The sequence below is a fragment of the Neisseria mucosa genome (assembly GCF_013267835.1).
GTDB lineage: Bacteria > Pseudomonadota > Gammaproteobacteria > Burkholderiales > Neisseriaceae > Neisseria.
In genome coordinates, this window is sequence record NZ_CP053939.1 from 1,030,845 (window position 1) to 1,145,460 (window position 114,616).

General features: G+C 49.2%; 112 protein-coding genes and 5 tRNA genes (2 of these 117 only partly in view). 41 read left to right on the forward strand and 76 right to left on the reverse strand.

Translation table 11 applies throughout. The annotated features are described in order from the left end of the window. From panC to FOC66_RS04850, 4 genes are all read right to left on the reverse strand, one after another. On the reverse strand, positions 1-584 hold the 5' portion of the coding sequence (gene panC / locus FOC66_RS04835) for a pantoate--beta-alanine ligase (RefSeq protein WP_003747200.1). It extends 253 nt beyond the left edge of the window; the window shows 584 of its 837 coding nt (coding positions 1-584); it begins with the start codon at positions 582-584; its stop codon lies beyond the left edge, outside the window. Positions 585-703: 119 nt separating this feature from the next. Beyond that, entirely contained in the window at positions 704-1,495 is a 792-nt protein-coding gene (panB, locus tag FOC66_RS04840; RefSeq protein WP_003747202.1) for a 3-methyl-2-oxobutanoate hydroxymethyltransferase, read from the reverse strand. A gap of 128 nt (positions 1,496-1,623) precedes the next feature. Continuing rightward, a tRNA-Thr gene (locus FOC66_RS04845) sits at positions 1,624-1,699 on the reverse strand. 36 nt (positions 1,700-1,735) lie between these two features. Further along, a tRNA-Thr gene (locus FOC66_RS04850) sits at positions 1,736-1,811 on the reverse strand. A 216-nt stretch (positions 1,812-2,027) separates the two neighbouring features. On the opposite strand from FOC66_RS04850, the gene FOC66_RS04855 reads away from it, so the two are divergent. Further along, positions 2,028-2,822: a polyamine aminopropyltransferase gene (locus FOC66_RS04855; protein ID WP_003747205.1), complete on the forward strand. Its 795-nt coding sequence runs from the start codon at positions 2,028-2,030 to the stop codon at positions 2,820-2,822. Between the two features lie 41 nt (positions 2,823-2,863). Continuing rightward, positions 2,864-3,502: an alpha/beta hydrolase gene (locus tag FOC66_RS04860; protein WP_003747207.1), complete on the forward strand. Its 639-nt coding sequence runs from the start codon at positions 2,864-2,866 to the stop codon at positions 3,500-3,502. 129 nt (positions 3,503-3,631) lie between these two features. Here the strand turns inward: FOC66_RS04860 and FOC66_RS04865 are convergent, their stop codons facing one another. The 3 genes from FOC66_RS04865 to folB all read right to left on the reverse strand — a co-directional run bounded on the left by FOC66_RS04865 (position 3,632) and on the right by folB (position 5,298). Next, on the reverse strand, positions 3,632-4,168 hold the full coding sequence (locus FOC66_RS04865) for an NUDIX hydrolase (protein WP_003747210.1): 537 nt from the start codon (positions 4,166-4,168) through the stop codon (positions 3,632-3,634). Between the two features lie 85 nt (positions 4,169-4,253). Beyond that, positions 4,254-4,901 carry a nuclease-related domain-containing protein gene (locus FOC66_RS04870; protein WP_003747212.1) on the reverse strand — a complete coding sequence of 216 codons (648 nt, stop codon included), beginning with the start codon at positions 4,899-4,901 and terminating at the stop codon, positions 4,254-4,256. Positions 4,902-4,947: 46 nt separating this feature from the next. Next, complete coding sequence (folB, locus tag FOC66_RS04875; protein ID WP_003747214.1) at positions 4,948-5,298, reverse strand: dihydroneopterin aldolase; 351 nt, start codon at positions 5,296-5,298, stop codon at positions 4,948-4,950. A gap of 57 nt (positions 5,299-5,355) precedes the next feature. On the opposite strand from folB, the gene plsY reads away from it, so the two are divergent. Next, the gene (plsY, locus tag FOC66_RS04880) at positions 5,356-5,967 is read left to right on the forward strand and encodes a glycerol-3-phosphate 1-O-acyltransferase PlsY (protein WP_003747215.1); all 612 of its coding nucleotides are present in this window, start codon (positions 5,356-5,358) and stop codon (positions 5,965-5,967) included. Between the two features lie 86 nt (positions 5,968-6,053). Here plsY and greB read toward each other — a convergent pair whose 3' ends face one another. The 12 genes from greB to FOC66_RS04940 form a co-directional block, all read right to left on the reverse strand. Further along, positions 6,054-6,545, reverse strand: coding sequence for a transcription elongation factor GreB (gene greB, locus FOC66_RS04885; RefSeq protein ID WP_003747216.1), 492 nt, complete (start codon positions 6,543-6,545; stop codon positions 6,054-6,056). Positions 6,546-6,619: 74 nt separating this feature from the next. Continuing rightward, positions 6,620-8,164 (reverse strand): amidophosphoribosyltransferase, encoded by a 1,545-nt coding sequence (purF, locus tag FOC66_RS04890; RefSeq protein WP_003747218.1) that lies wholly within the window; start codon positions 8,162-8,164, stop codon positions 6,620-6,622. 153 nt (positions 8,165-8,317) lie between these two features. Then, positions 8,318-8,821: a CvpA family protein gene (locus FOC66_RS04895; RefSeq protein ID WP_003747220.1), complete on the reverse strand. Its 504-nt coding sequence runs from the start codon at positions 8,819-8,821 to the stop codon at positions 8,318-8,320. After that, positions 8,814-9,959: a cell division protein FtsN gene (gene ftsN / locus FOC66_RS04900; protein ID WP_003747222.1), complete on the reverse strand. Its 1,146-nt coding sequence runs from the start codon at positions 9,957-9,959 to the stop codon at positions 8,814-8,816. Before ftsN ends, FOC66_RS04895 begins: the two co-directional genes overlap by 8 nt. 13 nt (positions 9,960-9,972) lie before the next feature. Beyond that, positions 9,973-11,256 carry a bifunctional tetrahydrofolate synthase/dihydrofolate synthase gene (gene folC, locus FOC66_RS04905; protein ID WP_003747224.1) on the reverse strand — a complete coding sequence of 428 codons (1,284 nt, stop codon included), beginning with the start codon at positions 11,254-11,256 and terminating at the stop codon, positions 9,973-9,975. Positions 11,257-11,294: 38 nt separating this feature from the next. Next, a complete protein-coding gene (locus FOC66_RS04910; RefSeq protein WP_003747226.1) occupies positions 11,295-11,747 on the reverse strand; it encodes a protein YgfX in 453 nt (150 codons plus the stop codon). 4 nt (positions 11,748-11,751) lie between these two features. Continuing rightward, on the reverse strand, positions 11,752-12,111 hold the full coding sequence (locus FOC66_RS04915; RefSeq protein ID WP_003747228.1) for a hypothetical protein: 360 nt from the start codon (positions 12,109-12,111) through the stop codon (positions 11,752-11,754). A 63-nt stretch (positions 12,112-12,174) separates the two neighbouring features. Beyond that, complete coding sequence (locus FOC66_RS04920) at positions 12,175-12,903, reverse strand: amino acid ABC transporter ATP-binding protein (protein WP_003747231.1); 729 nt, start codon at positions 12,901-12,903, stop codon at positions 12,175-12,177. Continuing rightward, positions 12,903-13,160, reverse strand: a complete 258-nt coding sequence (locus FOC66_RS04925; RefSeq protein ID WP_155811700.1) for a hypothetical protein — start codon at positions 13,158-13,160, stop codon at positions 12,903-12,905. Before FOC66_RS04925 ends, FOC66_RS04920 begins: the two co-directional genes overlap by 1 nt. A gap of 74 nt (positions 13,161-13,234) precedes the next feature. Next, positions 13,235-14,014: a 16S rRNA (adenine(1518)-N(6)/adenine(1519)-N(6))-dimethyltransferase RsmA gene (gene rsmA / locus FOC66_RS04930; RefSeq protein ID WP_003747234.1), complete on the reverse strand. Its 780-nt coding sequence runs from the start codon at positions 14,012-14,014 to the stop codon at positions 13,235-13,237. Between the two features lie 88 nt (positions 14,015-14,102). Further along, positions 14,103-14,702 (reverse strand): Maf family protein, encoded by a 600-nt coding sequence (locus FOC66_RS04935; protein ID WP_003747236.1) that lies wholly within the window; start codon positions 14,700-14,702, stop codon positions 14,103-14,105. A gap of 14 nt (positions 14,703-14,716) precedes the next feature. Next, positions 14,717-15,256, reverse strand: coding sequence for a gamma carbonic anhydrase family protein (locus tag FOC66_RS04940; protein ID WP_003747238.1), 540 nt, complete (start codon positions 15,254-15,256; stop codon positions 14,717-14,719). Positions 15,257-15,492: 236 nt separating this feature from the next. On the opposite strand from FOC66_RS04940, the gene FOC66_RS04945 reads away from it, so the two are divergent. Beyond that, a complete protein-coding gene (locus FOC66_RS04945; RefSeq protein ID WP_141745643.1) occupies positions 15,493-16,371 on the forward strand; it encodes a DMT family transporter in 879 nt (292 codons plus the stop codon). A gap of 54 nt (positions 16,372-16,425) precedes the next feature. Here the strand turns inward: FOC66_RS04945 and lepB are convergent, their stop codons facing one another. The 3 genes from lepB to FOC66_RS04960 form a co-directional block, all read right to left on the reverse strand. Then, positions 16,426-17,445 (reverse strand): signal peptidase I, encoded by a 1,020-nt coding sequence (lepB, locus tag FOC66_RS04950; RefSeq protein ID WP_003747241.1) that lies wholly within the window; start codon positions 17,443-17,445, stop codon positions 16,426-16,428. Next, positions 17,445-19,238, reverse strand: coding sequence for a translation elongation factor 4 (gene lepA, locus FOC66_RS04955; protein ID WP_002226499.1), 1,794 nt, complete (start codon positions 19,236-19,238; stop codon positions 17,445-17,447). Before lepA ends, lepB begins: the two co-directional genes overlap by 1 nt. 132 nt (positions 19,239-19,370) lie before the next feature. After that, on the reverse strand, positions 19,371-20,072 hold the full coding sequence (locus FOC66_RS04960; protein ID WP_003747243.1) for a 5'-methylthioadenosine/adenosylhomocysteine nucleosidase: 702 nt from the start codon (positions 20,070-20,072) through the stop codon (positions 19,371-19,373). A gap of 203 nt (positions 20,073-20,275) precedes the next feature. On the opposite strand from FOC66_RS04960, the gene FOC66_RS04965 reads away from it, so the two are divergent. After that, positions 20,276-21,406 (forward strand): PilT/PilU family type 4a pilus ATPase, encoded by a 1,131-nt coding sequence (locus tag FOC66_RS04965; protein ID WP_003747246.1) that lies wholly within the window; start codon positions 20,276-20,278, stop codon positions 21,404-21,406. Between the two features lie 80 nt (positions 21,407-21,486). On the opposite strand, the gene FOC66_RS04970 is transcribed toward FOC66_RS04965, so the two are convergent. The 5 genes from FOC66_RS04970 to FOC66_RS04990 all read right to left on the reverse strand — a co-directional run bounded on the left by FOC66_RS04970 (position 21,487) and on the right by FOC66_RS04990 (position 26,454). Further along, on the reverse strand, positions 21,487-22,893 hold the full coding sequence (locus FOC66_RS04970; protein ID WP_003747249.1) for a dihydrolipoyl dehydrogenase: 1,407 nt from the start codon (positions 22,891-22,893) through the stop codon (positions 21,487-21,489). 252 nt (positions 22,894-23,145) lie between these two features. After that, on the reverse strand, positions 23,146-23,883 hold the full coding sequence (locus FOC66_RS04975; protein WP_003747251.1) for a redoxin family protein: 738 nt from the start codon (positions 23,881-23,883) through the stop codon (positions 23,146-23,148). A gap of 190 nt (positions 23,884-24,073) precedes the next feature. After that, positions 24,074-24,859: a 1-acylglycerol-3-phosphate O-acyltransferase gene (locus tag FOC66_RS04980; RefSeq protein ID WP_003747252.1), complete on the reverse strand. Its 786-nt coding sequence runs from the start codon at positions 24,857-24,859 to the stop codon at positions 24,074-24,076. Positions 24,860-24,922: 63 nt separating this feature from the next. Then, positions 24,923-25,750: a DNA-formamidopyrimidine glycosylase gene (gene mutM, locus FOC66_RS04985; RefSeq protein WP_003747256.1), complete on the reverse strand. Its 828-nt coding sequence runs from the start codon at positions 25,748-25,750 to the stop codon at positions 24,923-24,925. Between the two features lie 44 nt (positions 25,751-25,794). Next, on the reverse strand, positions 25,795-26,454 hold the full coding sequence (locus tag FOC66_RS04990) for a class I SAM-dependent methyltransferase (RefSeq protein ID WP_003747258.1): 660 nt from the start codon (positions 26,452-26,454) through the stop codon (positions 25,795-25,797). A gap of 156 nt (positions 26,455-26,610) precedes the next feature. On the opposite strand from FOC66_RS04990, the gene FOC66_RS04995 reads away from it, so the two are divergent. Beyond that, positions 26,611-28,719 carry a LysM peptidoglycan-binding domain-containing protein gene (locus tag FOC66_RS04995; protein ID WP_003747260.1) on the forward strand — a complete coding sequence of 703 codons (2,109 nt, stop codon included), beginning with the start codon at positions 26,611-26,613 and terminating at the stop codon, positions 28,717-28,719. 237 nt (positions 28,720-28,956) lie between these two features. Here FOC66_RS04995 and FOC66_RS05000 read toward each other — a convergent pair whose 3' ends face one another. The 5 genes from FOC66_RS05000 to gatC form a co-directional block, all read right to left on the reverse strand. Beyond that, positions 28,957-29,961, reverse strand: coding sequence for a 2Fe-2S iron-sulfur cluster-binding protein (locus FOC66_RS05000; protein ID WP_003747262.1), 1,005 nt, complete (start codon positions 29,959-29,961; stop codon positions 28,957-28,959). Positions 29,962-30,040: 79 nt separating this feature from the next. Continuing rightward, positions 30,041-31,471 carry an Asp-tRNA(Asn)/Glu-tRNA(Gln) amidotransferase subunit GatB gene (gene gatB / locus FOC66_RS05005; RefSeq protein WP_003747264.1) on the reverse strand — a complete coding sequence of 477 codons (1,431 nt, stop codon included), beginning with the start codon at positions 31,469-31,471 and terminating at the stop codon, positions 30,041-30,043. Positions 31,472-31,570: 99 nt separating this feature from the next. Then, on the reverse strand, positions 31,571-32,191 hold the full coding sequence (locus FOC66_RS05010) for a trimeric intracellular cation channel family protein (protein ID WP_003747265.1): 621 nt from the start codon (positions 32,189-32,191) through the stop codon (positions 31,571-31,573). Between the two features lie 97 nt (positions 32,192-32,288). Then, complete coding sequence (gene gatA, locus FOC66_RS05015; protein WP_003747267.1) at positions 32,289-33,737, reverse strand: Asp-tRNA(Asn)/Glu-tRNA(Gln) amidotransferase subunit GatA; 1,449 nt, start codon at positions 33,735-33,737, stop codon at positions 32,289-32,291. 150 nt (positions 33,738-33,887) lie between these two features. Further along, positions 33,888-34,178 (reverse strand): Asp-tRNA(Asn)/Glu-tRNA(Gln) amidotransferase subunit GatC, encoded by a 291-nt coding sequence (gatC, locus tag FOC66_RS05020; protein ID WP_003685110.1) that lies wholly within the window; start codon positions 34,176-34,178, stop codon positions 33,888-33,890. A gap of 223 nt (positions 34,179-34,401) precedes the next feature. Between gatC and FOC66_RS05025 the strand changes: the two genes are divergently transcribed. The 7 genes from FOC66_RS05025 (at position 34,402) to FOC66_RS05055 (ending at position 42,080) form a co-directional block, all read left to right on the forward strand. Continuing rightward, positions 34,402-35,439 carry a rod shape-determining protein gene (locus tag FOC66_RS05025; RefSeq protein ID WP_003747269.1) on the forward strand — a complete coding sequence of 346 codons (1,038 nt, stop codon included), beginning with the start codon at positions 34,402-34,404 and terminating at the stop codon, positions 35,437-35,439. 11 nt (positions 35,440-35,450) lie between these two features. Continuing rightward, positions 35,451-36,293, forward strand: coding sequence for a rod shape-determining protein MreC (gene mreC, locus FOC66_RS05030; RefSeq protein WP_003747270.1), 843 nt, complete (start codon positions 35,451-35,453; stop codon positions 36,291-36,293). 4 nt (positions 36,294-36,297) lie between these two features. Further along, positions 36,298-36,798 carry a rod shape-determining protein MreD gene (mreD, locus tag FOC66_RS05035; RefSeq protein ID WP_003747271.1) on the forward strand — a complete coding sequence of 167 codons (501 nt, stop codon included), beginning with the start codon at positions 36,298-36,300 and terminating at the stop codon, positions 36,796-36,798. A 4-nt stretch (positions 36,799-36,802) separates the two neighbouring features. Further along, positions 36,803-38,851, forward strand: a complete 2,049-nt coding sequence (mrdA, locus tag FOC66_RS05040) for a penicillin-binding protein 2 (protein WP_003747273.1) — start codon at positions 36,803-36,805, stop codon at positions 38,849-38,851. Beyond that, positions 38,844-39,995, forward strand: a complete 1,152-nt coding sequence (rodA, locus tag FOC66_RS05045; RefSeq protein ID WP_003747275.1) for a rod shape-determining protein RodA — start codon at positions 38,844-38,846, stop codon at positions 39,993-39,995. Before mrdA ends, rodA begins: the two co-directional genes overlap by 8 nt. Before the next feature lies 1 nt (position 39,996). Then, entirely contained in the window at positions 39,997-40,656 is a 660-nt protein-coding gene (locus tag FOC66_RS05050) for a MarC family protein (RefSeq protein WP_003747277.1), read from the forward strand. Positions 40,657-40,736: 80 nt separating this feature from the next. After that, positions 40,737-42,080 (forward strand): aldehyde dehydrogenase family protein, encoded by a 1,344-nt coding sequence (locus FOC66_RS05055; RefSeq protein ID WP_003747279.1) that lies wholly within the window; start codon positions 40,737-40,739, stop codon positions 42,078-42,080. 301 nt (positions 42,081-42,381) lie between these two features. Here the strand turns inward: FOC66_RS05055 and FOC66_RS05060 are convergent, their stop codons facing one another. From FOC66_RS05060 to mltG, 3 genes are all read right to left on the reverse strand, one after another. Then, a complete protein-coding gene (locus tag FOC66_RS05060) occupies positions 42,382-43,662 on the reverse strand; it encodes a malic enzyme-like NAD(P)-binding protein (RefSeq protein ID WP_003747281.1) in 1,281 nt (426 codons plus the stop codon). Positions 43,663-43,926: 264 nt separating this feature from the next. Next, entirely contained in the window at positions 43,927-44,553 is a 627-nt protein-coding gene (gene tmk, locus FOC66_RS05065) for a dTMP kinase (protein ID WP_003747283.1), read from the reverse strand. A gap of 67 nt (positions 44,554-44,620) precedes the next feature. After that, entirely contained in the window at positions 44,621-45,616 is a 996-nt protein-coding gene (gene mltG, locus FOC66_RS05070; RefSeq protein ID WP_003747285.1) for an endolytic transglycosylase MltG, read from the reverse strand. Between the two features lie 115 nt (positions 45,617-45,731). Here mltG and ampD point away from each other — a divergent pair, with 115 nt between their 5' ends. The 4 genes from ampD (at position 45,732) to galU (ending at position 51,341) form a co-directional block, all read left to right on the forward strand. Continuing rightward, positions 45,732-46,298, forward strand: a complete 567-nt coding sequence (ampD, locus tag FOC66_RS05075) for a 1,6-anhydro-N-acetylmuramyl-L-alanine amidase AmpD (RefSeq protein ID WP_003747287.1) — start codon at positions 45,732-45,734, stop codon at positions 46,296-46,298. Between the two features lie 177 nt (positions 46,299-46,475). Further along, positions 46,476-47,744 (forward strand): cell division protein ZipA C-terminal FtsZ-binding domain-containing protein, encoded by a 1,269-nt coding sequence (locus FOC66_RS05080; RefSeq protein WP_003747288.1) that lies wholly within the window; start codon positions 46,476-46,478, stop codon positions 47,742-47,744. 140 nt (positions 47,745-47,884) lie between these two features. After that, positions 47,885-50,353: an NAD-dependent DNA ligase LigA gene (ligA, locus tag FOC66_RS05085; protein ID WP_003747289.1), complete on the forward strand. Its 2,469-nt coding sequence runs from the start codon at positions 47,885-47,887 to the stop codon at positions 50,351-50,353. Between the two features lie 124 nt (positions 50,354-50,477). Beyond that, positions 50,478-51,341: a UTP--glucose-1-phosphate uridylyltransferase GalU gene (gene galU / locus FOC66_RS05090; RefSeq protein ID WP_003747291.1), complete on the forward strand. Its 864-nt coding sequence runs from the start codon at positions 50,478-50,480 to the stop codon at positions 51,339-51,341. A gap of 54 nt (positions 51,342-51,395) precedes the next feature. Here the strand turns inward: galU and FOC66_RS05095 are convergent, their stop codons facing one another. Beyond that, positions 51,396-52,892: a TrkH family potassium uptake protein gene (locus FOC66_RS05095; RefSeq protein WP_050787146.1), complete on the reverse strand. Its 1,497-nt coding sequence runs from the start codon at positions 52,890-52,892 to the stop codon at positions 51,396-51,398. 171 nt (positions 52,893-53,063) lie between these two features. Here FOC66_RS05095 and FOC66_RS05100 point away from each other — a divergent pair, with 171 nt between their 5' ends. From FOC66_RS05100 to FOC66_RS05110, 3 genes are all read left to right on the forward strand, one after another. After that, on the forward strand, positions 53,064-53,339 hold the full coding sequence (locus tag FOC66_RS05100; RefSeq protein WP_003747294.1) for a type B 50S ribosomal protein L31: 276 nt from the start codon (positions 53,064-53,066) through the stop codon (positions 53,337-53,339). Continuing rightward, positions 53,339-53,464, forward strand: coding sequence for a type B 50S ribosomal protein L36 (gene ykgO / locus FOC66_RS05105; RefSeq protein ID WP_003685279.1), 126 nt, complete (start codon positions 53,339-53,341; stop codon positions 53,462-53,464). Before FOC66_RS05100 ends, ykgO begins: the two co-directional genes overlap by 1 nt. A 241-nt stretch (positions 53,465-53,705) precedes the next feature. Further along, positions 53,706-54,113 (forward strand): MliC family protein, encoded by a 408-nt coding sequence (locus tag FOC66_RS05110; protein WP_003747296.1) that lies wholly within the window; start codon positions 53,706-53,708, stop codon positions 54,111-54,113. 207 nt (positions 54,114-54,320) lie between these two features. On the opposite strand, the gene FOC66_RS05115 is transcribed toward FOC66_RS05110, so the two are convergent. The 4 genes from FOC66_RS05115 to FOC66_RS05130 all read right to left on the reverse strand — a co-directional run bounded on the left by FOC66_RS05115 (position 54,321) and on the right by FOC66_RS05130 (position 59,370). Next, positions 54,321-54,695, reverse strand: a complete 375-nt coding sequence (locus FOC66_RS05115) for a DUF5071 domain-containing protein (RefSeq protein WP_003747298.1) — start codon at positions 54,693-54,695, stop codon at positions 54,321-54,323. 304 nt (positions 54,696-54,999) lie between these two features. After that, positions 55,000-57,792: an isoleucine--tRNA ligase gene (gene ileS / locus FOC66_RS05120; RefSeq protein ID WP_003747300.1), complete on the reverse strand. Its 2,793-nt coding sequence runs from the start codon at positions 57,790-57,792 to the stop codon at positions 55,000-55,002. Between the two features lie 138 nt (positions 57,793-57,930). Next, positions 57,931-58,857 (reverse strand): bifunctional riboflavin kinase/FAD synthetase, encoded by a 927-nt coding sequence (ribF, locus tag FOC66_RS05125; protein ID WP_003747302.1) that lies wholly within the window; start codon positions 58,855-58,857, stop codon positions 57,931-57,933. 123 nt (positions 58,858-58,980) lie between these two features. Next, the gene (locus FOC66_RS05130; RefSeq protein WP_003747304.1) at positions 58,981-59,370 is read right to left on the reverse strand and encodes a hypothetical protein; all 390 of its coding nucleotides are present in this window, start codon (positions 59,368-59,370) and stop codon (positions 58,981-58,983) included. A 160-nt stretch (positions 59,371-59,530) separates the two neighbouring features. Here FOC66_RS05130 and FOC66_RS05135 point away from each other — a divergent pair, with 160 nt between their 5' ends. The 4 genes from FOC66_RS05135 (at position 59,531) to dapC (ending at position 64,128) form a co-directional block, all read left to right on the forward strand. Beyond that, the gene (locus tag FOC66_RS05135; RefSeq protein ID WP_003747306.1) at positions 59,531-60,406 is read left to right on the forward strand and encodes a YoaK family protein; all 876 of its coding nucleotides are present in this window, start codon (positions 59,531-59,533) and stop codon (positions 60,404-60,406) included. A 218-nt stretch (positions 60,407-60,624) separates the two neighbouring features. Then, positions 60,625-61,305 carry an OmpA family protein gene (locus FOC66_RS05140; protein ID WP_003747310.1) on the forward strand — a complete coding sequence of 227 codons (681 nt, stop codon included), beginning with the start codon at positions 60,625-60,627 and terminating at the stop codon, positions 61,303-61,305. Positions 61,306-61,645: 340 nt separating this feature from the next. Next, entirely contained in the window at positions 61,646-62,818 is a 1,173-nt protein-coding gene (locus tag FOC66_RS05145) for an NAD(P)H-dependent flavin oxidoreductase (protein WP_003747312.1), read from the forward strand. Between the two features lie 122 nt (positions 62,819-62,940). Further along, positions 62,941-64,128 carry a succinyldiaminopimelate transaminase gene (dapC, locus tag FOC66_RS05150; RefSeq protein WP_003747314.1) on the forward strand — a complete coding sequence of 396 codons (1,188 nt, stop codon included), beginning with the start codon at positions 62,941-62,943 and terminating at the stop codon, positions 64,126-64,128. Between the two features lie 63 nt (positions 64,129-64,191). Here the strand turns inward: dapC and FOC66_RS05155 are convergent, their stop codons facing one another. From FOC66_RS05155 to FOC66_RS05185, 7 genes are all read right to left on the reverse strand, one after another. Continuing rightward, positions 64,192-64,362, reverse strand: coding sequence for a rubredoxin (locus FOC66_RS05155; protein ID WP_003747315.1), 171 nt, complete (start codon positions 64,360-64,362; stop codon positions 64,192-64,194). Between the two features lie 84 nt (positions 64,363-64,446). Then, positions 64,447-65,538 (reverse strand): acyl-CoA dehydrogenase family protein, encoded by a 1,092-nt coding sequence (locus FOC66_RS05160; protein ID WP_003747317.1) that lies wholly within the window; start codon positions 65,536-65,538, stop codon positions 64,447-64,449. Positions 65,539-65,617: 79 nt separating this feature from the next. Then, a complete protein-coding gene (locus tag FOC66_RS05165) occupies positions 65,618-66,166 on the reverse strand; it encodes a carboxymuconolactone decarboxylase family protein (protein ID WP_003747319.1) in 549 nt (182 codons plus the stop codon). A gap of 149 nt (positions 66,167-66,315) precedes the next feature. Beyond that, positions 66,316-66,738 carry a YidB family protein gene (locus FOC66_RS05170; protein WP_003747321.1) on the reverse strand — a complete coding sequence of 141 codons (423 nt, stop codon included), beginning with the start codon at positions 66,736-66,738 and terminating at the stop codon, positions 66,316-66,318. Between the two features lie 169 nt (positions 66,739-66,907). Further along, complete coding sequence (gene ruvX, locus FOC66_RS05175; RefSeq protein WP_003747323.1) at positions 66,908-67,363, reverse strand: Holliday junction resolvase RuvX; 456 nt, start codon at positions 67,361-67,363, stop codon at positions 66,908-66,910. Beyond that, complete coding sequence (locus FOC66_RS05180) at positions 67,356-67,904, reverse strand: YqgE/AlgH family protein (protein ID WP_003747325.1); 549 nt, start codon at positions 67,902-67,904, stop codon at positions 67,356-67,358. Before FOC66_RS05180 ends, ruvX begins: the two co-directional genes overlap by 8 nt. 29 nt (positions 67,905-67,933) lie before the next feature. Next, positions 67,934-68,479 (reverse strand): CreA family protein, encoded by a 546-nt coding sequence (locus FOC66_RS05185; protein ID WP_003747327.1) that lies wholly within the window; start codon positions 68,477-68,479, stop codon positions 67,934-67,936. Positions 68,480-68,652: 173 nt separating this feature from the next. Here FOC66_RS05185 and FOC66_RS05190 point away from each other — a divergent pair, with 173 nt between their 5' ends. Both FOC66_RS05190 and FOC66_RS05195 read left to right on the forward strand, forming a co-directional pair. Continuing rightward, a complete protein-coding gene (locus tag FOC66_RS05190; protein WP_003747328.1) occupies positions 68,653-70,572 on the forward strand; it encodes a murein hydrolase activator EnvC family protein in 1,920 nt (639 codons plus the stop codon). A gap of 213 nt (positions 70,573-70,785) precedes the next feature. Next, the gene (locus FOC66_RS05195) at positions 70,786-72,258 is read left to right on the forward strand and encodes a S41 family peptidase (protein WP_003747331.1); all 1,473 of its coding nucleotides are present in this window, start codon (positions 70,786-70,788) and stop codon (positions 72,256-72,258) included. 69 nt (positions 72,259-72,327) lie between these two features. On the opposite strand, the gene FOC66_RS05200 is transcribed toward FOC66_RS05195, so the two are convergent. The 4 genes from FOC66_RS05200 to FOC66_RS05215 are packed head-to-tail and all read right to left on the reverse strand — an operon-like array spanning position 72,328 to position 76,670. Continuing rightward, positions 72,328-74,217, reverse strand: a complete 1,890-nt coding sequence (locus FOC66_RS05200; protein WP_003747334.1) for a Z1 domain-containing protein — start codon at positions 74,215-74,217, stop codon at positions 72,328-72,330. Next, positions 74,218-75,258 (reverse strand): restriction endonuclease PLD domain-containing protein, encoded by a 1,041-nt coding sequence (locus FOC66_RS05205; RefSeq protein WP_003747335.1) that lies wholly within the window; start codon positions 75,256-75,258, stop codon positions 74,218-74,220. It abuts the gene before it with no gap. Then, positions 75,255-76,379: a DNA cytosine methyltransferase gene (locus FOC66_RS05210; protein ID WP_003747338.1), complete on the reverse strand. Its 1,125-nt coding sequence runs from the start codon at positions 76,377-76,379 to the stop codon at positions 75,255-75,257. Before FOC66_RS05210 ends, FOC66_RS05205 begins: the two co-directional genes overlap by 4 nt. 48 nt (positions 76,380-76,427) lie before the next feature. Next, entirely contained in the window at positions 76,428-76,670 is a 243-nt protein-coding gene (locus FOC66_RS05215) for a hypothetical protein (RefSeq protein ID WP_172884820.1), read from the reverse strand. Positions 76,671-76,750: 80 nt separating this feature from the next. On the opposite strand from FOC66_RS05215, the gene radA reads away from it, so the two are divergent. After that, positions 76,751-78,127, forward strand: a complete 1,377-nt coding sequence (radA, locus tag FOC66_RS05220; protein ID WP_003747343.1) for a DNA repair protein RadA — start codon at positions 76,751-76,753, stop codon at positions 78,125-78,127. 151 nt (positions 78,128-78,278) lie between these two features. Beyond that, positions 78,279-79,085: a DUF4198 domain-containing protein gene (locus FOC66_RS05225; RefSeq protein WP_003747346.1), complete on the forward strand. Its 807-nt coding sequence runs from the start codon at positions 78,279-78,281 to the stop codon at positions 79,083-79,085. Between the two features lie 55 nt (positions 79,086-79,140). Here FOC66_RS05225 and FOC66_RS05230 read toward each other — a convergent pair whose 3' ends face one another. Both FOC66_RS05230 and FOC66_RS05235 read right to left on the reverse strand, forming a co-directional pair. Beyond that, the gene (locus tag FOC66_RS05230; protein WP_003747348.1) at positions 79,141-79,701 is read right to left on the reverse strand and encodes a pseudouridine synthase; all 561 of its coding nucleotides are present in this window, start codon (positions 79,699-79,701) and stop codon (positions 79,141-79,143) included. Between the two features lie 80 nt (positions 79,702-79,781). Then, positions 79,782-79,874: transfer RNA gene (locus tag FOC66_RS05235), tRNA-Ser, on the reverse strand. A 200-nt stretch (positions 79,875-80,074) separates the two neighbouring features. On the opposite strand from FOC66_RS05235, the gene FOC66_RS05240 reads away from it, so the two are divergent. From FOC66_RS05240 to FOC66_RS05275, 8 genes are all read left to right on the forward strand, one after another. Further along, positions 80,075-80,587: a hypothetical protein gene (locus tag FOC66_RS05240; protein WP_003747350.1), complete on the forward strand. Its 513-nt coding sequence runs from the start codon at positions 80,075-80,077 to the stop codon at positions 80,585-80,587. A gap of 52 nt (positions 80,588-80,639) precedes the next feature. Then, positions 80,640-81,257, forward strand: a complete 618-nt coding sequence (locus tag FOC66_RS05245; protein ID WP_003747351.1) for a 4'-phosphopantetheinyl transferase family protein — start codon at positions 80,640-80,642, stop codon at positions 81,255-81,257. Between the two features lie 93 nt (positions 81,258-81,350). Beyond that, positions 81,351-83,669, forward strand: a complete 2,319-nt coding sequence (locus FOC66_RS05250; RefSeq protein WP_003747353.1) for an MMPL family transporter — start codon at positions 81,351-81,353, stop codon at positions 83,667-83,669. Between the two features lie 134 nt (positions 83,670-83,803). Then, entirely contained in the window at positions 83,804-85,042 is a 1,239-nt protein-coding gene (locus FOC66_RS05255) for an NAD(P)/FAD-dependent oxidoreductase (RefSeq protein ID WP_003747355.1), read from the forward strand. Between the two features lie 97 nt (positions 85,043-85,139). Further along, positions 85,140-85,658, forward strand: a complete 519-nt coding sequence (locus tag FOC66_RS05260) for a hypothetical protein (RefSeq protein WP_003747357.1) — start codon at positions 85,140-85,142, stop codon at positions 85,656-85,658. Between the two features lie 3 nt (positions 85,659-85,661). Next, complete coding sequence (locus tag FOC66_RS05265; RefSeq protein WP_003747360.1) at positions 85,662-86,864, forward strand: beta-ketoacyl-ACP synthase; 1,203 nt, start codon at positions 85,662-85,664, stop codon at positions 86,862-86,864. 172 nt (positions 86,865-87,036) lie between these two features. Beyond that, complete coding sequence (locus tag FOC66_RS05270) at positions 87,037-89,259, forward strand: NADP-dependent isocitrate dehydrogenase (RefSeq protein WP_003747362.1); 2,223 nt, start codon at positions 87,037-87,039, stop codon at positions 89,257-89,259. Between the two features lie 58 nt (positions 89,260-89,317). Beyond that, positions 89,318-89,911 carry a LolA family protein gene (locus tag FOC66_RS05275; RefSeq protein ID WP_003747363.1) on the forward strand — a complete coding sequence of 198 codons (594 nt, stop codon included), beginning with the start codon at positions 89,318-89,320 and terminating at the stop codon, positions 89,909-89,911. 54 nt (positions 89,912-89,965) lie between these two features. Here the strand turns inward: FOC66_RS05275 and ylqF are convergent, their stop codons facing one another. The 17 genes from ylqF to FOC66_RS05360 form a co-directional block, all read right to left on the reverse strand. Continuing rightward, positions 89,966-90,907 (reverse strand): ribosome biogenesis GTPase YlqF, encoded by a 942-nt coding sequence (gene ylqF / locus FOC66_RS05280; protein ID WP_003747365.1) that lies wholly within the window; start codon positions 90,905-90,907, stop codon positions 89,966-89,968. Positions 90,908-91,000: 93 nt separating this feature from the next. Continuing rightward, a complete protein-coding gene (locus tag FOC66_RS05285) occupies positions 91,001-91,237 on the reverse strand; it encodes a protocatechuate 3,4-dioxygenase (RefSeq protein WP_036493731.1) in 237 nt (78 codons plus the stop codon). Between the two features lie 34 nt (positions 91,238-91,271). Then, a complete protein-coding gene (rapZ, locus tag FOC66_RS05290) occupies positions 91,272-92,126 on the reverse strand; it encodes an RNase adapter RapZ (protein WP_003747370.1) in 855 nt (284 codons plus the stop codon). Next, a complete protein-coding gene (gene hprK, locus FOC66_RS05295; protein ID WP_003747372.1) occupies positions 92,107-93,069 on the reverse strand; it encodes an HPr(Ser) kinase/phosphatase in 963 nt (320 codons plus the stop codon). The genes rapZ and hprK overlap by 20 nt, the downstream gene beginning before the upstream one ends. A gap of 3 nt (positions 93,070-93,072) precedes the next feature. Next, the gene (gene ptsN / locus FOC66_RS05300; protein ID WP_003747374.1) at positions 93,073-93,522 is read right to left on the reverse strand and encodes a PTS IIA-like nitrogen regulatory protein PtsN; all 450 of its coding nucleotides are present in this window, start codon (positions 93,520-93,522) and stop codon (positions 93,073-93,075) included. Between the two features lie 269 nt (positions 93,523-93,791). After that, positions 93,792-94,658, reverse strand: coding sequence for a 4-hydroxybenzoate octaprenyltransferase (gene ubiA, locus FOC66_RS05305; protein ID WP_410505885.1), 867 nt, complete (start codon positions 94,656-94,658; stop codon positions 93,792-93,794). A gap of 231 nt (positions 94,659-94,889) precedes the next feature. Then, entirely contained in the window at positions 94,890-95,381 is a 492-nt protein-coding gene (locus tag FOC66_RS05310; RefSeq protein WP_003747379.1) for a chorismate--pyruvate lyase family protein, read from the reverse strand. After that, entirely contained in the window at positions 95,371-96,027 is a 657-nt protein-coding gene (gene bioD / locus FOC66_RS05315; protein ID WP_003747381.1) for a dethiobiotin synthase, read from the reverse strand. The genes FOC66_RS05310 and bioD overlap by 11 nt, the downstream gene beginning before the upstream one ends. Then, a complete protein-coding gene (gene bioA / locus FOC66_RS05320) occupies positions 96,024-97,313 on the reverse strand; it encodes an adenosylmethionine--8-amino-7-oxononanoate transaminase (protein WP_003747383.1) in 1,290 nt (429 codons plus the stop codon). The genes bioD and bioA overlap by 4 nt, the downstream gene beginning before the upstream one ends. 55 nt (positions 97,314-97,368) lie before the next feature. After that, entirely contained in the window at positions 97,369-98,274 is a 906-nt protein-coding gene (locus tag FOC66_RS05325) for a DMT family transporter (RefSeq protein WP_003747385.1), read from the reverse strand. A gap of 201 nt (positions 98,275-98,475) precedes the next feature. Beyond that, a complete protein-coding gene (gene trpB / locus FOC66_RS05330) occupies positions 98,476-99,678 on the reverse strand; it encodes a tryptophan synthase subunit beta (RefSeq protein WP_003747387.1) in 1,203 nt (400 codons plus the stop codon). Positions 99,679-99,790: 112 nt separating this feature from the next. After that, positions 99,791-100,201: a hypothetical protein gene (locus FOC66_RS05335; RefSeq protein WP_003747389.1), complete on the reverse strand. Its 411-nt coding sequence runs from the start codon at positions 100,199-100,201 to the stop codon at positions 99,791-99,793. A gap of 4 nt (positions 100,202-100,205) precedes the next feature. Further along, on the reverse strand, positions 100,206-100,808 hold the full coding sequence (locus FOC66_RS05340) for a hypothetical protein (protein WP_003747391.1): 603 nt from the start codon (positions 100,806-100,808) through the stop codon (positions 100,206-100,208). Between the two features lie 36 nt (positions 100,809-100,844). Beyond that, a complete protein-coding gene (locus FOC66_RS05345; protein WP_003747392.1) occupies positions 100,845-101,465 on the reverse strand; it encodes a phosphoribosylanthranilate isomerase in 621 nt (206 codons plus the stop codon). 421 nt (positions 101,466-101,886) lie between these two features. Next, complete coding sequence (locus FOC66_RS05350) at positions 101,887-104,112, reverse strand: DNA internalization-related competence protein ComEC/Rec2 (RefSeq protein ID WP_003747394.1); 2,226 nt, start codon at positions 104,110-104,112, stop codon at positions 101,887-101,889. Positions 104,113-104,280: 168 nt separating this feature from the next. After that, a tRNA-Glu gene (locus FOC66_RS05355) sits at positions 104,281-104,355 on the reverse strand. A 12-nt stretch (positions 104,356-104,367) separates the two neighbouring features. Then, a tRNA-Arg gene (locus tag FOC66_RS05360) sits at positions 104,368-104,444 on the reverse strand. A 115-nt stretch (positions 104,445-104,559) separates the two neighbouring features. On the opposite strand from FOC66_RS05360, the gene FOC66_RS05365 reads away from it, so the two are divergent. Both FOC66_RS05365 and FOC66_RS05370 read left to right on the forward strand, forming a co-directional pair. Continuing rightward, positions 104,560-105,951 (forward strand): 3'-5' exonuclease family protein, encoded by a 1,392-nt coding sequence (locus FOC66_RS05365; RefSeq protein ID WP_003747397.1) that lies wholly within the window; start codon positions 104,560-104,562, stop codon positions 105,949-105,951. Between the two features lie 197 nt (positions 105,952-106,148). Next, complete coding sequence (locus FOC66_RS05370; protein ID WP_003747399.1) at positions 106,149-106,940, forward strand: Cof-type HAD-IIB family hydrolase; 792 nt, start codon at positions 106,149-106,151, stop codon at positions 106,938-106,940. Between the two features lie 64 nt (positions 106,941-107,004). Here the strand turns inward: FOC66_RS05370 and FOC66_RS05375 are convergent, their stop codons facing one another. The 4 genes from FOC66_RS05375 to FOC66_RS05390 form a co-directional block, all read right to left on the reverse strand. Then, positions 107,005-107,211 carry a DUF2788 domain-containing protein gene (locus tag FOC66_RS05375; protein WP_003747401.1) on the reverse strand — a complete coding sequence of 69 codons (207 nt, stop codon included), beginning with the start codon at positions 107,209-107,211 and terminating at the stop codon, positions 107,005-107,007. An 88-nt stretch (positions 107,212-107,299) separates the two neighbouring features. Continuing rightward, entirely contained in the window at positions 107,300-108,469 is a 1,170-nt protein-coding gene (gene metZ, locus FOC66_RS05380; RefSeq protein ID WP_003747403.1) for an O-succinylhomoserine sulfhydrylase, read from the reverse strand. A 144-nt stretch (positions 108,470-108,613) separates the two neighbouring features. After that, positions 108,614-109,174: a DUF3465 domain-containing protein gene (locus FOC66_RS05385; RefSeq protein WP_003747405.1), complete on the reverse strand. Its 561-nt coding sequence runs from the start codon at positions 109,172-109,174 to the stop codon at positions 108,614-108,616. 121 nt (positions 109,175-109,295) lie between these two features. Then, positions 109,296-110,102 (reverse strand): hypothetical protein, encoded by an 807-nt coding sequence (locus FOC66_RS05390; RefSeq protein WP_003747408.1) that lies wholly within the window; start codon positions 110,100-110,102, stop codon positions 109,296-109,298. 165 nt (positions 110,103-110,267) lie between these two features. On the opposite strand from FOC66_RS05390, the gene FOC66_RS05395 reads away from it, so the two are divergent. The 3 genes from FOC66_RS05395 to FOC66_RS05405 all read left to right on the forward strand — a co-directional run bounded on the left by FOC66_RS05395 (position 110,268) and on the right by FOC66_RS05405 (position 111,777). Further along, complete coding sequence (locus tag FOC66_RS05395) at positions 110,268-110,519, forward strand: NGO1151 family protein (protein WP_003747410.1); 252 nt, start codon at positions 110,268-110,270, stop codon at positions 110,517-110,519. A gap of 76 nt (positions 110,520-110,595) precedes the next feature. Next, positions 110,596-111,408, forward strand: a complete 813-nt coding sequence (locus tag FOC66_RS05400; RefSeq protein WP_003747411.1) for a basic amino acid ABC transporter substrate-binding protein — start codon at positions 110,596-110,598, stop codon at positions 111,406-111,408. A gap of 129 nt (positions 111,409-111,537) precedes the next feature. Further along, positions 111,538-111,777 (forward strand): putative hemolysin, encoded by a 240-nt coding sequence (locus FOC66_RS05405; RefSeq protein WP_003747413.1) that lies wholly within the window; start codon positions 111,538-111,540, stop codon positions 111,775-111,777. Between the two features lie 65 nt (positions 111,778-111,842). On the opposite strand, the gene serS is transcribed toward FOC66_RS05405, so the two are convergent. Beyond that, complete coding sequence (serS, locus tag FOC66_RS05410) at positions 111,843-113,138, reverse strand: serine--tRNA ligase (RefSeq protein ID WP_003747429.1); 1,296 nt, start codon at positions 113,136-113,138, stop codon at positions 111,843-111,845. Between the two features lie 164 nt (positions 113,139-113,302). Next, positions 113,303-114,616 carry the final stretch of a DEAD/DEAH box helicase gene (locus tag FOC66_RS05415; protein WP_003747430.1) on the reverse strand. 3,771 nt of this gene lie beyond the right edge of the window, so only the last 1,314 of its 5,085 coding nucleotides appear in the window; its start codon lies beyond the right edge, outside the window — the gene reads right to left on this strand; its stop codon occupies positions 113,303-113,305.

The following is a 114,616-nucleotide window of genomic DNA, read 5'->3' on the forward strand; positions in this document are numbered from 1 at the left end:
TCTGCACGCTCTGCTTCGCTCAAATATTGGTTGCGGCTGGAAAGTGCCAGGCCGTCTGAAGCGCGGCCGGTATCGACCGGGACGATTTCGATATTGAAATTCAAGTCTTCGACAAAGCCTTTGATAATCGCCAGCTGCTGATAGTCTTTTTTGCCGAAACAGGCGGTATCGGGTTGAACAATGTTGAACAACTTGGTCACAACGGTCGCAACGCCGCGGAAATGGCCCGGACGGAATTTGCCGCACAATTCATTTTGCAGGTGCGGAGGCTCGACATTGAAACGCTGTTCCACATTCGGATACAGCTCTTTTTCATCAGGCGCAAACACGACGGCAACGCCCTCGCCTGCCAATTTGTCGGCATCTTGCTGCAAAGTACGCGGATATTTGTCGAAATCCTCGCCTTGTCCGAATTGCAGGCGGTTGACAAAAATACTGACCACAACGTTATCGGCACGTTTTTTCGCTTCGCGCACCAGCGCAAGATGGCCTTCGTGCAGATTGCCCATGGTCGGTACAAATGCCACTTTTCCGGCAGTTTTGCGCCACTCGCGCAATTCTTTAATCGTATGAATAATTTGCATGGTTTGAAAAATCCTTTATCTTTTCCGCCGTTTCATCAACGGAAATCACGCGCCGATTATACGCTTTTATTCATCAAAAAGGCCGTCTGAAATAAGTTTCAGACGGCCTGGAGTTTATTTTATCCGGCAAACGTATGTTCGACAGATGGGAACGTTTTTGCTTTGACTTCATTCACATAGGCTTTGACCGCAGCTTGAACGCTGTCTTTGCCCTGCATAAAGTTTTTCACGAATTTTGCGGTTTTACCGGGGAAAATGCCGAGCATATCGTGCATCACCAAAACCTGACCGTCGCAATCCACGCCTGCGCCAATACCGATGGTCGGGCAAGAAACTGTCTCGGTTACTTTTTTCGCCAACTCTGCAGGAACGCATTCCATCAATACGATTGCCGCACCTGCCGCATCATGCGCTTTAGCGTCGTTGAGCAACGCTTCCGCCTTGTCGCCTCGGCCTTGAACTTTATAGCCGCCGAATGCAAACACGGATTGCGGGGTCAGGCCGATGTGGGCGCAAACAGGAATACCGCGCATTTGCAGAAATTCAGTGGTCTCCGCCATCCAGACACCGCCTTCGAGCTTGACCATATGCGCACCGGCCGCCATCAACTCTGCCGCTGCTGCAAATGCCTGCTCTTTGCTCTGCTGATACGCGCCAAACGGCAAGTCGCTGACAATCATGGCATTTTTAGTGCCGCGAGCCACACATTCAGTGTGGTAGCACATATCCTGCAAGCTCACCGGCAAAGTGGACTGACGACCTTGCACCGCCATACCCAAAGAATCGCCGACCAGCAATACATCCACGCCGGCATTGTCCATCAGCGCGGCAAAGCTGGATTCATAAGCGGTCAGCATAGCGATTTTCTCGCCCTCTGCTTTCATTTTTTGCAAAGTGTTTACGGTAATCATGGTGTTTTGTGTGTTCCGCCCGACGGGCAGCCCTTTGTTGTAATGGAAACGCGGTATTATAAGGTCTGCTTTTAAAATATCAAAGCATAAGCAAAAAGCCCGACTGCTTTCACAATCGGGCTTTTAATTGGTGCCGGCACCAAGAGTCGAACTCGGGACCCCCTGATTACAAGTCAGGTGCTCTACCAACTGAGCTATACCGGCTTACTGAAATGCCTTGCAGCACCATCAGTCTTTAACTGGTGCCGGCACCAAGAGTCGAACTCGGGACCCCCTGATTACAAGTCAGGTGCTCTACCAACTGAGCTATACCGGCAAGGAAGTCGGCATTATGCCGATAAGTTCCCATCTTGGCAAGCATTTTCAAACAAAGTTACTCACGAAATTATAAAAACCAATGATTTTAAAGAAAATTAAATACACACCTTATCTTTCCATCCAACACGCAAAAAGGCCGTCTGAAAACCGCCCCAGCGCAAAACATCATGGTTTCTGTTAAAATAACGCCTTCTACATCTTTCCATCTTTGCCCATGCCGCCCCGCCATCCTTACCGCCGCCTGCGCCCTGCCAAATCCCATCTGCCCGAAGTCGGCATTTCCGAAGAAGGCAATATCCGTTCCCTGCACTTGGGCAGCGACACCATCCAAAGCTCCATGAATGTCGATCATCCGTCCGAGCTGGTGTTGTCGTACAGCCGCGCCATGATGGGTTGGCTGCTGTTTGCAGAAACCCCGCCCAAACACATCACCCAAATCGGCTTGGGCGGCGGCTCGTTTGCCCGTTGGATAGACAGCTACCTGCCCGATACCAAGCAAACCGCCATTGACATCAATCCGCAAGTCATCGCCGTGGCGCGCAGCCTGTTTGAATTGCCGCACGAAGGTGAAAATTTTGAAATTATCGAGGCAGATGGCGCAGAATATATTAAAGTGTTCCGCCACAATACCGATGTAATTTTGGTAGATGGTTTTGACGGCGAACAGATTATCGATGCTTTGGTGGAAGAGCCCTTCTTCCAAGACTGCCGCAATGCCCTCTCCCCCGACGGCGTATTTGTCACCAACTGGTGGAGCGGTGACCAGCGTTATCAACGCTTTGTCGAACGCCTGCTCAACTCCTTTGACGGCCGCGTGCTCGAGCTGCCTGCCGAAAGCCACGGCAACGTTGCAGTCATGGCGTTCCAAAGTAACCCTAAAGAACAAAATCTCGACAACCTGAAAAAACGCGCCGAAAAATTAAGCGAAAAATACGGCTTGGACTTCAAACGGATGCTTGCCAATTTGAAAGCCAACAATCAAAACAACGGCAAGAATTTTTATCTATAAACCGTTTCAGGCCGTCTAAAAAAACAAACAAGGACACACTCATGCTCAAACCCGACATCATTCAAATCCCCGGTCCGGCCGGTTTGCTGGAAACCATCTACCTGCCAAGCACACAAGAATCCGCCCGCGGCGTTGCCGTCATCAACCACCCCAATCCCCTGCAAGGCGGCACCAACACCAACAAAGTCATCCAAACCGCCGCCAAAGCCCTCAGCCAACTCGGCTTCCATTGCTACCTGCCCAATTTGCGCGGCGTAGGCAATAGCGAAGGCGAGCACGACTACGGCCGCGGCGAAACGCAAGACTGCATTGCCGTTATAGACTACGCCCGTGCGCAACATCCTGACGCGCCGCAATTCGTCCTAGCCGGTTTCTCATTCGGCGGCTACGTTTCCACCTTTGCCGCACAAGCGCGCACGCCTGATTTACTGTTGCTGATGGGCGCCGCCGTCCATCACTACACCGACCGCCCGGAACCATCCAACGTTCCCGATGTCGCCAAAACATTGATGATTCATGGCGCAGAAGACGAAGTCGTCGAAATCAACAAAGCCCTGACATGGGCAGAACCACAAGGCCTGCCTGTTGTAACCATTGCCGGTTCGTCCCACTTCTTCCACGGCAAACTCATCGTTTTGCGCGATACGATTACACGGTTTGCACCGGCTTTATTAGGTTAAAATCCGGCTGCAAAATAAAACAAGGCCGTCTGAAAGCTTTTTCAGACGGCCTTGTTTGTATGAAACCTTATTATCTAAATATCAGGCTCAAGTATTCAGAAATCCATCAAGGATTTTCTGCTTAACATATCAATTCTGAGTCAACCAATACTGCAAACCAATCAAAGTCTTACCATCTTTGATTTCATCGTTTGCCAATGCATTGCGCACCTCTTCCTTGCTCATCAGGACGGTTTCTGTAATTTCATCCTCATCGTTGCTTAACTCGCTGCCCAAACGCACGCCTTGCGCTTGGTAGAGATACATTTTTTCATCGCAAAAACCGACTGCGGTGTAAAAGGTGTACAACAGTTTGACACTGTCGGCGACATATGGCGTTTCTTCCGCCAACTCACGCAAAGCGCATTCGGCAGGATCTTCATCCGCCACATCCAATTTACCCGCCGGCAATTCCAACGTCGCCTGATCGGCGGCATAACGCCATTGGCGCACCAAAACAACTTTACCGTCTTCCGTTTCCGCCAATACACACGCAGCACCCGGATGACGGATCACAACCCGTTGGCTTTCGTTGCCGTTAGGCAGGCGCACCCGATCGCGGCTGATGGTAACAAAAGAACCTTCGTAGATTGGCTCGCTGCTTAATTTAGTTTCTTTCAAATCCATTTTTTACCTCATTTCCAAATTATTAAATATCAAAGGCCGTCTGAAATTTTACAGAAATAAACTCAGAGGATGCCTTTTCTAATAGTTACCGCTGATGTCGTTGTTGCAAACGCTCCGTATGTGTTCGCAGCTTTTCACTATTTGCTTGGTAGTCACTTGAAGACAATACAGCAACTATTGCCTCTACCTCATGAGGAAGCAATAAGGCCGTCTGAAAATTCTTAATATAAGCCGCCGCCTGCCTAATACGGCAAACATTTGGTGGCATTTTCGATTTCAACTCACAATCACCTAAGAAAACTACCATTGAATGAAACTTCTCATCAGGAAATTGCAATAGTTCTGACAATGCTTTGATATGAGCATAATTCTGACGCAACGGGTTTTGGAAATAATGTTTCTGTTTATAGATGATTTGCGTCCATTTAGATTGCTTTTCACTACCAAAAATCCAACCTGTGTAATTTTTAGTTTCTATCACAAATATCCCAAAAATTGAGACATAAATATGATCAATTTGTGTCGTACCATCTCGAGATGGAATAATTAAATCGTGAAACTCAAAATAAGTTTTCTCATCTAAATTTTTTCCAATTACAGAACGAACTGCTATTTCCCCCATGCTTCCCTTTATTTTAGGATTTCTCAACAGTGCTTTGAATAAAAGCAAAGGAATAATGATTAGAAAAATCCAAAATAAACCTGACATACTTCCCAATATTTGTTCAATCATGACGTTTTCTTTTTTATTTAAAACTAAAAATTTATATATTTATGGTTTATTCCCGAGTGCGTTCAATTTCAATACCGACCTGCGCTACATCGGGCAAGATACCCGGTTTCACAATACGGACGCGCACTTTGGCCGCACCAAAATCATTTAAAATCAATTGGGCGATATGTTCCACCAAAGTTTCCAGCAGTAAAAAATCCTGTTCGGCAAGGCTGCGGCGTACAACTTCGCATACTTCGCCATAATGAATGGTGTCTCCGATATCGTCGCTCGTGCCGGTACGCTCGGGAACGCTGATTTCCAAATCCAAAATCAAAGTCTGTTTACGCTCGCGCTCCCAATCATATACGCCGATTAAAGTATCGGCCTTCATGCCGTACAAAAAGATTTTATCCATTTACCTGTCCGTTTTTTTGATAGAATAACCGTTCCCATTTTAAGTAAAGCACCCAAAATGTTCAATGTACTCGCCATTATTGCCGCCTATCTTATCGGCTCCCTGTCTTTTGCCGTCATCGTATCAAAATATTACGGCATGGACGATCCGCGCACTTACGGCTCCGGCAATCCCGGTGCCACCAACGTCTTGCGCAGCGGTAAGAAAAAAGCGGCCGCACTGACCCTGCTCGGCGATGCAGTAAAAGGCTTGGTTGCCGTCATCTTGGCGCGCTGCCTGCAAAATGCTTTAGAATTGTCTGATGCAACAATAGCCCTGGTCGCCATTGCAGCATTGGTCGGTCATATGTGGCCAATATTTTTCAATTTTAAAGGCGGCAAAGGCGTAGCCACCGCATTGGGCGTCTTGCTCGCCCTCTCCCCCGCAACCGCCCTGCTCTGCGCCTTGATTTGGCTGGTCATGGCGTTCGGTTTCAAAGTTTCCTCCCTCGCCGCACTGGTTGCCACCGTCTGCGCACCCATCTTCGCCTTCTTCATGATGCCGCACGCCTCTTGGGCATGGGCAACCGTATTCATTGCCGCATTGGTGTTGTACCGCCATAAAAGCAATATTCAAAACCTGATTCAAGGCAAAGAAAGCAAAATCGGGGATAAAGCCGGTAAATCTTAAAAGCGTAGCTACCATGCATAAAAGGCCGTCTGAAGTCTATTTTTCAGACGGCCTTTTGTAGTTTCATTCGCATTATTCACGCGTAATCAGTCAATCTTAATATACTCCACCGACAAAATCTCTATAACCTCCTGTCCTTCCGGCGTATTCAAGACAACTTCGTCGCCTTCGCGCGCTTTAATCAGGCTGCGTGCCAAAGGGGAAATCCATGAGATTTTGTTTTTAGCGGTATCGATTTCATCTACGCCGACGATTTTGACGGTTTGTTCTCGACCGTCTCCGCGCAGTAAGCCAACGGTTGCACCGAAGAAAATCTGGTCCGTGGCTTCGCGCGCTTCTGGATCGACGACGACGGCGGCTTCCAAGCGTTTGGTTAGGAAGCGGATACGGCGGTCGATTTCGCGCATGCGGCGTTTGCCGTAAAGATAGTCGCCGTTTTCGCTACGGTCGCCATTGCTTGCCGCCCAGTTAACGATTTGGACGATTTCCGGGCGTTCTTTGTTGACCAGGTGATAAAGTTCGTCTTTCAATGCCTGCCAGCCGGTAGGCGTGATGTAATTTTTGGTTTCGGTACTCATGATGTGTTTAAAACATAATTAAAGGCCGTCTGAACGTTAATTTTCAGACGGCCTTTATTGTAAGTCAATTTACTTTATTCTTCATCATCGCTATCGCTGATACTGATGCTGTGTTCCATTTTGCTTGGATGTACTTTTAAGCCGCCGCAACCTGATTTTTCGGCGGAGAGGCGGTTTAGATATGCTTCATCGATATCGCCGGTTTGATAAACACCGTTGAAGCATGAAGAATCAAAGGATTCGATTTTGGGATTGAGCGCTTTGACTACTGCTTCCAAGTCTTCTAAATTTTGGAAGACGATACCGTCCGCGCCAATTTCGGCTGCGATTTCTGCCGCGCTGCGGCCGTTTGCAATCAGTTCTTCACGGGTCGGCATATCGATGCCGTACACATTCGGATAGCGTACTTCGGGAGCGGCAGAAGCGATATAGACTTTGCGTGCGCCTGCCGCGCGTACCATTTCAACGATTTCACGGCTGGTCGTACCGCGTACGATGGAATCATCCACCAATAAAACGCTCTTGCCGTTAAACTCGGTTTCCATCGGGCTGAGTTTTTGGCGTACTGATTTTTTGCGTGTTGCCTGGCCGGGCATAATAAAGGTGCGGCCGATGTAGCGGTTTTTAATCAGACCTTCGCGGTAAGGTTTTTCGAGATGGACGGCAAGCTCCATCGCGCTGGGTCGGCTGGTATCGGGAATAGGCATAACAACATCTATATCGTCGACAGGCAGCTCGCGTTTGATTTTTTCTGCCAAAGATACGCCCATATCCATACGGGACTGATAAACGGAAACGCCATCGATGACGGAGTCCGGGCGGGCAAAATAAACATATTCGAAAAGACAAGGGCTTAATTTGGCTTTATCGCTGCATTGACGGGAAATAATCGTGCCGTCAAAACCAATAAATACGGCTTCGCCCGGCTGGATATCGCGTTCCAAATCATAGGCAAGCGCATTGAAGGCAACGGATTCGGAGGCAACGGCATAAGATTTTTTACCGGATTCGTCAATTTGCGAACCCAAAACCAACGGACGGATGCCGAAAGGATCTCGGAAAGCCAGCATACCGTATCCTGCAATCATGGCTACTACGCCGTATGCGCCGCGCACCAAACGGTGCACCTCGGAAACGGCGTTGAAAATATTGTCGATGGTGAGTTGGTAAGGAACTGTATTTTTAGAGACTTCGCGGCGCAATTCATGCGCGAATACATTGAGTAATACTTCGGAATCGGAGCTGGTATTAACATGGCGCAGGTGTTTGTTGCACACATTCTCATACAGCTCTTCGGTATTGGTCAGATTACCATTATGTGCCAAAACAATGCCAAACGGAGAGCTGACATAGAAAGGCTGGGCCTCTGCACTGCTGCCTGCATTGCCGGCAGTCGGGTAGCGGACATGTGCGATGCCGGCATTACCTACCAAGTCGCGCATGTTTCGGGTACGGAACACTTCACGTACCATGCCTTTGCCTTTGTGCATATGAAACGTGCTGCCCTCTGCAGTCACAATGCCTGCCGCATCCTGACCACGATGCTGCAGCATCTGCAGACCGTCATACAGCAGCTGATTGACCGGCTCATGACTGACCAAACCTAATACACCACACATATCGACACTCTCCGAGTTTTAGGGTTAAATGGGTAAGGCGTCATTATAAAATAATTTAGAGGAGTTTGCCCAAATTGTTGACAATATAATGCTACCTTCAGACAAATAAAAAACGGTTTCAAACGACCTTCAGGCCGTCTGAAACCGTTAACATTAATCATCCGCTTCCTCATGCATATCTTCTTTTCTCGGCAGATACGGCATTGCGGCATCGGCAAGCGATTCAAAATACGGAATCGTATGGGAACTTTGCCACTCTTCCGTCTTCGGCAAATCGGTATGCGAAAAAACCATCACAGCCAGTGTTACCAAAATCACACCTTTCACTGCACCGAATACGCCGCCAAGCAAACGGTTGATGCTTCCCAGACCAACGGCAGACACCAAACTGCTTAACAGCGACCGTGCCAGTTTTTGCAACAGCCACGCCAGAAAAAACACAGCGGCAAAACCCATGGCAACCGCCAAAGCATGCGGCTCAACCGATTTAAAAACCACATCGGCAAACGGCACGGCAAGCATTCTGGCTGCAATAAACGATCCCACCCATGCCACCATCGCCCCTGCTTCGGCAATAATCCCCCGTGTCAGCGAGATAATGATGCAGATGACGATGACGGCGGCAGCCAACAAATCGGCAACAGGCAAATTACTCACTGGTTACCTGACCGGCAATGCCATGTACTCGCAATTTGTTCAAATCACGCTCGGCATCGCGTGCATTTTTATAACTGGCTGATTTCACGCGATACACCTTACCTTTATCGGTCATGACTTCAGTAATGGTCGAATCGATGCCTGCCGCTTTCATTTTACGTTGCAGACTTTGTGCGCGTTCTTTTTCAGCATAACCAGCCTGAATAGCGGCTTTTTTCGCAGGCTTGGCTTCTGCTGTTTCTTTTTCAGCTTTAGGCTTAGCTTTTTCAGACGGCTTCTCGGCAGTTTTTACCTTATCTGCTTTTTCAGCTTTGGCAGTTTCCGGTTTAGCCTTTTCATTTTTTGGTTTTTCAACTTTGGCTTCTGCTTTCTTAGCAGGTTCGGCCTTGTCTTTTACGCTGTCTTTGCTGTTTTTGGAAGATTTACGCTCGGCAATGGCTTTCTCTGCCTTTTCCAATTGAGCTAATTTATTACGCTCAGCAGCGGCTTCACGCTCTGCTTTTTCAGCACGCGCTTGAAGTGCGCGTTTTTTAGCGGCCAATGCGTTTTCTTTTTCATCCGCTTCCTGTTGGGCTTGTGCCTTGCGTGCCGCAGCACGTTGTTCTGCCTGGCGTTGGCGGCGTTCTTCGGCTCGGCGTTCAGCAGCTTCGCGTTTGGCAGCCTCGGCGCGTTGAATACGCTCGGACTCTTCCAAACCTTTAATATTGCCGTCATCCAAAGTATCGTTGATCAAAACCAACGGCTCGCCGACATCTTCGGGAGCGGATTCACGGCTCGGCTTCAGCACTTCGACCGGCGCATTATCTTCTTCATCGCCGGCATTTTGAGGTTTGCTTTGCGCTTCGGCATCCGCATGGCGGGCTGCTTCTTCAGCCATCGCAACATCCTCTTTATTCGGCTCTAGGACAACAGCCTTGCTGGGCTCATCAGCCGTTTTGACTTGAGTCTGACCGACAGGGGCTTCTTTAAACGGTGAATTTTTATCGTCGCCGGAAGTCAGTGCCAGACCGAACAGCATACCCGATGCCACCACCAAGCCGGAAGCCAAGACCAAGCGACGGCGGTTACGACGTTTGAGTTGTTCGTAACCGTCTAAATCGTATCCGTTTGGAGTTTCTTTTTGTTTATTGTCGGACATGATAATTTCCTCGTTAGTGTTCTTTCAAAACAGCCATTACATCGGCAACAGTATGGAATGAGCCGAAAACAACGATTCTATCATTTTCGGTTGCTTTCGCCAAAGCAGCGCGGTAGGCTGCAGCGACGGTTTCAAAAACATTTACATTGTCGATGCCGTGTTCTGCCAATTTGGCCTGCAAAGCCTCCACCGTCATGCCGCGCGGTACATCTAAAGGCGCGATATTCCACTCGTCAAACTGGTCTTTAACGATTTCCAGCACGCCGTCAATATCTTTGTCAGACAACATACTGAATACGGCGGTCCGTTTTTGGGCAAAGGCAAGGTTAATCAGGCTGCGGCGCAAAGCACGGGCTGCGTGCGGATTGTGGCCGACATCCAAAACCACCAGCGGACGGCCGGGCAAGACTTGGAAACGTCCAGGATTCTCAACCAACAGCAAACCGCGTTTAATCGCGCCGATGTCAACGGGCAGCTGATTGTTCAGACACTCTAAAACAGTCAGTGCACACGCGGCATTGGACAACTGATAGGCACCACGCAAAGCAGGAAACGGCAAGGAATTGCGGTTACGGCTTTGGCCGTCTGAAAATTGCGGATGAAAGCGGTAGTTCCACTGTACACTTTCCATTGACGCAAAATCAAAATCTCGCTGAACCATCAACAGTTTTGCGCCAATTTCTTCTGCGTGTTTGACCAATGATTCAGGCGCAGGGTTTTGACCGCACACGGCCGGTTTTCCGCTACGGAACACCCCGGCTTTTTCAAAACCGACCTGCTCGACGGTATCGCCCAAAAATGCCTGATGATCCAAATCCACGCTGGTAACGACCGAACAGTCTCCATCGAATACATTCACAGCATCCAACCGTCCGCCCAAACCGACTTCCAAAATCATGACATCCACATTTTCACGCATGAAAATATCGACGGCAGCCAAAGCATTAAACTCAAAATACGTCAGCGAAATTTCACCGCGTGCCGCTTCGATACGCTCAAATGAGGAAACAATCAGGTCGTCTGAAACCGGCTGAGTGTTGATGGCGATTCGTTCGTTGTAACGCAGAAGGTGCGGACTGGTCAGCGTGCCGACTTTGAAACCGGCTTCTTTATAAATATGCGACAAATAAGCGCATACGGAACCTTTGCCATTGGTACCCGCCACCACGACAACAGGACACTGCGGCACCAAATTCATGCGTTTTTTCACTTCTCCCACACGCTCCAAACCCATATCAATCAGGCCGGAACTATGGGCAGTCTCCAAATGAGAAAGCCAGTCTTGTAATGTTTTCATTGTATTGATCGCTTCAAAAGGCCGTCTGAAACGGCCGTTTAATCCATATCTGCCGCAAGTTCTGCTTTGTCTTCTTTTTCCCGACACCAGCGCGCCCATACTTTCAGACGGCGGTAGGCATCACGGTCGGCCATATCGGGCAAGATGCAGTGTTTGACCATTTTTTCGTCAACATTCCATTGCAAAAACAAAGCATAAACCGTCAACATACTGCTGTCTTGCAAAACCGCGCTTCTTCCCTCTTCCTCGCCATTCAAGTAAACCGTCGCACGGTATTGGCGGTCTATAATGATTTTTCTGACCGCATTTCGAGTCTGAAAATTAACGCTGCGCCAAGCATAGGCAAAACTGCCGGCCAACGCCGCCAAACCCAGCCACATCATCCAGCCGTAAAACTCGGCAAGGCATAAGGCCAACGCCGAAAGGTGTAAGAAGACAATCAGAATTTTCAAAGAACGCGAGGGCTTTAAGGCCGTCTGAAAACTTCGCACGGCTTTACATCATATTGTCGAAAACAGGCGTAATGTTCAATTCCGCCTCTTCCATATCCAAAACCATATCGTGGATTTCGGTATCGAAAAATTCCCAAAAAGCCTTCAGGCTCATGTCTTGCGGCCATTTGCTTTTATCGATGTCCCAGCCGGCCAATTCGGCTTCAAAAATCTGCTGGTAGCGTTCGTCAAAATAAGAAATGACGGATTCGGGTTCGTCAAATTGCGGCACCAGGAATACGGAGCAGTTGGTGCGCAATTGCTCGACGGTCAGGTCAGGCATATTTTCATCGGCGGATTTCAGCCATTCCAAAAAACGGGCGGTCGGCTTCAGCACAACAGCAGTACGGTCAACAAAATACATTATTTTCAACTTTCAAAATCATTCAAACCGATCATGCCGTCTGAAATTTCAGACGGCCTAAGTTTAATGTGTCATCACCTGTTGCAGGAACTGTTTGGCACGCTCGTGTTTCGGATTGGTAAAAAACTCTTCCGGCGTTTCGTCTTCCAGAATCTGGCCTTTATCGACAAAAATCACACGATCGGCGACTTCGCGTGCAAAACCCATTTCATGGGTTACACACATCATCGTCATGCCGCTTTCCGCCAAGTCTTTCATCACTTTTAATACTTCGCCGACCATTTCAGGGTCAAGCGCGGAAGTCGGCTCGTCAAACAACATCACGCGCGGCTCCATCGCCAAACCGCGTGCAATCGCCACACGCTGCTGCTGACCGCCGGAAAGCTGGCCGGGCAGCGCGTCTTTTTTATGCGCCAAGCCGACGCGTTCCAAAAGCTCCATTGCTTTCTTTTCCGCCTCTTCACGGCTTTGGTTTTTTACTTTCATCGGAGAAAGAATAATGTTCTCCAAGACAGTCAAATGCGGATACAGATTGAACCCTTGGAACACAAAACCTACTTCTTCACGCACTTTGTTCAAATCGGTTTTCGGATCAGCAACATTGATGCCGTCCACCCAAATCTCGCCGCTTTCAATGCGCTCAAGTTGGTTTACCGTACGAATCAGCGTCGATTTGCCACTGCCTGAAGGGCCGCATACAACGACCACTTCGCCTTGTTTGACTTCCAGATTCACGCCGTTGATAACGTGCAAATCTTTAAAATGTTTGTGTACATTTTTGAATTTAATCATTATTTCTTTCCAAACTGCCAAAATTTTCGGGGCCTGAGTTGCGCTTGTCGCTGCCAAAGTAAAGGAATGGCCGTTTCCAGCCAAAAGCGGCAACTGACTATGCCGCCTGAGATTTCGCCTTGATTGTACCGATTGACTTTAAATTGCTCTTCTCTATCGAGACGATGCCCGGTCAATACCCAAACTGCGCCGATAATTGCCGCTTCAAAACGGTGCCGCTCAGGCGGCATATTCTTACCTGAAAAATACTGCGCCAACTCGCACCACAAATATGAATCACCCAGAACCCCCCCATTGAATAGGAGGTTGCTTAAAAATTGCCATCACTGTTTCAGACGGCCTTTTGAACCAGATAATTGCTCAATTCCACATATTTCTCAGCGGCAATGTGTTCTGCCCTGTCCTGCGGATTGATACCGACTGCCTGCAAATCATCATCGTCGGCAAGTTCCTTCAAATTATTGCGTATGGTTTTGCGGCGCTGATGGAAAGCCAGTTTCACCAGTTTGGCGAAGTGTTCAAAATCTTCCGCTTTACCGATGCGGTGTTTCACCGGAATCATGCGCACAACGGCCGAATCTACTTTCGGCGCAGGATCAAAGGACTCGGGCGGTACTTCAATCAACATTTCCATATCGAAGAAATATTGCAGCATCACGCCCAGACGACCATAGTCGTTGGTTTTCGGCTGCGCCACCATGCGTTCGACCACTTCTTTTTGCAGCATAAAGTGCATATCGATCACATCGTCCGCCACTTCGCTTAATCGGAACAAAAGCGGCGTGGAAATATTGTACGGCAGGTTGCCGACAATTTTTTTCTTGCCTTCAATGCTGTTGAAATCAAACTGCAATACATCGCCTTCGTGTATCACCAATTTATCTGCAAACGGCAAGGTTTTCAGACGGCGTACGATGTCGCGGTCGATTTCGCAGACATGCAGGCAGTTGAGTTTTTTCGCCAAAGGCTCGGTAATGGCTGCCAAGCCCGGGCCGATTTCAATCACGATATCATCGGGCTGCGGTCTGACCGCGTTGACAATATCGCTAATAATCCGCGTATCCTGCAAAAAATTCTGCCCGAAGCGTTTCCGGGCCTTATGTTCTTTCATATCTTTCTTCAAGCAAGCTGTTTAAGGCAGTATTGTAACTGAAACAAGCGTTTTTGTCGGCACGCTTTCAGACGGCATTTGCCTAATTTTAAGCAAACGGCGGCGCTTCCAAACCCAAAGATTTCAGTAGTTGCGCGGTCTCATAAACCGGCAACCCCATCACGCCGGTGAAACTGCCCTGCAAATGCTCGACAAATACGCCGCCCAAGCCCTGAATCCCATACGCACCGGCTTTGTCCATCGGCTCGCCGCTGGCAACATAGGCTGCGACTTCCTCAGCCGTCAACGTTTTAAATCGCACTTCGCTCGTCTGCACCACATCATGACACACGCCTTGCCAGTAAACGCATACAGCCGTCAGCACCTGATGCGTCCGTCCGGACAAGCGTTCCAGCATATCGACCGCATCCGCCTCGGATTCCGGCTTACCCAAAATAGCCGCACCATCCGCCACCGTCGTATCCGCCGTCAATACAGCAAACTCAGGCTCTTCGTCATGAGCTGCAAACCATTGCGCCACCGCCGCCTGATTTTTCTCGCAGGCCATACGGCGCACATACTCTACCGCGGCTTCGCCTTCTTTAGGGGTTTCATCAATATCCGCAGGAAGGCGGTGTACCGTGAAACCCAAATTCTCCAAAATCTCACGACGGCGCGGGCTGCCCGAAGCCAGATAAATTGCGTTCATTGGATTGGTTTTCCTTATTTTGAAATTTTATGCTGACCAGACAGGCGGACATAATGTGCAGCCGAATACGTCAAAAATGCCTTTTCCTCATCCGTCAGCGGACGCACTTGTCTCACAGGCGAGCCGACGTATAAAAAACCGCTTTCCAATCGCTTGCGCGGCGGCACCAAACTGCCCGCGCCTATCATCACATCATCTTCGACAACCGTATCGTCCAAAATAATCGACCCCATGCCCACCAACACACGATTCCCAATTCGGCAGCCATGCAGCATGACCTTATGCCCAATCGTCACATCATCGCCGATAATCAAAGGCGAACCGTCAGGCTTCGCCGCATTCTTATGCGACACGTGCAAAACACTGCCGTCCTGCACATTGCTGCGCTTGCCGATAGAAATGCTGTTCACATCGCCACGCAATACGGCATAAGGCCAAACGGATACATCTTCCGCCAGCGACACTTCGCCAATCACAACCGAAGTCTCATCTATAAAACAAGACTTATCAACCGACGGCACATAATCCAGAAACGCACGAATAGGGTTTGCCATTTCCAATATCCTTTTCTCAAAACCAAAACTGATCAGGCCGTCTGAAACACGGCGTAAAACGATTTTATACTACAACCATACTAAATCAAGCCAAAAAATCATCAAAAGGCCGTCTGAAACAGCTTTCAGACGGCCTTTCATCATAAACCCTTTATCTTGGCCCACCACTATTTATCATTAGCGCCTCATCCATCTTTTATGGAATAATCGTCTTCATTTGATTGATGGAGAAGCCGATGGAGACACGTTCGGGAAATTATGCAGCGCCCCTATTGGTCGTCGGCTGCGTCGTCTTCGGCTTGGGCAGTTTGATCGTCAAATTTGTCGATGTCGGCTCTTACGCCATCGCATTCTGGCGTTTGCTGATTGCCGCCCCCATATTCTTCCTGCTCGGGCGTTTTTTCAGACAAAAAATACCCACGAAAAGAAAAACGGTTGGCTACGCAATCTTATCCGGCGTTTTCCTCGCATTCGACCTCGCCCTTTGGCACGAAAGCATTCACGCCGTAGGCCCCGGCATTTCCACCTTGCTCAACAGCCTGCAGATTTTCTTTTTAGCCGCCATCGGCTTCTTCTTTTATTCAGAACGTCTAAGCACCTTACAAATTTTAAGTTTGATATTAGCCACCATAGGCGTAGCCTTAATCGGCAGCCCAGAGTTCGGTCATAACGACAACGCCGCATGGGGATTTGTCAGCGGCGTAGTATCCGGCGCCATGCTGGCCCTGTCTATGGTCTTCGTACGCAAAACCCATGAGCAGGAAAAAGTAGGTTTGTTTCCGCTGATGATGATTTTAAGCTTCGGTGGCGCAATGGCGCTGGTCATCCCATCGCTGCTATTCGATGCCACCCATCTTTACCCCAAAACTTTAAACGATGCGATTCTAGTCTCCATCTACGGCATCGTTATGCAATGCTTCGCTTGGGCATTGATTGCTTACGCCATCCCGCTTTTATCCTTGTCACTGACCGGCCTACTACTGCTCTCCGAACCAGTCGCCGCCATGTTGATCGATTATTTCTGGTTGGATAAACCGATTAATATCGTCCAATGGGGTGGCACCACTTTGACTTTATTGGCAATTTATTTAGGTTCGTTAAAAGACAAAAAATAGATACAAAAAAGGCCGTCTGAAAAATTTCAGACGGCCTTTTAGTCTGTTTATTGCTTATTGGATACTGGTACCGATACGGCTGAGTTCGCCCAAATTCATCCAAACAAAGAAGGCTTTACCGACAATCAACTTGTCATCGACAAATCCCCAGTAACGAGAATCGGCACTGTTGTCGCGGTTGTCACCCATCGCGAAATAACGGCCTTCTGGGACTTTACAGATAAAGCCATTGCCGTCTTCTGCGTATTCGCAATTTTCCAAACCACTTTTTTCAAGCGAGTAATTGCTTTCAGGCATCACTTCGGAGGTGTATTTGTTCAATACGGCAATAGATACGGAAGGCTGACCGGCCTCCTTGACCACGTCAAAATTTTTGCCGTTCAAGGCCGTCTGAAAACGCTCAAGCGTATGAATCATAGACGGATCGGTATCATCTGCGTATTGATAATTACCATTTGGTTTTTCGGAAATAATTTCACCGTTAACAGTCAAAACCTTATCACGGTATTCCACAACGTCGCCCGGAATACCGACGATACGTTTGATGTAATTCATCTCAGGCTGGAGCGGGTAATTGAACACCACGACATCGCCTCGGGCAATGTTGCCGACTGGAATAACGACCTTATTCAAAATCGGCAGGCGGATACCGTAAGAAAATTTGTTCACCAAGATAAAATCGCCTTTGACCAAGCCAGGACGCATGGAACTGGACGGAATTTGGAATGGCTCGGCAATAAAGCTGCGCAACACAAAGATAACCAAGATGATGGGGAAAAAGCCGCCCATGTAGTCGGTAAAATGCGCATTGTCTTCGCCGGTCTCGCTTTTTTTCAGACGGCCTTTATGGATTGCCCAAACAATACCGGTAAACACGACAAACACCAGCAATACGGCGGTAAAGCTCATAAATTCGGACAAAATACCAAATACGCCGACCATGCACAGGAGATAACTCCATTGCAGGCCGGAGCTCCATTCGCCGTTTTCCTGACGCTCTTTGCTGCTTTTGAAGTTAAGGAACAAGCCGGCCAACAGCACAACGATTGCGCCTAAAGTCAGATTTATACTCATTATTTATCACTCACTTGCAGAATCGCCAAGAATGCGCTTTGCGGAATTTCCACGTTGCCCACTTGTTTCATGCGGCGCTTACCTGCTTTTTGTTTTTCGAGAAGTTTTTTCTTACGCGTAATATCGCCGCCGTAACATTTCGCCAAAACGTTTTTACGCAGGGCTTTGACGTTTTCGCGGGCGATAATCTGGCTGCCAATGGCGGCTTGGACGGCGATATCGAACATTTGGCGCGGAATCAGTTCGCGCATTTTTGATGCCAGTTCGCGGCCTCGGTGAACCGCGCTTTGACGGTGCACAATCAGGCTCAAGGCATCGACTTTTTCGCCGTTGACCATGATGTCGAGCTTAATCAAATCAGACGGCTGGAACTCTTTGAAATGGTAGTCCAACGAGGCATAGCCGCGCGAAGTGGATTTGAGTTTGTCGAAAAAGTCCATCACGACTTCGTTCATCGGCAAATCATAAGTCAGCATGACTTGACGGCCCATGTACTGCATATTGACCTGCACGCCGCGCTTTTGGTTACACAAAGTCATGACGTTGCCGACATACTCCTGCGGCACAAGAATGGTCGCGGTAATAATCGGCTCGAGAATGGTTTCGATGCTGCCGATGTCGGGCAGTTTGGAAGGGTTTTCAACTTCGATTTTTTCGCCGCTTTTCAACACGACTTCGTAAACCACCGTCGGCGCGGTGGTAATCAAATCCATGTCAAACTCGCGCTCCAAGCGTTCCTGCACGATTTCCAAGTGCAGCAGGCCCAAGAAACCGCAGCGGAAGCCGAAACCCAATGCCTGAGAAACTTCAGGCTCGAATTTCAATGAAGCATCGTTCAGCTGCAATTTTTCCAAAGCATCGCGCAAGGCTTCGTAGTCGTGACTTTCCACAGGATAGAGACCCGCGAATACTTGGCTTTGTACTTCTTGGAAACCGGGCAGCGGCTCAGAGGCAGGGTTGGCAACCAAAGTAACCGTATCGCCGACTTTCGCCTGTCCCAATTCTTTCACGCCGGTAATCAAAAAGCCCACTTCGCCGGCTTTGAGTTCTTGTTTTTGAACCGATTTCGGTGTGAATACGCCCAACTGCTCGACCTGAGTTTCCGCCTTGGTGCTCATAAAGCGTACTTTGTCTTTCAGCTTGATGGTGCCGTTTTTCACACGGATCAGCATGACCACGCCGACGTAGTTGTCAAACCATGAATCGACAATAACCGCTTGCAACGGCGCATTTTCATCACCGGTCGGCGCAGGGATTTTGGCAACGATTTCTTCCAAAACGTCTTCCACGCCGATGCCGCTTTTGGCAGAACATTGCACCGCGCCGACGGCATCGATGCCGATGATGTCTTCGATTTCCTGTTCCACGCGTTCGGGGTCGGCGGCGGGCAGGTCGATTTTGTTCAAAACGGGCACGACTTCCACGCCCAAATCAATCGCGGTATAGCAGTTCGCCACGGTTTGCGCTTCTACGCCTTGAGACGCGTCAACGACCAAAAGCGCACCTTCGCAGGCAGACAGCGAACGGGAGACTTCGTAAGAGAAGTCGACGTGTCCCGGAGTATCAATCAGATTGAGCTGATACACCTGCCCGTCGCGTGCTTTATAGTTGAGCGCGGCGGTTTGCGCTTTAATGGTAATGCCGCGCTCTTTTTCGATGTCCATGGAGTCGAGCACCTGCGTACTCATTTCGCGCAAATCCAAACCGCCGCAGTATTGGATAAAACGGTCAGCAAGCGTCGATTTGCCGTGGTCGATGTGGGCAATGATGGAGAAATTCCGTATGTTTTTCATATTGTTATTAAGATAAATGCAATTAAAGGCTGAAAGGCCGTCTGAAAAAACAGGGATTCGGTTTTCAGACGGCCTTAGAATAAGGTTGAATCGTTCCGTATTCTAACGGAAATTCAACGCTTCTGCATGATTTTATAGCGATTTGACAATCTCGGTCACCATCTTCGCCGAGCTGACGGCCGCCGTTTTCAAAAACTCTTCAAAGCTGATGTCCGCTTTCTCATCTGCCGAATCGGATACCGCGCGAATAATCACAAAAGGCACTTCCAACTGGTGACAGGTCTGCGCAATTGCCGCAGCTTCCATTTCCACTGCTTTGACTTCTGGGAAATGACTGCGGATTTCCGCAACACCTTCGCTGCTGTGTACAAAACGGTCGCCACTGACAATTAAACCTTGCGTTACGGCCGCACCTTCAAACACTTGCGCCGCCTTTTCTGCTTGGCGAATCAAGTTTGCATCCGATGCGAACACGGCAGGAAGTTGCGGCACTTGCCCCCGAACATAACCAAAAGCCGTTACGTCAACATCATGATGCGCCACAGTTTCGCCAATAACCACATCGCCAACCTTCAGGCCCTTACCCAAACCGCCTGCGCTGCCGGTATTGATGACGCAATCCGGGGTAAACTGATGAATGACCCAAGACGTCGAAACCGCCGCATTGACCTTACCGATACCGCTCAAAACCAAAACCGTGCGTTTTCCGGCCAATTCGCCTTCATAAGCCGAAAATTTACCGAAGGACACATGCTTGACATTGTTCATGCTTTCACGCAAAAGCTCGATTTCCTGTTCCATTGCGCCGACCACGGCAATTGTTTGTACTGACATCTCATTACCTTTCCGTTCACTAATCGGGCAACATTATAACAGCAGAATTTAAAATCACAGGGATGCCGAAAAATCTGCTATATTCCCAGCACGACACTCAATTTAAAACAGATAGCCGCTCTAGCGGCAAAACAGCAAATAATGATTGCTTCTGTTATAATTATTTTCAATAAAATAACTTAACATTAACTATCTAAATTCTTATGTTTGACGAAAATACTCCGGGCGCAAAAGAAGAATTGTTCACTTGGCTACGCCACATGAACAAATACAAAGGCTCCGACCTTTTCATTACCACCAATTTCCCGCCGGCCATGAAAGTGGACGGCAAAATCATGCGGCTGACCGATGAGCCGTTAAGCGCTGAAAAATGTATGGAAATCGCTTTTTCGATTATGTCTTCCAAACAAATCGAAGAATTTTCCTCTACCAACGAATGCAACTTTGCCATCAGCCTGCCCGATACCAGCCGCTTCCGTGTCAATGCCATGGTTCAACGCGGCGCAACTGCTTTGGTATTCCGCTCCATTACCAGCAATATCCCTAAATTTGAAACGCTCAATCTGCCGCCGATTCTGAAAGACATCGCCCTCAGAAAACGCGGTCTGGTTATTTTTGTCGGCGGTACAGGTTCGGGCAAGTCCACTTCCCTCGCCTCCCTTATCGACTATCGAAACGAAAACAGCTTTGACCACATTATCACCATCGAAGATCCGATTGAATTTATCCACCAACATAAAAACTGCATTATCACCCAACGCGAAATCGGCGTGGATACCGAAAATTGGCCGATTGCGCTGAAAAATACCCTGCGCCAAGCACCGGATGTCATTCTGATTGGCGAAATCCGCGACCGCGAGACCATGGACTACGCCATTTCCTTCGCGGAAACCGGCCATTTGTGTATGGCGACACTGCATGCCAACAGCACCAACCAAGCGCTCGACCGCATCATCAACTTCTTCCCCGAAGAGCGCCGTAACCAATTGCTAACCGATTTATCGCTCAACCTGCAAGCCTTTATTTCACAACGCCTGATTCCCCGCGAAGGCGGACGGGGACGCGTAGCGGCTGTCGAGGTTTTGCTCAATTCGCCCATTATTGCCGACTTGATTCGAAAAGGCGAAGTCCACAACATCAAAGAAATGATGAAAAAATCAACCGGCATGGGCATGATTACTTTTGACCAGGCCTTGTATGATTTGTATGAAAACGGCGATATCAGCTATCAAGACGCTATTAAAAATGCCGACTCCGCACACGATTTGCGCCTAGACATTCAATTACGAAGTCGCCGTGCACAAAATGCCGGCCCGGATTTGGAATTGATTTAAAAGTAAAAGCTTCAAAGCATAAAAAAAGGCCGTCTGAAACCTCATTGCGGGTTTCAGACGGCCTTTATTTCATCAAATAATCAAGCCTGTTTCAGTTTTGCATCGGCATCACGCAATGCAGTACGCAAACCTTCCTCGATAACTGGATGGTAGAACGGCATATCCAACATTTGCGGAATCGTCATTTTCATTTGATGCGCCCAAGCCATCAAGTGTGCCAAATGTTCGGCAGCAGGGCCGACAACTTCCGCACCAATGAAACGGCCGGTTGCTTTTTCGGCATACAAACGCATATGGCCTTTGTTTACCAACATAACGCGACTGCGGCCTTGGTTTCGGAAGGAAACTTCGCCGATTACAAACTCGTCAGGTTGATATTTCGCCGCAACTTGCGCGTATTTCAAGCCGACAGAGGCAATTTGCGGATTGGTGAACACCACGCCGATTACACTGCGGCGTAAACCACCGCCGATATTCGGATAGCGGCCCGCATTATTGCCGGCAATTTTGCCTTGGTCGGCGGCTTCATGCAGCAGAGGCAATTGATTGGACGCATCACCTGCGATAAAAATATGCGGAATGCTGGTTTGCATGGTCAGCGGATCGGCAACAGGTACGCCGCGCGCATCTTTCTCGATAGTCAGGTTTTCCAAACCGATATTATCCACATTCGGACGACGGCCTACGGCTGCCAGCATATATTCGGCAACGAACACACCTTTTTCGCCGTCTTGTTCCCAATGAACTTCAACATTGCCTTCCGCATCCAGTTTGACTTCGGTTTTAGCGTCCAAATGCAAAGCCAACTCTTTGCCAAACACAGCTTTGGCTTCTTCAGCGACAACAGGGTCGGAAATGCCGCCGATGGCTCCGCCTACGCCGAAAATCTCAACTTTCACGCCCAAACGGTGCAAAGCCTGACCCAGCTCTAAGCCGATAACACCGGGGCCGAACACGGCCACGCTTTTAGGCAAAGTATCCCAAGAGAAAACATCATCGTTTACAACCAAGCGATCGCCCAAAGCTTCCCACTGAGGGAAAATCACAGGACGCGAACCGGTGGCAATCACAAAACTTTTTGCCGTGATTTGGGTATGGTCGTCGATTTGGACAGTATGTTCGTCAACAAATTTTGCCGTACCCATAATACGCTTATCGGCAGGCCACTCTTCTACATCGCTAACTACAAAACCGACAAAACGGTCACGTTCGGATTTGACGCGTTGCATGACTTCTTCGCCGTTGACGACGATGCTGTCTTTGTCCAAATGCACGCCAAACGGATCGGTATGCAAAGCATGATGGCGCGCTTCTGCGGCGGCAATCAAGAGTTTGGAAGGCATGCAACCGACACGCGCACAGGTCGTGCCGAACACGTTATTTTCAATCAGGTAAACATTGTCTGTATGAAGGCGAGCATTGCGAAATGCGCCCATACCGGCTGTACCGCCGCCCAGTACCACCACATCTGCTTGAATCTTTTTCATATTTTATCCTTACTGTCTATATCCAAACCGATATTACCATCAGGTTATCTGTTTTCAGACGGCAGAATTTTTATAAACTATCAAAGAATGAATATTAATAGTAAATTCTTAAATATCGATTTAAAACAATAATCTCAAATTCTACTTGCGAATATAGAGTTATTCAGAACGCCGAATTGTAAACGCCGTCTGAATAACTCTATATTTTATTTTTCAGACGGCCTATTCAAACCGTCTCAAGCATACAGGTAATTAGTTTTTAGCCAAGTAAGCTTCCAAGTCTTCGCTGCCGCCGATGTATTTGCCGCCGATGAATACTTGAGGAGCAGTCATCTTGCCGGTAATAGCGCGAACGGAAGTAACAGTTGCATCTTTGCCCAATACGATTTCTTCGTAAGACAAGCCTTTGTCTTGCAAAGCTTTTTTAGCTTTAGCACAGAATTGGCAACCAGGTTTGGTGAAGATGGCAACAGACTCTTGAGCTTTCCAGTCAGGAGCAATGTATTTCAACATAGTGTCAGCGTCAGACACTTTGAAAGGATCGCCTGGTTCTTCAGGTTCGATAAACATTTTTTCAACCACGCCGTCGTTAACCAGCATGGAGTAACGCCAAGAGCGTTTGCCGAAGCCCAAGTCTTCTTTGCCAACCAACATGCCCATGCCTTCAGTGAATTCACCGTTGCCATCAGGGATCATGTAAATGTTGTCAGCTTCTTCTTCAGCAGCCCAAGCGTTCATTACGAAAGTGTCGTTTACAGATACGCAGTAGATAGCGTCAACACCGTTTTCTTTGAACGCGCCAAACAATTCGTTGTAGCGTGGCAGGTGTGAAGAAGAACAAGTCGGAGTAAATGCGCCAGGCAGAGAGAACACGACTACTTTTTTGCCTTTGAACAAATCATCAGTAGAAACATCTTTCCAAGTGTCGCCGACACGAGTGCGGAATACTACGGAAGGTACTTTTTGACCGGTACGATCTTGCAAAGCCATTTTTAAGCTCCTTTTAAAAATTCGGGTTAGAGAAATGAATCAATGCTTGTATTGTAATGCAGGCCTATCGATTTGTATAATTTATAGTTCAAATAATATTAATTATATTAAACTATCAATTTAATCCAACCGAAAACAGCTAAATCATTAAATAAAGGCTATCTGAAAGAAAACAAGTACCTGACCGAAATTATTTTTTAGGTAAAGGTTGAACGGGGGAATCCGAAGCCACAATCTCGCCGATGGATTTTTCCGCAATATCTTTCAAAGCATAGCGGTCTTTATCCGGCATATCTGTCGGTTTGTACTGAGGCGAGAAATCCAAACGGATACGGATTTTCTTCATAGAAACAATACGCCACAAAGACTGAAACAGGTTTACCTCTGCATAAGACGGCAAGTCCGTCCGTTGTCCGTCATCATCATAATAGCGCAAAGTTACTGCCTGAATCGGCGCTTTCGCATCAATTGCCGATTGAAACAGGGCTGCTTTAAACGGCAAAATACCCAAGCCGGAAGAAGTGCGCGCCTCAGGGAAAAAGCTGACATTCTGTCCTGCTTTCAATGCCGCGCAAATCGCCTGATTAATCGGCTCAATATCTCGGCGGGAATTGCGGTTGATAAACACCGTGCCGGCATTTTTACCCATTTTTCCCAAAACCGGCCAACCGCTGATTTCCTGTTTGGCAATAAAACTGCTCGGATAAACGGCGCTCATGGCAAAAATATCCAACCAAGATACATGATTGGCCACCACCAAAGTACCGCTCACATTTCCTTGAGGCGGTACGCCGATTTCCAATTCGATATCCAAAGCATCCAATGCGCCTTTTCCCAAAACAACCACAGCGTGATTGCGTTCCTCTGCATTGTTGCCATCAATGGCACGCAAATCCCGGCCGGTTCTGAATAACCAAGCCGCCAAACGGCAAAGCCTGCCCAGTCGTTTAAAAAAAGGAGCTTTTTGTTTAGACATAAAATTTCTTCTGTATGGTATTTATTATTTTCAGACGGCCTCTAGCATTAAGGCCGTCTGAAACTATTTCTGGCAATTTGGACAATAAAATGTTCCACGCTGCCCCAAAGTTTCTTTAAAAATCAACCCGCCACATTGGACACAAGGCTCATTGTGGCGACCATAGACCGTATATTCCTGCTGGAAATAGCCGCTTTTGCCATCGCTATTGACAAAGTCCCGCAGCGTACTGCCGCCCGTTTCAATCGCCCTCAGCAGAATCGCTTTAATGGTTTCCACCAATAATGCACATTCTTTCTTGGTCAGCTTATTCGCCGGACGCAATGGCGAAATACCTGCCTTAAACAGACTTTCATTCGCATAAATATTGCCAACGCCAACCACCACCGCATTATCCATCAGCGCCAATTTGACTGCACGCTTCTGCGTTTTCAATTTCTGATACAGGTAATTTGCATCAAACGCCTCCGAGAGCGGCTCCGGCCCCAGTTTTTCCAACAGCGGATGATGTTCGGCAATACCCTCATACCACAATACCGCACCAAATTTACGCGGGTCGTGATAACGCAATACGGTACCATCATCAAATACGAAATCCAAATGATCGTGTTTATCCGGCGTAGCAATACGTTCATCATCGGCAGTAAAAATCCGCAAACTGCCGGACATGCCCAAATGAATAAGTAAAATACCCGTTTCAAAAGTAATAATCAAATACTTCGCACGCCGGTTGCATGCCAAAACTTTGCGGCCGGCCAAAATTTGCGCCAAATCTGGATGAACAGGCCATCTCAATTTAAACTGGCGGATAGTGACTTTTGCTATCTTTTTGCCATCAATATGCGGCTCTATCCCGCGTAAAGTCGTTTCCACTTCAGGTAATTCAGGCATCGTTATTCTCCAAATTCATCATTAATATACAGGCCGTCTGAAAACTATTCGGCCAAACGTGCCGTACTTAAAGCAACCGTATTGCCATCGAATGCAGGTTCCAATTCAGGCAAAGGATGGACACCAATCAAATGTTTCGTTAACACCATCCCATAAACCGCCGCACACTGCGGCCACCACCTATCTCCCGCCTTTTCCATAAACCGCCAAAACTTCAAAGCAGAAAGCGAATTCACAGCAGGCAGATAATCCATAAACTGCCCATATTCCATTTCAAAACCAACATCCGCAATTTTTCGTTTCAACTTAGCCAGAGCCAAGCAGTGAGATTTCAAAGGCAGCTTTTCCCCATCAAACCAAGAGCTCAATCCCCACAAAGATTTAGGGTTGAACCCCGTCAAAATCAACCTGCCCTCAGGTTTTAATATCCTAAATGCCTCTTGCAACACCAAATCCGCAGATGAAACTTCCAAAAGATGAGGCATCAATAACACATCCACAGAATGCGTTTCAAATGCCAACATTTCAGCATCCATCCGCACATCGCGGGGCACTACAATCATGTTTTCAGACGGCCTAGTCCATACACCGCCCAATTGAACCGCCACCTGCCTATTCAAATACTGCAAATGCCGTCTGAAAAAATCCGCCTCTTTTTGAGCAAGATATTGCCCCATTGGCGTTTGCATAAAAAAAACTTCCATTCAAGGCTCCCCTATGCATCCCGACTTGTGTGACAGAATTTTAACACCACGGCCACATCACACAAGCAAATTCCCTGCCCGACTTGACGTTTAAATGCTGAAACGATACTATCAAAAAGACGAAATTTTATTATATATTTGATAACTTTATTTACTATGGCAAAACTAAAAACCATCGCTCTGACCGTTTCAAGCCTGTCGGCGGTTTCCGCCACAGCCTACGCACAAAACGCTACACCCAACCAAGTCGGCATGGCCATGATGCGCCTCAACTCCGCCCTGCTCGACCAAGCCAAAGCACAAACCTTTGGCTCCGGCAGCTTATGGGCATCGTTGCGTAAAGACTTCCGTATCAACGAAGTCAACACAGAACTGGTTCGCCGCCATGAAAACAAATTTGCTGCAAACAGCGCATATTTCGACCGCACCATCTCCCGCAGCAAACCTTATATGTACCATATTGCCAATGAAGTTAAAAAACGCAATATGCCCGCCGAAATCGCTTTGCTGCCTTTCATTGAAAGCGCATTCGTAACCAAAGCCAAATCACACGTCGGCGCATCCGGCCTGTGGCAATTTATGCCGGCTACCGGCCGCCACTTCGGCTTGGAAAAAACACCTTTGTATGACGGCCGCCACGATATTTACGCCGCTACCGATGCCGCATTGAACTACCTGCAATACCTGCACGGTATGTTCGGTGACTGGTCTTTGGCGCTTGCCGCTTACAACTGGGGCGAAGGTAATGTCGGTCGCGCTGTCAACCGCGCCCGCGCGCAAGGTTTGGAGCCGACATACGAAAACCTGCGTATGCCGAACGAAACACGCAATTACGTTCCCAAACTTTTGGCCGTCCGCAATATCGTTGCCAATCCGCAGACCTTCGGCATGAATATCAGCGAAATCAGCAACCAGCCGTATTTCAAATCTATCAGCATCGACAAACCTATTGATAACAGCACAATCGCCCGCTTTGCAAACATCAGCGAAAGCGAATTGTTGGCACTCAACCCGGGTTTCAATGCGCCTGTATTCATCCCTAAAAACAACCGTCGTCTGTTGTTGCCGGTTGCTGCGGTTTCCACATTTGAAAAGAACTACCGCAATGCTAACCCGGATACTCTGATGTCTTGGGATATTTATACTTCTTTGGGCAACAAAAAACTGAATGCCATTGCCAACGATACCGGTATGAGCGTAGCCGAACTCAAACGCCTCAATGGCCTGAGCGGTAGCGCCGTTTCTGAAGGCCGTAGCATTTTGGTGGCTAAAAATTCAGCAAGCCAAAGCCAGGACATCATTAACTTCATCGATAAAGACAATACGCCGGATACTTACCAATCCAATATGCCGGCCATGTCTCCGATTATTGCTTCTAACGCAGTAGAACCGGTTAAAGTTGCCCAAACCAAGGTTACCGATATTGTTGCACCTGTTGTTCCACAATCCAGCAAACCGGTTGACTTTATTGCACGCAGCAAAGCTGAAAACGTTACTTCCGTAGTGGTAACAGAAACCAAAGCCCAACCTCAAGTTGCAAATGCGGAAGTGGCTGCCCCAGTTACAGCCATGACCCATGCGACTACCGAGACCGTTGCTAAAAATGTTGCAGAAGCGCCCAAATCAGCCATCCCTGCAGACTTGACCGTACCAACTGTTGCCGCAAACGATGCAGCCACTACTCCAGCAGTTGAATCTGTTGCCGCTGAGCCGGCGCAAGAAGAGCATGACGACCTGATGGCTTTGGTACAAAGCCGACCTGTAGAGGAATCTGCAGCGACTGTTGCTGAAGCGACTCCTGAAAATAAACAAGTTCAAACTGTTGTTACTGCCGAAAGCGCACGCACGGCACGCATCGCAGCCAATATGGCTAAACAACAACGCCGTATCAATGCACGTCTTGCCCGTGTAAACGGTCAACAAAACACACAAACAGCAGCACTTGCAGCGGGTACCCACCGTGTGGCAGATGGTGATACGTTGTTTAACATCTCCAAACGCTATAACCTGAGCGTAGCCGATTTGATTATTGCCAACAATATCAAAGGCAACAATATCAAAAAAGGCCAAATCCTCCGTGTTACAGCTGCTCCGGCAAAAGTCCGCAGCAACCCGGTCCAAAACGTTTCCTACACTGTACGCAAAGGCGATACCCTGAACACCATCGCCAGCCGTTTCAATGTTGATATTAACGATATCCGCCGTTGGAACCGCAATACCCGTACCGTATCTCCCGGTCAACGTTTGAAACTGATTGGTAGCTAATATTAGCTTTAAAACAAAGGCCGTCTGAAAGATTCAGACGGCCTTTTTCTTGATGATAGATAATCAAGTTAATGTTTGATGACAAACAGAATAGCCTTCTCTTTAAAATAAAAATATTTTTTGAAAATTACTGTATAAAAAAAGAGTGTTTAAAAACACGCTCTTTCTCAAACAGATTGCTGTCAGACTCTACTCTTAAATCCATATTCAAACATATGAATTCCGTAAAATATATTCCTATGCCGGTGAAAAAGCATCATAGAAAAAGGCATCTTCCGGTAAAGCACATTTTTGAGTCAGTAAACCATGTGCACTTTCGGTCATCTCTGGTGATCCGCAAGCATAAACTTCATATTGGCCCAAATCAGGATAATTTTGCGCAGCAACATCTTGCACATAGCCATTCTCCCCTTTCCACTCAGAATCAGGCTTAGAAAGAACCGGCGAAAATTTCGCATTTTTCAGACGGCCTATTAATGCTTCGACTTCTTCTAATGCGTACAGATCCGCCTGTTGACGTGCCCCCCAGTAAAAATGAACCTGACGCTCGCTATTCTGACGAATCAAATCAAGCAAAATACTGCGAATAGGGGCATAACCTGTACCCGTTGCCAACAAAATCATCGGTTTATTGCTGTCTTGTTGCAAAGTGAATGCACCCAATGGCCCTTTGACACGGACAATGCCTTTTTCTTTGATTTTAGGCTCTGCACCAAAAATCATTTCTGAGCATACGCCGTTTTCACGTTTGCGGATATGCAGTTCCAAAATGCCTTCTTGATCAGGAGAATTGGCGATTGAATAGCTGCGGCTGATATTACCGGGAAGCAGCAAATCAATATATTGCCCGGCATAAAATGCAAATGGCGGCGCTTTAGGCAAAGCCAGTTTGAGCAAAGCAACATCGTGTTTGATTTCAATGTTTTCAATACGTGCCGGCAATGTGCGTACCGGCAAAGCATTTTGATTAAAACCCGGCACATTGATTTTGAGGTCGCTCTTCGCAGTGGTACAGCACAATAACACTTTGCCCTGCGCTTTTTCTTCTTCACTGATGGCTTTATCAATATGCTTGCCCATTTCAAATTCGCCACTAATCAACTCGGCCTTACACTGCCCGCAGGCACCGCTTTTGCAAGAATGAGGCAAATTTAAATTCTGACGGGTTGCGGCAGCAAGAACAGTTTCGTCCTCATTCGCCGTAAATGTAGTTTGATCTGGTAAGGTAATGGTATGTGTCATGGTATTTAGAATAAATTTATTATCAAAAACAAAGGCCGTCTGAAAATAAAACCTGTTTTCAGACGGCCTGTCCTATCTATCAAGCCAATTTGGCTTTAATCAACTCTTGAACCTGAGCCGGATTGGCCTTGCCTTTACTTGCTTTCATCACCTGTCCGACAATCGCATTTAAGGCTTTTTCATTACCGGAACGGAATTGCTCAATGGCTTTCGCATTGTTTGCCAACACTTCATCCACCATCGCTTCAATTGCGCCAGTGTCAGTAATCTGTTGCAAACCATGTTTTTCGATGATTTCGGCAATACCTGCTTCAGGCTCAGCCCACATCGCTTCAAAAGCTTTTTTCGCCAGTTTGCTGCTCAATGTTCCATCCGCAACTTTGGCAACCAACTCGGCAAGACGTGAAGCCGTAATCGGGCTTTCAGCCAATTCCAAACCTTCTTTGTTCAAGGTGGCGGCAAGCTCGCTGTTCATCCAGTTCGCCGTTAATTTACCTTGGCCGCAGGCTTTGGCAGCTTCTTCAAAATAGGCAGCTTGAGCACGGCTCGCAGTCAACAGGCGCGCATCATAGTCGGACACGCCGTAATCGGCAACAAAACGCGCCGCCATTTCATGCGGCAACTCAGGCATTTGCTCTTTGGCCTTTTGCAATTGGCCGTCTGAAATAATGACCGGCAGCAAATCCGGATCCGGGAAATAGCGGTAATCGTGCGCATCTTCTTTCAAACGCATCACACGGGTTTCGCCTTTTTCAGGGTCAAACAGCATGGTTGCCTGCTGTACTTTACCGCCGTCTTCCAAAATTTCGATTTGTGCTTCCACTTCATAATTGATGGCTTGTTCCAAGAAGCGGAAAGAATTGAGGTTTTTGATTTCACGGCGCGTACCGAATTCGGCCTGGCCTTTTGGACGTACAGAAACGTTGGCATCGACGCGGAACGAGCCTTCCGCCATATTGCCGTCGCAAATATCCAGCCAAGTTACCAAACCGTGCAACGCTTTAGCATATGCCACGGCTTCGGCAGCAGAGCGCATTTCAGGCTCGGAGACAACTTCTAACAAAGGCGTACCGGCACGGTTCAAGTCGATACCGGTTGCACCGTTCAAACCTTCATGTACGGATTTACCCGCATCTTCTTCCATGTGCGCACGGGTAACATTGATGGTTTTAACCTCGTCGCCCACTACGATTTCCAATTTGCCATGCTCAACAATCGGCAAATCCAACTGGCTGATTTGATAGCCTTTTGGCAAATCAGGATAAAAATAGTTTTTACGGTCGAACACGTTTTTCTGATTGATTTTCGCATCCAAAGCCAAACCGAGTTTGATGGCTTTTTCGACGACTTCGCGGTTCATTACCGGCAATACGCCCGGCAACGCACACTCAACCACGCTGGCATGGGCATTAGGTTCGGCACCGAATGCAGTGGATGCGCCGCTGAAGATTTTGGATTGGGTGTTGAGTTGGACGTGGATTTCCAGTCCGATTACGGTTTCCCAAGTCATAAGGGTCTTTCTGTCGAAAAAAAGTTAATCGGTTAAATGAATGATTCGTTTTTCAGGCGGCCTGAATAAAAAACATAACAGGACGTCTGCAAGATAAGTTTATTTCCTGCGGCGTTGGAAACCGGGCAGTTGCCAATGGAAACGGTATGCAGTCAGGCGAAACAACAATCCGCCGGCAAAGAGCAGGTTTAACGTAAAAATATTAATCCAGCCCAAACGCCCGAACAGATAAATCAGCCCGCCAATCAAAATGGCCACGCTGCCGTAAAGGTCGGTACGCAAAATCATCGGCACGTCATTGACCAAAATATCGCGTGCAATACCGCCGCCAACGGCAGTCACAAAAGCCAAAGAAATAACGCCGAACAGATTAAGCTGCAAAGCCATACCGATTTGTGCGCCGGTAATACTGAACGCAGCCAGACCGACGGCATCGGCAATAATAAAGGCAGCGGCCAAGTAGGTGCTGCGATAGCGTTGCACCCTTACCAACCATGCAATGGCCAGTGTGGCAAACACAACAATCAGCGCATCGGTTTGCAAAAACACCTGCGGAATCCGGCCGACCAAGCCGTCGCGTATCATGCCGCCGCCGACAGCCGTCAGTAACGCGGTAATGACGACACCGAGTACATCCAATCGCTTGTTGTAGCCGACCAAATAGCCGGAAATAGCAAATGCGGCTGTCCCAATGATTTGGATGAAGTCGGTGGCTGTCATGTTTTTAAATATCTACAATATGCAGCACCTCAATACATTCAGGCGCTTTTATATGGTTTATTTTCAGACGGCCTTGAATCATCAAGGCCCTAAAACATTATTCCGGTGCTTTAGTATGCCAATCGCTGTTCAGTTGAACTTGATGTGCGGCGCCCAGAATTTTGGCTTCAGAGAAATAGTTACCGATAAATTGCACACCAATCGGCAGACCGTTTGCGCTGAAACCGGCAGGCAGGGTCAGCGCAGGCAAACCGGCAAGGTTCACGGCGATGGTGTAAATATCGGACAAGTACATTTGCACAGGGTCGTGGATGTCGCTGCCAAGTTTCGGCGCGGCAGTCGGTGCGGTCGGTGCCAAAATGAAATCACATTGACCAAAGGCCGTCTGAAAATCATTGGCAACCAGACGGCGCAATTTTTGCGCTTTCAGATAATAAGCATCGTAGTAACCATGGCTCAATACATAAGTACCGATCATGATACGGCGTTTGACCTCGCTGCCGAAACCTTTGGCACGGGTGTTGCTGTACATTTCTTCCAAATCGCCGAATTGTGCTGCACGATGGCCATAACGTACGCCGTCAAAACGGGACAAGTTGGTACTTGCTTCAGCGGAAGCGAGAACATAATAAGCGGGAATCGACAATGAAGTTTGCGGCAACGAAACTTCAACAGTCTCAGCGCCTTGGGCTTTAAGCAAATCAATCACGTTTTGCAAGGCCGTCTGAACATCGGCATCCGCGCCTTCGCCGAAATATTCTTTAGGCAAACCGATTTTCAACCCTTTGAGCGGCTTGTCCAAATCACGGGTGTAATCTTCTTTGTCGCGTTCCAAACTGGTGGAATCACGCTCGTCAAAGCTGGCCATGGCGTTCAACAAAATCGCACAGTCTTCGGCCGTTTGCGCCATAGGGCCGGCTTGGTCGAAGCTGGAAGCATAGGCAACCATACCGAAGCGTGAAACCGTACCGTATGTCGGCTTAATACCGGTAATACCGCAATGCGATGCAGGCTGACGGATGGAACCGCCGGTATCCGAACCCAATGCAGCCGGTGCCAAACGCGCCGCAATCACGGCAGCCGAACCGCCCGACGAACCGCCGGGAACATGTTCAAGATTCCATGGGTTTTTGGTTGCACCGTAGAACGAAGTCTCATTGGTTGAGCCCATGGCAAATTCGTCCATATTGGTACGGCCGAGAGTAACCATGCCGGCATCCAACAGGTTTTGCACCACAGTGGCAGTATAAGGAGACACAAAGTTATCCAACATTTTGGAACTGCATGCACTGCGCCAACCTGTTTGGCAGAAAATATCTTTGTAAGCAACCGGCACACCGGTCAAAGCGGTCGCATTACCGGCCGCGATACGCGCATCGGCTGCTTTGGCTTCAGCAAGGGTCTTATCTTGATCGATGGTAACGTAGCCGTTGATGGCGGGGTTTTTCGCAGCAATAGCGGCCAAATATTCGGTCGCCAATTCGACTGCGGAAATTTGTTTGGATTGCAGCAGGCTGCTGGCTTGTTTGAGCGTGTAAGCGGTCATTGTGCCGTACTTTCTATAAAACAGTTTTCGCTTTCAAAACAGATATTGAAAACATCCGTTTAAATCAATAAATCGGGCCGTCTGAACAAAGTATCCTTTCAGACGGCCTTGCAATAGGGGCTTGCCGATAAGCAAAGGCCGTCTGAAACCTTATTCTTCAATTACTTGAGGAACGATATACAGGCGGTTGCGCACTTCGGGGGCAACAGCTTGATATTCCGCAGCATGATCGGTTTCAGTTACTTTATCTTCGCGCAGGCGCAAAGCGGCTTCGTGCGGATGCGCCATGGGTTCGATGCCGTCGGTATTGACGCTTTGCATGTTTTCAACCATGGCGAAAATGTCGTTCAACTCGGCAAGCGTTTTGTTTTTTTCTTCGTCCGTTAAAGTGAGGCGCGAGAGTTTTGCGATTTTTTCCACATCATTTAAGCTTAAAGCCATAAAAAATCCTTGTCTGATAGCAATGCACCTTGGGTTGGGGTATCATTGCATTTCGTCTTCTATGAAGCGAAGAATTATAACCGAAAACCAAACAGGTTGGCATGGTGTTTTGATTCAGACGGCCTTTTCAGGGTGCATTTATCCGTCTTAAACCGTGTACCTGTTTTTCTTATTTTAAATAACGCTAAACACATCCGGGCTGGGCCGGAATTTCAGGTATCCTATGTTTCGTCTTTTATCTCGTTTCCTCTCTAATGATATTGCCATCGACTTGGGCACGGCCAACACGCTGATTTTTGTACGCGGCAAAGGGATTGTTTTGGATGAGCCGTCCATGGTTGCGATTCAATCCGGCGCAGGCAATAAAAGTAAAATCATGGCCGTGGGTACGGAAGCTAAAAAAATGCAGGGCCGTGCGCCGCGCAATATTGAAATCGTCCGTCCGATGAAAGACGGCGTGATTGCCGATTTTGTGATTACCGAGCGTATGCTGGGTATGTTGATTAAAAAAGCCACCGAAGGACGGTCTTTGGTTCCGCCCCGTGTGGTTATCTGTGTTCCGGGCGGCTCTACCCAAGTGGAACGTAAAGCGATTTTGGATTCTGCATTTGCCGCCGGCGCGGCAAGCGTGCATTTGATTGAAGAACCGATGGCCGCCGCTTTGGGCGCAGGTTTGCCGATTGAAGATGCGGCAGGTTCGATGATTGTCGATATTGGCGGCGGTACGACTGAAATCGGTATCCTTTCACTGGGCGGTATGGCCTATTCTGCTTCTGTCCGCGCAGCCGGCGACGAGTTCGACAAAAGCATCATCCATTACCTGCGCCGCCATCGCGGCGTCTTGATCGGCGAAGCGACGGCAGAGGAATTGAAGAAACAAATCGGCTCGGCCTCTGGTTTTGAAACCGAAACAGCCATGCGCATTAAAGGCCGCGACCTGGCCGAAGGTACGCCTAAATCCTTGGCGGTTACGTCGAATGAAATCCGTGAAGCATTGAGTGAAACGGTAAATCAAATCATTCGCGCCGTCCGTCTGGCTTTGGAACAAGCTCCGCCCGAACTGGCCGGCGACATCGCCGACCGCGGCATTATGCTGACCGGCGGCGGTGCGCTTCTGCACGGTATCGATACCGTCTTGGCCGATGCAACCGGCCTGCCCGTCGGCATCGCCGACCAGCCTCTGAACTGCGTCGCCTATGGTGCCGGTAAGGCTTTGGACTATATCGGCAAATGGGATACCGTGTTTACGGAAAACCCATAAGGTAGATGGCTATGGAACGCTCTTCTTTGCGCTTTGACGAGGCAAAAGGCCCTAAGCTGTTGCCTCGTTTTGTCGTTTATATCGCCCTGGCGGCCGGCCTGATGGTGGCAGATTATCGCTTTTCATTGATGCAGCCTGTGCGCGCGGCAGTAATGCCCATGCTCTATCCTGCTCAATGGCTGGCCAATCAACCTGTTCAACTTTATCAATATTTTGCCGACCTCTCCCAGTCCAAATCCGAGCTTTTGGAACAAAACCGCCAGCTTTTGGAAGAAAATGGCCGTCTGAAAATCGATTTGCAGCGGGATAAAGTCAATACCGATGAATTGCGCGAATTGAAAAAACTGTACGGTTTGCAACAAAAAGGCATCCACAATGTTATCGGCGCGGAAGTCATTTCCAATGGCAAAGATCCGCTTTCCGAAAGACTGATTATCGGCAAAGGCAGTCAAGACGGCTTGAAAGTTGGCGATGCGGTCATCGATCAAAGCGGTTTGATCGGCCTGTTGACACAAGTCCATACACAAAGCGCGGAAATTGAGCTGATCTCAAGCGGACAAAGCATTGTCCCCGTCGCCGTCAGCCGCACCGGTGAACGCAATTTGGCATACGGTAATGGCAGCAGTTTGGATTTACGCTATTTCCCAACCGGCTCAGACTTGAAACCCGGCGATGTCCTGCTGACTTCCGGTTTGGACGGTACTTATCCCGCGGGGATTCCCGTTGCAACCGTCAGCAAGGTTGTCCGCGCATCGGGAACGCCTTATTACGATACGCAACTGACGCCTTTGGCCGCTTTACGCAGCAGCCGTTTTGTCTTGGTACTTTCTTCCGCCCCTTCTTCCCCACGCTGATTTCATGAACGATTTTGACGATTCTTACCGTGCAGTACCGCTGCACATCATGGCGGCCAGTCTCATCGTGATGATGATACTGGACTTTATGCCGTTTTCCTTTGACGGATTCTTCTGGCTGCCTGAAATGACGGCACTGATGTTGCTGTATTGGACATTGCATCAACCGCAACGCGCAGGCATGGGACTAGCTTTTGCCATCGGTCTGATTGTCGATGCCGCAACCGCCGCGACTTTGGGTTTGCACGCCCTGTCTTACGTCGTGATGACTTATTTCATCTTAAACCGACGCCGCCAAATCATGCTGTACGGCCACATTATGCAATTGGCCGCTGTCTTGGCTGCGTTGTTGCTCAATCAGGCCGTTTTAACTGCTGCCCGTCTGTTCCTCAATCATCAGGTCATCACTTTGCAAGGCTTTGTTGCCCCATTTGTCGGCGCATTGCTTTGGCCGATACTCAGCCAGCTGATGCTGATTGTGACCCGTATTTACCGCGCGCACTGAAAAGATGAAACCGATTCTTCCACGCCGTCTTTCCGGTGGTCAACATACCAAAAAACCTTCCGCTCAGGCAGCACAAGCCGACGCCCTATTGCGCCTGCTCGTTGCTTTTATCCTGATTGTCATCTTCTTTTCCATCTTGCTGACGCGGTTCTTTTACTTACAAGTAACCCAACACAATGAGTTTTCCGGTCAGGCATCGAGCAACCGCATCACCCTGATTCCAACGCCGCCCGTACGCGGCGAAATCGTCGATATCAACGGCGTTCCTTTGGCCAAAAACTATCCTGTCTTTTCGCTTGAAGTTATTCCCAGCCGCATCGAAGGCAAGATGGAAGATGTCATTGAAGCATTGAGAAAATACGTCGATATTACGCCGACAGATTTAAAACGCTTCAAAAAATACCGCGAAAGCTATAGAAAATTTGAAAATATCCCACTCAAACTCAGACTGACCGATGAAGAGGCTGCGCGTTTGTCCGTGCATCTGCGCGAATTCAAAGGCGTAGAGGTCAACTCACGCACATTCCGCGAATATCCTTACGGTAAGCTGACCTCCCATTTCTTAGGCTATATCGGCCGTATAAGCGATAAAGACAAAGAAATGCTGGAAGAAGAAGGCCTGACCGCCCTCTATCGCGGCAGTACGCATATCGGCAAATCCGGCTTGGAAAAATATTACGAACACCAGCTTCATGGCATTCCAGGCTATCAAGAAGTCGAAAAAGACGCTTATGGCAACATCGTCCGTGTATTGAAAAATGTCCCGTCCAAAATGGGGCAAACCTTACGCCTAGGGATGGATATCCGTATGCAGCAGGAAGCCGACCGAATCTTGGGCGACCGCCGTGGCGCATTGGTGGCTATCAATCCGCAAGACGGTACTGTTTTGGCATTTGTTTCCAAACCTTCCTTCGATCCCAACCTCTTTATTGATGGCATCGACAGCGACACTTGGAAAATGCTGAATGACGATTGGAAAAAGCCTTTGATCAACCGCGTTACCCAAGGCCTTTATCCTCCAGGTTCTACATTCAAACCCTTTATGGGCATGGCCTTGTTGGAAAGCGGCAAAATCACTCAAAACACCATCGTCCCCGCTCCCGGCGCATGGAGCATACCCGGCAGCCGCCATATCTTCCGCGACTCCGTCCGCAGCGGTCACGGCTCGGCCAACTTGAGCAAAGCCATTCAAGTATCCTCAGATACCTTCTTCTACCGTTTGGGTTACGAAATGGGTATCGATAAAGCCTCTCCGTATCTGGCGCAATTCGGTTTCGGCCAAAAAACCGGTATTGACCTGCCTAGCGAATACACAGGCGTTTTGCCCAGCCGCGAATGGAAAGCCAAACGCTTTGCCAAATCTTCCGACCCGACTGCCAAAGAATGGCGCGCCGGCGAGATGGTTTCCGTCAGTATCGGCCAAGGCTACAATGCCTACACGCCTTTGCAAATGGCACATGCGACAGCATCTCTGGCCAACAACGGTGTTGTCCATCAGCCGCATTTGGTCAAAGAAATATTGGATTTCGGTGCGCGTAAAATTACCCGCATCAATCCTAATCCCGAACGTCAAATTCCGTTTAAAGCCGACAACTTCGAATACGTCAAACGCGCCATGGAGAAGGTATTAAAACCGGGCGGTACGGCACACCGTATCGGCGGCGGACTTGCTTACACAATGGGCGGAAAAACCGGTACGGCCCAGGTCGTACAAATCAAACAGGGTGGCCGCTACAATGCCGCAGCCCTACGCGAACAACACCGCGACCACGCATGGTTTATCTCGTTTGCGCCATTGGAAAAACCTGAAATCGCCATTGCCGTTATTTTGGAAAACGGCGGCTGGGGTGCGTATGCCGCGCCATTGGCCCGTGAAATGACTGATTTTTATATGCTTCACGTCAAGCCGCAACAGTTTTCAGACGGCCTCGAAACAGATTCGGCCAAAACTGAAAAAACTGATAAACATCAGCCTATCACCAGCATTTTCCAATCCGCCTACGGACTGACCCCGACAAGCCCTGCCCCACAGCCGGAGGTTCATCATGAATAACACATCAGCGTGGAAAACGTTCAAATCCACCATCGCAGCCCCGATTGACCCGTGGCTGTTTTTTGCCATGCTCGCCATCTACATCATGAGCCTGTTTTTGCTCTATTCTGCAGACGGGCAAGAGTTCGGCCAATTGGAAAACAAAACCATCCATACCGTTTTGGGCTTTGCCCTGTTATGGATTATCGCCGTATTCAAGCCGCAAACGGCCGCCAAAGTTGCCCTGCCTGTTTATATCGTCGGCGTATTACTGCTGATTGGCGTCGAAGTTGCCGGCGTTACCGTCAACGGTTCGACCCGTTGGCTGAGCCTAGGTTTTACCCGTATCCAACCTTCCGAAATCATGAAAATCGGTATTCCCATGACTGTCGCGTGGTATTTCCAACGCTATGAAGGCCGTCTGAAATGGATACATTATATTGTCGCCCTCGTGCTGATTCTTGTTCCTGTTGCCCTGATTTTGAAACAGCCCGACCTCGGTACAGCCGCGCTGATTATGGCTTCGGGCATTTTTGTCATCTTTTTTGCCGGATTGCCCTGGAAAGCCATTTTTGCCGCTATTATTGCCTTTGTGGCCGCCCTGCCGCTCTTGTGGAACTACGGCATGCATGACTACCAGAAAACCCGCGTCCTTACCTTGCTCAACCCAACCAAAGACCCGTTAGGCGCGGGCTACCACATCATCCAATCCATGATTGCCATTGGCTCGGGCGGCGTATGGGGTAAGGGCTGGCTCAACGGCACGCAAACCCATTTGGACTATATTCCCGAATCAACGACTGACTTTATTTTCGCAGTATTCGGCGAAGAGTTCGGCCTGATCGGCAATATCCTTTTGCTGCTGGTTTACCTTATCATTTTGGCACGCGGATTGTGGATTGCCGCACAAGCGCAATCCCTTTACAGCCGTACTTTGGCAGGCGCATTGACCATGACCTTCTTCTGCTACGCCTTTGTAAACATGGGCATGGTCAGCGGTATTTTGCCCGTTGTCGGCGTCCCCCTTCCCCTGGTCAGCTACGGCGGTACGGCTACGCTTTCCATCATGGTGGTGCTGGCCCTGTTGATGGGTATCGCCAACGAACATAAAAACCTCCGCCGTCGCAATATGGACAACGACGATCTGACTGAAAGCAAGGAATAATATGGAATTAGGTGTAGAAATCGGCAAACTTCTCGTTGCACTTCTTGTACTGATCAACCCCTTCAGCGCACTCTCGATTTATCTTGACCTGACGCAAGACCACAGCACCAAAGAAAAACGCAGAATTGCGCGTACTGCCGCACTGGCCGTTTTCATCGTGATTGTCGTCTTTGCACTGAGCGGCGGTATCTTATTGAAAGTACTCGGCATCAGCGTGGGCTCTTTCCAAGTCGGCGGCGGCATTTTGGTTTTACTGATTGCCATCTCCTTAATGAACGGCAACGATAATCCTGCCAAACCAAAAATTGATCCCCATTCAGAAGAACATCAAAGTGTGCAACAAGTCCGCCGCAATGAAAAAGCCATTGCCGTCGTCCCCATTGCCATTCCGATTACCATCGGCCCCGGCGGTATTTCTACCGTCATCATTTACTCCTCTGCCGCCAAAAATTACAGCGATATTGCCCTGATTATCATCTCCGGCTTTCTGGTCAGCCTGATTTGCTATCTCATCCTGATCGTTGCCGGACGCATCAGCAAACGCTTGGGCACGACCGGCCTGACCATCCTCAACCGCATTATGGGCATGATGCTTGCCGCCATTTCCGTAGAGATTATTGTTGCCGGATTAAAATCTATTTTTCCCCAACTGGTCGCTTGAAGTACAATTATCACAATAAAAGGCCGTCTGAAACATTTTCAGACGGCCTCATAAAAACATAAAAACAAAGGAGCCCAACCATGTTTCACAGCACCCATGTCTTTACCGGAGAAACTATTTACCGACGACCGGCACAAAGCTACACCGAATTTACCGACGAATTAAACCGCCTCCAAACCCTTCAGCAAACCTTCGCACAATCAAGCATTATCGAGCGCACCGCCCTCTTACAGCAATTTGCCGACAGCCTCACCCAAAACCAAGAACGCCTCGCCGAAATGGTTTGCGAAGAAGTTGGCCGCTGCCTGCATGAATGCCGCGCCGAAATCAGCAAATCCATCGAGCTTATCCGCTACTACGTCCGCCTCGCGCCCGAACTGCTCTCCCATAAAACCATCGCCACCCAAGCCAGCCTCAGCCAAGTCCGCTTCGAGCCTTTGGGCGTTGTTTTGGCAGTCATGCCGTGGAACTATCCTGTTTGGCAGATTTTACGATTTGCCATCCCTGCCCTGTGCGCCGGCAATGCCTGCGCGGTCAAACCTGCGCCCAGTGTTGCCCGCGTCAGCGAAACCCTCTTCAGCCTCGTCCCCAAAGGTTTGCCGCTTATCGGCGCATGGTTAAGTCATGAAGACACGCTTAAAGCCATCGAAGATACCGATGCCATGGCATTCACCGGTTCGACCCATACCGGCCGCCTGCTGGCCGCACATGCAGGCAAACATCTGAAAAAAACCGTCCTTGAACTGGGCGGCAGCAATCCGTTTATCATCCTGCCCGATGCCGATCTCCAACGCGCAGCCATCGACGCCTGCTATTCACGCTTCCGCGATGCCGGACAATCCTGCAACGCCGCCAAACGCATCATTGTTACCCAAAATATTGCCGAACAATTTATCCCGCTCTTCCTTGCCGAGTGCGCCAAACTGCAAACCGGCAATCCTAAAGACCCAAACACCACCCTTGCCCCGCTTCACCGCCAAGACCTGCGCCAAAACGTGCACGAACAGGTTCAAGATGCGGTTGCACACGGCGCGCAATGCTTGAGCGGCGGCTATATTCCTGATGGAAAAAGCTGGTTTTACCCGGCTACCGTCTTGGATCAAGTCAATCCAAACTGCCGCGTTTGGCATGAAGAAGTCTTCGGCCCGGTTGCCATGATCTTACGCGCCGACAATCCGGAGCACGCCGTCGCGCTTGCCAATGACACACCTTTCGGCCTCGGCGCCTGTATCTACACAGCCGACACGGCAAATGCATGGAAATACGCCGAAAAAATCCAAGCAGGCTCTGTCTTTATCAACCGCCACACCAGCAGCGACTTGCGCCTCCCCTTTGGCGGCGTCAAAGCTTCAGGCTACGGACGGGAGCTATCCGAATTCGGACTGTACGAATTCGTCAACGTCAAAACCTATTGGCAAAAATAAACTGTTTCATTCACTCAGGCCGTATGAAAACCCAATTTCAGACGGCCTGATGTTTTTTTAAAGACTGGCAAAAATGTTGTATTTAAAACCCATACCAATTCTGCAAAATCAAAGCAGCTCAAAAATAAGCAACCTATCTTAGAAAGCAATTCATATTTCCATGCCCATTTTGAATCGGCAGCTTACCATGTTCATCATTCCAACCGTTTCATTAAGCTCTTTATAAAATACCCAATAAACAAAAATGCCGTCTGAAATACAACTTTCAGACGGCATTTTCAATCAAATACTACTTATCGGATTACAATTTCAAACCGGCCAGTTTAGCAGCATACGCATCCAAATCGGCGATTGGACGGGTAGCCACGCCGCTTTCCATCGCTGCTTTAGCAGTAGCCGTAGCAACGCGAGGCAACAGGCGGGAATCGAATGGGGTAGGAATCAGGTATTCCGCACCGAATTCAAATTTCTTACCGTAAGCGGCAACCACTTCTTCAGTTACCTCTTCCATCGCCAAATCAGCCAAAGCATACACGCAGGCGCGTTTCATTTCTTCGTTGATGGTGGTCGCGCCGACATCCAATGCGCCACGGAAGATGAATGGGAAGCACAATACGTTGTTCACTTGGTTCGGGAAGTCTGAACGGCCGGTACCGATGACCACATCCGGACGGGTTTCTTTTGCCAATGGAGGCAGGATTTCCGGATTCGGGTTTGCCATGGCGAACACGATTGGTTTTTCATTCATGGTGTTCAGCATTTCAGGCGTCAGCAGGTTTGCGCCGGACAGACCCAAGAAGATGTCTTTACCTTTAACGGCATCGGCCAATACGCGTTGGCCGTTGTCTTCAATGGCGTAGAACTGTTTGGACTCGTCCATACGGTCTTTGTCTTCGCGGGTTTTGTAAATCACGCCTTTGGAGTCGCAAACGGTCACGTTTTCGCGTTTCAAACCCAAATCCAGCAATTGGTTCAAGCAGGCAATCGCGGCCGCACCTGCGCCGGAACACACCAAAGTCGCTTCTTCGATTTTACGGCCGGTATAACGCAAAGCGTTCAACACAGCGGCGGCGGTGATGATGGCGGTACCGTGTTGGTCGTCGTGGAATACGGGGATTTTGCAGCGTTTGCGCAATTCGCGTTCGATGTAGAAGCACTCGGGCGCTTTAATGTCTTCAAGGTTGATACCGCCGAAAGTCGGTTCCAAAGAAGCGATGATGTCCACCAGTTTTTGCGGGTCTTTTTCATCGATTTCGATGTCAAACACGTCAACGCCGGCGAATTTTTTGAACAATACGCCTTTGCCTTCCATAACAGGTTTGCCGGCCAATGCACCGATGTTGCCCAAACCCAACACTGCGGTACCGTTGGAAATCACGGCAACCAAATTGCCTTTGGCGGTGTATTTGTAGGCATTTTGCGGATCGGCATGGATTTCCATACAAGGAGCGGCTACGCCCGGAGAGTACGCCAACGCCAAGTCTTTAGAAGTAGCCAGAGATTTGGTTGGGGTAACGGAGATTTTGCCCGGCACGGGGAATTCGTGGAACTGCAGGGCGGCTTCTTTTAATGAATTTTCCATTTGTCGATCCTGTTTGCGAGAGAGAGATTTTACAGCGAACAAGTCTGAAACGGGCTGCTCCAGACATTTAAACTTCTAAAGTCGGTTTGTTAACAGTCCGGCTTTGTAAGAGGCCGTAATTTTATCATGTTCTTTTGGTGGCGCATACCGATATTTATTACATTTGTTTTGATGTTTCATTTTATTTGGTTTTATGTCTGAAAACTTCTGTAATAATATTTCTTCGATACATCAGTCTTCTTTCAGACGGCATTTTATTTAAACTTAAACATTCAATCCGAAATGGCTGTCCAGTGCGGTTTCAATCTGGGTTTTGACTGCGTCCAAACTTTGGCCGCTGTCGATGACGGCGTATCGTTCCGGCTGTTTGGCAGCACGTTGCAAATACACTTCCCGCACCCGATTAAAAAACTCGGCTGCCTCTTGCTCGAAGCGGTCTTTCTCGCGCGTTTGGTTGATGCGCGCCATCGATACTTCCAAAGGCACATCCAACAGCAAGGTCAAATCGGGACGGAAATCACCCTGCACCCAATGCTCGAGCGTGGCAATATCCTGCAAGGGAACGCCGCGCCCGCCGCCTTGATAGGCAAACGTTGCATCGGTAAAGCGGTCGGAAACGACATGCGTGCCGTTTTTCAGGGCAGGCAGAATGACGGTTTCCAAGTGTTGCTGTCTGGCGGCAAACATCAACAGGGTTTCGGTGCGCAGGCTGACTTGGGTGGCAGGGTTGAGCAGGATTTCGCGCAATGCTTCTCCGGCAGGCGTGCCTCCCGGTTCGCGCGTAAACAATACGGGCAGTTTGTGTTTCTCAAACCATGCTTTCATTACGGCGAGGTTGGTGGATTTGCCTGCGCCGTCTATGCCGTCAAGGGTAATAAATCTGGGTTTCATATGGATATCGTTAATCTAAAGGCCGTCTGAAACTGGGATTATAAATGTTTCAGACGGCCTATTCGGTTTATTTCTTCAAAATATATTTGCGTACGGCGGCGTTGTGTTCAGAAAGATTGTGGCTGAACTCGCTCAGGCCCGTACCATCCATTTTTGAGACGAAATACAGATATTTTTCATTAGACGGATGACCCGCCGCCTCAAGCGCGGCCTTGCCGGGAAGCGCAATCGGCGTCGGCGTCAAACCGCTGCGCGTATAAGTATTGTAAGGCGTATCGCGTTGCAGGTCGGCTTTGCGGATTCTGCCTTTATACGCATCGCCCATGCCATAGATGACAGTCGGGTCGGTTTGCAGGCGCATGCCGATATTCAGGCGGTTGACGAATACGGCGGCCACATGGGCGCGGTCGTCTTCGTGCGCGGTTTCTTTTTCAATCAGACTCGCCATAATCAGCATTTCGTACGGATTTTTATAAGGCAGGCCGCTTTGACGGTCGTCCCATGCTTCTTGCAGGTTTTCCCGCATTTTGCGGTAGGCGATTTTATAAATTTGAAGATCGCTGCCGCCGGCATCAATTTCGTAACTATCCGGGAAAAACTGTCCTTCGGGATTGCTGCTCAAGGCGTCGGGTGCCACTTCGGCCATCAGTTTTTCATCGCTCCAGCCGCGCGTATCGTGGGCAATGTCGGCAGTATTGTCGATAATACGGCGCATCTGGGCAAAACGCGCGCCTTCCAAAATTTGCACGCTGACCGAATCAGGGCGGCCTTTTTTAATGCGTTTTAAAATGTCCCAAGCCGATACTTTGGCAGACAGGCGGTAAGAGCCGGCATTGAGTTGGTTGTGCACACCCATCACATATGCGGCGGCTACCAGCACATAACGGTTATAAACGATGCCGTCTTGAGCCAGCTTGCGACTGACGGAAGAGATACCTTGATTCTTAGCAACGGTAATACGGTATGGTTTGCCGTTGTTTTTCGGAACAAACAACAATGCGGCAACCACGGCGGCAAATGCCGTCAAAAATACGGCCAGCCATTTCAACAATTTTTTCAACATGGTAGGATTCTTGGTTTGTGAACGTGTCGGGCGACAGTATAACCGAAAACAAGCATATTAAGCCTGCCGCATTCCCCAACGTAAGTTTTCCTATCCCGAAAGGCCGTCTGAAACCATGAATTCTCCTTCAAAAAACACTTGGCAAAACGGCCGTTGGCTGAATGCACGCCAAACTCATTCGCCCAATTTCAGCCCGCGCGAACCGGATAAAGACGTCTCTTTGGTTGTCCTCCACAATATTTCCCTCCCTCCTTTTGAGTACAACACAGGGGCAGTGGAAAAATTGTTTACCAACCAAATCAACCCTGACGAGCATCCTTTTTTCAGCATCATCCACACCTTGCGCGTCTCCAGCCATTTTTTCATCAGCCGTAAAGGCGAAACCGTCCAATTCGTTTCCTGCGACGACATGGCCTATCATGCCGGCGTATCGTCTTTTCAAGGCAGAGAAAAATGCAATGCCTTTTCCATCGGTATCGAATTGGAAGGCTGCGATTTCGAGCCTTTTACCGAAGCACAATACACCAGCCTGCAAGCCTTGTTGACCGCTATTTCCGAACATTACCCGATTCAGGCCGTTACCGGTCATCAGGACATCGCTCCGGACAGGAAAACCGATCCCGGACATTTCTTCGATTGGCATCGCTTTCAAAAAGCAGGTTTTCCCGTCCGGCGCGGATAACTTTCAGACGGCCTGAACACTGATTGGCAGACATAATGCTGTCACAACCGTTTATTTTCGTTATAATTCAGCTATTCATTCGGACGCATAAAGTCCGGCTCCAACGAACTGCCCGCGCAGCAAGATTCCGCACCCTGAAAAAGACGGAATGCTGCCTTTTTAAAAAGTGATTACTCCATGATTTTCATCGTCTTAGCCCTCGCCGCCCTTTTGGCGGTCATCGGTTACAACATGTACCAGGAAAACCAATACCGCAAACAAGTGCGCGAACAATTCGGCCATTCCGATAAGGATGCACTTTTGACCAGCAAAACCAAACACGTCCGCGACAGCAAAGAAACCGGCGGCCAAGGTTTGTTTATCAAGAAAAACAAAAAAAACGAAGAGGCATTGCGCAACCTGCAGGAACAAGATGAAATCTACGCGGCCAAAGCCAAACTGGCCCACCCTGCCCAACTGAAAACCGATGTCGAGCTGACTGTGGAAGACGACTTCTCCGCAGAAGAAAAAGTCCAACACACCGTTATCGGTTTGAACAACGAAATTACCATAAATCCTGCCGAAGCCGCTTCCACTCCGGTAGAAACCACAGCCGAGCCTGTGGCACAAGTACCATTGATCAGCCTGGACGAATTGTCTCAAGTCGAGCTGCCTTGGTTTGACCCGCGCTTCGACTACATGGCCTACATCTCCCTGAAGCAAGCCCAAGAATTGCATGCCCTGCCGCGCCTTTCCGCTACCCACCGCTTCCAAATCATCGGTTGCACCATGGACGACCATTTCCGCGTTGCCGAGCCGATTCCGGGCGTTTACTACCAAGGCTTCGTCATGGGCCTGCAAGCTGTCAGCCGCAACGGTTTGGCCGCGCGTGAAGAGCTGCAACACTTCGACCAACAGGTTGATGCTTTTGCCCAACTGATGGACGGCAAAGTTTTGCATACCGACTTGGACGCGTTCACCGAAGTCGCACAAGCCCTCGACCAATTCTGTGCGCGTGTTGACCAAACCATCGCCATTCACTTGGTTTCCCATTCCAACATCAGCGGCGTAGAATTGCGTGCCGCCGTGGAAGAAACCGGTTTCAAATTGGGTGAAGACGGCGCGTTCCACTTCGGCGACAACAACAATCCTCAATTGTTCTCCATCCATACTTTGGACAACAAACCGTTTACCAATCCTTTGCTGGACAACCAAGCCTACCGTGGCTTCAGCATGTTGCTGGATATTCCGCACGTTCCGGCCGGCGAAAAAACTTTCGACAAATTCATGGACTTGGCAGTCAAACTTTCCGGCCAACTCAGCTTGGATTTGGTTAACGACCAAATGGAAGAAGTTTCCACCCAATGGCTCAAAGACGTACGCAACTACGTTTTGGCCCGTCAGGAAGAAATGCTTAAAGTCGGCCTCAAACCCGGCAGCAAACAAGCCCTGCGCCTGTTCTCCTAAATTTCCCCAATCAAAAAGCGGATATGCAATGACGGCATATCCGCTTTTTTCAGGTAAAATCACTTCATCTTCAATATTCATCGATTTTCAGACGGCCTCTCTATCATCAGGCCGTCTGAAAACTCTATTCCGATTACACAATGAATCTGACCGCACAACGTATCAAATACCTGACCGACCTCCTCAACCGCTACGCCTATGAATACTACACCCTAGACGCGCCCAGCGTACCCGATGCCGAATACGACAAATTGTTCCGCGAGCTTGAAGCATTGGAGCGAAACCATCCCGAGCTCAAACTGCCCGACAGCCCGACCCAACGTGTCGGTGGCGAGCCTTTGTCAGGCTTTGCCGAAGTACGCCACGAAGTACCGATGCTGTCGCTGACCAACGCCTTCTCGCCACAAGATGAAAACGGCGTGTTCGACCATGCCGAAATGTATGCTTTCGATGAGCGCGTTCGTGGCGGATTAAACGGAGAAAAACCGGAATACGTTATCGAACCTAAATTTGACGGTCTGGCCATCAGCCTGCTGTACCGCGACGGCGTATTGACTCAAGCGGCAACCCGTGGCGACGGCACCACAGGCGAAGACGTTACCCAAAACGTCAAAACCGTATCCAACATCCCCCTGCGTCTGCATGGAGAAAATATTCCCGAGCTTATCGAAATTCGCGGCGAAGTTCTGATGCTCAAAGCCGATTTTGCCGCCTTAAACGCACGACAGGCTGAAAACGGACAAAAACCTTTCGCCAATCCGCGCAATGCCGCCGCCGGCAGTCTGCGCCAACTCGATTCGCGCATTACGGCACAGCGCAAACTGCATTTCTTTCCCTATTCCATCGCCCGACAACAAGGCGGTTTTATCGCAGAAGAACACCTGCAAGAGCTGAGCTACTGTAAAGAACTCGGCTTCAGCCTGCCTGACGGTAATTTCGGCTGTTTCCCCAATATCGACAAAGTATTGGCGTTTTACGAGCAAATGCAGCAAAAACGCCCTACATTGCCCTACGAAATCGACGGCATGGTGATCAAGGTCAACAGCTTGACGCAACAGCGCGAACTCGGCTTCATCTCCCGTGCGCCGCGCTGGGCCATTGCCCACAAATTCCCTGCCGAAGAAGCATTGACCATTGTCGAAGCCATTGATGTACAAATTGGGCGCACCGGCGCAGTAACCCCCGTCGCCCGCCTGCAACCTGTATTCGTCGGCGGCGTTACCGTTACCAATGCTACGCTGCACAATCAAGATGAAGTGTCTCGAAAAGACGTACGCGTTGGCGATACCGTCGTCGTGCGCCGCGCCGGAGACGTGATTCCCGAGGTGGTGCGCGTGATTTTCGAACGCCGCCCAATGCAAGAGGCTAACGTTACCGTTTCAGACGGCCTGCAAGACGATTTGTTTGCCAAAACACCTTCTGAAACCCAAGCCAAACCGCTGCACAAACCCTACCGCCTGCCCACCCATTGCCCTATCTGCCGCAGCGAAATCGAACGTGAAGAAGGCGAAGCGGTTGCCCGATGCAGCGGCGGTATGCTTTGCCAAGCACAACGCGCGCAAGGTTTAATCCACTTCGCCTCACGCAAAGCCATGGACATCGACGGACTCGGTCAAAAACAAATCGAGCAGCTTGTCGCCCAAGACCTCGTCCGCCATTTCGCCGACCTCTACCGCCTCGATATTCCGACCCTGCAAAAAATGAAGGAAATGGCGGACAAAGCATCGGCTAATGAGGAAGAACCATCAAACAGTGAAATTGGAGACTTTGAAGGCGAGACCGGCAATACTCTGCTTGCCAAAAACAATAAAAAACAGCCGACCAAATGGGCAGAAAACATCCTTGCAGGCATAGAAGCCAGCAAAACGCCCGAACTTGCGCGCTTCCTCTTTGCCCTCGGCATCCGTCACGTCGGCGAACGTACCGCCAAAACGCTGGCGCAGGCATTCGGTACGCTCGAGCACGTCCGCCATGCACCCGAACCTATCCTCGCCTGCCTGCCCGATATCGGCACGGTGGTTGCCCACTCCATCGCCCACTTTTTTGCCCAAGAAGCGCAGCAGGCGATGATAGACGAGCTGCTGGCTGTAGGTGTTGTCCCGCAAAGCCAGGCTGTTACCATCCCGCCGCTGCGCCATGCCGAGCCGCAACGCTGGATTGCCCGCCTACCCGATTTTAAAATCAGCGAAACCAAAGCACTGGCCTTGTGGGAACTCGCCGGACAAAGTATAGAAGGTCTGCAAACCGACAAAGCATTACCTGCCGATTGGCAAGCCTGGCGAAGCAAACCGCAAAACGCAGCCCTGCTTGAAAATATGAAAACTTTCTTTGCACAAACACTGTCTAATCTTCAAGATGAAACTATTTCAGACGGCATTAATGAGGCCGTAGCAGGTAAAACCTTTGTATTGACAGGGACTTTACCCACGCTCAAACGCGACCAGGCCCAAGCTATGATCGAAGCCGCAGGCGGTAAAGTTTCCGGCAGCGTATCCAAAAAAACCGACTACGTTGTCGCCGGAGAAGCAGCTGGCAGTAAATTGGAAAAAGCCCAAACGCTGGGCATAGCCGTATTGAGCGAAGAAGAATTGCTGTCGTTGCTGGGATAAGACAGTATCCATGATCAATCCACCTTTTAAAACCGACTGATACTTTATCATGTGGTATCATCACTACATACGACTACACCTTTACACTTTTGGGGTATAACCCTTAATCAAATAGGATAATAATATGAAACCCATTAAAAAATGCGTCTTCCCTGTTGCCGGTATGGGTACCCGTTTCCTGCCTGCAACCAAAGCCAGCCCCAAAGAAATGCTGCCTATTGTGGATAAGCCTCTGATTCAATATGCAGTCGAAGAAGCGGTTGAAGCCGGCTGTACCGAAATGGTATTCATCACCGGCCGTAACAAACGCAGCATCGAAGACCACTTCGACAAAGCATACGAGTTGGAAACCGAATTGGAATTGCGTCAAAAAGACAAACTACTGGCGCACGTTCGCGATATTCTGCCTCCCAACATTACCTGCATGTATATCCGTCAAACCGAAGCATTGGGTTTAGGTCATGCCGTATTGTGCGCGCAGGCAGCCGTTGGTAACGAGCCTTTTGCCGTTATTTTGGCAGACGATTTGATTGATACGCCTAAAGGTGCGCTAAAACAAATGGTTGACGTGTACAACCAAAGCGGCAACAGCGTTTTAGGCGTTGAAACCATCGATCCTTCCCAAACCGGTTCTTACGGTATTGTCGAAGTCGAGCAGCTGAAAAACTATCAACGTATTATCAACATCGTTGAAAAACCCAAACCGGAAGAAGCACCTTCCAACCTCGCCGTTGTCGGCCGCTACATCCTGACCCCGCGTATTTTTGACTTGTTGACCAACCTGCCGCGCGGTGCCGGCGGTGAAATCCAACTGACCGACGGTATCGCCCGCCTGCTTGATCATGAATTTGTCTTGGCTCACGCATTTGAAGGCAAGCGCTATGACTGCGGCAGCAAATTGGGTTACCTTGAAGCGACTGTGGCTTACGGTCTGAAACACCCTGAAACCGGTGAACAATTTAAAGAATTGCTCAAGCAATACGCTTAAATTCAGCTATTTATAAAAAGGCCGTCTGAAATTTCAGACGGCCTTTTTCTACACTTATTTCTTCCAATATGCCGGAGTAAACAAAATTAAAACAGTAAAAATTTCCAAACGTCCCAACAGCATCACTGCCGCACACAACCATTTCTGCACATCGCTCAGCGCAGCATAATTATGCGACGGACCGACTGCACCCAAGCCCGGGCCGGCATTGGTAATACAGGCAATGACTGCCGTGAAGGCGGATAAAAAGTCCAAGCCTGCGGCCATCAGTAAAAAGCTGAATACGATGACCGTCATAAAGTAAATAAAAATGAACGACATAACGGTCAGCGCCATACGATCCGGAATGGAGTTGTTGTTGACCTTTACCGTACGAACCGCACGCGGGTGCAGCAAAATTAACATCTCGCGCAAGCTGAATTTGAACAACACCAAAGCGCGCACATTTTTAATACCGCCGCCCATAGAGCCTGAGCTTGCCAAGACGTTCGACAGGAAAAACATCCACAACGACACAATCAGCGGCCATTGTGCAAAATCGGCATTGGAGAAACCGCTGGCCAATCCGATGGACACAAAGTTGAAGCTGACAAAACGCAAAGCTTCGCCAAGGCTTTGGTACACGTCCTGCTGCCACAGATACAATGCCGAAATCAAAATACTGCCCGACAAAACCAGCAGCATGGTGCGGCATTCTTCATCCTTCCAATACACCCGCCAAGAGCGGTTGCCCAGCGCAGTAAAATGGCTGGCAAAATTGATACCGCCCCAGACAGTAAAAAACATCAACGTCCATTCGACTGCCAAGGAATCAAAAAAAGCAACGTTGTCATCATGCGTTGAAAAACCGCCTAAAGCCACAGCCGACATCGCATGGCATAAGGCGTCAAACCAGCCCATGCCGGCAATATGCAAGGACACAAAGGCAGCGGCGGTTGTCAGCGCATAAGCAAACCATAGCCGTTTGGCCACTTGCGAAATACGGGGAGCCATCTTGCTTTCTTTATCCATACCCGGAATTTCGGCTTTGAAAAGCTGCGTGCCCCCCACGCCCAACATCGGCAAAATCGCCACAGCCAGCACGATAATACCCATGCCGCCGAGCCAGTTGAGCATGTGCCGCCAAAAGTTTACAGACGGCGCCAGCGTATCCAAGCCGGAAATCACTGTCGCACCCGTCGTCGTCAGCCCTGACATCGCTTCAAAAAATGCATCGGTAAAACTCATGGACGGCATATAGAAATAAATCGGCATCGCCGCCACGACAGCAAAAGCCAGCCACAGCATCAGTACCAGGGTAAATCCGTCGCGCGGCCGCAATTCACGGTTGAAACGCAGCGTCAGTACCCAAGTTACGCACGACACCAGCAATACGGTCAACGCCGTATAGGCAAATACGAAAAATGCGCTGTCGTGATAAAAATACGACATCAGTGTCGGCACGGCCAACAGCAATGAAAACAACAGCCCCAGCTTGGACAATACATGGACAATCGGCATCACCTTACTTACCGCACCGCCCAATCTGAAACCCTTATGCAGATACATCATATTCCTATCATCAGAAAACAAAATGTTTCAGACGGCCTCATAAAAAAGGCCGTCTGAAACCGCATATTTTATCAAAATGCCGCAATCCCGTGATAAAGAAAAACAAAAAACACTTGCCTGCTCTTTTTCTAGGAGTATAATGTTATACCATAACATTTACTGGAGAAAGAAATGAAACCCGATATCCACCCGGACAACTATCGTACCGTCCTGTTTTACGACAGTGGCGCAGACCAAGGATGGCTCATCCGTTCATGTGCCAATACCCACGGCAAAACCATGGTTTGGAAAGATGGCATAGAATATCCCCTCTTTTCGCTTGATACTTCTTCCGCGTCCCACCCCGTGTACACAGGCAAACAACGCAATGTCAATATCGAAGGCCGCGCCAGCAAGTTCAACCAACGTTACCAATCCATGATGTCTTCCTTCAGAAAGGATAAATGATGCAAGTTCTCTCCTCCCTGAAAACTGCAAAAAAACGACACCGCGACTGTCAAATTGTCCGCCGAAAAGGCAAAGTGTACGTTATTTGCAAGAGCAACCCACGCTTTAAAGCACGCCAGCGTTAAGCGGCCCAACCCATATTTCAATGTAACTCTCTGAATTTTCCGCACTTTCGTTTACCTCTAGCGCAAGTGCGGCTTTTTTTCAAACGGCATTAATCATTCATATCAAAACTACAATGAATCCTGCCATACTCCCAAAAACAGGAAGAAAAAGTAAATAATGGTTATCCCTATTGTGAAGCCATGAAGATATTTATAACATGCCGCTACATCCTCCCTTCAACACTGACCATAGGAGTCAAAAATGAAAGTAAAAGCCCTGCTTGCAATTGCCGCCGCCATGAGCCTCGCTGCCTGCGCCGCACCCGAAGCCCATCAACATGACCATGGTCACCGTCACGAGCACAATCATGACCACGGCCGTGTACACGAACACGACCACCAACATCATGATGCCCGTGTTCAATCATTCAGCTGCGAAAACGGCCTGTCTGTACAAATCCGCAACTTGAGCACCGATCAAGTTGAATTGCGCCTTGACGACAAAGTTGCCACTCTGTCTTCTGCCGTTGCAGGTTCAGGCGAACGCTATGTTGCCAACCAAGGCTTGTTCGGCAAAGGTGCCGAATGGCATCAAAAAGGCAGCGAAGCATTCTTCGGCTTCACTGACCCATACGGCAACAAAGTAGAAACTTCTTGCTCTGCCCGCTAATTTCTACTTAGCAATAGAATAGCTAAAAGCCGTCTGAAAACTTTTTCAGACGGCTTTTTATATCGGATAAAACGAAAGTTCGTTTAAGGATAAAAATGTAAATATGAGGCTATTTGAAGGTTCAAAATACATCGAATAAGTAAGACCCTTTGAAAGGCACCTTCTCCGACAAAACATTATTTCAAAATCATTAAATATGTATCTAACTTAATTTAAAACTTTTTCCAAGATTTCTTTAAGGTTTTCATCATCTTCATCCGAAGTTAATTTTTCTGAAATATTATGAAGACAATGTTCCAAATCAATAGCTAAGGCTACTTGGTTTTGATAGGATAATTTTGGATAAAGTTCAAGTAAAACCCAATAAATGCATATACTATCATTTGAGTAAAAAATATTTGAAACGAATGGAAGTAATGTATCTTGTCGTTCTACAAAGATTTCGACAATTTCATTAAAAACAGGAAAGTTGGCATCTCCCAACCAACCTGAGAGCCACTCCCCCATCTCAATTAATTCCTCATCGTTACAGTCCTTAATTTTTTTGCAAGCCTTGATGTCAAACTTATCTTTAGGGCGCATATGATACCTCATTGTTTTATTAAGACTTACGAATACAGAATTGTAATGATTGATCTCAATTCTAGACAAATGATTATTCGTAATTCCTGTATCCTCAACAAATTTTCTCTGAAGTAAGAGTTATTTTGTGCAATTAAACTCCTACCCTGCAATAACTTGAAACCCTATCCTGCATTTTACCTAAATCACAAATCCCAATTCTCTTTCAAAATCTATTCGCTATACGAAACAGATTCAATAAACAAAGGCCGTCTGAAAACCTATTTCCAAAGTTTTCAGACGGCCTTTATCTTAGACCAAACAATTAAGCGTAATGTCTGTCTTCGCCTTTACCGTCAACGTTGTCGGCACAACGTTTACAGATGGTTTCATGGCCTGCAACTGCGCCCACATCGTGGGTATAGTGCCAGCAGCGTTCGCATTTTTCGCCGTCGCTGGCTTTGGCGGTAACGGTAAGTTCATCGCCTACTTTCACTTCGACTTTAGACACCAGCAAAGCAAAACGTAATTCTTCGCCCAAAGTGTTCAGATAGTCGGCAATTTCTTCCGGAGCCGTAATTTCGGCTTCTGCTTGCAATGAAGAACCAACGGTTTTGTCTGTACGCAAAGGCTCGATGGCGGCGGTTACGGCTTCGCGGGCTTCGCGGATTGCCGTCCATTTTTTCACCAGTTCGGTTTCGGCTTTTTCGTTGATGGGCGGGAATTCGTGCCAGGTGTGGAAGAGGACGCTGTCTTCTTCTCCGCCGCCGATGATGTCCCACGCTTCTTCGCCGGTGAAGCACAAAATCGGTGCAATCAAGAGAACCAAGCTACGCGTGATATGGTACAGGGCGGTTTGCGCGCTGCGGCGGGCGTGGCTGTCGGCTTTGGTGGTGTAGAGGCGGTCTTTCAGGATGTCGAGGTAGAACGCGCCTAAATCCTCCGAGCAGAAAGAAACAATGTCTTTTACAGCAAAGTGGAAGGCGTAGCGAGGATAAAAGTCGCCTGCCAGACGCTCTTGCAGCTGACGTGCCAATACCAAGGCATAGCGGTCGATTTCCACCATGTCTGCCTGTTGCACGGCATCTTCAATAGGATTGAAGTCGCTGAGGTTGGCAAACAGGAAGCTCAAGGTGTTGCGGATACGGCGGTAGCTTTCAGTTACACGTTTGAGGATTTCTTTGGAAATCGACAATTCGCCGCTGTAATCGGTGGATGCCGCCCACAGGCGCAAAATGTCCGCGCCGAACTCGTTATACACTTCTTGCGGCGCGACGACGTTGCGGATAGATTTCGACATTTTGCGACCGTTTTGGTCAACCACGAAACCGTGGGTCAGCAGCTGTTTGTACGGCGCGCGCCCCATGGATGAGGCGCAACCGGTCAACATAGACGATTGGAACCAGCCGCGGTGTTGGTCGCTGCCTTCGAGGTAGAGGTCGGCGGGCCAGTCCAATTCTTCGCGCTGTTTCAAGACGGAGTAATGGGTCGAGCCGGAGTCGAACCATACGTCCATCGTGTCGGAAAGTTTGTCGTAGTTTTCGCAATCTTCCGCGCTCAACAATTCGCTTTTATCGAGTGAGAACCATGCCTCGATGCCTTTTTCTTCGATTTTCAGGGCAATTTTTTCCAAAAGCTCGGCGGAATTCGGATGCAGCTCGCCCGTTTCTTTGTGGACGAAGAAGGTCATTGGCGTGCCCCAGTAGCGTTGGCGCGAAACGACCCAGTCGGGGCGGCCTTCGATCATGGCTTCGAGGCGTGCGCGACCCCAAGACGGGAAGAACTCGGTGTCGTCCACGGCTTTGATGGCTTTATCGCGCAGGGTTTTACCGTCGTTTCCGGCTTTGTCCATACCGACAAACCATTGGCCGGTTGCACGGTAAATCAACGGAGTTTTGTGCCGCCAGCAGTGTGCATAGCTGTGTTCGATTTTGCTGCTTGCCAAGAGGTTGCCGGTTTCTTCCAACCATTGCAGGATAACGGGATTAGCTTCCCAAACGCTCATGCCGGCAACACGCGGCGTTTCGCTGATGTATTTGCCTTCGGCATTTACAGGGTTGTAAAGTTCGATGCCGTATTTATTGCAGACGGCATAGTCTTCCAAACCGTGCGCAGGCGCAGTATGCACCAAACCGGTACCGGCATCGGTAGTAACGTGGTCGCCGTTGAGCATGAGAATATCGCGTTCGAGGAACGGATGGTTCATATGCAGGTTTTCCAGCTTGTCGCCTGTGGTTTCTGCCAATACTTTCAGGTCGTCTGAAGTGAAGCCGTAACGTTTAAGCGCGTCTTCTGCCAAATCTTTGGCCAATACCAATTTGCCTTTAGGCGTATCAATCAGTTGATACACCACGTCTGCGCCAGCTGAAACAGCTTGGCTCGCAGGCAAAGTCCAAGGCGTGGTTGTCCAGATAACGGCAAACGCTTTGCCTTCGATGCCTGCCAAGCCGAATGCGGCGGCAAGCGCGGCAGTGTCTTTAAACGGATAGGCAACGTCAATCGCAGGCGATACTTTGTCTTTATATTCCACTTCGGCTTCGGCCAATGAAGAGCCGCAGTCCAAGCAGAATTGAACCGGTTTCGCACCGCGGTAGAGATAGCCGGACTTGTAGATTTCACCTAGCATACGCACGGTATCAGCTTCGGTTTTGAAATCCATGGTCAGGTAAGGATTGTCCCAGTCGCCCAACACGCCCAAGCGGATAAAGTCTTTTTTCTGGCGGGCAATCTGTTCGGAGGCATATTCGCGGCACAATTCGCGGAAGCGCGCTTTAGGCATGTCTTTGCCGTGCAGTTTTTCTACCATCACTTCGATAGGCAAACCGTGGCAGTCCCAACCCGGTACATAAGGCGCGTCAAAACCGGCTTGGGTTTTGCTGCGGATAATGATGTCTTTGAGGATTTTATTGACGGCATGACCGATGTGGATGTCGCCGTTGGCATACGGAGGACCGTCGTGCAGAATGAATTTCGGACGGCCTTTGGCGATTTCGCGCAGTTTTTGGTAGCGTTTTTGCTCGTACCAGCTTTTCAGCCATGCAGGCTCGCGCTTGGCAAGATTGCCTCGCATTGGAAACGGGCTCTCAAGCAGGTTTACGGTTTTACTGTAATCGGTCATTTTTTGATCTCTATTGTTGCGGTATTTCGGTTTCAGACGGCCTGATTGCTCATTTTGAAAAGAACAGGCCGTCTGAAAGAATTCAAAGGACTTATTGTAGCCCAATTGTCTTGATTTTATAAGCGTATAGAAGCGTTTCTATGGTTTCCAAACCTTTGCATCTTCCATATCTTGCAAAATTTGGGTTTTCAATGCTTCGATACTTTCAAATTTTTTCTCGTCTCGCAGTTTGTGCAGGAAGCGGACGAAGATGCGTTGTCCGTACAAATCGCCGCTGAAATCGAACAGGTGGACTTCCAACTTTTGCGAGCGGTTGTTGCTGACAGTGGGGTTAAAACCAAAGCTGGCCACGCCTCGGCGCGTACCGAATGCGCCGTCAGCTTCGACGACAAATACGCCGCTTAGCGCATAATGATACGGGGGAAGCTGGACGTTGGCAGTAGGCGCGTTGATGGTGCGGCCGAGCTTTTGCCCGTGCTTGACCTTGCCGCTTAACACGTAATCGTGCCCCAACAGTTTTTTGGCGTATTCCAACTTGCCGTCTGAAAGGGCTTGGCGGACGGCGGTACTGCTGGTGCGGATGTCTTCAACGATAACGGACGGTGTGCACTCGGTTTGCATATCGGGCTGTTGTGCCAAAAGTTCGAAACAGCCTTCCCGACCCGCACCGAAACGGAAATCATCGCCAATCAGCAGATAACGCGTATTGAGCGTTTTTCGCAAAAGCCGGTCGATAAACGCTTGTGCGCTCATCTCGGAGAAAGTTTGGTTAAAGCGCAAAACCCAAACGGCATCCACGCAGCCGGTTTCACGCAAAAGGCGCAGTTTGGTACGCAGCGGACTAATGCGGTAAGGCAGCTTTTTCCCGGCTTTACGCGCAAAAAACTCTTTGGGCTGAGGCTCAAAAATAACAACAACAACAGGCAGACCGCGCCGGTCTGCCTCTCGTTTGAGTTTTTGCAGGATATGTTTGTGCCCGAGGTGTACACCGTCGAAGTTGCCGATGGTTACGGCGGCTCCTTGCGGAAATTGGGGCGGGTGTCGCTGTCCAAGCCAGATGTTCATGGGTGGTGGGTAGTGTGTTTGAATAGGCGGCTATTGTAAACGTTATTGCCGTTTCAATAAACCTTAGGCCGTCTGAAACCAATAAATATATGCTTTCAGACGGCCCTGAGGTTTGTTAATGCTTTACCACCACCAAGGATAACGGCCAAACGGATAACCCCAATCGTCGTAATAGCGATAGTAGCGGGCTTCGCGCAGCTGTTCTTGGGAAATATAGTTTTGCCATGCCATTTTGTAGCAGGCTTGGAACATCGGGTCGGAAACTTTGTCGATATATTTGAGGCGGAAGGCTTTTTGTTCCGCGGTTGCCACACCGGGTTTGCCTTCTTCGTCAAATTTGCGGCGGATCAGCGCGGCTGTTTCCTGATCGCATTGTGCGGCAAGATTGACTTGAAGATCCTGCTCATAGCGTTTCTGCGCTTGGGCGCGTGCGGCTTTTTGCTCGGGCGTGGTGGCGCAGGCGGCCAGCAATGCAACGGCGCAAAACAATAAGGTCAGACGGAGAGGATTCATCGGATGTTTCCTTATGTTTATATCTTTCTATTAATGTACGCCCTCATTGTGTAATGGGCAAGTGTGGCAACTTGGGAACACTTTAGATTATTTGTTCTTATCGGCAGACAGTTGCATATAAAATACACCCTGTATGAATGTTTAACTCCAAACCCACTCAATGAACGCTGACAAACCGCCCCACTCCTACCGATTGCGCCACCACAGGCAACACACGCCGCCGTTTTGGCAGGCGGATCGCCCATATCTGCACGAACACAATATTTCCGATGCCCGTTTCAGACGGCTGGGCTACATCATGGCCTTTCTTGCCGGTGCGATTAATGCAGGGGGATTCTTTGCTTTTGCGCGCTATATTTCCCACGTAACCGGCTCCATGTCTCTTTTGGCTGATGTACTGTATCTCCAAGACTGGTGGTCTGCCGCGGTGACTTTCATCAGCGTGTTGTGTTTTGTTGCCGGTGCCGCGCATTCGGGTTGGGTGATTTTATGGACGCAGCAGATGCGTTTCCGTGGCAGCTTTGGGTTTTCCATGTGGCTGGAAGCAGTTTATCTGTTGATATTCGGTTGGTTTGGTATTGCTGCGATGGAGTGGGATTTTGGCGGCTCTGATTTTATTATGCCGTCTTTGGCATTGTTTTTATTGTGTTTTATTATGGGTATGCACAATACGGTTATCACGCTTCTTTCCGGCGGCGCCATCCGTTCCACCCACATGACCGGCACGGCGACCGACTTGGGCATTGAAATCTCACGCGCGCTTTATTACTCCAAACAGCATCATCCGCGCCTACCACACGTCCGCGTCAACAAACCGAAAATGTGGCTTTTAAGCGGCTTGATGCTGTCGTTTTTGCTGGGCGGCGTGGTTGGCGCATGGGGTTATCATCTGGTCGGCCATCATTTCGCCCTGCCCGTTTCCGCCGTTTTGCTCATACTGGGTGCAGGTTCGGTGGGATACGACGTCAAAGTCAGATTGAAATGGGCATTCGTCAACTGGTATCGCCGCAAGCAGAAAAAACGGAAGAAACTGTAAAAAACTTTGCTTGTTATTTCACGACAAAACGGCCAAGCTGCCAGAAAAATGCAGAAATGCTTCAGAATTATGTTAACTGGCAAATATTTTCGTAATATCGGGTTAAACCCATTCTTTTGCGTTTCGGATATTGGGTATCATAAATCCGTAATGACCCACGCGGTTTTTATTCATTTTTTTCAGACGGCCCGAGCCGTCATCTAAAAAGAGGATACGACATGAAATTCTTGAAACCCCTGACCGTTATTGCCACTGCGATTCCTTTGGCGCTCACCGGCTGTGTGACCGATCCTGTTACCGGCCAACAATCCGCCAGCAAAACCGCCATGTACGGCTTGGGCGGTGCGGCTGTTTGCGGCATCGTCGGTGCGCTGACCCACGGCGGCAAAGGCGCGCGTAACTCTGCATTGGCTTGTGGTGCAGTAGGTGCCGGTATCGGCGGTTACATGGACTACCAAGAGAAAAAACTGCGTCAAAGCCTGGCCAATACCAACATCGAAGTTGAACGTCAAGGCAACCAAATCAAACTGGTTATGCCTGAAAACGTAACCTTCGCTACTGGCAGCGCTGCCTTGAGCGGCCAAGCTCAAAGCGCCTTGTCTGCGGCTGCACAAACTTTGGTTCAATATCCTGATACGACTTTGACCATCAACGGCCATACCGACAATACCGGTAACGACGCCATCAACGAGCCATTGTCTCGCAACCGCGCCGAATCTGTTGCCACCTTCCTGCAATCCCGCGGCGTAAGCAGCACCCGTTTGAGCACTTTCGGTTACGGTTCCCGTCAACCCATCGCTTCCAACGCCACTGTTGAAGGCCGCGCACAAAACCGCCGCGTTGAAATCTTGATCAACCCTGACCAACGCGCCATTGATGCCGCTAAAAAACAAATGTAATCCGACATCTGTCTGATTCCCATACTTAAGGCCGTCTGAAATTTCAGACGGCCTTTTTCTTTGTAGATTTTGTTTGCAATTTCTCCTCCTCAATCCAATCCATCATAAAATTTATTCCTTTATTAACAAGACTTTTCAATTTTTTCTTTAAAAAAACTGTATTAATACTCTAATTTTTACACTAACTTAGAGTATAATTCCTAAAATTTTAAAAACACGCCTCATGCCGTCTGAAAAACGGCGGCGAAAAACACACTTATTTATATACACATCAGTCCGTTATCCAATCCATTTCATAGGATTTCAGACGGCACCATCCAGAATCTATGAAGGAGCATTCATGCAAAACAACTTTGACCCATTGATTATCCGTGACAAATCACTGATTCCCGTCGTACAGGGCGGCATGGGTGTAGGCGTTTCCGCATCAAAACTCTCCAGCGCAGTTGCACGCGAAAACGGCGTGGGTACCATCGCCAGCGTCGATTTGCGCCACTTGCATGAAGATTTGCTGGCCGAATCGAAAATCAATTCCAGCGAAGAAAAATACACCCGCCTCAACTGCATCGCGCTTGACCGCGAAATCAAAAAAGCCAAAGCCGATTCAGAAGGCAAAGGCATGATTGCCGTCAACGTCATGAAAGCCGTAAAAGACCATGCCGCCTACGTCCGTCAGGCCTGCGAATCCGGCGCAGACGCGATTGTGATGGGCGCGGGTTTGCCTTTGGATCTGCCTGAAATGGCAGAGGGCTACCACAAAGATGTTGCCCTTTTCCCTATTTTGTCCGAGTCACGCGGTATCAATATCGTTTTGAAACGTTGGATGAAAAAAGGCATCTTGCCTGATGCCATCGTTATCGAACACCCAGCCCATGCAGCCGGCCACTTGGGTGCGGCAACCGTTGACGGCGTGAACGATGCCAAATTCGAGTTCAAACGCGTTATTGAAGAAACATTTGAAGTATTCAAAAACTTGGGCTTGGAAAGCGAAAAAATCCCGTTGGTACTCGCCGGCGGTATGGCAAACTTTGAAAAAGTCAAAACAGCCTTGAAAAACTGGGGCGCATCCGCCGTCCAAATCGGTACCGCATTTGCCGTAACCGAAGAAGGCGATGCCCACATCAACTTCAAAAAAACCCTGGCCGGTGCAGAAACCGAAAAAGTGGTTGAATTCATGTCTGTCGCCGGTTTGCCTGCACGCGGCGTGCGCACCAAATTCCTGGATAGCTACATCAAACGCGAAGCCAAATTGCAAGCCAACGCCAAAAACGATCCGCGCCGTTGCACCCAAGGCCTGAACTGCCTGACCAGCTGCGGCCTGCGTGACGGTTTGGCCAAAGCCGGTCAATTCTGTATCGATATCCAACTTTCCGCCGCATTCCGCGGCGAAGTCGATAAAGGCCTGTTTTTCCGCGGTAAAGACCCGCTGCCTTTTGGCAATGCCATCCGTACGGTTCAAGAAACCATTCAATATCTCTTAAACGGTTCCTTGCCTGCCGTCCCTGCCAAATAAACGCGTCAACACTCAAAAGGCCGTCTGAAAAACATTCAAACCCTGTTTTCAGACGGCCTTTTTGTCCCAATCCATCTAAAAAATGCTAAGATTATCGCCTGAATTTATCCAGCAGAAACATCATGAATCCATTATTGAACCACCTCAAACCCTATCCTTTCGCCCGCTTGCGTGAAGCCATGCAAGGCATTGACGCACCTGCAGGCATAACGCCCATCCATCTGCAAATCGGCGAGCCGAAACACCCGACGCCCAAAGTCATCACCGACGCGCTGACCGCCTCCCTGCACGAACTGGAAAAATATCCGCTGACCGCAGGCCTGCCCGAACTGCGCCAAGCCTGCGCCGAATGGGTTGCCCGCCGTTATGATGGTTTGAGCCTCAATCCCGACAATGAAATTCTGCCCGTCTTGGGCAGCCGGGAAGCATTGTTCTCCTTCATCCAAACCGTTTTGAATCCGGCTTCAGACGGCCCTAAACCGGTCGTTATCAGCCCTAATCCGTTCTATCAAATTTACGAAGGCGCGACTATATTGGGCGGCGGCGAAATCCATTTTGCCAACTGCCCGGCACCCAGCTTCAACCCCGATTGGAGCAGCCTGCCCGAAGACGTATGGCGGCGCACCAAAGTCCTGATTGTCTGCTCGCCCAACAACCCGAGCGGCAGCGTCCTGCAATTAGAAGACTGGAAAGAAATTTTTGATTTGCAAGACAAATACGGCTTCGTTATTGCCTCTGACGAATGCTATTCCGAAATTTATTTTGACGACAACAAACCGATCGGCGGCTTGCAGGCTGCGGCGCAATTAGGTCGCGGCACGCACAACATTATTATGTTCACCAGCCTGTCCAAACGCTCCAACGTCCCCGGTTTGCGTTCCGGCTTTGTCGCAGGCGATGCCGAGTTGCTCAAAAACTTCCTGCTCTACCGAACCTACCATGGCAGCGCGATGAGCATTCCTGTCCAACGCGCCAGCATTGCCGCTTGGAACGACGAAGAACACGTCATTGCCAACCGCCGCCTCTACCAAGAAAAATTCGACCGCGTCATTCCGATTTTGCAACAGGTATTCGATGTCAAACTGCCTGACGCATCGTTCTACATTTGGCTGAAAGTTCCCGACGGCGACGACTTGGCATTCACGCGCAACCTGTGGCAGAAAGCCGCCATCCAAGTGTTGCCCGGCCGCTTCCTCGCCCGCGATACCGAGCAAGGCAATCCGGGCGAAGGCTACGTCCGCATTGCTTTGGTTGCCGACGTGGAAAGCTGTGTCAAAGCGGCTGAAACCATTGTTTCGCTCTACCGCTGACGATTAAGCAAGCAAAGGCCGTCTGAAACTTCAGACGGCCTTTTTATTAAATAATCGGATAATTTATATGGTGAAGTCCAGAAGGTAGAAATCTTCTTTACCTACGCCGCATTCAGGGCATTTCCAGTCGTCGGGGATGTCTTCGAACTTGGTGCCTGCCGGCAGGCCGTGTTCGGGGTCACCGACATCTTCATCGTAAATCCAGCCGCAAGGGCCGCACATATATTGAGCCATTTGGTGTTCCTTCCATTTTTAAAGGCCGTCTGAAACCGTATTTTCAGACGGCCTTTCGTGTGTCTTATTGTTGATATTTTGAATTTATTGCGCTGCTTCCAAAGCGGCGATTTCTTTGCGCAGGTGTTTGATGGCCGGTGTTACGATGGCGACGAACATGGCCTCGCGGACGCGGCGTTGTGCCGGGCTGCGCATCAGATAGCCTTTCGCGCCTGCATGCAATGCGGCAGATTGAGTGGCGTTCAATGCCAATACGGCAGCCGCTTCACGCAGTTTCAAGGTTGCCAGCGTATCGGGTTTATTGTTCCACGCATCATCGGCAAGACGTTCTGTTTCCGCCCATGCGCCGTCCAAAGCGGCTTTCAATTCATCGTAGCTGTGGTCAAGGTATGAGTTTACTTCTGCGTTCACCACATTGGCCATGCGGATAATGCCGAGCGCACCGTCAATCACACCGGCGCCGATACCCATTTGCAGCAGAATGAAACCGGCTTTAATGGTCGGGATATAAGACTGGAACTGCTCAGGCGCAGCAATCACATCTTCATCGGGAATAAACACGTCTTTAAAATTCAGGCTGTAAGTGCGCGTGCCTTCCAAACCGCAGAACTCAGGACAGTTTTGCAGGGTAACGCCTTCCCATTGGCCGCCGGTGATAAACATCACATAGCTGTCGCCGATTTGGGCGGTATTTGCCCAAATGTGGTCTTCGCCGATATTGGATACCCAAGGCAAAGCGCCGTTGATTTTGTAGCCGCCTTCGACGCGCTCGGCTTGCAGGTTGTGTTTTTCGATACCGGCAAGGTGTTTGACGGTATTGGACATGCCCGTACCGGCCAAAACTTTGCCTTGCAGAATATCGGCCAAATATTTGTCTTTAACCGCTTGGTTGGGCGATTGGTGCAGATACCACGCGCAAGCCGCCTGACACCATGCGCTGAACGAAGTCGCGCCGCATTCTTTACCGATTTCGCGCAATACGGCGATTTGCGTTGCCAAACCCAAACCGTTACCGCCTTCTTCAACCGTACCGGTCGCGGCAAAACCGCCGATTTTGCCCAATTCCAGCATAAATTCTTTCGGGTACAGGCCTTTGCGGTCGATGTCGTCCACCAATGGTTTTAATTTGCTTTTAACGAGTTCGGCAACATTGTTCAGTAAAGCTTCGCGTGTCATTTTTTTCCTCTGGATATTTTGGCGATATTAAGTTCTTTTAAGAAAGGCCGTCTGAATTTTCAGACGGCCTTTGATGGGATTAGGCAAATGCCTGCAATTCAGGGTTGATTTCGGTTTTGGCAAGGTTGTTGACGTAGTTGCACAAGGTTGCCAAAGCAACGCCCATAACGACTTCAACGGCTTGCTGTTGGTTGTAACCGGCATCGAAGAAAGCTTTCAACTCGTCGTCGGATACCGCGCCTTTTTTCGCCATAACGGCTTGGGTGAATGTCGCCAAAGCACTCAGTTTGGCATCGTCAAACTCGCCTGCAGCCAACGCGCGCGCAGCTTTAATGGATTGTTCGGAAAGCAGTTTTTTCAAGGTTGCCAGTTTAGTGTGGCCGGCAACGCAGAAGCCGCATTCATTGGTGCGCGCGGCAATGATTTGAATAACTTCGACTTCGCCGGCAGTCAGGCTGTTGGCACCATTCATTTTGCCGACTTCTTGATAAAACGCCAAAGCCTCCGGCGCATTGGCCAAAACGCCGATCAGGTTAGGAATAAAGCCGTTGTTTTTCAATACGGCTTCAACGCGTGGTTTGGCGGCTTCCGGAGCGGTTTCGACTGTGTGTATGGTTAAACGTGACATCTTTATGACCTTTTTTGTAATAAAACGAAGTGGGCATGATAAGCCATTCGTTTTTGTTAGAAAAAGATTAATTGGTTATTTACCGTAAACCAAAAGTTATAAGGCCGTCCGAACGGATTCAGACGGCCTTATCATAACGATTCAACTCATTATTTTATAAAGTTTTTCAGTAGCATAGAAGCGATGTCGTCCAAGCCGAAGCCATCCGCATCTTGAGCTGTGCCGTTAGGCGTCGCTTTATCGACCAAGTCTGGCAACACTTTTGCCAACAAATCGCCTGCCTGGCCGGCATCCACGCCGAATTTTTGCGCGATTTGGTTTACGGTATCGCTGCCCAAGGCATTTTGCAGGTCGCTGCCGGATACAGGCAGGTTGCTGGATTGGTTGGACACCCAGCTGCTCAGGGCATCACCCAAACCGCCTTGTTGCAGTTGGTTGATCAGGTTGCCCACGCCGCCTTGCTGTTTAACCAAGTCCATCGCCATATCGGTCAGAGAACCTTGTGCGCCGTTTTCACTGTTGCCGCCCAACATTTGAGTAGCCGCATTCAAAAGATTGTCCATGAGTGCCATGACTTTTTCCTTGTGTGTGTTTATGTCTAAAAAAGAAAGCGGAGTGTAGCAAAATTTATGCCGGAAAAAATCAGGCTTAACCAAACTAAACCTCTTTTATCCCAAAGCCGTAACAAAACCAAGGCCGTCTGAAATCCGGTTTCAGACGGCCTCTATAATGAATCATGTGCTATTCTTCGCGGCCATTGAAATACTCGGCCGCTCCACCTTCAAAAAAGCCTTGCAAAATCGCCTGTGCCGCTACTTGGTCAAGCACGGATTTTTGTTTTCGGCCAAATACTTGGGCTTCAGCAAGCAGGCTTTCCGCGTATAGGGAAGACATCCTTTCGTCCACCCAATAAACCGGCAAATTAAAACGTCCGTGCAAACGGCGGCCAAACTTGCGGCTCAAACGGGTCAGCTCATGCTCCGTGCCATCGGTATGCGTCGGCAGGCCGACCACAAAATACTTGGGTTGCCATTCTTTGACCAACTTGGCAATGGCCTCGAATTTTTCATCGTTGCTGTTGCCGGTTACCGTCGCCAGCGGATGGCTCATACCCAGCTCTGCCTCGCCCTGCGCAACGCCGATGCGCGCTTCGCCGAAATCAAAGGCCAAAACCGTACCTTTTGGTGCATCAGGCATGGCCGACTCCTGAAACCAAGGCGTTCGGATTGACACCCAATTTTTCAAAAGCAGCGGCATAACGGAGTTCGTAAGGGACATCAAACAGAATATGTTCGTCCGCAGGGACAGTCAGCCAAACATTTTCTGCCAGCTCGCGCTCCAACTGCCCTTTGCCCCATTTCGAATAACCGATACTGATCAAAGCCTTGTCCACCGCACCTTCTTTAGACAGGTTTTCAATCACATCACGCGAAGAAGTCAGTGCCACGTTATCGGTTACCACCATGCTGTTTTGCCAGCTGCCGATCGGCGTATGCACAACATAGCCGCGCTCAATCTGAACCGGCCCGCCCATCATCACATTTTCATGTTGCAGGCGCAACGGGATATTGCGGTCGGCGGCGGCGAAAATCATGTCCATGGTAATCGGCGAAGGCTTGTTGATGATGATGCCCAGCGCACCTTCTTCATCGTGTTCGCACACATAAATGACCGTATCCGTAAAAAACGGATCGTCCATATGAGGCATGGCAATCAGGAAATGGTTGGCTAAATTCATATTCTTCTTAATCTATTAAGCTGATTTTATTATTTTTGGCCGTCGGAAATCGGCGCGTCCACCACGCAGGCGCCATAAACCGCACCGCCTGCCGGTACCGGCGTATCGGTTTTCGCATGGGCAAAACACGATACCGCGCTCAAAGAGTTTTTCGGCGAGCCTTGAACGATTTTATCGCTGTACACCAAATAAGCGAAAGACTTACGTTTCGGATCGTAGTAACGGATAATCTGCTGGCTCTTAAATGCCATGCTGGCGCTGCGTTTGAACACTTGTCGCGGTTTCAAAACTTCAGACTCGTTATAACGGATGACTTCCGCACTTTGCACGCAGGAAACCGATGCATCGCTGGCATCTTCTTCCAGATTGACCGTTTCTTTCAAACCGCCTTTTTTCGCGTATGAAATATAGCAGGCAACCCCCTGCACATCAGGATCATCAAAACCTTCCACTTCAATACGGTCGTTTTTACCCAACATATGAAACACCGTACTGGCGCGTCCGATTTTATCGGTATCGTTACCGCAAGCCGCCAAAATCATGGCGCCCAACACTACTAATAAATATTTTTTCATAATATCCTGTCAATGCAGACTGTCAATTTCCAGTTAGGCAGAATCATATCCGCCTACTCCATCATTACTATATAAGACCGTTCGTCCATATTGCAACCCAATATTATTTTCAGACGGCCTGACAGACAGTATAATCCGTCCTATTGTTCCTACTTTAATAGCAAGATCGAACCATGCGTTACAAACCCCTCATCCTCGCCCTGCTGCTCAGCTTCTCCCTGCCAACCCATGCTGCCAAAGACGCGCCGAAAGAAAAAGCGGCCGCCGTCAAAAAAGCTGCGCCCGTGAAAAAAGAGAAAGAAGCCGCCAAGGCGGATGTCAAAAAAGAAACCCCAAAAAAACAAGCCGTAAAAGAAAAAGAGGAAGACAAAAAAGCGGTTAAAGCCAAAGCCTCCAAAGAGAAGGAAACCGCCGACAAAAACGAACGCGCTTCAGCCAAAAACAAACCGGCTAAAGCCGCCGAAGCCTCGGCTGACAATAAAAAGGCCAACCGCAAAGCAGAAGAGCCTAAAGAAACAGCCAAAGACAAAAAAGCCGCAGCCGCAAAACCCGGCAAAGCCAAAGAACAAGACAAGAAACCTGTTGAAGATAAAAAAGACAGTAAAGCCAAAGAACCTGTAAAAAAAGCAGAACCTAAAGAAACCAAAACCAAAGAGCCTGCTAAAAAAGCGGCTGAGGATAAAAAAGACCGTCAATCCAAAGAACCAGTAAAAAAAGCAGCCGAAGACAAAAAGGCCGATACCAAAGAAACCAAAGCCAAAGAGCCTGCCAAAAAAGCTGTTGAAGATAAAAAAGACACTAAAAAAGACACCAAAGCTAAAGAGCAAAACAAAAAAGACGAGCCTAAAGCTGAGCCTAAAGCCGTCTCTTCAGCCGACAACGATTTCAAAGCAGCCGTAACTGCCGCCGCCAACGAAATGGAAAGCAAAAAATCCTTTGCCAAACGCAACGAGGGTTTCATTATCCATGTTAATGCCACGCTCAAACAGCTGCAACAAACACGCAACAACCTCTCTGGCATCAACCGCAAACAACGCGACGCTTGGGAAAAATTCCAAAAACTCAATGCTGATGCCAACCAGTTGAAAGCCGAAGTTTCCAACACGCGCGCCCAAATTTCGCGCTTTGTGTCCGGCAACTATAAAAACAGCCAGCCCAACGCAGTTGCCCTCTTCCTGAAAAATGCCGATGCGGGTCAAAAAACCCGCTTCCTGCGTTACACGCGTTATATCAACAACGCCAACAACCAAGTTATGAGAGACTTGGAAAAACAACAAAAAGAGCTGGCGGCGCAAGAGCAAAAAATCAACAATGAATTGGCTTACCTGAAAAAACTGCAAGCCAATATTCAAGCCTCGTTGCGTCAACAAGGCGTGACCAATACCACCGAACAAGCCGAAAGCCGCCGTCAAAACGCGACAATGGCCAAAGAAGCGCAAAAGAAAATCAACCACAGAGAAAACGAGCAGCGCCTCAACAATCTCTTGAAAGATTTGGAAAAACGCAAAGCCGAGCAACGCAAAGCCGAAGCCGAGGCGCGTAAAAAAGCCGCCGAAGCCCGTTTGGCCGCCGCCGAAAAAGCACGCAAAGAGCAGGCTGCTGCCCAGCAAAAAGCCGAAGCCGAACGCGCCGCCATGTCCACGCTGACTGACGAAGACATGAAACTGCAAGCCCCAAATACCCAAGGCTTGACCGTCAGCAACGCCAACAGCTTCAGCCGTATGCAAGGCCGTCTGAAAAAACCGGTCAACGGCACATTGGCAGGCCTGTTCGGTCAAGACCGCGGCGATGGCGAAGTTTGGAAAGGCGTGTTCTACAATACCGTTCCTTCTCCGGTCAGCAGCATTGCCTCAGGCACAGTTACTTTTGCCGGCGAGCTTGAAGGCTACGGCAAAGTAGTCGTCCTCGACCACGGCGACGGCTATGTCAGCATTTACTCCGGCCTGAGCGAAATTGACATCGCCCAAAACTACGCTGTCAATGCCGGCAGTAAAATCGGCACCAGCGGCACTTTGCCGTCAGGCGAAACCGGCCTTTACCTTGAAGTCCGCTACAACGGACAAGTCATGAATCCGCTTTCATGGATTAACTGATGCTTCAGACGGCCTGATTGAATTTCCCCTTCAGGCCGTCTGAATTTTCATCATAAACTACAATAAACACGATTTTCACGCCTGTTCAGCACATTAAACAACAAACTTTTACCTTAAACTTATTGTTCCGAGCGTTTAAATCACATAAAGTCAACGGGTTCAGAGAAAACAAAAACCACTTTGCTTACCGTACACAAAAAGAAAGTCAAACGAATGTCAACAAAATCCACTTTGAAAAAAGTTGCAATCTACACTCTCGGCGCATTTAGCGGCATCGCCCTCAGTCTGAGTGTACAAAGTTTTGCCGCCGAAAAAGACAAAAAAGACAACGAGGCCCTGCCCGTGCAAACCATCCGCACCATGGCAGAAGTGTACGGCCAAATCAAAGCCAACTATTACCAAGATAAACCCGATGCCGAGCTCTTTGAAGGCGCAATGAAAGGCATGGTGTCCGATCTCGATCCGCATTCCGAGTATATGGACAAAAAAGGCTATGCCGAAATGAAAGAGTCCACCAGCGGCGAATTCGGCGGCTTGGGCATGGAAATCGGACAAGAAGACGGCTTTGTCAAAGTCGTTGCCCCGATTGAAGATACTCCGGCAGAACGCGCCGGCGTGAAAAGCGGCGACTTTATCGTCAAAATCGACAATACCTCTACCCGCGGCCTGACCGTCAGCGAAGCCGTCAAAAAAATGCGCGGCAAACCGGGTACAAAAATCACCCTGACCCTTTCACGCAAAAATGCCGACAAACCCATCGTCGTCAACCTGACCCGCGCCATCATCAAAGTCAAAAGCGTGCGCCATCACCTGCTTGAAAAAGACTACGGCTACATCCGCGTCTCCCAATTCCAAGAGCGCACCGTTGCCGCGCTCAACGAAGCCGCACAAGCCCTTGTCAAAGAAAACAAAGGCCCGCTCAAAGGCATCATCCTCGACTTGCGCGACGACCCGGGCGGCCTGCTCAACGGCGCAGTCGGCGTATCCGCAGCCTTCCTGCAGCCCGACGTAACCGTTGTCAGCACCAAAGGCCGCAACAAAAAAGAAGGCATGGTTCTCAAAGCAACTGCCGAAGACTACATCACCACCAGCGGCAAAGACCCGTTGGCCGGATTGCCTGCCGAGCTGAAAACCATTCCTATGACCGTCCTGATTAATGCAGGCTCTGCCTCCGCTTCCGAAATCGTTGCCGGTGCATTGCAAGACCACAAACGCGCTGTCGTCGTCGGCACACAAAGTTTCGGCAAAGGCTCAGTGCAAACCCTGATTCCGCTTTCCGGCGGCAGCGCAGTCAAATTGACCACCGCCCTTTACTACACGCCGAACGACCGCTCGATTCAGGCGCAAGGCATTGTTCCTGACGTTGAAGTCAAAGACAAAGACCGCGCCTTTGAAAGCCGCGAAGCCGATTTGGTCGGCCATATCGGCAATCCGCTGGGCGGCCAAGACGTCAACAGCAACACTGAAACGCCTGCCAACGCCGAAACCAAAGCCGATAAAGACAAGTCTAAAAAAGACAAAGACGAAGACATCTCCAGCCGCCGCATTCCAAATCCGGCCAAAGATGATCAACTCCGCAAAGCCTTGGACTTAGTGAAAAATCCAGCCGAATGGCAAAAATCTTTAGGTTTGGCAGCAAAAAAACCTGCACCGAAAAAAGATGCAGATAAAGACAGCAAAAAATAAACCTGTTATTTCTCAATAAAAAAGGTCGTCTGAAAACGATATGATTGTTTTCAGACGACCTTTTCTATGTTATTTCACTCCCCAATACACCAGTCCCTTATATGGCAACTTAATGTTAGGCAACCAAAAATCTTCTCCCTGCCAACCTTTGTCTTTATTTCCTACTACTTGATAAAGTGTAAGGAATAAATCATTGGGATATTTTTCTCCTAATTTACGGTCGTCTTCCGAAAGCATTGTGCCAGTTGCTCGAGAAAGTTTACGTCCTGTTTTGATCAAAACGTAAGTTTTAAAACTTGGACGTTGTGCCTTTAATGCTTCTATACCAGCAATAAATTTTTCCTTATTCCAGTCATCTGGGACATAATGACCCAATTTATCTAGAACCAAGAATAAATCTTCTATATCTATTTGATATAAATCAGATTGAACTTCATCTTTCAAAATAGAAGGCAAAATCTTGTTAATCTCCGACAAATTATCCTCGTTTGGGTGAAGTGGAAAATAATTCACACCACCCACAATTTGATTGATACTGTCGAATTTCAATACATTTTTTCGAGTTGGATTGATATTTTTCGGATAAATAACCTGAATATTGCCGTCTGAATTTTTTGCCTGCTCAATAATCAGATTATTTGCTTGATTGAGTTGTACAAAGAAGTAATAGACATCAAACGGAATATAAAGCCGTAATAATGATTTATCACGGTCATATCCAAAAATACGCGAATGTTGCCAGAAAGTATCTGCATTCGGTTTTTTAGCAGTGCGACTATAATAAACCGTTTGTAGTTTTGGAATAGTTAAGCCTCGTCCAATCACATTCCCACCAATAATAATGTTAAAGCCTCTTTCTAAATCAAAATCTGATTCTGTCTGCGAGTTAACGACGAGAGTATAAATTTGCTTATTTTCTAAAAGTTCTGTTAGTTTTTCATAAATTTCCTCAAAATGATGAATATCAGGCTTAGTCTTTTGTAAATCCAAATAGTCTTCTTTAAAGTTGTCTGCAAGATTCTCCCCGCTATTAATCGCTTGTACCAAATCATTCAAAAAGGCTTGGATTTTTTGAGAGAAGGCTTGATGGTCTTGGATTTTATAACTTGGATGTAAAGCAAAATTACAATTGGTTTTACCGCATAAAGCAAACTCTGCACAAGTAAGCAGAAAACTGTGCAATGCCTGTTTTACCCCTTCGGCAATTTCACCACTCGCATCTTTCATATCGTCCAATTCACTGTCAATGAAGCGAACGATATAGCTTGGAGGATCAGAGAAGACAAAGTTGCCACCGATGTATTTTTCACCAGCTTCAAAGAAATGGATAAATTCAGGTTGCCAATCAGATTCTTCATGTTGCAATAAAAGCGATTGAGGCGTGGCGGTCAACTGAATAAATAAGCTTTGACAACAGGAATTCTTAATGTCATTTAGCAGTTTATTGATAGTACTGACATCTTTATCCGGCTTATCAGCATTAGTATTTAGGCTGGCTGCATCGGCTTCATCGTCCACAATAACCAAAGGATAGCCTTTCAGGCTACTTTGACTGGCAAACAAATTACGCCAACGTTTCAATACACGGGCATTCTTTTTAATCACGACCAATATGGGATTATTTGCCTTCATTACCTGCATAAAACTTCGGTCATCATTTTCAGACAACACAATAAAATTTTTCAGATTAGCTTCGGCGCGCTTGACTGTTTGTTCCTGTAAATCTACGCTGTCAGTAGTAAGATACAAAAAAACTTTGTGGTCGCCATCATCAGCCAACGCACTTAATACACCCAAAACCTGTGCCGTTTTGCCACTTTGAACATTGCCCAGCAATAAAACATTTTGAACAATTTTCGGTTCGGTTTGTGATAATTTCCCCATAAAACCATCAACGGTATTTTTAACAGAATCAGCTAATTCAGGCGGGGTCAATTGATTCAAGTAGGTTTGCAACATTTAGTTTTTCCCCTTAAATGAGAGCAGCCAAACATCAGGATTGTCGGTTGAACGGAACTCAAAATGATCGTTACCGTATTTATGTAGAGTCTCTTCTGTGACAGGTTCCCCTGTTCTTAAACAATCAGCCGCCTCTAAACGTCCTTTAACCCATTTACCAAATATGGTTTGATCACCTTTTGAACTGAAATTTTTACCATTTTGTCCTGTGGTATTACATTCAAATTTCCAACCATCATCCGTGATGACAGTAAACTCTTTTTGTTTTGGGTATCCTTCTGCACCTAAAAATTTTGTTGATACAATCAACTCTGCTTCATACCATGGCCTAGGTAAATAAAATCCACGTTTATTTTTACGGCCTTTGGCAAAAAATCGGTTTAAACTGCTTTCTGGGAAAGTTTTAACTGGTAAATCAAAGTGATAAGTCGATATTTGTGAAAAAAGTTGCTCAAGTATAGAATCATTTACTTTTTCAACTCCCAGACAATTCTCCAAATGAACATTATGTTCTTTAAAATCAGTTGGTTTTGCTACTTGATTAATAGCCACACCCAATTGCTGGATAACCTGATCTATATTTTTATGTAATTTAGATGCCGTCTGAACATCATTCAAATGAACCATTGTTTCATAGGTTCGCTCAGTATTATCCCAAAAGCAAGTAAGATTAGCAGAACCAATCAATCCATGAGTTTCATTCTGATTCTTAAACGAATACATTTTTCCATGAAATTTCACACGTGGAGAAACGTATACTGCCCCACGTTGCTTATCTTGCAAAAAATAATTTAATTCACAAAGACTGTTGTATTGAGGACGACTAAACCCTTCTAAATAATGCATACCAACCAATAATTTGATTTTCTGGTTATGTTCGCTATCTTCTAAAATTTTATGTAACTCTTTGACTGCATCATTAGAAACATAGCCTGTTGCCATTAAAATTTCATTGGCGGACATAAATAAATCCATCCAAACTTTATTTAATGGCTTATCTGTAATTCGTGCATTAGCAATATTAGAAAAAACAGTATTCATCGTTTTCCCCCTCGAATTTTGCTTAGTCGGTCATGAAATAAAACATCCTTCTCTGCTTTCAATTTCTTATGTAAATCTACTTTTTTATAGTTACCTGAAAAAATTGGTAAGAGGGTTCTTGCCAATTCAACCACGCCTTGAGGCGGTACCGCATTGCCAATCTGACGACGTACTTCCGTCGTTGAACCAACAAACTCAAAATCATCAGGAAAACTTTGAAGCCTTGCTCGTTCCCTATTAGTAAAAGCACGCGGTTCAGGGAAGTGATAGCCCCAAGTACCACCGCCACCCGCAGCAATAATTGTTGTAGAAGGTCTATCACGGTGCATTCGCCGATAAACAAGGCTTAACATACTTTTTACATATAAAGGATGTTCTTTAGGAATATCACTATAGTTTCCTCCCTCTGGGATTAGTTCTAAACGTTTACGGGTTTGCTCACTAATTTTCAACAATTCATTATTACTGGCATTCTTGGGAATATTAGATATCGCTTGACCAGCAGTTACATATGGTTTTAAGCCATTTTCGCCAGTTTCATTGTGCGTCGGTTCTGGATGATGAAAATCAAATCCTGTATCCAAACGTACTCCGACAATTAGCACACGTTCACGAAATTGAGGTACGCCAAATTCAGCAAAGTTATACAGCTTCGCCTGAACGTAATAACCGCAATTTTCAAAGTCGGTAATAATTTGCTGGATGGCTTTTTTCTTATTGGCAGTCAACAAACCTTTCACATTCTCAGCAACAAAAACTTTCGGTTTTTTTGCATTTACAAAACGTAAAAAGCTTTTATAAAGATTGCCGCGCTCACCCTCTAAGCCCGGCTGTTTCCAAATCATGGAAAAATCTTGACAAGGGAAGCCGCCTAAAATGATGTCGCAATCGGGAATAGTTGGATCATTCGGATCAATTTGTTCAATATCACCTTCTACGATGACATCGCCGATATTTTTACGGAAACTTTCGCAAGCCCAATGGGAAAAATCGTTCGCCCAAACAGTTTCATAACCAGCTTGGTGAAAACCCAAATCTAAACCTCCACATCCTGAAAATAGAGATAGAATTCTGGGTTTATTGTCAGACGAATTAAAATTTGAGATTTTTTTAGATGACATAGGATTTCACTCCTATGCATAGATTTGATAAAAAACCTTGAAGGGATTTTAATAGAGAACTAGGCAAGGCAAGGCAAGGCAAGGCAAGGCAAGGCAAGGCAAGGCAAGGCAAGGCAAGGCAAGGCAAGGCAAGGCAAGGCAAGGCAAGGCAAGCTTACCATCGTTATTTTGAAATAAAATCATTTTTCTAAAACTTCCATGTAAATTTTTCCTATTATGCCGCAAAAAAACAGCAAATGCCGCTGCATTAAACAAGTGATGAATACTTGAAATTATAAATAAAGTATTCATAATCCCAAGGCCGTCTGAAAACGATATGATTGTTTTCAGACGACCTTTTCACACATCAAATATTCCACAGGGAAAACACTATGGCAAAAGCCCCAAAAACCATCTACCAATGTTCTGAATGCGGCGGTACGTCCCCGAAATGGCAAGGCAAATGCCCGCATTGCGGCGAGTGGAACACGCTTCAGGAAAGCCTGGCTTCGCCCGAACCGAAAAACGCCCGTTTCCAATCTTGGGCGGCGGACACTTCGACCGTCCAATCCCTCTCCGCCGTTACCGCTACCGAAGTGCCGCGCAATCCGACCGGCATGGGAGAACTTGACCGCGTATTGGGCGGCGGTTTGGTTGATGGCGCGGTTATTCTGCTCGGCGGTGATCCCGGCATTGGTAAATCCACATTACTGTTGCAAACCATCGCCAAAATGGCGCAAAGCCGTAAAGTGCTGTACGTTTCCGGCGAGGAATCTGCCCAACAGGTCGCCCTGCGCGCACAACGTTTGGAACTGCCCACCGAAGGCGTGAACCTGCTTGCCGAAATCCGCATGGAAGCGATTCAGACGGCCTTAAAACAGCATCAGCCCGAAGTCGTGGTCATCGACTCCATCCAAACCATGTATTCCGACCAAATCACTTCCGCCCCCGGCTCCGTGTCGCAGGTGCGCGAATGTGCCGCCCAACTGACGCGTATGGCGAAACAGATGGGCATCGCCATGATACTGGTCGGACACGTTACCAAAGACGGCGCGATTGCCGGCCCGCGCGTGCTGGAGCATATGGTCGATACCGTGCTGTATTTCGAGGGCGACCAACATTCCAACTACCGCATGATCCGCGCCATCAAAAACCGCTTCGGCGCGGCAAACGAACTGGGCGTGTTCGCCATGACCGAAAACGGTTTGAAAGGCGTGTCCAACCCGTCCGCCATCTTCCTCGCCAGCTACCGAGATGACACGCCCGGCTCGTGCGTTTTGGTCACGCAAGAAGGCAGTCGCCCGCTTCTGGTCGAAATTCAGGCATTGGTCGATGATGCGCACGGCTTTACCCCCAAACGCCTCACCGTCGGTCTCGAACAAAACCGCCTCGCCATGTTGCTCGCCGTCCTCAACCGCCACGGCGGCATTGCCTGCTTCGACCAAGACGTGTTCCTCAACGCCGTCGGCGGCGTCAAAATCGGCGAACCCGCCGCCGACCTCGCCGTCATCCTCGCCATGCTCTCCAGCTTCCGCAACCGCCCCATGCCCGAAAAAACCGTGGTTTTCGGCGAAATCGGCTTAAGCGGCGAAGTCCGCCCTGTCGCACGCGGACAAGAGCGGCTCAAAGAAGCGGAAAAACTCGGCTTCAAACGCGCCATTGTCCCCAAAGCCAATATGCCGCGCAATGCCAAAGAGTTTCCAAACCTGAAAATCTACGGCGTCAGCAGTTTGCAGGAAGCGATTGACGTCTGTCGTGACGGGGACTAAACCGTTTCGATAATCTGATTCAAAAAACAATCAGCTAAAAGGCCGTCTGAAAGTTTTCAGACGGCCTCTCTTTAAATTTAAATAATTTTGTTATATTATAACGAACGACTTTATTCTATCTTTTCTACACATCGAAAATCGGAGAGAAATCATGAAAAAAACCGCTTTGCTTATCGCATCCGCCTTCCTGTTCAGTACTGCCGCACACGCCCATCGCGTTTGGGTTGAAACCGCCCACACACATGGCGGCGAATACCTTGAAGCCGAATTGGGCTATGGCGAATTCCCGGAACTTGAACCCATCGCCAAAGACCGCCTGCACATTTTCAGCAAACCCATGCAACTGGTGACTGAAAAAGGCAAAGAAAACATGATTCAAAAAGGCACATACAATTACCAATACCGCAGCAAACTGCCGGTCAAAGACGGCAGCTACTTGGTAACCGCCGAATACCAACCGACTTTCTGGTCTAAAAACAGCGCGGGCTGGAAGCAGGCAAGCATCAAAGAAATGCCTGATGCAAGCTATTGCGAACAAACCCGTATGTTCGGCAAAAACATCGTCAATGTCGGCCACGAAAGCGCAGATACGGCCATCATCACCAAGCAAGTCGGCCAACATTTGGAAATCGTACCTTTGGACAACCCTGCCAACGTCCACGTCGGCGAACGCTTCAAAGTCCGCGTCCTCTTCAATGGCGAGCCGCTGCCGAACGCCACCGTTACCGCCACATTTGACGGCTTCGATACCAGCGACCGCAGCAAAACCCATAAAACCGAAGCCCAAGCCTTTTCCGATACTACCGATGACAAAGGCGAAGTCAGCATCATTCCATTGCGCCAAGGTTTCTGGAAAGCCAGCGTAGAATACAAAGCCGATTTCCCCGATCAAAGCGTGTGCCAAAAGCAGGCGAACTACACCACTTTGACCTTCCAAATCGGTCATTCACATCATTGATTTTTCCATAACAAAAGGTCGTCTGAATAGTTCAGACGGCCTTTATTCATCCTATTTAAGGACGATGCGGCGCAAACCGCCATTGTCCCAATTCCAAATTCAAATCAAACAGATTCAGACGGCCTATTGCCACGCGGACCAAACGTAAACACGGAAAGCCTGCTTTCGCCGTCATCCTTCGCACTTGGCGGTTTTTCCCTTCCGAAATTTTAATTTCCACCCAAAAATCAGGTACGGATTTGCGCACGCGAATCGGCGGCACGCGCGGCCATAAAACATCCGCTTCGCCCTCTTCCAATACCCTGACCTCGGCCGGACGGGTCACAAAATCGCCCAAATCTACGCCACGGCGCAACAAATCCAATTTGGCTTCATCAGGAGAACCCTCCACCTGCGCCCAATAAGTTTTGACCTGCTTGAATTTCGGGTCGGCAATCTGCGCCTGCAAACGGCCATTATTGGTCAACAGCAGCAAACCCTCACTGTCTGTATCCAAACGTCCGGCCGGATAAAATCCCGGTTTCTCGACAAAATCCTTAAGGCACGGATGTTTTTCATGTGCGGAAAACTGGCAAATCACGCCATAAGGCTTGTTTAGGATAATCAAATCGTTCATTTCACACTTTCAGACGGCCTCAGATTCCAAGCAATCCCGGATAATAAAAAAGACACCGTATAAACGGTGTCTTTCATATTTGGCGGAGTAAGAGGGATTCGAACCCTCGATGCAGGTTGACCCCACATGCTTCCTTAGCAGGGAAGTGCCTTCAGCCTCTCAGCCATTACTCCTAAGGAAGACCGCAATATACGCCCTCTGCCCTCCTTCGTCAAGCATTAGCACCTCAAACTTTCTTAACACCATGAAATCATTTAAATAAAAATATAATATTTTTTGCATCATCCTATTTTTATACGGCTTTCATATATGTTAAAATGATTTTGTTTTCTGTAAACCTTTTTTCACACCCCTTAATTATAAAGGAGTCCGTATGTTACGTTTTTCTGCTTTGGTTGCCGTATCCGCCCTGATGCTTGCCGCTTGCTCACAATCCGGCAATTCTCAACCATCTGCTTCCTCCTCTCAAACTTCTACTCAAAAAACAACTGCCGCCGGTTCTGCCTGCCGCAGCATGGGTGAAGGCCATAAAGTCAATGGCAAAGGTCAAAACGATATTTATATGTGTAAAGTCGATGTAGCTTTGAACTCTGCCGAAGCGAAATCCGCTTTGGATCCCAGCATCCGCGTTCACTACGGCAGCACATCCGGCGCGACTTTGACTTCCCGTCAAATCTCCAACTCAGTCGGCAAAACCCCTGATGAAACCTGCCAACGCGCATTCTTAAGCGCAGTTAAACGCTTCCAAAGCACTGCACATCGCAAAAAAGCCAAATCCGTTCATCTGGTTAGCTACTTTGACAAAGTAACCAAAGGCGGTAACGAGTACGAATGCCACATCGCTACATTCAACAGCCGTGTGGTTTTGAAAGGCAGCTTCCACTAAGCAATGTCAAAAATGCCGGACTTCAAGATGAAGTTTGGCATTTTTCTATTTTATGGATACGACAACCCTTCACTGCCTGCTGGCCGATCCGTCTTTTGCCGCCTGCTACGACCATGCCTCTCTAAACGCAGCCGATTCCCAACGTTTGGCTGCCACGCCGCAACTGGCGCAGCGTCAGGACTGGCAAGTCAGCCGAGCATTAAAACAGCAAACCGATTTACCGACTGTATCACTGAGCCACAGCCAAGGCTTTGCCGCTTTATTGTGTGCGCCTCATCCCTTAACAGCCGGTATCGATATCGAATTTATCCGCCCGCGCGATTTCAAAGCGCTGTCGGCTTTGGTCTGCACGCAGGAAGAGCAAGACTTTTTGGAAACGGCAAACTGGCCGTCTGAAACGTTTTACCGATTGTGGTGTTTCAAAGAAGCCCTGATTAAAGCGGCGAATTTGGATTTCCCGTCAGACATGAAATCGGTCGGCTATGTTTTCGATTCAGGACAACCCGTCGGTTTACGCGCCGGAAAGCAAACCGATTGGCGTGGCACAAGCGCGATTTTGGCGGATACGATGGCACTTGCCTGCGTTTGGCAGGGAAAAGCCGTCGCTCTGCAATGGCAGTTTTTCGGTTCACTCAAGCCCAATGATTTAACCGACCGGCAAACCATCTAATAACTGACAAAATAATAATAATCTGATTTAATTTACTGTACTTTTACTGATTCCACACACCAACAGCAGCATTTGCAAAAGGCCGTCTGAACGATGAATCTTCGCCTCCTAAACCGCCTCTATACTGCCCTTATCCTGTTTCTCACCCTGTTTTTGGTTTATGCCTTTGCTTCACAAGCACGCATCCAAACCGATTTGACCGCGTTGTTGCCGAGCGAGCAGCAACCCGATGCCTTACTGACGGCTGCGGATAAAGCCGCAGAAGCGCAGCTCAATTCGCAAATCATTTTGCTTGCCGGCAGTACCGATGCCGAAACCGCTTTTCAAACGGCCTCTCAAATTGCCGATGCATGGCGCAAGAGCGGCGTATTTGAACAAGTCGACAGCAGCATGACGCCGAATTTGGACAAGGTGCGGGCGGATATGCAGAAACTGGGCTTGGCCGTTTTGCCGCAAGACGAAATCCGCCTGCTGTTTGAGCAGCCGCAAGCCTATTTTCAAGCGCGCGCAGAAGCCGCGGCCAATCCGTTTGCCGCCCCCTCCCCTTTGTCTTTAGAACAAGACTGGCTGGGCTTCGGACGCTTTGTTGCCGACAAAGCCAATCCGCAAAGCCGTTTGCAGTGGGACATGGACAACGGCATGCTGTTTGCCGAAGACCAAGGCAAAACTTGGGTATTTTTACGCGGACGGCTCGCCGGCGGCGATCAATTTTCCGGCAACGATGCCCTCTTGCCGCTGATGGCGCAAAGCCGTCAAATCGCTTCGGAAAACGGCGCAGAAACCTTAAGCGCAGGTGGCGCATTGTTCGCCGCCGTATCCAAAGCAGCTGCAGAAAAAGAAAGCCGGCTGATGAGCATGGTCGGATTGGGGCTGACCTTTGCTCTGCTGTTGTGGGTCTTCCGCAGCGGCCGCGTATTTTTGCTGTCCTTGCCGCTGGCAGCCGGTATGTTGACCGGATTGGCAGTTGCATTATTAACCTTCGGCGAAGTGCATATCCTGACCATCGTCATCGGCACCAGCTTGGTGGGTATGTTGGTGGATTTCCCGTTGCACTGGCTTGCGCCGTCGGTATTCGGGCCGTCTGAAAAGACCGTTTGGCAGGCTGAATCGGCAATAAAACATGTCTTGCCGAGCTTTGTCGTCAGCCTGACGATTACCGTCTTGGGCTACGCGCTGCTGTGGTTCACCCCTTTGCCTGTACTGCGCCAAACCGCCGTATTTTCAGGCTTTGCCTTATTTGGCGCGTTTGGTGCCACCGTTTTATGGCTGCCGCCGCTGTTTCGCCGCTACCGTGCCAAAACCGTGCCTTTTGCCGCATTAACCGAAAAGCTCTATTCCTTGTCAGGCCGTCTGAAAAACCGCCTGCACAAACGCGGCTGGTTAATCGTGGGCGGAATTTTGCTGGCAGTCGGACTGTGGCGCAGCGACTGGCGTGACGACATCCGTCAATGGGTCAATATGCCGACCGCGATGTTGACAGAAGTACAACAAATCGGCCGGTTGAGCGGCACAGATTTTGGCGGCAAATATTTGGTGGCCGAAGCACAAAGCGAAGATGCCCTGTTGAAGAAAACCGCCGAACTCGGCCACGCCCTGCAGCCCTTAATCGCGCAAGGCAAACTTTCCGGCATCCAATCGCCCGACCAATTCATCCTGCCGACAACGGAACAGCAAAAACTGCAAAACCGCCTGCGCGAATTGACCAAGTTGCCTGATAGCTGGAAACCGCTTACCGAAATCGGTATTCCGCGCAAAACCGTGCGCGATGCCCTGCTGCAAGCCGCCGATATGCAACCATTGTCGCTTTCAGACGGCCTGAATACCGATTTGGCAGAAGCTTGGCGTTCCTTGTATTTGGGCGAAGTGGAACCAGGCCGTTTTGCTGCCGTCGTGCGTTTGAACGGCATGGCCGATGAAGCCGCCGTACGCGCCGCAGTGCAACACGTCTCCGGCATACATTGGGCAGACAAACGTGCCCACTTAAACGAGCTTTTCCACCACACGCGCAATCAGGCCGCATGGTTGAAACTGGCTTCCTATGCCTTGGCATGGCTGCTTTTATGGAAAATGTTCGGTTTCAAACGCGGCAGCAAAATCCTTGCCGTGCCGCTGGCCGCGGCCATCTGCACCGTTGCCGTACTCGGTTTGGCCGGCATTCCCGTCAGCCTGTTTGCCATGTTCGGCCTGCTTTTAGTATCCGCCATCGGCGTGGACTATGCCGTCTATGCCGCCACCGCACACCACAGCGCGCCGGCAAAATTAGGCGGCATGCTGCTTGCCGCCGCGACGACTGCCATTTCCTTTGCCCTGCTCGCCATCAGCAGCACGCCCGCCGTTGCCGCGTTCGGCATGACGGTTACCATCGGTGTGGCATTCAATATTTGGCTGGCAGGCACATTGTTGAAAAATTAGACAAAAAAATAAAGACGATTGAAATTAAGGCGATATTTTGTTTCAACTTCTATCGCCAAGCTACAAAAGGCCGTCTGAAAAACTCAGGCGACGGATTAAACATTATTTATCATTAAAATCAAAGGTATTTTAAAATGTCCGTAGAATTTGACGTTGCCGTTATCGGCGCAGGCCCTTCGGGTTCGGTTGCTTCTGCTTTGCTGAACAAACAAGGCTTTAAAGTTTGCGTATTGGAAAAACAACATTTCCCGCGCTTTGTCATCGGCGAAAGCCTGCTGCCGCATTGCATGGAAATGTTGGAAGAAGCCGGTTTTGCCGATGCCGTGCATGCCGAGCCCAGCTTTCAATTTAAAGACGGTGCTGCGTTTTCATGGGGCAGCCGTTACACAGATTTCAACTTTACTGAAAAATTTTCAGACGGCCCCGGCACCATTTATCAAGTGCGCCGCGGCATCTTCGACAAAATCCTGATTGATGAAGCGGCAAAACAAGGCGTCGATGTCCGCTTCGGACACGGCGTAACCGCGTTTGACAACAGCGGCGATGTGGCACGCTTGAGCGTTGCGACCGATACAGGCGAAAACTATGAATTGACCGCCAAATTCATTTTGGATGCCAGCGGTTACGGCCGCGTCCTGCCCCGCCTTTTGGACTTGGAAAGCCCGTCCGAGCTTCCTCCTCGCCAAGCCCACTTCACGCATATCGACGACAACATCACCAGCCCGAAATTCGACCGCAACAAAATCCTGATCAACACGCATCCTGAACATCGCGATGTCTGGATTTGGCTGATTCCTTTCGGCGACAACCGCTGCTCCATCGGCGTTGTCGGCACGCCCGACAAACTGGCCGGCGAATCAGAAGCCGTGTTGAAAAAATTTGTGTACGAATGCCCGATGCTGGCGGAAATTTTAGATAAAGCCGTTTGGGAAAACGACTTCCCGTTCCGCTCTATCCAAGGCTACTCCGCCAACGTGAAAACCTTATACGGCAAACATTTCGCCCTTTTGGGCAACGCCGCCGAATTCCTCGACCCCGTCTTCTCCTCCGGCGTAACCATTGCCCTGCACTCTGCCAAACTGGCTGCCGACTTGTTGGCCAAACAACTCAAAGGCGAAGCCGTCGATTGGCAAACTGAATTTGCCGACCAATTGATGATCGGCGTGAACGCGTTCCGCACTTATGTAAACGGTTGGTACGATTTCCGCTTTCAAAACGCCATCTATGCGCCCAACCGCAGCCCTGAAATCAGCCGCATGATTTCGTCTATTTTGGCAGGCTACGCTTGGGACACGAACAATCCATTCGTGGAAAAATCCGAGCAACGCTTGTCCACACTTGTCGCATTGGTGGGTGATTTGAAGGTAGAATAAGGAAGAATGCCTTTCAGACGGCCGCGCCTAAAAACAGAACAGGCCGTCTGAAAATCTACCCTCATCATTAAATATTTTGACCGATAGATAAAACCTTATGCGATTTATCCCTTTGCTTGCTGCACTGCTACTTTCCGCATGCGCAACCTCGCTCCCTCATCCGCAAACGCTGCCACCGCTTTCCAAAGAAGGCCAATGGTTCAAACTCGAGCAAACCAATGCGGCGGGGCAAACCGTTCAAACCAATCTCTTGGCAGTCGAACCTCATTCAGACGGCATCCGCTTTGTCCAAACCGATGCACTGGGCGCGCCGGTATCGCGTCAATCGGTCAGCACCAAAGGCTGGAAAAATGACGGCTTTGTGATGCCCAATGCCGCTTCGCGCCGACTGTTTGCCGCCCTGTTGCCGCTTTTGGCTGCTGAACACGCCGCCACGCTTTACCCTGAAGCCCGCCAACAAAACGCCACCCATCAAGGCTTCTGCCCTGACGGCAAAGGCGCGGTATTCAGCTACCGCGAGCGTGATTTGTGGTGTGTCGCCCACCATTCCGAACAATTCCTCATCGGCTTCCCCGACCAAACTTTCTGGACGGTCAGCCCGATTGCAGAAGACTAATTCATGAATACTCCTGTTTATCTCAGCCGTCCGGCACTGACCAGCGCATTGGGCAGCGGCTTGCAAGTTCATGCCGAAGCCTTACTCACGCCGTCTGAAAACACGCCCCTGACTTTTTCAGACCAATGGGTAAAAGGCAAAACGCATGCTTTCGGTGCCGTCAAAGAAACCCTGATGCCCCTGCCCGACAACATCCCCGAAGCACACCGCAGCCGCAACAACCAGCTTATCCTGCACGCGCTTTCGCAAATAGACGGACTGATTCAGACGGCCATTGCCCGTTACGGCAAAGAAAGGGTCGCTGTCGTTACCGGTACGTCCACCAGTGGCGCAGACGAAAATATCCCTTTGTTCCAACACGTTGTCCAAGGCGGTGCATGGACGAATGTTCCGTTCAAACAGCTGCAACACACCATGGCTTCGCCCTCCGAATTTATCGCCCAAGTTTACGGTCTGGACGGCTTGCGCTATACCGTTTCCACCGCCTGCACTTCCGGCGCACGCGCCCTCATCAGCGCAGCCCGGCTGCTTCGTGCCGGATTGTGTGATGCCGTGATTTGCGGCGGCGCAGATACGCTTTCTCCGCTGACGATCAATGGTTTTGCCTCTTTGGAAGTGCTTTCAGACGGCATTGCCAAGCCTTTTTCCGCCAACCGCAACGGTATCAATATCGGCGAAGCGGCCGCATTTTTCGTGATGACGCGCGATGCCGATTTTGACGGCGAAATGCAGTTGCTGGGCTACGGTGCAAGCAGCGATGCCTACCATATGTCTTCGCCCCGCCCAGACGGTTTGGGTGCAGCCCAATCCTTTCAGGCTGCTTTGGATAAAGCCGGTTTGAAAGCGGAAGACATCGGCTGGATCAATCTACACGGCACCGGCACGCAGCACAACGACAGCATGGAAAGCCGGGCCGTTGCCGAAGTATTTGGCAGCCACACCCTTTGCACCTCAACCAAGCCGTCCACCGGTCATACTTTGGGTGCAGCCGGTGCAATCGAAGCCGCGTTTGCCTGGTTGATGGTCAACCGCCAATACAATCCGGAAGGCAAACTGCCGCCCCAACAATGGGACAATGTACCCGATTCCGAGCTGCCCAACATCGCTTTGACCGACGGCAACAGCCGCTGGCCGTCTGAAAAACGCATTGCCGCCAGCTCGTCTTTTGCCTTCGGCGGCAGCAATGCCGTTTTGATTATCGGATAAGTCCTTATATTTAGGCTGTCTTTTCAGACGGCCTTTTTCTTTTCCGCAACTTAAAAAACAATAACATCAAAACAACAACCAAATCCGCCGAAATATGCCATAATAGGCTTAGCACATTTCATCTCGCGATGTGCCCGAAAAGAAAAACTTAACCTACATAGAGAATGAACCCATGACTAAATCCACCATTATCTATACCTACACCGACGAAGCTCCTGCATTGGCCACTCAATCCCTGTTGCCGATTGTGCAGGCGTTTACCCGCCACGCCGACATTGATGTCAAAACCAGCGACATTTCTCTCTCCGGCCGTATTTTGGCGGCGTTCCCCGAATACCTGACCGAAGCGCAACGCGTACCCGATGCGCTTGCCGAGTTGGGCGAACTGGTGAAACAACCCGATGCAAACGTAATCAAACTGCCGAACATCAGCGCGTCCGTACCGCAACTGACTGCCGCGATTAAAGAATTGCAGTCTAAAGGCTTTGCCGTCCCCGACTATCCCGCCGACCCGCAAACCGATGAAGAAAAAGCCGTACGCGAACGCTACGACCGCATCAAAGGCAGCGCGGTCAACCCTGTCCTGCGCGAAGGCAACTCCGACCGCCGCGCGCCTAAAGCAGTGAAAAACTTTGCGAAAAAACATCCGCACAGCATGGGCGCATGGACCAAAGATTCCAAAACCCACGTTGCCACCATGCAAAGCGGCGACTTTTTCCATAACGAACAATCCGTTACCGTACCCGATGCGACTTCCGTATCCATCGTGTTCACCGACAAACAAGGCAACAAAAAAGAGCTGCGCGAGCCTGTTGCCCTGAAAGCCGGCGAAATCATCGATGCGACCGTGATGAGCAAAAAAGCCCTGCTCGCCTTCCTTGCCGAACAAGTGAAAGACGCAAAAGCAAAAGGCGTATTGTTCTCGCTGCACATGAAAGCCACAATGATGAAAGTGTCCGACCCGATTATCTTCGGACACGCCGTCAAAGTATTCTTTGCACCTGTATTTGAAAAATTCGGCGACAAATTGGCTGCCGCAGGTGTCAACGTCAACAACGGCTTCGGCAACCTGCTTGCCAATCTGGATAAACTGGATGCGGACACCCGCGCTGCCGTCGAAGCCGAAATCGCCGCCGTTTACGCCGCCAACCCTGATTTGGCCATGGTTGATTCCGACAAAGGCATCACCAACCTGCACGTTCCTAGCGATGTCATCGTCGATGCTTCCATGCCCGCGATGATCCGCAACTCCGGCCGTATGTGGGATAAAGACGGCAAAGCGCAAGATACCAAAGCCGTCATTCCCGACAGCAGCTATGCCGGCGTTTACCAAGCAACCATCGACTTCTGTCGCGAACACGGTGCGTTTGATCCGACAACCATGGGTACCGTTCCTAACGTCGGTCTGATGGCGCAAGCAGCCGAAGAATACGGTTCACACAACAAAACCTTCGAAATCGAAGCCGACGGCCAAGTTCAAGTCATTGATGCAGCAGGTAATGTCCTGATGCAACACAATGTTGAAGCCGGCGACATCTGGCGTATGTGCCAAACCAAAGACGCGCCCGTCAAAGACTGGGTACAACTCGCCGTCAACCGCGCCCGTCTGAGCAATACACCAGCCGTATTCTGGCTCGATGAAAACCGTCCGCACGATAAAAGCCTGCTCGCCAAGGTTAAAACCTACCTTGCCGAACTAGATACCGACGGCCTCGACATCCGCGTCCTCGCGCCTGAAGAAGCCGCTAAATTCAGCTTGGGCCGTCTGAAAAACGGCGAAGACACCATTTCCGTAACCGGCAACGTCCTGCGCGACTACCTGACCGACTTGTTCCCGATTTTGGAACTCGGCACCAGTGCGAAAATGCTGTCCATCGTTCCATTGATGAACGGCGGCGGTATGTTTGAAACCGGCGCGGGCGGCTCCGCACCGAAACACGTCCAACAGTTCCTCGAAGAAAACCACTTGCGCTGGGACTCTTTGGGCGAATTCCTCGCGCTCGCCGTCTCGTTTGAACATCTGGCGCAAAAAACCGGCAACGCCAAAGCCCAAGTCCTCGCCGACACTTTGGATGCCGCCACCGAAAAACTGCTGTTGAACGACAAATCGCCCAAACGCAAAGCAGGCGAACTCGACAACCGCGGCAGCCATTTCTACCTCACCCTCTACTGGGCGCAAGAATTGGCAGCGCAAGACAAAGATGCCGAACTGAAAGCCGCATTTGCACCGTTGGCAGCCGCTTTGACTGCCGACGAAGCCAAAATCGTTGAAGAACTCTCTGCCGTACAAGGCAAAGCGGTCGACATCGGCGGCTACTACGCAGCCAATCCTGAAAAAGCCGCGCAAGCGATGCGTCCGAGCGCAACCTTTAATCAGGCATTGTCAGCCTTATAATTAAAGTAATAAAAGGCCGTCTGAACTTTCAGACGGCCTCAAACCTTATGGAAACACAATGAAAAAAACCATTCTTTCTCTTACTCTCCTCATCAGTGCTCCGGCTTTGTGGGCATTTTCCCCTGCCGAATTGGCACAAACCCTGCAAAAACCGCAAAACGTGCAAGGCAATTTTGTCCAACAACGCCAGCTCAAATCCCTCAGCAAACCCATGACCACCAGCGGCAGCTTTACCCTTGTCCCACAAAAAGGCCTGCTCTGGAAAATGCAAAAACCATTTGAAACCACCCTGCGCGTGCGTTCAGACGGCATCATGCAATGGAACGGCAGCCAATGGGTCAACCCAAATGCCAGCAAGCTCAACGGCCAAAGCCGCCAAATCAAACTTTTCCTCGACCTTTTGGGCGGCAATACTCAAGGTTTGGAAAAACAATTTGATTTGAAATTAAACGGCAACGAAAAAAAATGGACGTTGACCCTGACTCCGAAAACCGCCATTACCCGCCAAATTTTCAACCGTATCGAAATCAACGGCGATACGCTGGTGCGTAAAATCGAATTGGACGAAAAGCAAGGCGACAAAACCACCATGCAGTTCAACCAAATCCAAACCGATAAAGCTCTGGACAGCTTCAGCCGTACCGCCCTGTAATTGTCTATTCCAACAAAAGGCCGTCTGAAAATAGATTTCAGACGGCCTTTTGTATTAATCGGCTGAAGGCTGCTGCCCTTTTCGTTCCGCCTTTCTGGCTTCGCGTATGGCTTTAAGTTCGGCCTCTTTCTGCCTAGCTTTTTTCAGCCAAGCTTCCCATTGGTTTGGCGTTTCCAGCGTGATTCTGCCGATTTTTCCTTCGCGGAAATCGGTCAGTATATTTTCAGCGGCCTTTTGATAATTGATTCGTCCGCCGCTCAAAACCGCTCCGCGTTTTTTGGCAATCCACTCCAACCAAGAAGTATCGTCCCAATGGCTGCTTGGATCTTTGTCGGCTTGATAACGCTCTTGCAACAAAGCCAGATAATGGCGGCGGAGGTAATCCAAAAGCTCAAGCGCCACTTCTTCTTCGTCCAGAGCGTTACGCCCGACTGCACCGCCGGCCGCAAGGTTATAGCCGCCTTCTTCAACGATAATTTTTGGCCACAACATACCGGGGGTATCGTAAAGCCAGAAATCGTCGGCAAGGAAAAGGCGCTGTTCGGCTTTGGTAATACCGGGTTCATTACCGGTTTTGGCAGATTTTTTGCCGATCATGCCGTTAATCAAGGTGGATTTGCCGACGTTGGGAATACCGCAAATCAGAACACGCAACGGCTTCTCGATACCTTGACGATGCGGAATCATGGCGCGGCAGGCTTGGGTAATTTTTCCATGCGCGCCGGTTTCGGAAGAATCCAGCGCAATGGCGCGGGTATCTTGACGGCTGTTGTAGTGTTCGAGCCAAACTTTAGTGCGCTCAGGATCGGCGAGGTCTTGTTTGTTTAAGATTTTCAGTTTGGGCTTGCCTTTGGACAACTGGGCAAGCAAAGGGTTTTCGCTGGAAGCAGGCATACGCGCGTCCAACATCTCAATCACCATATCAACGCTTTTAATGCGTTCGGCAATGGCTTTTTTTGCCTTGTTCATGTGGCCGGGAAACCATTGGATAGCCATGTCTTTTTATTCTTTCTATTCGTATCTGAGGCCGTCTGAACAATCATTGTTTTTCAGACGGCCTCGGTATTGGGATAATCGGTCAATCAGGATTTAGAGGTTGCCATGTTCATAGCTGTAATAACCTGCTTCATCCATACATTGCTCAAACGTTTTGGATGTATTGCCACGTTTGGTTCCATTTTGAGCTTGTGATTTGCAGGTATTGATTTGGCGGGAAACTTCAGCTTCGCTCGCGCCGGTGCGGTGCCAACGGTAAGCTGTTACAGGCTCTGTTGCACAGGCGGTCAAGATAAGCAGGGATAATGCGGTCAGACTGATTTTTTTCATGGTTTCTTCCTTTGAGGCCGTCTGAAACGGCAAGTTAGCGTCCTGCCAAGCTTTGAGCCTGACGGTGGCGGACAAGGAGTTCGTAACGGCCTTTGAGGCGCTCGGCCAGTTTTTCCACAACATAAACGGAGCGGTGCTGACCGCCGGTACAACCGATGGCAATCGTCACATAACTGCGGCTCTCTTGCTGCAGACGCGGCAGCCAGCGGTTTAAGAAATGCTCAATATCATCAACCATTTCTTGAACCAAAGGCTGCTGGTCCAAATAATCTTGAATGGGTTTGTCCATACCGGTAAAGGGGCGCAATTCAGGATCGTAATACGGATTGGGCAGGCTGCGCATGTCAAACATAAAGTCGGCATTATTGGGAACGCCGTATTTGAAACCAAAGGACTCAAGAATAACCAGCAAACCGATGCGTTCAATGTTGAGCCATTGTTGAACGGCATAACGCAGCTGCTGCGCATTCATTTTGGACGTATCGATGCAATATGCAATGTCTTTGAGCGGAAAGAGCCATTCGCGTTCTTTTTGCAGGCTTTCCAACAAGGTCAGATTATGGCCGGACAAAGGATGGCCGCGGCGGGTTTCCGAGAAGCGGCGTACCAACACGCCCTCTTCTGCTTCAATAAAGAGGACTTCGACTTGATGCCCTTCATGACGCAAATATTGGATTTGCTCTTGCGCTTCCTGAATATTGATACCGGAACGGATGTCAACGCTGACACCGAGTTTGGTTTCATCGGCACGTTCGATGTGGAGCGAAACCAACGACGGAAGCATTTCCAAGGGAAGATTATCGACACAGTAATAGCCCAAATCTTCGAGCTGCTTGAGGGCTACGGATTTTCCTGAGCCGGATAAGCCGCTAATCAGGACGATTTTCATGGTTTTGTTCGTTTTCTTTGAGTTGTGTTTGATGGCGTTCGAGGAATTCTTTGGTGCTGTCTTTGCCGCGCAATTGAAGGATGTAATTGCGCACTGCAGCTTCAACCAATACTGCTAAGTTTCGACCGATTGCAACAGGCAGGGTAACGGAACGGACGCTGACGTTGAGGATAGATTCTGTTTCGGTACGGATGCTCAATCGATCGAGTTGTTTCATGTATCCGTCGTCGGCCGGAACCAAATTGATAATCAGCTGGAGGATTTTTTTCGGACGGATGGAGGTTTCGCCAAAAATATGGCGGATATTGAGTATGCCCAAACCGCGTACTTCGAGGAAATCACGCAGCATAGGCGGGCAACGGCCTTCCAGCATTTCCGGGCCGGTGCGGAAGAGTTCGACCGCATCATCGGCAATCAGGCTGTGCCCACGCGAAATCAGCTCCAATGCCAATTCGCTCTTACCCAAGCCGGACTGCCCGGTAATGAGTACGCCCACTTCAAATACATCCAAAAATACGCCGTGCTTGATGGTGGAAGTCGCCAATGTGCGTTGCAGATAAATCCGCAAAACGTCCATCAAGTGCGGGCTTTCCTGTTTGGATGTCAGTAAAGGGATACTGTTGGTATGGCAATAATCGCGCAATTTGGGCGAAACCGGCAGACCGTTGGCGACGATGACCAAAGACATGGGAATGTCGAAAAGCTCGCCGAAATCATAGTTGAGTTCGCCCGATTCCAGACGGCGTAAATATTCGGCTTCGGCTACGCCGACAACTTGAATTTGGTTGGGATGGATAAAGTTTAAGTGGCCGACCAAGGCCAAGACGGGTTTATCGGCTTCGACACCGATACGGTTGTCCGCGCCGGAATTGCCGGCAGCCCAAGCAAGTTCGAGTTTGTGCTGATTGTCGGAAAACAGGCGGCGGACGGATATGCTGGGCATGAATTACTCTTCGGTCAGGAGTGTGCGTACTTCTTCGGCAGAAGTCGCGGCCATCAATGCTTCACGGACGGCTTTTTGAGAGAATCTGCCGGCCAGTTTGGACAAGACTTCCAAATGTTCGCCGGTAGCGTTTTCAGGCACAAGCAGGATAAAAATCAGGGAAACGGGTTTGCCGTCGGGCGCATCAAAGGCGACCGGCTCTTTGGTGCGGATAAACGCACCGGTGGCTTTTTTCACGCATGCGTGACGGCCGTGGGGAATCGCCACCCCCTGCCCCAAACCGGTCGAACCGAGTTTTTCACGGGCAAACAGGCAGTCGAACACGTTGGCATTCGGTAATTCTGCTTCATTCTCCAGCAGCTGTGCGGCCTCTTCAAACAGACGCTTTTTGCTGCTGACTTCCAAATCCAAAACGATATGGGACAAAGGTAAAATTTCGCCGATCAGGCTCATATGTATCTCTTTTAAATGTCGCAAAACAATGGGATTGTACCGATTGTCGGTGCAAATCTCAATCCTGAAGGCGTAATTTACACTCGTCCCGCTAACATTTTCCATGTTGTTTTTGATATTTTTTAACGAGCCGAAAATAATCCAACCATTTGATTATAATTAATTTAAAGTAAAAATTCCATCATTGGCTAAATCGCGGTTTAAATAAAAAGGAGTATGTCCGGCATACTCCTTTTCCCTTTCTTTTCAGACGGCCCCAGCCTCGTTTTTTAAAACAATTTGGACACCAAAAACAACCAAAAATAATGGCAGACCAATCCGCAAAACCATGCCAAGCCGATGCGGTTGTTGGCCAAAAATGTTTGGAAGCACAACTGACGGTCGCGCGTACGGATGGCGGCATATTGTTGGCACTGCCAATACGCGGTTATCGGCAATACCAGCCAATACGGCCAAGTTGCGCCGATTTTGATACCCAACACCGCCATCAATACCGTAAACCAAAAATGGCAAAGCATGGTTGCGCTAATGTCGTGATGGCCAAATGTGATTGCCGAAGTTTTAATGCCGATTTTCAAATCGTCTTCTTTGTCCGCCATGGCATAAATCGTGTCGTAAGCCAGCGTCCATAAGGCATTGGCGGTAAACATCAGCCACGCTTCGGGAGGCACTCGGCCTTGCACGGCGGCAAAGGCCATGGGAATGCCGAACGAAAATGCCAGTCCCAAATAAAACTGCGGCAACGGGAAAAAGCGTTTGGTAAAGGGATATGTGACGGCCAGAAACAAGGCCGGAAGGCTCATCAGCCAAGTAAAGCGGTTGAGCGGCACCAGACACAAGGCCGCCATCAGACACAGCATGACGGTCAAAAGCAACGCTTCGGTTTTGGAAACCAAACCTTTGGCAAACGGGCGGTTTTTGGTGCGCTCTACTGCACCGTCAAAATTGCGGTCGGCAAAGTCGTTCACGACGCAACCTGCGCTGCGCATTAAAAACGTGCCTGCAGTAAAGGCAATAAAAATATCCGCGTCGGGAACGCCTTTAGACGCAATCCACAATGCCCAATAAGTCGGCCACAGCAAAAGCAGGGTGCCGATGGGTTTGTCGATGCGCATCAGTTTGGCGTATATCACCATCCGTCCGACAGCGTAACGCGGTAAAAATTGTAGGAAAAAGCGCCGTATGTTCATTGGTGTAATGTGTCGTTGTATATGTATTGATGCTGAATGAAAGGCATTTTTAGAGCCTTAGCTCTTATTATAATTTATTGCCGTCTGAAATCAAACGAATCTTAATGATTTAATTTGTTGTATTATAACAGAATTATGACAAATCTCGGCAATCGGTTTTCTTTTCAGACGGCCTTATCAGTATAAATCCATTAATTTCAATAAGAAATATTCTGTTAATTCCAATATTTCGCCGTTCCAATCGAAATACGAACGGCGCGCAGTAACAGGCCGTCTGAAAGACGGATGATCGGCATCTTTAAAACGAAGAAACTCAAAATCCGAACGTTTCAATGGCAATGTACCGTCAAACAGACGCTCTCCCAAAGGCTGCGTTCCGCAATCCAATAATTCAGTCCATAGACGGCTATCCGGCCGGCACGCGCTTCTGGCTTGTATCACTGTTTCGCCGTCCAGTTTGAGCAAAACATCGCGCACAAAGATTTCGTCTCCGTTTTCTGCTCCCTTCGTCAAACCCAAATACACCGGCTCGACTGAAAAATCCTTACCTGAAGCGCGCAACGCAGCGGTTAGCGAAGAAACGGTCAGCAAATGTTCGGCCTTAGACGGCAGAAGACTTGAAGCTTCGGCATATGAACAAAGTGTGCCACGCGGTATATCAAACGCCATTTACCACCTCTGTTTTGGCCAACTCCTGCCATTTGGCTTCGGGAAACTCATCTTTCAGACGGCCTTTAAGATATTCCAAGGTATCGCCGGCAACGGTTTCATCTTTGCTGTCGTGAATATGGTTGAAAATCAGGCTGTGCAAGCTGATACCGTATTGTTTGAGCGCGGCGAAGCTGAGCAGGGTATGGTTGATGCTGCCGAGCCGTCCGCTGGTAACGAGAATGACGGGATAAGCCTGTTGCTGAATATAATCAATGGTTAACAGGTTTTCCGTCAGAGGAACCATCAATCCGCCCGCGCCTTCGATCAATACGATTTCGTATTGTGCCGCCAATTGCTGCGTGGCGGTGCGGATTTTGTTCAAGTCCAAAGCCCTGCCGTCCAGACGGGCGGCGAGATGGGGCGAGGCGGGATAGCTGAAGATTTCGGGCATGGTCAGCCGCTGTTTGTCGGCTTCCTGCATGGGTATGCCCATGATGTTGCGGTGGACGGCGATGTCGTCGGCGATGTTTTGGCAACCGGTTTGCACGGGCTTTTGCGTGATCACGTTTTTGCCCTGCTGCAACAATTGTTTTGCCAACATGCCACTGGCGATGGTTTTGCCGATGTCCGTGTCTATGCCGCTGACGAAGTAAACGCCTTTCATTTGCTGTGTTCCTTCAAAATTTGTACGGTTTTGTCGGCAAGTTCGGTCAAGAGGCCGTCTGAAATGATGTAAGGCGGCATGAGGTACACCAGCCTGCCGAACGGGCGCACCCAAATGCCCTGCGCCACGCAGTCCGCTTGAAAACGCGCCATATCCACGCCTTTTTCCAGCTCGATCACGCCGATGGCACCCAAAACGCGCACGTCTTTCACGCCGCGAATGTCCCATGCGGTTTTCAGACGGCCTTTTAAGATGTTTTCAATGCGGCAGATATTTGCCTGCCAATCTTGGGACAAAAGCAGTTTGACCGAAGCACAGGCAACGGCACACGCCAGCGGGTTTGCCATAAATGTCGGGCCGTGCATAAACACGCCCGCTTCGCCGCGCGAAATCGTTTCGGTGACTTTTTGCGAAGTGATTGCCGCCGCCAGCGTCATATAGCCGCCGCTCAAGCCCTTGCCGATACACATAATATCCGGTACGACCTCCGCGTGTTCGCAGGCAAACATCTTGCCCGTGCGCCCGAATCCGGTGGCAATTTCATCAAAAATCAACACGATATCAAATTCGTCGCACAAATCGCGCAAACCGCGAAGATACTGCGGATGATAAAAATACATACCGCCCGCGCCCTGCACGACCGGTTCCAAAATAAAGGCGGCGATATCCGCATGATGCGCTTCAAACAAGGCGCGGACAGGCTGCAAATCCGCCTCGTCCCACTCATCGTCGAAACGGCTTTTCGGATTATTGACAAAATAACGCTGTGGCAGAGCGCTGCCGAAAATATGGTGCATCCCCGTTTCCGGATCGCAGACGGACATCGCGTTCCAAGTATCGCCGTGATACCCGCGCCGCACCGTCGCAATATTCTGCTTCGCGGTCAAACCCCGCGCCTGCTGGTATTGCACTGCCATCTTCAGCGCAACTTCTACCGAAACCGAACCCGAATCCGCATAAAAAATACGGTCCAGCCCCTGCGGCAAAATCCCAACCAATAATTTGCCCAGTTCCACCGCAGGCTCGTGCGTCAAACCGCCGAACATCACATGCGACATCTGTTTAATCTGCGCCTCAACCGCCTGATTCAAAATGGGATGATTATAGCCGTGTATCGCACACCACCAAGACGACATCCCGTCAATCAGCCGCGTACCGTCCGCCAATTCGATATGCACGCCCTCCGCACGGCGCACCGGATAAACAGGCAACGGGTCGGTCATGGACGTATAGGGATGGAGCAGATGGGTGCGGTCGAAATCGAGCAGGGAGGACGGTTCGGACATATTCTTTTTAAAGACAGATTGACAATTTTCGTTATTATATAACATCTTTACCTTTTCAGACGGCACGTCTTCCATATTGCATCAGCGCCAATCCGATTACGGCCGCCAAACAGCCGGCAACCAAGGAAACATGCAATGCCTCGCCCAAAAACCAAGCGGAACACAAAATGCCGAATACCGGCACCAAAGTGATGTACGCCGCCGCGCTGCCTGCGCCCAAAGTCTTCACGCCCTCGAAGTACCACGCATAGCTCAAGACCGTTGCACCGACAGACAAGCCAATCAAAGCAAACCAGCCCCTGCCGTCCATTTCGGCAAGCATACCAAACGGCAGGCCGTCTGAAATCAGCGCAGGCGGCAGCAACATCATTGCACCCAACCAAGCGGTGGCCACGGTAACCGTCAGCGCGTCAATCCCCTGCAACACCGCCCGGCCTATCATCGTATAAGTAACCAAGCAGCAAAGGCTGCAAAACACCAGCACTTCGCCCCACCCTATGCCGCCGCCCGACAAAAATGCCGCAATCTCGCCATGCGTGACCGCCCATATCGAGCCTGCCACTGCCAACAACATGCCCGACACAATCTTGCCGTTGAGTTTTTCGCCAAACAGCAAAGCCGCAAAAAACATCGTCAACACAGGATTGAACGTGACCAACACCGTCGCCCTTGAAGCAGGAATCCGCTGCAAACCCAGCATAGACAACACAGTAAAACCAAATACGCCGAATGCTGCCGCCAATGCCAAACCAAGCCATTGTTTACGCGACAAAACCGCCAAAGTACGCAACCGATACCGTGCAAACAGCCAACCCAAAAGCAAGATCGCCGCCGTCAAAAAGCGCAGCATACCGCCCGTTAAAGGCGGCAGCGCCTGTCCCAACATCCGCCCCATCGGCCAAGATGCGCCCCAAAACGCCGCCATGCCCAATAGTTTTAGATGGATTGCCAAATGTTTCATAATCACAATAAATGGATAACTTGGATAATCGGTTTAGAAAACGTACAAGCGCAGTTTGGAAGGATAAATTTCCTTAGCCGCCGATACTTGATAGAGTTTGCGCGGATAAAATACTACGCTGAATCATTACGGAAACAAAGGCCGTCTGAAAGACTGAAACCCAGCTTTTTCAGACGGCCTTTACTGCTCAATCAATAAGGCTTACAACTCAATGCCTTTGAGTTTTGCCACGGTATTAATGTCTTTATCGCCGCGACCGGAGAGGTTGACCAAAATCACTTGGTCTTTGCTCATTTTCGGCGCATTTTTTACCGCCCAAGCAACGGCGTGGCTGGATTCCAGCGCAGGAATAATGCCCTCGAAACGGCAGAGCAAGTCAAAGGCTTCGAGTGCTTCGTCGTCTTTGGCAACGGTGTATTCCACGCGGTTGATGTCGTTCAAATGGCTGTGTTCCGGGCCGATGCCTGGGTAGTCTAAGCCTGCGGAAACGGAGTGCGTACCCAAGACTTGGCCGTTTTCGTCCTGCATCAAATAGCTGCGGAAACCGTGCAATACGCCGATAGGGGCTTTGCTGGTAATCGGTGCGGCGTGGTCTGGCGTATCCACGCCCAAACCGCCGGCTTCTACGCCGACCAAACGCACGTTTTCTTCTTCGATATAGGGATGGAACAAACCGATGGCATTCGAGCCTCCGCCCACGCAGGCAACGGCAACATCAGGTTGGCGGCCGATGGCTTCCAACATTTGTTCTTTGGCTTCATTGCCGATCACGCATTGGAAATCGCGTACCATTTCGGGATACGGCGCCGGGCCTGCGGCAGTGCCGATGATGTAGAACGTGTCGTCCACGCGGGCCACCCATTCGCGCATGGCTTCGTTCATCGCGTCTTTCAATGTACGGCTGCCGCTGTCGACGCTGACCACGTTCGCACCCAATAATTTCATGCGGAACACGTTGGGCATTTGACGTTGGATGTCGTCCGCACCCATGTACACGTCGCAAGTCATGCCGAAGCGTGCGGCAACGGTGGCGGAAGCCACGCCGTGCTGACCCGCGCCTGTCTCGGCAATCACGCGTTTTTTGCCCATGCGGCGAGCGAGCAATGCCTGACCGATGGTGTTGTTGACTTTGTGTGCGCCGGTGTGGTTCAAATCTTCACGCTTCAGCCAAATTTGTGCGCCGCTCAAATGCTCGGACAATCGCGCGGCATGGTAAACAGGGCTGGGACGGCCGACATAGTGTTTCAAATCATGGCGGAACTCTTCCCAAAATGAAGGATCTTCTTTCGCCGCTTTATAGGCTTCTGCCAATTCTTGCAAAGCAGGAATCAGGGTTTCGGAAACATACAGACCGCCGTGTTCGCCGAAAAAGCCGTTCTCGTCGGGAGCGTGATAATTTTTCATGGGATTTTTCCTTGTTCGTTTTATGGTTTCAGACGGCCTGATTCAGTAAAAGGCCGTCTGAAAGTAAAAATTGTCAGCAATTATAGCCGTTTTCCATTCATCTTGTCGGCAACTAATTGAATAATAATATCAGCAGACAAAATAGGAACAACAGCGTACTGCTCGATGTTGCAAGCAATGCCGCACCCAACGGCGGCGCAATATATTTTTCTTCGTTTTTGTTTCTCAGGCATATTTTTAGTGCCAACATTCCCAGCCACAATGCCAGCAACCAACAACCCAGAAAGTTAAGCACAAGCAAAGCAATAATCAACTCATTGGTATTTATGGTACTTGTGTTCAAAAATATCCAATTAAGGCCGTTAACAGACATAATGACTGCAGATATTTGTATCACATACAAAAGCGTTCCGCCCAATAATATCTTGATATGCCATTGTTTGGCCTTCAGCCACACTGAGACGACATTAAAAAGCCACCACAAAGCCATAAACGTCATTAAAGAGATTTCATAACGGTCCATCGTCCTACTCCTGAAAAACAGTCAATCCAGCCGTTTCAAAAAAAGCCCGATACGCCGCCACTTTTTTCGCCAAACTCAAAGGATAGGCACGCGAAGTCGAAGGCAGGCGCGTCAAGGTCAACTCACGCCCCGCATAGGGAAACGGTACTGTTTCGCCTGTCTTCGGCATTTTCATGCCGCTGCCTTGAATCTCCAACAAAATTTCGGTTGCCTTACCGCCGGTGGTGCAAAGATGGCAGCACTCGGGCATTTGCGCCAATACTGCCGCCAAATCGACGGTTTCTATCACTTTTAAAAACTTATCCGAAGCATTGCCATGTTCGCGTATTGCCTTCAATACGGTCGGACAGGATGCAATGCCCTTCTCACTTAAAAACGCTTTGATTTTATCGGCATCAAACGCCTTTTCGCCCTGCTTTTGAAAATGCGCCGCATCGCCGAAAAACACCAGCCCGTACACGCGCCACATATCGTTTTGAAAATTCGGATAATGAAACTGCATCGCGTGTTTTTCTTCTTTAGGCGGAAACGTCCCCATCATCATGACCGTTGCCTGCGGCGGCAACAAGGCTGCGAAGGGGTGGGACTCAACGATTGGCTCTTGCATATCTGTATTCCGGTTGCTTTGAATTCAAACAAAATTTCAGACGGCCTTTACTGCCTGAATAAACGCCGCCATTTTCTCTCTGCTCTTAACCCCGCCGGAGATTTCCACGCCGCCGGACACATCCACCGCCGCCGCGCCACTGATTTTCACCGCTTCGGCAACGTTTTCCGCAGTCAATCCGCCGGCAAGTATCCACGGTTTGCCGATATTGCCGTGCAACATGGTCCAGTCGAAACTTTGTCCCGTACCGCCGTATTCGGTCGGATGATAGGCATCAAACAACAAGGCGCGGGCATTCGGAAATTTGGCACAGGCCGTCTGAATATCGGCAGCGGACTGTACACGCACGGCCTTCAAATACGGGCGGTCAAACCGACGGCAAAAATCATCGTCTTCATCGCCGTGAAACTGAATCACATCTATCGGCACCTGACGCAAAATCTCACGGATGGCTTGCTCGTTTTCATTCACAAACAAGGCCACTACCGATACAAACGGCGGCAGGTTTTTCACAACCGCCTGTGCCTGCTCAATACTCACAGCCCGTTTACTCTTGGCGTAAAACACCAGCCCGATGGCATCCGCACCCAATTCGGCCGCAGCCAGCGCGTCTTCAGGTCGGGTAATACCGCAAATTTTGGTGCGTATGGTGTTCATGGCGATGGCCTTTTTAAACAGATGGGGCGGATATTATATAGTTAACAAACACAAAGTTTAAGGCCGTCTGAACATGAAATATCAAGTTCAGACGGCCTTAAACTTCAAAACAACCATCAGCCGATAATATTGGCGGCCGTCAGCTGCGCAGCGTCTTCGTTGTAGAAGCGCAAGAACTCTGTGCTGCCTTAGGCTCTGCTTGATATACAGAATATCATACCGATAATTACTAATAACTTTGTAATTATTTTTCTCTTTTCTATTTGCCTATTATTTAATCAAATTTAGTTTATTCTTTATTATCAATAATTAAACCAAACTATCCACAATTGGATTCACACAAAATTTGGATAATGCCCGTCAATAATAAAAAAATATCAAGGCCGTCTGAAAAAGTCTTTCAGACGGCCTGTTATCCTTTTTACTCAAACGGTTTCTTCTGCCAATAAAACTTATCCTTTTTTAGGCGGCCTCGGAACACATCATCTTGCCCCAAAACAAACACCAATGCGCCTGACAAATCTGTTCTCAACAAAGTAATGCCGTGCGCACGGACACGATTTTGTACGGCAATGGTCGGATGTTTGTAGGCATTGGCATAGCCGCTGGATGCCACGGCATATTGCGGCGAAACCGTATGCAGAAAGCTGCCTGACGAAGCCGTGCTGCTGCCGTGATGTCCCAATACCAACACTTGGCTATACAACGCATTGCCGTATTTCTCAATCAAACCGGCCTCGCCCTTCACGCCCAAATCGCCGGTTATCAACAAGGCTTGGCCGTTTGCCACGACACGCAATACGCAGCTTTGATCGTTATCTTCCTTACCCGTATTTTCAGACGGCCTGAGCAACTCGAAATCTACGCCGTCCCATTGCCATTTGTCTTCTTGGCAAAACTCTGCATTCGGATAAAACTCAGGTTGTCCGGCAAGCAATTTATCGGTACCAACAGCCGCTACACTTTGAAAACCGCCGTCATGGTCAATATCATGGTGCGACAAAATCAAGCTGTCCAAACGGCGCACACCCATCGCGTTCAAACTCGGCACAATACCTGTTTGCGCCACTTGCTCCGTTCCCGTATCAAACAAAAGATTGCGGTTGCGCGTTTGTATCAACACCGACAAACCTTGCCCCGCATCCATCACCGTAACTCTTGCCACCCCCTCCTCCAACTTGGCAGGATGGTAAAACACAAAACCCAATAAAACCAAACATGCCCAAGGTTTCAAGCCCATTCCTTTAGGCAGCAATAACAGCAAAGCCGCCATCATCGCCAACACCAGCAAAGGCACGGGCGTCGCTGCAACGGCAAATTCAGGCGATACCGTAGCCAGCCATACCAAACCGCGTAAAGTATATTCCGCCAAAAATGCCGCTACCAACTGGACAGGTTCAAACGGAAAAACTGAACCCAGCAAAGCCAACGGCGTCAACACCCAAGAAAACCAAGGAATAGCCAGCGCATTAACCAAGGGACTGAGCAAAGGTAACGAAGCAAACAAATAGCCCAGCAATACCACCGACAATACCGTCGCCGCCCATTGTCCCCGTACAGCCAAACGCCAGCCCGACTCTTTCAGACGGCCTGATGAAACCCAAATCAAAGCAGCAACCAAGCCGAAAGACAACCACGTTCCCACACCCAATACGGCCAACGGGTCCAACAACAAAACAACGGCCAAAACCTGCCACCATGCCGCCCAACCCGAGCCGCTACTGCCGCGCCACCATGCCCACGCAAACGAAGCCAACATCAACACACTGCGTTGCGTCGGTACGGAAAAACCGGCCAAAAGCGCATAAAACAAAGCCCCGGCAACACCGCCGGCCAATATCCACACACGCGGTTTCGCCGGAATCCACGGCAAGTAACGGAAAACCCGCTTGATCAGCCAGGCAAACAATACCGCCACCATCGTTACATGCAAGCCCGAAATACTGACCAAGTGCGTCAGCCCCAAAGGACGGAATGCCTGCCACAAAGGCGGCCGTAACGCCGATTGCTCACCAATACTCAAAGCACGCATCAACCCTATGCCGTCTGAAAACTCAGGATATTTGTCCGCCGTTCCCTGCCAACTTCGGCTTACCGCATCACGTATATTAGCCAAACCGAAAGCACCGCCTTGCCGCACAAGTTTCCTATCGCGCCCCAAAGTACCCATGCCGTCGATACCATTGGCCAAAGCCCATGTTTCACGGTTCAAACCGCGCACATTCACTTCACCGATTACCGGCCTTACCCGCGCCGACACAGACCACCGACTGCCCACCGTCCAATCGCGCCGCTGATAATCTGACAACATCAAATCAAAAGCCTGACCACGCTCATCCCAAGCCCTTGCCGCAAACTGCACGCGCCGACCATCATCACGCGGCATATCCGCCACTTCAACCGTTAAAACTTTAGCCGCCACCTCCCCTACAGGCCATTGATCGGCCAAAACCAGCCCGGTCCGCCACACACCAAACGCCATGCCCATGCAGACGGCCAGCGCCAACCAAGCCACAGCAAATCTTCGACACAACGCAAGCGCACCCATCATTACAGACAACCAAGCCCACCATGGCGGCACAAACGGCAACGCAAACGAAAGCACTACCCCAACCACCCAAGCAGGCAACACAAACCGCCACGCCATGAACGTTTCCCTTAAATTATGATTATTAGATATGTAATAATAAATGCTTTTAGTAGATTATGACAAATGTCGATTAACCGTTATCAGATAAAAGATATGCTTAAATTATTTCAAAGCCGATAGACGCAAAAAAGCGCAATCTGAAACAGATTGCGCTTTTTTATAAACTGGCACGCCCACGGGGAATCGAACCCCGGTTACCGCCGTGAAAGGGCGATGTCCTAACCGCTAGACGATGGGCGCGGAGATTTTCTGTGGCGCACCCGGAGCGATTCGAACGCCCGACCCTCTGGTTCGTAGCCAGATACTCTATCCAACTGAGCTACGAGTGCATCAAGAAAGATTCGAATTATAGAGAGTGGACTGTTTCCTGTCAAGCGTTTTATTTGGAAAACTTGCAGACAGCGTGTAAAATGCGCATTTGCTATTGAATTTACAGAGAATAAAATGTCAGATTTCGCACGCTGGCCGCTCTTATCCGAAGCATTTTCCCGTTTGGGACGGCCTGTGGTCGTGGTGGATTTGGAGACGACCGGTGGAAATTTCTATCAAGACAGGATAACGGAAGTCGCCCTTGTTCGTTTTGAGCAAGGACGCGCCACACATTACGAGCAATTGGTCAATCCTTGCCGCAGCATTCCCGAATTTGTTGCCAGGCTGACCGGAATTCATGATGAAACGGTGAAAAACGCGCCTGTCTTTGCCGATATTGCAGCCGATTTGTTGCCACTGTTGCAAGGTGCAGTGGTTGTTGCCCACAACAGCCGCTTTGACTACACCTTCCTGCGCCACGAATTTGCCCGTATCCATACTGACTTTGCCGCACCCTCGCTCTGTACGGTTCAACTGTCGCGCCGCCTGTATCCTGAGTTTTACAAACACAGCCTCGACAGCATTATCGAACGCACCGGCATTCAGACGGCCAACCGCCACCGCGCCATGACCGATGTTGTCGCATTGTGTGATTATCTCGAATTAAGTTTGACAGAAAAAAATCACCAACAATGGGATGAACATGTCCGTGTGTTGATGAATCCGAAAATGTTGCCCACTTGGCTGCCTGATTCGCTCGCCCAACAGCTCTATACCCTGCCCGACAGTTACGGCGTATTGGTTTGGTTTGACCATTTCGGCAAAGCTCAGGCCATTGAAGCACACGAACGCGCATACAGTGAAACCGCCACCCTGCTGCACAGCAAAAAACTGCCGCCGCACATCAAAGCCGCAGCCTCCATCCGTTTTATTCCGGCAGTCGGTCAGCTCCATACATTATGGCTCAAAGCCCAGACCATGCAGGAATACCAACTGATGCCGTCTGAAAAATCCACATCGTTTTCAACCGTCCGCTTTATCGCTGATGAACACGGTAGCCTTCAAGCACGCATTGTCTTGTTAAATAGCGGCACCAGAAACTGGCGTCCATACGGTTTGTTTGCCCACAAAAAAGCAGCCAAACGCGCTTTGGCGCAATGGTCGCAAGAACACAGACTCTGCCCGGATTCGCTCAATATTTTGCCGACCAGCTACGCAAAGGGCGAACCCTGCCCTGTCGAGGCTGTCGGAAAATGCAACGGCAACTGCCGCCAGCCAAACGGTATCAAACATCAAAACCAACGCATTACCGAGCTTGCCGCCCTACTCCCTGTAACCGATTGGGGCAAAGCGCACGAAATTGAAATTACCGAAACCGACCCCCTGACCGGAAACAGCATTACCCTGCTCTGCGCCGGCGGTGCGTTGGCTTTGCCTGACGGCAGCTGGTATTTCGACAGCAGCCTGCCTATCGTGATTAAAAACAAATTCAGGCAAGACAAAGAAAATATCCGTCTGATTGCTTAAAACAAGGCCGTCTGAAAACCAAATTTTCAGACGGCCTGATGTGGATAACTTTCCGCTTTATTCTCAACACAAAAACTGCCTAAATTTTAATCAGAACTTATTTTTATAATAGCAATCAAATACTAAACCAATTTATACACAAGCTGTTCACACAATTTTCAATGAAAGCTGTGTATACCCAGCCCAACGAGTAAACCATGAACAACCCTGCAATCATCTTCTTTGACATCGACGACACCCTCTACCGCAAATACACGGATACCTTGCGCCCTTCGGTTGCCCAAGCCATGCGCGCATTAAAAGCCAAAGGCATTTTGACTGCCATTGCCACCGGCCGTCCGGAAGCCGCCTTTCCCACCAAAGTCAAAGCCTTGATTCAAGAATGCGGCATCGACATGCTCGTTACCATCAACGGCCAATATATTTCCTTTCGCGGCGAACCCCTGCAAAGTTACCCGTTGAATATTGCCGACATCGAAACCGCCATCAACCTGCTTGAACAACACAAAATAGACTACGCATTCGTCAACAACCAAGAAATTGCCGTTTCCTCCCATTCGCCGCGCGTTGTCGAAGGCTTATCACATATCTTGCCCAACTTCCTGACTGACAAAGAATATTTCCGCAAACAGCCTGTTTATCAAATGTTGGTCTTTGTGGATGAGGAAGAAGAAAAAATCCTGCAACCGCTGATTCAACAACACGGCTTCAAATCCGTCCGCTGGCATGAATATGCTGTGGACCTGCTGCGCAAAGAAGGTTCAAAAGCACGGGGCATCGCCCACGCAGTGGAAAAACTGGGAATTGATATGAGCAAAGTAATGGCGTTCGGCGACAGCTTCAACGACTTTGAAATGCTGTCAACCGTCGGCTTTGGCGTTGCCATGGGCAATGGCGAAGAAGCGGCCAAAGCCGCCGCACAATTCGTCTGCCCAAGTGTCGATGAAGATGGTGTATTGCGCGGCTTGCAAGAGTTGGGCGTAATTTAATTATCAAATCAAAAGGCCGTCTGAAAATGTTCAGACGGCCTTGTTCTATCTATAAACTTCCTGCTTATTTCGGCAATACCAAAAAGCTAATCAGCAATTCTTTGAATACAAATCCAAACACGCCCAAGCCCAAAACCAAGAAGAGCATGGCAATGCCGAATTTGCCGGCCTTGGATTCTTTACCCAAGTTCCAAACGATAAAACCCAAAAAGATAATCAGGCCGGTGAGGAGGATCTTCATTGCCCACGAGGCGAATTCTGCTTCAGACATTATTTTTTCCTTTTATTCTTAAGATGTGTGTTTGATTGCTTTCAGACGGCCTATTAAATTTTAAGGCCGTCTGAAATTTGTTTTTAGATTATTTGTTCAATGCTTGTTGCAAATCATCAATCAAATCGTCGATGTGTTCCAAACCGACAGAGAGGCGGATCAAGCCCGGGCGGATATTGGCGGCGAGTTTTTCTTCAGGCTGCATCCGGCCGTGCGTGGTTGTCCACGGATGGGTGATGGTCGAGCGCACGTCGCCGAGGTTGGCAGTACGGGAGAAAAGCTCCACACCGTCCACGACTTTCCATGCAGCTTCTTGGTCGGCGACTTCAAAGCCGATAACGATGCCGCCGCCGTTTTGTTGCTTGCGGATCAGTTCAACTTGCGGATGGTCGGGCAAACCGGTGTAGTACACGGCTTGGACTTGCGGCTGTTGTTGCAGCCATTGGGCGATTTTCAGGGCGTTATCGAATTGTTTTTCCATACGCAGCGACAGGGTTTCCACGCCGCTCAACAACTGCCATGCGTTAAACGGAGACATTGCCAAACCGCAAGAGTTGCAATATATGGCAACTTGCGTCATCAGCTCTTCCGAACCGGCCAATACGCCGCCCATCACGCGGCCGTGGCCGTCGATGGCTTTGGTTGCGGAAGAAACGGAAATATCCGCACCGTGTTTCAAAGGCTGCGAGCCGACGGGCGACAAGAGGCTGTTGTCCACCACCAAAAGCGCGCCGATGCTGTGCGCCAGTTCAGCCAGCGCTTCCAAATCGGCAACTTCGCCCAATGGGTTGGACGGAGTTTCCAAGAAAAACAGTTTGGTATTGGGCTTGATGGCCGCTTTCCATTCATCTACATCAACCGGCGATACATGGCTGACTTCGATGCCGAACTTGGTAACAATGTTGTTGATGAAACCGACGGTCGTGCCGAACAGGCTGCGGCTGGAAACAACGTGGTCGCCTGCTTGCAAGAAGGTAAAAAACGCTGCCTGAATTGCGGACATACCGGTCGAAGTGGCTACCGCGCGCTCTGCGCCTTCCAATGCGGCAATGCGTTTTTCAAAAGCGGCAGTAGTCGGATTGGCTGTACGGGTATAGGTAAAGCCTTTAATTTTTTTGGAAAACAAATCTGCCGCATGTTGCGCGCTTTCCCACATGAAGCTGCTGGTCAAAAACAGCGCCTGATTGTGTTCGCGATATTCAGTCTGCTCTTTGCCGCCCCGGATGGCCAGCGTTTGCGGATGAAGTTTTTTGTTCATTTATTCTCCAATCTACTGTGTATTCCAATGGACGGAACAATATTTTTCCGTCTGTTTAACTTGTTAACATTTTGCGCCGATTTCTACCATCTTTCAAGCCGAAGGCCGTGTTTCAGGCCGTCTGAAAAAACAGGAAAACCGTTTTTACTGATAAAGGCGGCCGTCGTGTTTCAACCAGCCGTCAGTATGCCGGCCTGACGGGTCATGGTGCGTCCAATGGATAACGCCGCCCTGCTCAGACCATTCATATTCGCCGTAAAACGCTACTTTATCGCCTTTTTTCAAACCCTTAATCTTATCGGCAAGGTCGATATTGTGTGCCACCAAAAGCGTCTGTCCGCTGGAGAGCTTCAAGATAAAGCGTTGGTGGCGCGTGCCTTTGTTGTCATCCGGCAGGGTTTTCCATACCGTGCCCTCGCCCTCAACCTGAATATCGCTTTGTTCGTTTTCAAACGCCTGTTTCAAAACCGCTTCTGCCGATTGTTTGCCCGAACCGGTTTGCTGTTGAGCCGTATCGGCGTTTTCTCCGCCTGCATTGTTTTGTTTTTGAACGGCTTCTATTTTCTGCTGATGCTGCGATTGTAGCGGCTGCTTGTTTTGCATTTTTTGATAGGCAAATACGGCAACCAAAGCAATCAGCAATACAATGATTTTGTTTTTATTCATAACAATCTCAAAAAAAATGCCCGATTCTGCATCGGGCATATCAACTATTTAGAAAGGATATTTATCACGAAAACGTGAGCCGCCATTATACACGCTTCGCAAAATTTTAAGGGAAATTTATACCAAAGGCCGTCTGAAACTTTTCAGACGGCCCGGATACTCAGCGGCGGTATTTCATTTCAACCTTCATATCGTCCAGAATACGTTTGACGTTGTGTTCCAATACATCTTCCACCAAACCCGGCGCCTGCTCGTTGAGCATTTGCTGCAACTGGTAAGTGAACACGGCCATTTGTTTTTGCACGGCAATCCGAATCATGCCATTGACCGCATCGGCCACATGGGGGCGCAAACGTTTAATCAGACGCTCGGTCAAATCTTTTTCAGAAACGCAGAACACTTCCCGACGGCCAATCGTCAGCGGGTTCAAAACATTGATATGGACATTGACGGCCGGTTCTTTTTCAGGTTCAAGGCCGTCTGAAACCGCCCCTTCAGCCGCTTGCGCATCATCATTTTCCGGTTTTTCAGTTTCTTCCACTTCAGCCACATCAAAATCTACGGCACCCGATTTCGGATTCAGTCTGACGGTGCGCGTCGATTCGATATGACGCTCTGAAGCCGCAGCCTGCAATGCCGATTGCGCGCTCAACCAGTTGTCCTGCAAGACCACCATCGCATCGGTTTCCACTGCTTCGCCATCTTCGGCAAGGGCGGTATTGTGTTCCAGCTGCCAACGGTACAAATACTCCTGCAGCACTTTTTCGCGATTGTCGGCATCCAGTTTATATTCTTTTTTAGGCGCGGTTTTAGGCGCGACATCGACAGCCTCTTCCGATTTTTTGACCAATGGCGCATGGGTCGGCGCGGTATTGAATTGTCGTGCCTGACGCAATCTTTCCAAGCGTTTTTCCCAATTCAGGTCTTCTTCCTCGAGGGCTGTGGGGTCAAGACGGTTGTTTTCCATAATAATCTCGTTTTTTCATTTTTATTGTGAACCGCATTCAAACAAAAAACGCTTGAACTGCGGCCGATGGTTGGACATATCCGGCAAGCCGGCGCAAGCGTAACATTTTAATATTAATTCACTATATAATCACTATTTTATTTAATATACCCTCAAGGATACATCATGAGCAGCATCGAACAACGCCTCGAATACTTGGAAGAAGCCAACGACGTTTTGCGTATGCAAAACCATGTCCTCGCCACCGCCCTCAAAGGCCTTATCCGTTCCCTGCCCTCCGACATGGCCAACGATGCCGTAGAATCCATCCAGCTTGCCTTTGAAGACGCGTTGGCGGAATTGAGCTACGAAGGCAGTCCGCACACCGACCTCTTCCATGACGTAACCTACGCATTTTTCCGAGAAAAAGACCACTGATTTCGGCTAGTTTGTTCACAAAATTATGCTAAACTAAGATTTTATCCGTTAACATTTTATTAAGAAAGCACATATCATGAATATGAAAAAATGGCTGGCCACTGCCCTCGCTTGTTCCGCCCTTGCCCTGACTGCCTGCGGCGGTCAAAGCAATAATGCCTCTGCTCCTGCCGATAAAGTGTACCGTGTCGGCTCCAACGCCGAGTTTGCCCCATTTGAATCTTTGGATTCTGCCGGCAAAGTAGAAGGTTTTGACGTAGATTTGATGAATGCCATGGCCAAAGCCGGCAACTTCAAAGTCGAATTCAAACACCAGCCTTGGGAAAGCCTCTTCCCTTCTCTGAACAACGGCGATGTGGACATCGTAATGTCCGGCGTAACCATCACTGACGACCGCAAACAAAGCATGCTCTTCAGCGACCCATACTTTGAAATTACCCAAGTCGTCCTCGTTCCAAAAGGCAAAAAAGTAGCTTCTTCCGAAGACCTGAAAAACATGGCCAAAGTCGGCGTGGTAACCGGCTACACCGGCGACTTCTCCGTTTCCAAACTCTTGGGCAACGACAATCCGAAAATCGCCCGCTTTGAAAGCGTTCCCCTGATTATCAAGGAATTGGAAAACGGCGGTTTGGATTCTGTAGTCAGCGACAGCGCAGTCATTGCCAACTATGTGAAAAACAACCCGACTAAAGGCTTGGATTTCATCTCCCTGCCTGACTTCACCATCGAAAACTACGGTATCGCTGCACGCAAAGGCGACGAAGCCACTATCAAAATGTTGAACGATGCGCTGAAAAAAGTACGCGAAAGTGGCGAATACGACAAAATTTACGCCAAATACTTTGCTAAAGAAGGCGAAAAAGCAGAAAAAGCCGAAGCAGCCAAATAATCTGGTTTGACTTCCCAAACTAAAGGCCGTCTGAAAACTTTTCAGACGGCCTTTAATCTGGTTAACGCCATTAAACGCAAGCGCCCCCTATAATCCGCTTGTTTTTATCCTTCAAATGAAAGACACGCCATGATCAAAACCCTTATCCTCAGCCTTGCTGCCGCCACTGCTTTAGCCGCCTGCTCCGCTTCTGAAAAACAAGAATCCCCCAACGTCGGCGTGGCCAATCCGGCTTCTGAGTTCTGCGTCAAACAAGGCGGCAAATCCGAAATCAAAAAAGACAAAGACGGCAACGAATACGGCGTGTGCCACTTGCCTGACGGTGAAGTCGTTGAAGAATGGGAATATTTCCATCAACACAACAAATAATTGCCCAATCATATAAAAGGCCGTCTGAACCCAAGTTTCAGACGGCCTTTTCATTTAAACAGCGATTATTTTACTTCCAGTTTGGTCACGCCGCCCATATACGGTTGCAACACAGCAGGAACATTAATGCTGCCGTCGGCATTTTGATGGTTTTCCAAAACAGCCACCAAAGTACGGCCGACTGCCAAGCCTGAGCCGTTCAAAGTATGTACCAAACGGTTTTTACCGTTTTCATCTTTGAAACGCGCTTTCATGCGGCGAGCCTGGAAATCTTCGCAGTTGGAGCAGCTGGAAATTTCGCGGTAGGTATTTTGCGCAGGAACCCAAACTTCCAAGTCGTAGGTTTTGGTTGCGCCGAAGCCCATGTCGCCGGTACACAAAGTAATCACACGGTATGGCAGTTCCAACGCTTTCAAAATATTTTCAGCATGGCCGACCATTTCTTCCAGCGCTTCGTATGATTTTTCCGGATGAACGATTTGCACCATTTCCACTTTGTCAAATTGGTGTTGGCGAATCAAACCGCGCACGTCTTTACCGTATGCGCCCGCTTCGGAACGGAAACATGGGGAATGCGCAGTCAATTTCAACGGCAAATCGCTGCCGGCCACGATGCTGTCGGCAACGGTATTGGTCAGCGTCACTTCGGCGGTCGGAATCAGATATTGCGTTTTCTTGCTCTCATCGCCGCCGCGGGTAACATGGAACAAATCTTCTGCAAATTTAGGCAGTTGGCCCGTGCCTTGCAAAGTGGTGTCATCCACAATATAAGGCGTGTAATGCTCGGTATAGCCGTGTTTCAGCGTGTGCGTATCGAGCATGAATTGCGCCAGCGCTCGGTGCAGGTGGGCGATTTGGCCTTTCATGACGGTAAAGCGCGCGCCGGACAGTTTCGCGCCGCCTTCAAAATCCAAACCCAAAGGTTCGCCCAAATCAACATGGTCTTTGATTTCAAAGTCAAATTCGCGCGGCGTACCGACTTTGCGGACTTCAACGTTTTCAGTTTCGTCTTTACCGACGGGCACGCTTTCGTGCGGCAGGTTCGGAATGCTCAGCAGCCAAGCATCCAATTCCTTCTGAACGGCATCCAAATCAGCGGCAGCCTGCTCCAAATCTGCTTTGATTTGGGCAACCTGATCCATCGCAGCTTGAGCCTCTTCGTGTTTGCCTTGGCCTTTCAACGCACCGATCTGCTTGGAAATACTGTTGCGCGAAGCCTGCAACTCTTCTGTTTTTACTTGAACGGCTTTGCGTTGCTCTTCCAAAGCGTTGAAACGCGCGGTATCAAACTCATAACCGCGTGCGGCCAAACGTTCGGCAACTGCGGCGGTATTGCTGCGGAGCAATTGGATGTCTAACATTGTTTTCTCTCGTTTAGATTCAGAATGGCATTATTGTAAACCAATTTAAAGATATTTTCACAGCGACAGGCCGTCTGAAAACAAAAAACGCCCCTGCAAAAAGCAGGAGCGTTTTTTAAGAATTTTGGCACGCCCACGAGTATAACTATCGGCACACAAAATACTTACTGGTAGTTCAAATGTTGCTTCAATTGAGCTTCCTCAAGCCATCGTAAAGCATGATGACGGTCCAGTTCTTCTCGCTCCACATTGCTATCACTACCCGCCAGGCAATGCTGACAAACGCTACCACAATCAGCTGGACAATTCAAACGGTCTAAAGCGCGACTTATGATACCGTTGATGTCATCTACAGCAGATAAAACGAAACCTGCGCCCCCTTCGGCTTTGTCGTAAATCTGAATCAAACAGCGAACGGCACCTGTTTCCAAATCTCTATCTGCTCGCACGGCATAGCCCATTTCAGTAGTTTCTATCCCCAAAAAAGCAGCAATTTCATCGCGTACAGCAACGGCAATCGTGCGGGCGGTAGTTTTATCTCCACTGCCTAGCCATGCCTTGGTTTGTGGATTTTTCAGAGCAATTTCCAATACATCGGTTGAGATATGATGGCCCAGATGGATATTGATCTGAACATTACTATTAGGACAATCTTTACTATTACTGCTAAGATCCAAACCACCACCCAAGGTTTTATGATACTCACCCAAAAATACATTAGGCAGTTCACCTACGTCAGTCATGGAATCAGCCCTACCACATCTCATGCAAACCGCAAAACCTTTTTCATGCTTGCCACTAGAGCGAAACAGTACTCTACCGTCACTACCATATCTAATTTCACCACACTCATGTTTTAGAAAGGCTACAGTTTCATCATCCAATTGTACTCTAGGAGGCTGGATAGGAACGAATGTTTGGAAGGAAACATCGTTGCTACTTTTTTCAAAAAAGTCAGTCAAAAAACCTGTTGGGGTTAGTACCGTACATTGTTCATCAAAAGGAATATTTTCACCGCAGTGAGAACATTGGATATCATTACAGCTATATTTGTAACGCGTCACGCCAGATGTACCGCAGTTTTTACAGCGCCACGCAGTATCGAAACGTTGGTCTTCGTTTTTACCTCGTTCATCCGATTTTACCCGTAGATTGATGCCAGCAGAACGGTATACGCGCCCATCTAATACAACATCCGAACCAGGTGCGTATTCACGCAGTGCAATATCCAAACTACGACTTGGGTTTTCTTTGCGGATGAACAGATTATCTTCTCGCTCCTCTCGTTCACGGCGTAAGTCTTCCATTTTACGGATTTTCATTTCTACTATGCCAGTAGGGAAACCATAACCAGGTAGAAATGCGTTTACCGCCAGATAGCCAAGCAGGTTCTCATTTTCATGTAGTTGTTTCTCGCGATTTAAGGCTTTCTTGTATGAATCGCTGTTAGTTTGCTTAATTTTATGGTTGATATTGTG

What these genes read in the sequence shown, in the direction of transcription:
- FOC66_RS05110 (WP_003747296.1), top strand. Translation starts at nt 53,706, where the DNA reads ATGAAAGTAAAAGCCCTGCTTGCAATTGCCGCCGCCATGAGCCTCGCT.
- rodA (WP_003747275.1), top strand. Translation starts at nt 38,844, where the DNA reads ATGAATAACACATCAGCGTGGAAAACGTTCAAATCCACCATCGCAGCC.
- mutM (WP_003747256.1), bottom strand. Translation starts at nt 25,750, where the DNA reads ATGCCTGAATTACCTGAAGTGGAAACGACTTTACGCGGGATAGAGCCG.
- FOC66_RS05275 (WP_003747363.1), top strand. Translation starts at nt 89,318, where the DNA reads ATGAAAAAAACCATTCTTTCTCTTACTCTCCTCATCAGTGCTCCGGCT.
- ubiA (WP_410505885.1), bottom strand. Translation starts at nt 94,658, where the DNA reads ATGGTGATATACGCCAAACTGATGCGCATCGACAAACCCATCGGCACC.
- mltG (WP_003747285.1), bottom strand. Translation starts at nt 45,616, where the DNA reads ATGTTGAAAAAATTGTTGAAATGGCTGGCCGTATTTTTGACGGCATTT.
- FOC66_RS05385 (WP_003747405.1), bottom strand. Translation starts at nt 109,174, where the DNA reads ATGCCCGATGCAGAATCGGGCATTTTTTTTGAGATTGTTATGAATAAA.
- FOC66_RS05310 (WP_003747379.1), bottom strand. Translation starts at nt 95,381, where the DNA reads ATGGCGTTTGATATACCGCGTGGCACACTTTGTTCATATGCCGAAGCT.
- FOC66_RS05060 (WP_003747281.1), bottom strand. Translation starts at nt 43,662, where the DNA reads ATGGAAAATTCATTAAAAGAAGCCGCCCTGCAGTTCCACGAATTCCCC.
- ylqF (WP_003747365.1), bottom strand. Translation starts at nt 90,907, where the DNA reads ATGGCTATCCAATGGTTTCCCGGCCACATGAACAAGGCAAAAAAAGCC.
- bioD (WP_003747381.1), bottom strand. Translation starts at nt 96,027, where the DNA reads ATGAAAGGCGTTTACTTCGTCAGCGGCATAGACACGGACATCGGCAAA.
- ribF (WP_003747302.1), bottom strand. Translation starts at nt 58,857, where the DNA reads ATGAACATCTGGCTTGGACAGCGACACCCGCCCCAATTTCCGCAAGGA.
- mreC (WP_003747270.1), top strand. Translation starts at nt 35,451, where the DNA reads ATGGAACGCTCTTCTTTGCGCTTTGACGAGGCAAAAGGCCCTAAGCTG.
- FOC66_RS05200 (WP_003747334.1), bottom strand. Translation starts at nt 74,217, where the DNA reads ATGTTGCAAACCTACTTGAATCAATTGACCCCGCCTGAATTAGCTGAT.
- FOC66_RS05140 (WP_003747310.1), top strand. Translation starts at nt 60,625, where the DNA reads ATGAAATTCTTGAAACCCCTGACCGTTATTGCCACTGCGATTCCTTTG.
- FOC66_RS04915 (WP_003747228.1), bottom strand. Translation starts at nt 12,111, where the DNA reads ATGTATTTTGTTGACCGTACTGCTGTTGTGCTGAAGCCGACCGCCCGT.
- ligA (WP_003747289.1), top strand. Translation starts at nt 47,885, where the DNA reads ATGAATCTGACCGCACAACGTATCAAATACCTGACCGACCTCCTCAAC.
- FOC66_RS05270 (WP_003747362.1), top strand. Translation starts at nt 87,037, where the DNA reads ATGACTAAATCCACCATTATCTATACCTACACCGACGAAGCTCCTGCA.
- FOC66_RS04995 (WP_003747260.1), top strand. Translation starts at nt 26,611, where the DNA reads ATGGCAAAACTAAAAACCATCGCTCTGACCGTTTCAAGCCTGTCGGCG.
- FOC66_RS05345 (WP_003747392.1), bottom strand. Translation starts at nt 101,465, where the DNA reads ATGAACACCATACGCACCAAAATTTGCGGTATTACCCGACCTGAAGAC.
- gatC (WP_003685110.1), bottom strand. Translation starts at nt 34,178, where the DNA reads ATGGCTTTAAGCTTAAATGATGTGGAAAAAATCGCAAAACTCTCGCGC.
- FOC66_RS05130 (WP_003747304.1), bottom strand. Translation starts at nt 59,370, where the DNA reads ATGAATCCTCTCCGTCTGACCTTATTGTTTTGCGCCGTTGCATTGCTG.
- FOC66_RS04920 (WP_003747231.1), bottom strand. Translation starts at nt 12,903, where the DNA reads ATGATTAAATTCAAAAATGTACACAAACATTTTAAAGATTTGCACGTT.
- ykgO (WP_003685279.1), top strand. Translation starts at nt 53,339, where the DNA reads ATGCAAGTTCTCTCCTCCCTGAAAACTGCAAAAAAACGACACCGCGAC.
- metZ (WP_003747403.1), bottom strand. Translation starts at nt 108,469, where the DNA reads ATGAACAAAAAACTTCATCCGCAAACGCTGGCCATCCGGGGCGGCAAA.
- panB (WP_003747202.1), bottom strand. Translation starts at nt 1,495, where the DNA reads ATGATTACCGTAAACACTTTGCAAAAAATGAAAGCAGAGGGCGAGAAA.
- FOC66_RS05225 (WP_003747346.1), top strand. Translation starts at nt 78,279, where the DNA reads ATGAAAAAAACCGCTTTGCTTATCGCATCCGCCTTCCTGTTCAGTACT.
- FOC66_RS05095 (WP_050787146.1), bottom strand. Translation starts at nt 52,892, where the DNA reads ATGATGTATCTGCATAAGGGTTTCAGATTGGGCGGTGCGGTAAGTAAG.
- FOC66_RS05350 (WP_003747394.1), bottom strand. Translation starts at nt 104,112, where the DNA reads ATGGCGTGGCGGTTTGTGTTGCCTGCTTGGGTGGTTGGGGTAGTGCTT.
- FOC66_RS05255 (WP_003747355.1), top strand. Translation starts at nt 83,804, where the DNA reads ATGTCCGTAGAATTTGACGTTGCCGTTATCGGCGCAGGCCCTTCGGGT.
- FOC66_RS05025 (WP_003747269.1), top strand. Translation starts at nt 34,402, where the DNA reads ATGTTTCGTCTTTTATCTCGTTTCCTCTCTAATGATATTGCCATCGAC.
- ruvX (WP_003747323.1), bottom strand. Translation starts at nt 67,363, where the DNA reads ATGCCTGATGCACCAAAAGGTACGGTTTTGGCCTTTGATTTCGGCGAA.
- FOC66_RS05245 (WP_003747351.1), top strand. Translation starts at nt 80,640, where the DNA reads ATGGATACGACAACCCTTCACTGCCTGCTGGCCGATCCGTCTTTTGCC.
- FOC66_RS05260 (WP_003747357.1), top strand. Translation starts at nt 85,140, where the DNA reads ATGCGATTTATCCCTTTGCTTGCTGCACTGCTACTTTCCGCATGCGCA.
- ftsN (WP_003747222.1), bottom strand. Translation starts at nt 9,959, where the DNA reads ATGTCCGACAATAAACAAAAAGAAACTCCAAACGGATACGATTTAGAC.
- FOC66_RS05185 (WP_003747327.1), bottom strand. Translation starts at nt 68,479, where the DNA reads ATGAAAAAATATTTATTAGTAGTGTTGGGCGCCATGATTTTGGCGGCT.
- FOC66_RS05390 (WP_003747408.1), bottom strand. Translation starts at nt 110,102, where the DNA reads ATGGAAAACAACCGTCTTGACCCCACAGCCCTCGAGGAAGAAGACCTG.
- FOC66_RS05205 (WP_003747335.1), bottom strand. Translation starts at nt 75,258, where the DNA reads ATGAATACTGTTTTTTCTAATATTGCTAATGCACGAATTACAGATAAG.
- FOC66_RS05135 (WP_003747306.1), top strand. Translation starts at nt 59,531, where the DNA reads ATGAACGCTGACAAACCGCCCCACTCCTACCGATTGCGCCACCACAGG.
- FOC66_RS05100 (WP_003747294.1), top strand. Translation starts at nt 53,064, where the DNA reads ATGAAACCCGATATCCACCCGGACAACTATCGTACCGTCCTGTTTTAC.
- FOC66_RS04960 (WP_003747243.1), bottom strand. Translation starts at nt 20,072, where the DNA reads ATGTCAGTACAAACAATTGCCGTGGTCGGCGCAATGGAACAGGAAATC.
- FOC66_RS04975 (WP_003747251.1), bottom strand. Translation starts at nt 23,883, where the DNA reads ATGGCTTTGCAAGATCGTACCGGTCAAAAAGTACCTTCCGTAGTATTC.
- FOC66_RS05160 (WP_003747317.1), bottom strand. Translation starts at nt 65,538, where the DNA reads ATGACACGCGAAGCTTTACTGAACAATGTTGCCGAACTCGTTAAAAGC.
- FOC66_RS04990 (WP_003747258.1), bottom strand. Translation starts at nt 26,454, where the DNA reads ATGGAAGTTTTTTTTATGCAAACGCCAATGGGGCAATATCTTGCTCAA.
- serS (WP_003747429.1), bottom strand. Translation starts at nt 113,138, where the DNA reads ATGTTAGACATCCAATTGCTCCGCAGCAATACCGCCGCAGTTGCCGAA.
- rapZ (WP_003747370.1), bottom strand. Translation starts at nt 92,126, where the DNA reads ATGAAAATCGTCCTGATTAGCGGCTTATCCGGCTCAGGAAAATCCGTA.
- FOC66_RS05000 (WP_003747262.1), bottom strand. Translation starts at nt 29,961, where the DNA reads ATGACACATACCATTACCTTACCAGATCAAACTACATTTACGGCGAAT.
- FOC66_RS05375 (WP_003747401.1), bottom strand. Translation starts at nt 107,211, where the DNA reads ATGTCTGAAGCAGAATTCGCCTCGTGGGCAATGAAGATCCTCCTCACC.
- folB (WP_003747214.1), bottom strand. Translation starts at nt 5,298, where the DNA reads ATGGATAAAATCTTTTTGTACGGCATGAAGGCCGATACTTTAATCGGC.
- folC (WP_003747224.1), bottom strand. Translation starts at nt 11,256, where the DNA reads ATGAAAACATTACAAGACTGGCTTTCTCATTTGGAGACTGCCCATAGT.
- FOC66_RS05170 (WP_003747321.1), bottom strand. Translation starts at nt 66,738, where the DNA reads ATGGCACTCATGGACAATCTTTTGAATGCGGCTACTCAAATGTTGGGC.
- FOC66_RS05400 (WP_003747411.1), top strand. Translation starts at nt 110,596, where the DNA reads ATGAATATGAAAAAATGGCTGGCCACTGCCCTCGCTTGTTCCGCCCTT.
- FOC66_RS05180 (WP_003747325.1), bottom strand. Translation starts at nt 67,904, where the DNA reads ATGAATTTAGCCAACCATTTCCTGATTGCCATGCCTCATATGGACGAT.
- FOC66_RS05165 (WP_003747319.1), bottom strand. Translation starts at nt 66,166, where the DNA reads ATGTCACGTTTAACCATACACACAGTCGAAACCGCTCCGGAAGCCGCC.
- FOC66_RS04945 (WP_141745643.1), top strand. Translation starts at nt 15,493, where the DNA reads ATGGAGACACGTTCGGGAAATTATGCAGCGCCCCTATTGGTCGTCGGC.
- mrdA (WP_003747273.1), top strand. Translation starts at nt 36,803, where the DNA reads ATGAAACCGATTCTTCCACGCCGTCTTTCCGGTGGTCAACATACCAAA.
- ileS (WP_003747300.1), bottom strand. Translation starts at nt 57,792, where the DNA reads ATGACCGATTACAGTAAAACCGTAAACCTGCTTGAGAGCCCGTTTCCA.
- FOC66_RS05230 (WP_003747348.1), bottom strand. Translation starts at nt 79,701, where the DNA reads ATGAACGATTTGATTATCCTAAACAAGCCTTATGGCGTGATTTGCCAG.
- FOC66_RS05050 (WP_003747277.1), top strand. Translation starts at nt 39,997, where the DNA reads ATGGAATTAGGTGTAGAAATCGGCAAACTTCTCGTTGCACTTCTTGTA.
- purF (WP_003747218.1), bottom strand. Translation starts at nt 8,164, where the DNA reads ATGTGTGGTGTATTAGGTTTGGTCAGTCATGAGCCGGTCAATCAGCTG.
- plsY (WP_003747215.1), top strand. Translation starts at nt 5,356, where the DNA reads ATGTTCAATGTACTCGCCATTATTGCCGCCTATCTTATCGGCTCCCTG.
- greB (WP_003747216.1), bottom strand. Translation starts at nt 6,545, where the DNA reads ATGAGTACCGAAACCAAAAATTACATCACGCCTACCGGCTGGCAGGCA.
- FOC66_RS04860 (WP_003747207.1), top strand. Translation starts at nt 2,864, where the DNA reads ATGCTCAAACCCGACATCATTCAAATCCCCGGTCCGGCCGGTTTGCTG.
- FOC66_RS04870 (WP_003747212.1), bottom strand. Translation starts at nt 4,901, where the DNA reads ATGATTGAACAAATATTGGGAAGTATGTCAGGTTTATTTTGGATTTTT.
- mreD (WP_003747271.1), top strand. Translation starts at nt 36,298, where the DNA reads ATGAACGATTTTGACGATTCTTACCGTGCAGTACCGCTGCACATCATG.
- FOC66_RS05080 (WP_003747288.1), top strand. Translation starts at nt 46,476, where the DNA reads ATGATTTTCATCGTCTTAGCCCTCGCCGCCCTTTTGGCGGTCATCGGT.
- bioA (WP_003747383.1), bottom strand. Translation starts at nt 97,313, where the DNA reads ATGTCCGAACCGTCCTCCCTGCTCGATTTCGACCGCACCCATCTGCTC.
- FOC66_RS05215 (WP_172884820.1), bottom strand. Translation starts at nt 76,670, where the DNA reads ATGAATACTTTATTTATAATTTCAAGTATTCATCACTTGTTTAATGCA.
- gatB (WP_003747264.1), bottom strand. Translation starts at nt 31,471, where the DNA reads ATGACTTGGGAAACCGTAATCGGACTGGAAATCCACGTCCAACTCAAC.
- FOC66_RS04935 (WP_003747236.1), bottom strand. Translation starts at nt 14,702, where the DNA reads ATGAACGCAATTTATCTGGCTTCGGGCAGCCCGCGCCGTCGTGAGATT.
- FOC66_RS05055 (WP_003747279.1), top strand. Translation starts at nt 40,737, where the DNA reads ATGTTTCACAGCACCCATGTCTTTACCGGAGAAACTATTTACCGACGA.
- FOC66_RS05010 (WP_003747265.1), bottom strand. Translation starts at nt 32,191, where the DNA reads ATGACAGCCACCGACTTCATCCAAATCATTGGGACAGCCGCATTTGCT.
- FOC66_RS05115 (WP_003747298.1), bottom strand. Translation starts at nt 54,695, where the DNA reads ATGCGCCCTAAAGATAAGTTTGACATCAAGGCTTGCAAAAAAATTAAG.
- FOC66_RS05240 (WP_003747350.1), top strand. Translation starts at nt 80,075, where the DNA reads ATGTTACGTTTTTCTGCTTTGGTTGCCGTATCCGCCCTGATGCTTGCC.
- FOC66_RS04980 (WP_003747252.1), bottom strand. Translation starts at nt 24,859, where the DNA reads ATGTCTAAACAAAAAGCTCCTTTTTTTAAACGACTGGGCAGGCTTTGC.
- FOC66_RS05250 (WP_003747353.1), top strand. Translation starts at nt 81,351, where the DNA reads ATGAATCTTCGCCTCCTAAACCGCCTCTATACTGCCCTTATCCTGTTT.
- FOC66_RS05210 (WP_003747338.1), bottom strand. Translation starts at nt 76,379, where the DNA reads ATGTCATCTAAAAAAATCTCAAATTTTAATTCGTCTGACAATAAACCC.
- FOC66_RS05405 (WP_003747413.1), top strand. Translation starts at nt 111,538, where the DNA reads ATGATCAAAACCCTTATCCTCAGCCTTGCTGCCGCCACTGCTTTAGCC.
- radA (WP_003747343.1), top strand. Translation starts at nt 76,751, where the DNA reads ATGGCAAAAGCCCCAAAAACCATCTACCAATGTTCTGAATGCGGCGGT.
- dapC (WP_003747314.1), top strand. Translation starts at nt 62,941, where the DNA reads ATGAATCCATTATTGAACCACCTCAAACCCTATCCTTTCGCCCGCTTG.
- FOC66_RS05190 (WP_003747328.1), top strand. Translation starts at nt 68,653, where the DNA reads ATGCGTTACAAACCCCTCATCCTCGCCCTGCTGCTCAGCTTCTCCCTG.
- FOC66_RS05370 (WP_003747399.1), top strand. Translation starts at nt 106,149, where the DNA reads ATGAACAACCCTGCAATCATCTTCTTTGACATCGACGACACCCTCTAC.
- FOC66_RS05195 (WP_003747331.1), top strand. Translation starts at nt 70,786, where the DNA reads ATGTCAACAAAATCCACTTTGAAAAAAGTTGCAATCTACACTCTCGGC.
- trpB (WP_003747387.1), bottom strand. Translation starts at nt 99,678, where the DNA reads ATGAAAAATTATCACGCTCCCGACGAGAACGGCTTTTTCGGCGAACAC.
- FOC66_RS05265 (WP_003747360.1), top strand. Translation starts at nt 85,662, where the DNA reads ATGAATACTCCTGTTTATCTCAGCCGTCCGGCACTGACCAGCGCATTG.
- tmk (WP_003747283.1), bottom strand. Translation starts at nt 44,553, where the DNA reads ATGAAACCCAGATTTATTACCCTTGACGGCATAGACGGCGCAGGCAAA.
- rsmA (WP_003747234.1), bottom strand. Translation starts at nt 14,014, where the DNA reads ATGAAAGAACATAAGGCCCGGAAACGCTTCGGGCAGAATTTTTTGCAG.
- FOC66_RS05155 (WP_003747315.1), bottom strand. Translation starts at nt 64,362, where the DNA reads ATGGCTCAATATATGTGCGGCCCTTGCGGCTGGATTTACGATGAAGAT.
- FOC66_RS05145 (WP_003747312.1), top strand. Translation starts at nt 61,646, where the DNA reads ATGCAAAACAACTTTGACCCATTGATTATCCGTGACAAATCACTGATT.
- FOC66_RS04965 (WP_003747246.1), top strand. Translation starts at nt 20,276, where the DNA reads ATGTTTGACGAAAATACTCCGGGCGCAAAAGAAGAATTGTTCACTTGG.
- FOC66_RS05325 (WP_003747385.1), bottom strand. Translation starts at nt 98,274, where the DNA reads ATGAAACATTTGGCAATCCATCTAAAACTATTGGGCATGGCGGCGTTT.
- FOC66_RS04940 (WP_003747238.1), bottom strand. Translation starts at nt 15,256, where the DNA reads ATGGCAAACCCTATTCGTGCGTTTCTGGATTATGTGCCGTCGGTTGAT.
- FOC66_RS05285 (WP_036493731.1), bottom strand. Translation starts at nt 91,237, where the DNA reads ATGAAAAAAATCAGTCTGACCGCATTATCCCTGCTTATCTTGACCGCC.
- FOC66_RS05340 (WP_003747391.1), bottom strand. Translation starts at nt 100,808, where the DNA reads ATGCAAGAGCCAATCGTTGAGTCCCACCCCTTCGCAGCCTTGTTGCCG.
- FOC66_RS05365 (WP_003747397.1), top strand. Translation starts at nt 104,560, where the DNA reads ATGTCAGATTTCGCACGCTGGCCGCTCTTATCCGAAGCATTTTCCCGT.
- ampD (WP_003747287.1), top strand. Translation starts at nt 45,732, where the DNA reads ATGAATTCTCCTTCAAAAAACACTTGGCAAAACGGCCGTTGGCTGAAT.
- lepB (WP_003747241.1), bottom strand. Translation starts at nt 17,445, where the DNA reads ATGAGTATAAATCTGACTTTAGGCGCAATCGTTGTGCTGTTGGCCGGC.
- FOC66_RS04855 (WP_003747205.1), top strand. Translation starts at nt 2,028, where the DNA reads ATGCCGCCCCGCCATCCTTACCGCCGCCTGCGCCCTGCCAAATCCCAT.
- gatA (WP_003747267.1), bottom strand. Translation starts at nt 33,737, where the DNA reads ATGACCGCTTACACGCTCAAACAAGCCAGCAGCCTGCTGCAATCCAAA.
- lepA (WP_002226499.1), bottom strand. Translation starts at nt 19,238, where the DNA reads ATGAAAAACATACGGAATTTCTCCATCATTGCCCACATCGACCACGGC.
- FOC66_RS04865 (WP_003747210.1), bottom strand. Translation starts at nt 4,168, where the DNA reads ATGGATTTGAAAGAAACTAAATTAAGCAGCGAGCCAATCTACGAAGGT.
- hprK (WP_003747372.1), bottom strand. Translation starts at nt 93,069, where the DNA reads ATGCCCAGCATATCCGTCCGCCGCCTGTTTTCCGACAATCAGCACAAA.
- FOC66_RS05395 (WP_003747410.1), top strand. Translation starts at nt 110,268, where the DNA reads ATGAGCAGCATCGAACAACGCCTCGAATACTTGGAAGAAGCCAACGAC.
- ptsN (WP_003747374.1), bottom strand. Translation starts at nt 93,522, where the DNA reads ATGAGCCTGATCGGCGAAATTTTACCTTTGTCCCATATCGTTTTGGAT.
- FOC66_RS04970 (WP_003747249.1), bottom strand. Translation starts at nt 22,893, where the DNA reads ATGAAAAAGATTCAAGCAGATGTGGTGGTACTGGGCGGCGGTACAGCC.
- FOC66_RS05335 (WP_003747389.1), bottom strand. Translation starts at nt 100,201, where the DNA reads ATGGACCGTTATGAAATCTCTTTAATGACGTTTATGGCTTTGTGGTGG.
- galU (WP_003747291.1), top strand. Translation starts at nt 50,478, where the DNA reads ATGAAACCCATTAAAAAATGCGTCTTCCCTGTTGCCGGTATGGGTACC.